The following is a 103,193-nucleotide window of genomic DNA, read 5'->3' as shown; positions in this document are numbered from 1 at the left end:
CAAGGCGAACTAATCCAAGCATTGATAAGAGTTCAGGTAGGGTTCAACTCGGCCGCAAAAACGCTTCATCGATGAGCTGATACGTCGTTCCACAAAGGGCATTACGCGCAGTTCGCAGACCATCTTCTCCCGCGCGTGAGAGGCTGCTTACAGGGCTGTTTTCGCGTAGCTCTGAAGCATGACACACGATGCAACCCATGCACCCCGCAACCTCCCGCAGGCCTTTGGGGGTGGCGCTGTCATTGGTGCTCTCGGTGGCCTGATGGGGCTCGGTGGGGCTGAGTTCCGCCTGCCGCTGCTCATCGGGCTGTTCCGCTTTGCCGCGCTGGAAGCCGTAATCCTCAACAAGGCCACGAGCTTGGTTGTGATCGCCTCCGCTCTGCCGTTCCGGGCGGGAACAGTGGGCTTGCTTCGGAGGAATGGAGAGCACTCTTATAGCCCAGGAGGATCTCCATACCCCAAGCCTGCCAGCGCTTTACGAAAGAGTTTCAGGATGAGGCGGTGCGGCTCGCCCTGACCAGCGGCCGCAGCCGGCGCGCGATTGCCGCGGATCTCGGAGTCGGCCTGTCGACCCTGCGGCACTGGATTGACCGCCGGCGCGAGCGCGAGATCGACCATCCGCCCGAGGAGCGCCAGGAGGATATGGCGGCCGAGCTGAAGCGGCTGCGGCGCGAGAACGAAATCCTGCGCCAGGAGCGGGAGATTCTTAAACGGGCCACCGCTTTTTTCGCCAAGGAGGGAAGTCGATGAAGTTCCGGTTCATCGATGCGGCGAAAGAGGAATTCCCCGTCCAACGCCTGTGCCAGGTTCTGGGCGTGAGCCCGAGTGGCTACTTCGCCTGGAGAAGCCGTCCGGCCAGTTGTCGCCAGCGGGAGGATCTGGTGCTGCTGGCCCACATCCGCGCAGCCTTTGCTCGTTTGAAGGGAACCTACGGCAGCCCGCGGATGAACCCGCGAGTTGCAGGACGAGAGCCTGGAGGTTGGGCGGCGCCGGACCGCCCGACTGATGCGCGAGAATGGCCTCAAGGCTCGCCCGAAGCGGCGGTTCAAGCGCACAACCGACAGCCATCATGCCTTCCCGGTCGCTCCCAATCTGCTCGCGCAGGACTTCTCGGCCGAGCGCCCGAACCAGAAATGGGCCGCGGATATCTCTTACGTATGGACGAACGAGGGCTGGCTCTATCTGGCCGTGGTCCTCGATCTGTTCGCCCGACGGGTGGTTGGCTGGGCGGTCAGCGACCGGCTGCACCAGGAGCTTGCATTGGAGGCGCTACGCAAGGCTCTTGCGATCCGACGTCCCAGTGAGGGGCTGACCCATCACGCGGATCGCGGCAGTCAATACTGCTCAACGGCCTATCAAGCCGCGCTGAAGAAGCATGGCATTCGGATCTCGATGTCGGGAAGGGGAACTGCTTCGACAACGCCGTTGTCGAGACCTTCTTCAAGATCTTGAAATCCGAACTGGTCTGGCGCACCGTCTTCCAGACCAGAGCCGAGGCCAAGCAGGCGATCGGCCGATACATCGACGGCTTCTACAACCCCGTCCGGCGTCATTCGACGCTCGACTACCTCAGTCCGGTTCCGTTCGAGAAGTTGGCCGGATAGCTACCAAACCGCTCTCCACAAATGCGATACTGCTGGCGAATGTGTTGGAGCGGTTGAGGGGAGGTCTGCGTTCAGGCTGTAGGGGCTTGGGTCCAGACCTGGAGGGTTCCATGTCGCTTCGCCCAACCGTGAGTGGTGATGTTCCGACTTCGACCGCGACCGTTGCCCGTGCAGCCTTTCCCCAGGGCAATCCCTATCTGCGCTTGCGCGACCACCTTGGGACGATCTTCACCGACGCCCAGTTCGCGCCGCTCTTCGCCCATCGCGGACAACCGGCGGAATGCCCATGGCGGCTGGCACTGGTGAGCTTGCTGCAGTTCGCTGAGAACCTCTCGGATCGGCGGGCGGCCGATGCTGTCCGCAGCCGCATCGACTGGAAGTATCTGCTAGGGTTGGAGCTGACCGACCCCGGCTTCGATGCCTCTGTTCTGAGCGAGTTCCGCAGTCGTCTGGTGGCGGGAGGCTTAGAAGAGCAGCTCCTTGATACGCTTCTGGTCCTGTGCCGGGAGCACAGGCTGCTGAACGCCCGGGGCCGGCAGCGCACCGACTCCACCCATGTGCTCGGAGCCGTCCGCTTCCTGAACCGCCTCGAATGCGTGACCGAGACCCTGCGGGCTACCCTGAATGCCTTGGCGATCGCGGCCCCCGAGTGGCTGCGCGCAGAGGCGGATCCTGCCTGGCTGGAGCGATATGACCGGCGGGCTGGCGATCACGAGGTGCCGCAAGGCGAGGCGAAGCGGCGAGCCCACGCCGAGCAGATTGGCCGCGATGGTCATCAGTTGCTTGCGGCCATCATGGCTCCTGGTGCGCCAATATGGCTGCGACAGATCCCGGCGATTGAGCTGCTGCGGCAGGTCTGGGTCCAGAACTTCTGCCTGATCGACGATGCTCCGACCACAGGGACGGAGGCGCCCCTTCGGGTGCGGTGGCGGACCGACCAGGAGGGGTTTCCACCCTCCTTGCTGATGGTCGCCTCGCCCTATGATCCGGAAGTGCACTACGCCAGGAAGCAATCAACGATCTGGATCGGCTACAAGGTGCATCTGACCGAGACGTGCGACGAGGGCGGACCACACTTGATCACGCACGTGGAGACCACGCCGGCACCCGTTGTTGATCGCGACGCTCTCGAAGACATCCATGAGGCGCTTGAAGCCAAGGGCCTGCTGCCCGATACTCATCTGGCTGATGCCGGTTATGTTGCGGCTGACCAGCTTGTCGCCAGCCGGAAGAAAGGCGTCACGCTTTTAGGGCCGGCTCCCCAGGATTATCAGTGGCAGGCCCGTTCAGGAGAAGGCTTCAGCGTGCAAGACTTCCTCCTCGATTGGGAGCGGGAAGTGGCGACCTGCCCGGCCGGGCATCAGAGCAAGAGCTGGAGTCCCGACTACCATCAGGGGCGAACCGCGTTCAAAGTCCGCTTCTCGACAACAGATTGTCGACCTTGTCCCCTGAAGACCCAGTGTACCCGAAGCGGGCGGCGCCTGCTCACGCTCCGCCCACGCGACGAACACGAGATGCTGGAGGCGGCTCGCCAGCGCGAGGAGCAGCTTGCCTTCTCAAAAGAGTATCGACAGCGCGCCGGCATCGAGGGAACGATTTCGGCGGGCGTCCGGGTCCTGCATCTGCGGCGCTCGCGCTATATCGGTTTCGCCAAGACGCATCTGCAACACGTGCTGACGGCGGCTGCCATGAACCTCATTCGACTCGGGGCTTGGTTCGCTGGCACGCCGCTCGCACGAACCCGGCAATCCGCATTTACCAGGCTCATGATGGACCCCGTCCCAGCATGATGAATTCGCCAGCAGTATCAAATGCGGAGCAAGACCACAGTGCCCTTTGGGTTGATCGCGGCCCATTGGCCCATCGTGCTCAACCTGCTGGCCGGAAGCCTCCTGGGAGCCTGGGTCGGCGCCGGATGGGCAACACGCCTGAAATCGGAAACCCTCTACCGAGTAATTGCAGTCCTCCTAGTCGCCATCGCAGGGGTGCTGGTGTTCGGCCATGACGCCAGCATGGGCCAGCCCCTGCTCGTTGGAGCGGCGCAGCTCGTCGCGGGCATCATCGCCGGTTTCGTTATTGGCGTTGTGGCCTCCCTGCTCGGCGTAGCCGGGGGGTGAGTTGCTCATTCCAACGCTGGTGCTGCTGTTCGGAGCCGACATCAATCTCGCCGGAAGCCTGTCACTCGCTGTGAGCCTGCCGACCATGCTGGTTGGCTTCACCCGCTACAGCCGGAACCAGAGCTTTTCTGTTCTTAGCCGCAACCGTGCTTTCCTGCTCGTCATGGCCACGGGTTCGATTGTCGGCACGTTGATCGGCTGGCTGCTGCTCGGTCTGGTGCCCGGTGGTGTGCTGCTCCCAGCGCTAGCCGCCATTTTGCTCATATCGGCCGTCAAGATTTGGCGTCACGGCTGAGGAATGTAAAGATGTTACATTCAAGCCATGACGACCCATCAGAGAGGATCTCACGATGCAGGCTAAGGGACATCGATGGTTATCGTTGCTGGGAGTGATCTTGCTGGGGCTGGGCTTTAGCTTGGGCTCGGCTCATGCTCAGAGCAAGGAGGTGGTGGTGTTCGCCGCGAGCCTCAAGAATGCCCTTGATGCAGCCGCCGCAGGTTTCGTCAAGGACACAGGCAGACCCACGCCAAAAATCTCGTATGCTGCCAGCAACAGCCTGGCCAAGCAGATTGAAGCGGGGGGCGCCCGCCGATGTGTTCCTGTCGGCTGATCTTGACTGAATGGATTATCTCGCATCGAAAGACCTAATCAGGCCTGACACGCGGGTTAACCTGCTGGGCAACCGTCTCGTGCTCACCGCACCGAAAGACGCGACAGTATCCTTGATCATCGGATCTGGGTTCGATTTTGCGGCTGCGCTCGGTTCTGGCAAGCTCGCCATGGCCAATGTGGACGCGGTGCCTGCTGGCAAGTACGGCAAGGCCGCCCTTGAGCGGTTCGGAGTATGGGAGGCCGTCAAGAGGCAGGTGGCACAAGCTGATAATGTCCGAGGGGCCCTCCTCCTGGTCTCACGAGGGGAAGCACCTCTTGGCATCGTTTATCAAACCGATGCGGCGGCCGACCCAAATGTGAAGATCGTTGGCGTCTTCCCGGAGGATAGTCATCCTCCGATTATCTACCCCATGGCAGTGACAAAGGACTCGACTCATGCCGACGCGGTAGCGTTCGTGACGTATCTTCGGTCGGGAGCTTCCAAGCCAGCTTGCGAAAAGCAAGGCTTTACCGTTCTGAACAAACCAGCATCAGGTTCGTGACAGCAGGTTCCATATACGGCCTTACCCGAAATTTTCGACGTAAGCCATTGATGGACATAGCGTGCGACAGTCTCCACGCTCGGAAGGTCTCAAATTAGCACTGAACGGAAGTAAAGCGAATGTCAGCATCTGCGCGAATAGCAGACCTTTGCTCCGTCCCCATTGCCGATTGTCTAGCCTTTCACCCGCGCACCCGCTTGTCGGCTTTGTCGATAGGGCGACCAGTACATTGGCGATATAGTCTATTAAGATCGTCCCTTACGCCTTCCAGTTCGCTCAGCCCGTACTCCGGGAAACCTTCGAGGCGCATTCGGTCATCTTCGGTCTCGCCAGTGACGAACTGGATGAGGCTGGCCCGCACATGCCGCATTGTAATGAGCGAGTCGTATGCATCCTCGAGCGAACGGAAGAGCTTCTGGTCAAGTGTAGCGACATCAACCATGATCTTGCTCATGAGATCGGTGCGCGGATCGGACAGGGTCCCGCCGCCATATTCGGCTCCCGCGCTCCGCCTCCACTCCACATCGCCGTTCGGAAGTGTCCGGATCGTGTACTCAGCCTTCACACCTCTCTCGGCGTCCTGCTGGATCTCACGCAAGGTCTCCTCAAGGCGCCACTGCGCCCAAAGGTTCAACTCGCACTCGCGAGCGAGTAACTTCCTGTAGGCCTGGCCTTTGCGACGGTCGGCGCGCCATTGCTTGATGAATTCCAGCGCCTCCCTTAGCACAAAGAGAGTGATTGCAACGACAACGGTGACGGGAAGTATTGAAGAGAGCCATTCCACACTGCTGTGTTACAAGGTAACTGGCGTGAAGTCGAGAGGTAGCACCAATGTTAGAGGCGGCCCGTAGTCAGCTACCTGGGGTCACTCAAGTGCTCGTCGGCTGCGGGCTGCGACCAACGAATTCAAAGGTCAGCAGGCCCTCTTTCGCAGAGCGCGGGCAAGCAGTCTCGCTGCTTCCACTCCTCCAGCGCGGATGTAGTGCTTCTGTGTATGCCTGAGACCCTTGTGCCCCAGGAGATCCGCGGCAGCCTGAGCATTCTCGGGGGTGCGCACAGAGATTGACGTCGCCGCCGCGTCTCGGAACATGTGCGGATTGGTGGCTCGTCCAAATGCTGCTTTTGTCCGCGCGCAGATCAGGTCGTAGATGGCTCCTCCTCGCAATGCGCCACCCTTGGCGGATGGCCAGAGCGCTTGATGCTGGTCCGCGCGAGGAAAAGATCGTCTTACAGAGCTGAGATATAAATCAATGTATTGGTTCAACTCGATGGGGAGTGGCACATAAAGCGCTTGCTTGTTCTTTGTTTCTGATCCCTGGAAAGATACACACCATCTATCCCCTATTTGAACCAGATGTTGATCGAGCGTCATCTGCGCCAAGTTGCGTCGCCGCAATAATGTTGCTGCTGTTATGGCAATGAGCAAACCGTCGCGGAAGGCAAGTGCAGTGTTCAACGTGATCGGCTGCTGTTCGATGAGCCGACGCCAAGCGTCGTCCATCAGTTTGTACCCAAGCATATCAAGCTTCACAATGTCCTGGTAGCGTGGGCCTTTAGGCCGCGGAACAGCCTTCGCGCTGATCCGCTTATTGATGACAAGGAGCCACGCCCAATCGGTCTCTGGGGAAAGAAGGCGTAAGGCATGTCTGAGTTTCTCAAGTCTGCCCGAGATCGAGAGAACCGAGTTCGTCTGTGCCAGAACCTCACAGTGGTCAATGATACGCTCTCGCGTCACCCGAGCGTTCAATGGCTCATCCAAAGCGTCGGTGTCTGAGCGCTTGAGGAACCCCAGCCAGGTTCCGTACTCGTTCTCCCAAGCCCTTTTTGTGGATGGTGCCAAGTGAGCGCCTTTGCCCGCCTCGAATATATCGCCCTCAGCAAACGCGTTACGCCATCGGGTCTGGTCGTCTAACGGCCAATCCTCGACCTTAAGGGAGACTCGCGTGCGCCGATCAGGCCGTCGGCGTGGCTGGGTGAAGATATCGGTCATCGCGCTTTCCTCCGGTTGTGAGGACGCGGTTTTGTCGCTTGGCCGGTGGGGGAGTTCTTCGGCTTGTGAGGAACACTCAAAGAGGCCTTCACCTTCCGCATGGTATCTGCGTGCAGGCGAGCGGCTCTCGCCGGGTTCGGGCCAGCATAGAAATCTGTGGTGATCCGCCGGTTCTTATGTCCAAGGAACTGGCTGGCGCTCTCATAGGCGCCGGGATGCTCATCGAGGAGGATGTTCGCATCGATGTGGCGGAACTGATGCAGACTGATCTCGATGCCGAGCCTGCGCTTGGTGAAGCGCTGGACAAGACCACTCAGGGTCGTTGCTGGCTTGGGAGAGCCTTTCCCGCCATCGAAGACGAACTTCGGCTCTTTTCGAAGATAAGGCTTGAGGATCTTGTCCTTGTACCGTCGAACAAGCGCGGTTGCTTCTGGCGCGAGCACTGTAGCAAATGGGTCTCCGTTTTTGACGACCTCGCCAGGTAGTTCGATCAGGCTCTCCTGGTCATTTCTGTCTGCCAGGAACAGGGTCTCGTCAAATGCCAAAGTGGCGATGTTAGCCGGCCGGAGGCCGACGAACAGCCCGATACAGATCGCAATGCCAGCCTGTGCCTTCGCCAAAGAAAGAGCAGACAGCGGTTGCCGTTCTGCCTCTGCTAGCAACTGATCCGGAAGATCGATCAGTGCTGCAAGGGCGACCGGATCCTCGAGTCGTTTGAGCAGGTCACGGTTTTTTGGGGTGAGACCCGGTTGGACGTTCTTGATCCTCTTGAGCAACTGTTTCAACTCTCGCATAACCGCATCGCCGGGTTTAACCCACTCCTCTGCGATGAAGACGAGAGCTTTCGCCAAGCCATACTCGTATGCATTCTCCTTCAGGCCATGCTTCTGCATTCTCTGCTTCATGATCGCCCTGAAGTCTGGAACTCTCACGAGCGAGGCAAGGGACGTGATCTCATCACAAGAAGTGCCACTCTGGACCAGAGCCGTCGCAGCCGACAGGATTTGTTGCTTCCGTAGCCTTGCTGATCCGGGCGCGAGAGGTCGATCCCGCGCATCAGGCACATACGGGTCTTCGAGTTGCACCCAGGCAAGATGGTTCTCGACATCCTGCTGAAAGGCTGCCGGGAATTCCTCGAGCAGGATCCGCGTCGGTGGCCGACGTCTGCTGGTATACGGCAGTCGTTCAAGGGCTACGTCTGGACTGGAGTCCACCAGCTTGTTCCAGAGGCAGGCGGTGTCCCGTTTGATCTCATTGGCGTTCTCGAACGAGGCCATGAGGACCTGCTCAAAGGCCTCCCAGACTGATGCATTGACATCCTCTGGCTTAATCTCGTTGACGGTGCAGAAGCCCGCAAATCGGGAAAGCCCATCCCGATAGCGCCTCGAATGGCGTTCGAGAAAGTGCTGCCAACCAGGGCTCCGTGGCCAGCGTCTCGTGCGCGTGATGGTAAGACCCGCTGTTTGGAGCGCTGCAAGAAAGTTCGATCTGATATTGCTCCAGGTCTTGTGCGATATAGGCTTGGGTTTGAAGTCGACCGCTGTCGGATCAAGCCTTTGGACAAGTTCCCGGAGAGCGGCAATGTCAGCCGGGATGTCACCAAGATCCTTTCGGCACAATTCACCAATCCTTTTCACGGCTGAGGCTTGGTCACGCTTCTGAACCTGGGGGAGGTTGCACACCAAAACAGCGGTCAGCACATCGGCCAAGGTTTGCTGGATGGGGGCGACGAAAGGGTTGATGATGTGTTTGGGGTCAAAGTGCGCGTTCATCGGGAACTCCGAAAGGGTTTCGGGAGAGATGGGCGAAGTCTCGGGAGGACAGGGGTGGTCAGAGGGTGACATTCGGGAAGACTAACATAGAAAACATGGAACGTTTTCAGCTAGGGAGTCTTCCCGAAAGCTTGCAAGTAACTGTCAGTTATGGACAATTCTGGACAGAATTTTCGGCTTAGCGAACGCGGTACTTGGCCTCGAAGGCTTCCAGATCTGACTCGAGAATGCGGAGGAGAGAGCCAACGCGAAAGGCCGCTAAGTCACCAGACTTGATCCTTCGTCTCACAGTGCGTTCAGACGAACTCCACCGCTCTGCTACTTGTTTGATTGTGAAGCTGCATACGGAATGCGACCCGGGCCGGTACCCAATGGAACGATGTTTGTTCATTGCGAGCCCCTGTTTGAGCTTACGGGGATGCGCCTACGCTCCCATTCCTCGAGCGCAGTTTGGCTTTGATAAAGCCTTCCATTGATTTCTATGGCCTTGGGAAAGTTCAGGCGGGGATCACGCTCCCATCGCCAGAGCGTCATATTCGATATGCCATAGCGCTCTCGAACTTTCGTGCGGGTCAGATAGATCTGCGGACTGCTCATGTGATCACCCTTTTTCACAAGTGATCACATGATTAATCACGTTACTGAGTGTTGTCGTTGGACAAGAGGTTCCAAGCGTTTGTCCAACTTTTGGAAGCATCTCTTGAAGCCTAAGTTCCTCTGCCGAAAGGAGGAGTGCTGGCTGTTAGCGGGCACGAGATAAGCCATGAGCAAATTTAAGGCTCTAACCGACAAGTGGTTTATGCAGATGTCACTGCGAAGATGCCGCCCAATGGATCGCGCAGATTTGCGATCAACAAGCCAGAAGCAGGTTTGATCTCTGACGGATCACGCAGTCGTTCGTATCAACCATTGTGCTCAGGCGTTGCGCGTCTACGGGATTTCTTCCAGGCAATATAGCCATCAGGCACACTATCTGGCCAGTGCCTCTCGACTCGAGACATAGTCCTGAGAGCTACAGCATGAGGTTCTTCGCCGTTCGCGACATATTTTCTGTAGAGGCGTTCAACTTCTTTGCATGCGGCTTCGAAGCTATGGCCGGAGATCTTCTTCTTGACGACAGTCTCAGCACAAGCCTTCCGCAAGCTTGAACCTCTGCTAACTTGAGAAAGAACACTGAGAAAGGTGCAGTCTCTAAGATGTTCAAGCTCTGGGGGAGGCAGCACATTAGTTGCTGGATCACGACGCCAATTTCCATCGAGATCAATCAATGCGTACTCGGCAACCGCAATGATGGCGTCATAGAACCGCTGATCCCCGGTCATCTCATGAAGAAATCCAAGCTCTGCAAGAAACTCAGAGCTGGATGTCTGGTGTTGAATGCTCGGATTGAACAGGCTTTGTCCTCGCAATCCGAGGTCTTCCCAATCTTGTTTTAATGCGGCGTACCGACCCTTATCAGCCATGCGAGTTGTCTTTCCTCAATTCCTAAAGGCCGACCAGGGTAGCGGTGATGGGCGAAGAGGCGCAGATGCGGATCAATTGCAGGGTGAGGGAGGAAAAGGCATAGAGACCTCGCCAACCTAAACGTCCCTTGTCAGCATCGCTCATAATACCTCTACAGATGTCGACGTTGTCTCAATTGCGGTAGGTATAGGCACGAGACTTTGAGCTTGGCTCGAAACGAGTTCTGATACAAAGGCCCCCCATACCTCAACGGCACTTCGGCGCTCCGTCATGAACTCATGCCGTTGGTAGACGGCAACCACTCCGTGAAACGTGCCGGAGGTATGGTTCAAGCACTTCTCAACGACGTGCAGAGGGACACCCAACCGTGCGCATCCTGTTGCGAAGGTCCGCCTCAGATCGTGTAACCTCCAAGGTTGGATCACACGGTGGGTACCAATTTGTTTCTCTGCTAAGAGGCGAAGTCTCTCGACTGCCTTGGATACACCCGAGAAGGGTGTTGTACCGTCTGTCGTGAAGACGAACTCGGGGGAGGCCCCAATCATCGGCAGCCTTTTCATGAAGGCGACGATGTTAGAAGGAAGTGGGATCACATGTCCGGTGCCGTTTTTAGCCCGCTCGCGAGGGATGTTCCAAAAGCCGCTATCTAGATCAAACTCGCGCCACCGAGCCTCTAGAACTTCGGAGCGACGCTGGCCTGTCAGGATCATCAGTTGGGCTGCTCGCCCAAATGGATAGCCGATCTCGTCACCCGCTAACCAGATTGCCCGAAGTTCGTCGTCTGAAAGCACTCGATCCCGATGCACCTCAGCCGAGGGCGGCTTTAGAGAGTCCATGGGCGTAACATCCAAAAAGCCACGCTCGACCGCCCAAGCGAAGAACCGCCGCAGGGCAGCGACCAGCCGGTTAGCCTGAATAGGGGCACCACGCTCCACCATGCGATCAAGGAGGAACAGGATCTCCTGCCGGCTGATGCTGCGCAGGTCTCGATCCTGCCAAGAAGCGAGATCGGCCTTGGTCAACAAGCGCTCGGTCTCAGGCCAGGTGCGGTTGCGCGGCTTAGCGTACCGTTCGATGAACTCGGCGACGACTGCTCCAAACCGCAGCCTCGTGATCGCGTCTGCTTCCCGCTCGGCAGCGGTGCGCAAGGCTGCAGGATCTCGGCCTTCCGAGGCAAGCCGCAGGGCGGCGCGGGCCTGTTCGCGGGCGTCGCCGAGTGACAGGCGAGGGTAGGGGCCCAGCGTGAACTTCTTCGGCTTGCCATCCACGCGGTAACGCACAGCCCACGACTTAGCTCCGGAGGGCTGGACCACAAGGTAGAAGCCGGGCAGGGCACCATCAGGCAGTTCGAGGCGGCGGCTTGCATCCGGTTTGGCATTCTCGACGAAACGAGCGGTGAGAGAAGCAGGCATGTGAGATCCGGGTAACACAGGGGTAACGTGGAGGGGCTGTTATCGGCTGTTATGCAAGGATGCTAACAACACCTCACAAATGCTCTCAACCTCTTGATTTGCTTGATCCACAGCCCTTATGAATGTGATGAATTGTGAGGTACTGAAAGTGGATGAACACTGACTTTTAATCAGAGGGTCCTGGGTTCGAGTCCCAGCGCGCTCACCAACATTATCAAAGGGTTACCGGCATCTGCCCTTTGAGTTGTTTTCTCCCAGGTAGCCAATAGATAGCCAGACGATCTCCCCGACTGCACATGACCCTCGACAGAGGATCCCTGCCTAGAGGCTGATCGGCCGTTCTAGGCTGGCTTCGCCACGACCACCCGAGTAGCATAGTCCGACTCATCCGAGCAGGCGAGGGCGGGACGTATGGGGCACAACCATCACCACGATCATGACGACCACAGCCATCTCTCCGGCATCGAGTTGCGGGTGCGTGCGCTCGAGTCCATTCTGGTCGAGAAGGGCTATGTCGATCCCGCGGCCATTGATGCGCTGGTCGAGACCTATGAGGTCAAGGTAGGTCCCCGCAACGGAGCCAAGGTGGTCGCCAAGGCTTGGGCCGATCCAGATTATCGGGAGTGGCTCCGAACCGACGCGACAGCTGCCATTGCGTCACTCGGCTTCATTGGGCGTCAGGGCGAGCAAATGGTGGCGGTCGAGAATACGCCGGATCAGCACAACATGGTCGTGTGCACCTTGTGCTCCTGCTACCCGTGGCCAGTCCTCGGCCTGCCTCCTGTCTGGTACAAGTCCGCACCCTACCGTTCCCGGGCTGTGCTTGATCCCCGCGGGGTTCTCGCCGAGTTCGGCGTGCACCTGCCTGAAACTACGCGCATCCGGATCTGGGACTCGACTGCAGAGGTCAGATATCTCGTGATCCCGATGCGTCCTGATGGCACCGAAGACATGAGCCAGGAGGCATTAGCCGAACTCGTCACCCGCGACTCCATGATCGGCACTGGTCTCGCCCGGCAGCCGGAGGCTATGCGATGAATGGCGCTCAGGACCTCGGCGGGATGATGGGCTTCGGCCCGGTTGCCATTGAGCAGGATGAGCCCTGGTTCCATGCCGAGTGGGAGCGCCGGGCCTTTGGCCTGACCTTGGCCATGGGGGCCACTGGCAGCTGGAACATCGACATGAGCCGGCACGCCCGCGAGTCCCTGCCTCCTGCTGAGTATCTCACGTCAAGCTACTACGAGATCTGGACCAAAGGGGTCGAAAAACTGGTTGTTGCGTCAGGGCTCGTCTCTACGGAGGAACTGACGCGCGGCCGATCCCTTTCGGAGCCGGCGCCGATCAGGCGCGTGCTCAAGGCGGAGGATGTTCCCGCGGTGCTGGCCCGCGGCGGCCCAGCCGAGCGTCCGATTGGTCAGCCGGCGCGCTTTGCCGTTGGTGACCGGGTCCGCACCCGCAACATGCACCCGCAAGGCCACACCCGCCTGCCGCGCTATGCTCGCGGCAAGACGGGCGTTGTTGAGCTGGTTCATGGCGCTCACGTGTTTCCGGACGCGAACGCTCATGGACAAGGCGAGCAGCCGGAATGGCTCTACACGATCTGCTTCTCGGGCCAGGAGCTCTGGGGCGAGCAGGCCGATTCAACCATCAATGTCTCGATTGATGCCTGGGAGAGCTACCTTGAGCCGGTATGAAGATATGGCCCGCGTCGCTGCAGAGGTTGCCCCGATCCCTCGCGGGGATGATGGCGAGCCTGTCTTCCGCGAGCCCTGGGAGGCTCAGGCCTTCGCCATGACGCTGGCCTTGTACGAGCGGGGCCTGTTTACCTGGACGGAGTGGGCTGCGGCGCTCTCGGGGGCGATCAAGCAGGCCCAGACGGCAGGGGATTGCGACGACGGCTCGACCTACTATCAGCACTGGTTATCTGCGATCGAACAGTTGGTCAGTGACAAGGGTATCGCAAGCGAGCAGGCGCTGGCGGCACGACGGGATGCGTGGGATCGGGCGGCACATGCAACTCCACACGGGCAGCCGATCCTGCTCGATAATGATCCACTCCGCTGACCTGCGAACCAGGAGGGCGCGTGGCAACAGTGAACCGACACGCGCCTCCCTCTGGCTTCTGTGAGCGACCGAGAGCAAGCCTCTAACAGAAAGCTGGTCCTGGATAAACTTCCGCACCTAGCAGAAAGCAGACATCGAGGTGCCACTTCTCTTCGTCGCATTTTGACCCCACGCGGACTATCCGAACAAGTGCAGAGGCCTTCCCCTTCAGCTTGGAGATGTCCCAGTCAATCGGTCGGATCTGAGACGGACGGGAGCGCTAGCCACTGTGTCAGCCGGGGCTTCCGCCGGAATCAAGCAGTATGGCATTTGGACAAGGCGGATGCAGCGAGCATCCGCCTTGTTGCCTGAACTTGTCAGCGCTCGATCGTCTTGTTCCAGCGGCTGTTCCATTCCGGCCGCTTCTCGTTGATCGTATCCCAATCAAGCGTGACGGCAGTCTTCATGTACTCGTGGAACTTCTTGAGCTTGGCTTCCGCTTCGGGCGTGGGGGCCTTGGCGTTCACATTCGATGGAACGATGTTGCCGTGTTGGAGCGCCTTGGTCTGAGCCTCCGGCGAGAGGAGATAGGCGGCAAGCTTCTGAGCCAGTTCGGGCTCGCTGTTATTAGCGATGACGCATTCGGTCACCATCAGGATAACGGAGCCTTCCTTAGGCTGTGCGTATTCCACCGGAATGCTCTTCTCCTGATGAGCCGACACGGCGGTAGGGGTCAACGGGAAGATCGCAGCTTCGCCGGTCTGCACCATTTCAGAGATTTTGGCCGAACTCGGGATGTATTCGAGCACGTTCGGACCGATAGTATCCTTGAACTTGGAGAAGCCCGGCTCGACGTTTTTCTCATTGCCGCCCTGGATGCGGTTGAACATCAGGAAGGCATGCAGCCCGAAGGACGAGGCGGCCGCGGATTGGAACACGACTTTTCCCTTGTACTTCGGATCGGCGAGATCCATCCACGAGGTTGGCGGAGCCCAGCCCTTCTCCTCGAACATCTTCTTGTTGTAGGCGAGGCCCGTCATGCCAAGGTCGATGCCGATTGCCATGTCATCCTTCAGCCGGGCGCCGGGAGCGAGATCGGCCAGAGCCGGCGTATCTTTGATCTTCTCGCACAGGCCAGCGCCGATGGCGCGGATCATCACGCCGTCGTCGAGAAACATCACATGCATCTGGGGATTGGACTTGGCCGCGGTGGCCTTGGCCAGAATGTCGGACGAGGTGCCCGGTACAACCACAACCTTCACGTCGTTCGCCTTCTCGAAATCTGGGAAGACATGCTGCGTGAAGGTTTTCTCGAAGTTGCCGCCGTTCATGCCCACATAGAGCGTCTTCGTCTGCGCCTGGGCTGCGCCGGAGGCAGCGATGGTGAGCGCGGCAAAGGCCGTGGCTTGCATAAGCTTGGTCGTTTTCATCGTGCTGTTTCCCTCTTTTTTGGTTCAAGTCCGTTATCCGCCCGGGACCCTTGGATCGTGCGGGCAAATCGATCGATGGCGAAAGCTTGAATCGGCGTGCGGCTTTCACCGTCACGGACGAGCTCGGCCAGGACTTCGCCAACTCCCGGCGCGATCTGGAATCCGGCTCCCGAGAAGCCGAAGGCGTGAATCAGGTTTGGTGTGGTCCGGCTGAAGCCGATCACCGGGTTCCGGTCTGCCATCTCGCCTTCCGTACCGCTCCAGGAGCGGATGGCGTAGGCATGGCGCAGAGCCGGGAACAGGGCTGCGGCGCGGTTCATGATGGTCACGGCGCCCGAGCCAGTGGGGCGGGAGAAGTCGGGCTCTGCAAGCGGCTCGCCACGCATCCCGCCGACGATGCAGTTGCCGCGCTCAACCTGGCGCGCATAGATGCCGCCGCCTTCGGCCCCGATATTCACGCTCATGAAGACGTCGAGGGGCTCGGTAACGATCATGCTCGGATAGATCGCATGGAGCGGCACGGGCTCGCCGAACGCTTCCGCAAAGGGACCTGCCCAGGCGCCGGCGCTGTTGATCACGAAGCTCGCCTTGATCTCGGTGTTCGAGCCTGCCCACAGATAAAAGCCGTCGGTCGCCCTCTCGACATGGGACACGCGGGTGTGTTCCAGAACATCCACGCCGGCCCGCCGCGCAGCATGGGCGAAGGCTGCAGAGACAAGGCGCGGATTGGCATGCCCATCACCTGCGCACAGGGACGCGCCCATGACGTCTCCGGCGATCCAGGGAAAACGCTCCCGCAGCTGGTTTCCGCCAATCAGCTCCAGGTCGAGCCCCAGATCCGCGACGCGTGTCGCATAGGCTTCGAGCGATGCCATCTCGGCCTCGGTTCTCGCGAGCTTCAGGTGGCCTGAGCGCACGAATTCACCATCGACGCCGATGAGGTCCTTCAGGCGGGGCCAAATGGCATGAGCCCGTTGCGACAGAGCGATCTGCTCCGGCGCACGGCCCTGACGGCGCACGCCGCCGTAGTTCACGCCGCTGGCCTGCGCGCCGCAGAAGCCCTTGTCGAGAAGGACGACGGAGAAGCCCATGCGTCGCAGGGCAAGAGCCGCGGAGCTTCCGACGAGCCCGCCGCCGATGATGGCGACATCCCTGTGAAGGGCGTGGCTCATGCGGTCTCCTCCTGGGCCATAACCCCCATCGGAATGGGCTTGATGGGCGGCTGCGCGCGCAGCCGTCCTGCCGCGTCCGGCGATTGACCGCAGGCGGCGGCTAGCACTTCCATCGCCGCGCTTCCACACATCCGCCCTTGGCACCGGCCCATCCCCACACGGGTCAAGGCCTTGAGACGGTTGAGTTCGAAAACACCCTGATCGCGCACGGCAGCGCGCACGTCGCCGATGGCAATCTCCTCGCATCGGCACAGGGTCACGTCGTCGGCAATGCTGTTGGCCCAGGTCTCCGGAAACGGGAAGGCGGATTCGAGAACGTCACGAAACTTTTGGATACGGGCGAGCTTGCGCTCCAGCACCCCGATCCGCGCACGATCGACCAACAGGCCTGCATCTTCGATGAGCGCGAGGCCTGCCCGTTCTCCTGCAAGTTCGGCAGCATCCGCGCCGGCAATGCCGGCACCGTCACCTGCGATATAGACGCCGGGCATGCTGGTGCGTCCCGCGCCGTCGCGCTCAGGCCGCCATGCTCGGTCCCGCGTATCGAAGACAAACCGGCATCCCGCAAGATCGGCGAGCTGCGTTTCGGACCGTAGGGAGAAGCCATACCCCACTGCGTCGCAGGTGAGGCGATGCTCCTCACCGCGCTCGCGCCAGACAACTCCCTCGACCCTCGCTGTGCCGTCGATGAGAATCGGCTGAACCCCAAACCGAACGGCAACGCCGCGCGCCATGAGTTCAGTGACATAGCGGAAGCCGCGCAGCACGACGGATGGCTGAGCAAACAATCCGCGGAGGAGATGAAGCTTGGCCGACAACGGTGATGTGTCAAGAACGGCCGCAACCTTGGCGCCGGCTTTCACGTATTGCCAAGCAACCAGATAAAGAAGCGGTCCGGAGCCGAGAAACACAACCTCCTCGCCGATGGCGCAGCCCTGCGATTTCAAGGCGATCTGGGAGCCGCCGAGGGTAAAGACGCCCGGAAGGGTCCAGCCAGGAAAGGGAAGGACGCGGTCGGTTGCGCCGGTAGCCAGGATCAGATGGCTGAATGGGATGCGGCGCGTGCGATGACCCGTTACCGCATCCGCAACCTTGTCGCGGAGGTTCCACACCAGGGTTTCGGGATGGTAGTCGATCCTGTCTCGGATCCCTGCGAAGGTCCTGTGCAGGGCCGTAGCCTTGTTGGCCTCCGACCCGTAGAGATCCTTCGCAGAGCGTTCGTCAGGCACGAGCCTCTGGCGATAGATCTGCCCACCGCCCGATGGCGCTTCGTCAATGACGACAGGTCTGATGCCCGAGTTCACGAGGGTCTGGGCCGCAAGGATGCCGGCGGGGCCGGCGCCGACGATCAGCGGTCGCATGGCGTCGCTCACGATCTCGGCTCCGTCACGGTTCGAAGATTCATCCCCGGTTCAAGAGCCGTGGTGCAGGCGCGGATGCGCTCGCCGTCGGTTGTGAGGACCCAGCAGTCCTGGCATGCGCCCATTTGGCAGAAGCCGGCCCTGGGGCCACCGGAGAAGTCGCTGAGGCGCAGCCGATCGGACTGGGTGAGAATAGCGGTCAAAACCGTATCACCCGCACGGCCCAAGCAGGCCTCACCGTTCAGCGTGAAAGAAACGAGGGGAAGCTCTTGCCGAGCAAGGCGCCTGAGAAGAGCCATATCCATGTCCTCAGCGCTGCCCGACGAGAATGCGGTCGAGCCCGAACGCGCGATCCAGGACAAGCATAGCGGCGGCCGTGATGGCGATCATCAGGGCTGAAACTGCCGCCATCATCGGGTCGATGGACTCCGTCGCATACATGTACATGCGGACCGGCAGCGTGACGGTTGCTGGCGAGGTGACGAAGATCGACATCGTCAGCTCGTCGAAGCTGTTGATGAAGGCCAGCAGCCAGCCGCCCGTGATGCCGGGGAGGATCATGGGAGCTGTGACGCGGCGAAACGCGGTCCACTCCCCGGCACCGAGCGTCCGCGCGGCCTGCTCGGCGCTGCGGTCGAGCCCGGACAAGGCGGCGAGCACGAGACGGAGCACATAGGGCGTTACGATGATTATGTGCGTTGCGACGAGCCAGGCAAAGCTGCCCGTGGCGCCAAGGAGCGCGAACAGCCGCAGAAAGGCCACCCCGAGAACCAGATGAGGAATGATCAGCGGCGACAGAAACAGGGCATTCAGGAAGTCCCGGCCTGGGAACGAGTAGCGGCTGATGGCAAGCCCGGCAGGCACGGCGAACGCGACCGCCAATGTCGCAGAGAGCGCTGCCAGCCAGATGCTGTTCCAGAAGGACGCCATGAAATCGGGATGCGCGAACACCGCCTTGAACCAACGCAGCGACAGCCCGGTCGTTGGTAGGCTCAGCGTGTTCTCGGGTGTGAACGCGACGAGACATATGATGACTAGCGGTGCCAGGACGAACGCTAGGACAAGAACGTGAAAGGTGAGTGCGATGGTGCCATTCTTCTGCATGGTGTCATCCAAGAGTCCGGCGTGCGCGGGTCTCGACCATGCGGTTGTAGGCCAGCATGATGCAGAGGTTTGCGACAAGAACAATGATCGCGATGGTGGCTCCGAGGGGCCAGTTCAGCTCCTGGAGGTACTCGTCGTAGACCAAGGTCGCCGCCATCTTCAGGCGACGGCCGCCGAGGAGAGCGGGAACGGCGAAGGCACTGGCCGAGAGCCCGAAGACGATGAGGCTGCCGGAGAGCATGCCGAGCGTCACCTGCGGCATGACCACCCGGCGAAGAGCCGTGAAGTGGGAGGCACCGAGGGTCCAGGCTGCCGCCTCGACCATGGGATCGAGCTTCTGCAGGGCCGTCCACACCGGGATGACCATGAACGGCAGCATGACGTGAACGAGAGCAATGACGATGGCGGTCTCTGTGTAGAGGATCCTGGCCGGTGCGAACCCGACAAGCTGGAGTGCCTGGTTCACGAGGCCTTGCGAGCCGAGCAGCATGCTCCAGCCAAAGGTGCGAACGACGACGGAGACGAGCAGGGGGCCGATGATGACGAGAAGGAAAACCGAGCGCCAAGGATCGCGCATGCGCGACAGTATGTAGGCTTCTGGAACTCCGATCGCGGCACATATGAGCGTGGTCAGCGCCGCGATCCGCAACGTCCTCCAGAAGATCTCGAGGTAGTATCCATCGGTGACGACGGTGACGTAATGAGACAGCGTGAAGGTGCTCTGGATGCCGGTGGAATGATCGTAAGCCTGGAACGACAGGATGACGGTGAGCGCCAGGGGCAGGAGCACGAGCCCAAAAAAGAACAGGGCTCCGGGTCCGGCAAGCAGCCATGGGGCTGAAGGGATAGGGGAGCGCGAGGTCATCATGGTTCCCTCCCTCAAGCCGCTGCGGCGGTGCCCGCGATGATGCGCATGTTGTCCGGCGACCAGTCGAGCCCGACTTGGGAGCCTTCCGTGGCCGGCTCGACGCCCAAGTTGGGCGTGGAGACCGTCATGGTCCCGATCGGGGTCTCGACGGTGAAGAGCCACTGGCTGCCCAGGAAGAAACGGCTCGCGACGCGTCCCTCCAGGCGGCCGGCGCCAGCATCGCGCACAAGAATTTTCTCGGGGCGGATCGACAGCGTGACCGGCGTCCCTGCGGCAATCTCCGGCGCTGAGGCCTCCAGCAGGACGCCGCCGATGTCAGCGGCGCTGGACGTGCCGTTGCGGCGCCAGGTGCCGGCCAGAAGATTGGTCTTGCCGACGAAGGACGAGATGAAGGCGTTCGAGGGCTGCTCGTAGAGCCGGTACGGCGCATCCACCTGAGTCATTCGCCCGCCTTCCATCACGACCACGCGATCGCTGATGGAGAGCGCTTCGGCTTGGTCGTGGGTGACCATGATGGTGGTCGTGCCGACCTTGCGTTGGATCCGCCGCAACTCGAACTGCATCTCCTCGCGCAGCTTGGCGTCCAGATTGGAGAGAGGCTCGTCCAGCAGGAGGACCGGCGGCGCAATGACGAGGGCGCGAGCGATAGCCACACGCTGCCTTTGACCACCGGAGAGCTGGCGAGGATAACGGCCGGCGAAGGCGGAAAGCTGCACCAACATGAGCGCATCACGCACGCGCTCGTCCCGCTCGGCCTGTGGAACGCGTCGCATCTCGAGCCCGAAGGCGACGTTCTGCGCCACTGTCATGTGAGGGAAGAGGGCATAGCTCTGAAAGACGACGCCGAGACCGCGGCGGTTGGGCTTCTCGCGCGTGATGTCGCGCCCGTCGAGGGAGATCCGGCCCTCGGTGGGTTCGACGAGACCGGCGATCATCTGCAAGGTCGTTGTCTTCCCACAGCCCGACGGGCCGAGAAGCGAAACGAATTCGCCTTTGTCAATCGTCAGGCTGACATCGCGAACGGCCGTGAACGTGCCGAATTCCTTGGAAACTCCTTCGAGTGTCAGGAATGCCATTCTAGTCTCCGATCCTTGCAAAGCATCCGGCAATAAGCCCGAATGCGCACGATGCCCGGATCGGCATCACGAGCGAGGCCACAGCACAAGTCAATGTCAATGTTTCGGTATGTGAAAGTTTTTTGACATATGTTCCACTATCTGAAATAGAAACATAAATTGCATGGAACTTATTCTATATGGCGGAAGACACCGTATCTGGAACGCGGCGAGCCTTGGCGCTTCTGAAGGTTCTCGGGGCTGGGGACTCCCATGGGATGCGCCTGACCGACATCGCATCAGCCGGCGGGATCACACAACCCAGCGCTCATCGGGCCCTGAAGGTTCTTATGACAGAGGGCTTCGTCGAGCAGGTGGACGCGAGCCGCAAATACCGGCTGGCCCTCGACTTCTTCGTCCTGGCCGCGCGGGCCGCGCAGTCGGGTGGATTGCGCAGCACGGCCAAGCCGGCGCTTCTGCGCCTGTCCTCCACATTGAGCGACAGCATCTTCCTTCTGGTGCGGAATGGGTTCGACGCTGTCTGCCTGGATCGCGTGGAGGGCCCGTTCCCGATCAGGACATTCACCGGCGATATCGGTGGCAAGGTGCCTCTCGGCATCGGTCAAGGCAGCCTCGCCATCCTGTCGTTCCTGCCGGAGGAGGAGCGCGAGGCCGTGATCCGCTTCAACGTTCCCCGCCTGCTCGACCGGGGCGGCTTTGACGAGATCGGGTTGCGGATGCAGATCCGGAACGTCCGCAAGACGGGCTTCTGCAGCCTCAACACAGGCCTGATCCCCGGCATGGCCGGCGTAGGAGTGCCGATCCTTGATTCGGAGGGGCGGGCTGTTGCTGCCCTGAGCATAGGCACTTTGTTGGAGCGCCTGGAGGGGGATAGGCTGCCGCTGGTGGTCGATCTGATACGAAACGAAGCGGAAGGGATAGCCCGGCAGCTCAACCCCTTCGATCCAACCCTCCGTTATCCGACCCGAAGCCTCGGGATGGAAGCGACGTAGTCTGCCTGACAAAGGTCCGCTGCAGGCACGAGGCGGACCCTATCCGGATTTTGGCTTTGGCAGCATGAGCGGACATTCATTCAGTCCGCTTAACATTATGTTCTGACCCGATGCTGACATTCCGCTCAACCCCGGCAGCCGGAAGAATTATGTGAGCTTGCGTGCCGTCATCCGGAAAGAAGCAGGTCATAGCAGACGAGCACCCTCGTAAGGACGAAGGTCTTGCGGCCGCTCACAACGAACAGGACCACCTCGTAAGGATCCGGCGCCATGCCCTCCATCTCCATACTAGGCGAGCCCATCGGCATGCCAGCAACGGCGAGACCCTTGGCCGCTGGCCTCTCGGCGAGGAGGCGCTTGATTGCATCAGCTGGCACGTGGCCCTCGATCACGTAGCCCAGATCTCGGCGGTATGGCATGAGGCAAGATCATGCAGCAGCCTCAAGTCGGATTCTTGCTGAGGACGATCTTCAAAAGATCCTGCGCTTGTAAGGGGCAGGAATGCGCGAACAGGGCCCATGCAGCGACGCCTGTGACGAGGCTGCACCGCGTCATGTGCATGATGCTCATGGAAGTGCCTTTCCTTCAAACTCGTTGCATCGAACGGTGGTAAACAGCGCCAGCTTGCTTGACGGTCTCCTTATTGAAGAGGTTGCAGGAAGGGCGCACCACCATGCCATCCTGCCAAGGTCGTGACACTCCTGATCTCCGACGTTCCCAGCAACGACCCAATCAACATGACCTCCGGTCCGATAGTGCTGGCTCCAACCACATATGCGGATGCGCTCGAGATCCTAATCGCTACAGGATCAAGCCCGAACCAGGGGTTCTGGATATCCCCACCAGCGGCTGTGGCGAGACGATCAAGCCCGGGGGCGAGCACCTCGCGCAAGCCGACGTCCGAACGATAGCCACGCCTCAGATTGCCTTAGAGGCTGCGGTCAAGATGGCGGCCCAGCATGGTCTTGCCTCACATACCCTATGCGATGCAATTAAGGGTGAGGTCCGGGACGTCGGAAAGGTCTTGGCCGGCTTGCGCTGCAAGCGGTGCGGAGGGGCCAGTCTTTTACCCCACCGGGCGTTCTCTCGTCCGGCGGCGAGACGATGGTCACGGTCAGGGGACCAGGACGCGGTGGGGAGCAACGTTGAGTTCTTGCTGTCGCTGGCCGCGACATTCGACGGTTATTCCGGGATCCATGCCCTCGCGGGGGATACCGATGGCGTTGACGGCTCCGAGGAGATTACCGGAGCCGATCTCGCGCCGGACAGCATCGCACGTGCCTGGGCGCAGGGCATCAGCGTCAAGAGGACCCTTGCCGAGAATGATGGGCACGGCTTCTTCGGAACATTTGGCGACGGCATCGTGACCGGGCTGACCCTCACCAACGCCGGTGACTTCCGCGCGATACTCATCACCGAGAAGGCAGCGAGGCAAGCCGATTGAACCGTGCCAGAGGTCTATACGTTCCCTGGGCGGGGAGCGCGTCCCTCTATGGGATAGGCGGGGTCATTGTATCCGGGTGTAGAGGGGTGGCCTGTAACGACAAGCCCATCGACGAATGCTTCGTCCTCAGATGAAAAACGATAATCGAGAGCCCCTACGTAGTCGTCCCACTGCTCCTCAGTACGCGGGCCGCCAATCACAGCCGTGACAAAGCTGTTGTTCAGCACCCAGGCTACAGCAAACTGCCCCGCTGTTATCCCTCGACCTTCGGCATGGCGCTTGATCTCCTGGGCGATTCGCAAAGACTCCGGACGCCACTCAGTCTGCATCATACGTGTGTCCTGTCGGCCAGCCCGGCTGGTCTCGGGCGGTGGCGCATCGGGGTTGTATTTTCCGGTAAGGACACCGCGCGCAAGAGGTGAGTAGGGCACCACGCCAAGACCATAGTGATGACAGGCCGGCAAGTGTTCGACCTCAGGCATTCGGTTCATCGCATTGTAGTAGGGCTGGCTTACGATGGGCCGGTCTATTCCGAGTTCATCGCACAGGCGACATATCTCGGCTACGCGCCAGGCGCGGTGGTTGGACACCCCGAAGTAACGGATCTTCCCCTGCCGCACGAGGTCGCCCATGGCTCGAACAGTTTCTGTCAGGGGCGTCGTATGATCTTCCTTATGGAGATAGTAGATATCGATCCAGTCCGTTCCGAGCCGGTGCAGGCTTGCCTCCGCAGCTTCCATGATGTGCTTGCGCGAAAGGCCCCTGTCGTTTGGTCCAGATCCCATAGGGTTGGCTACTTTGGTGGCGAGAACCCAGTGAGTACGATTGGGGGCAATTGCACGCCCGGTAACCTCTTCGGATCGGCCTTCGTTGTACATGTCTGCCGTGTCGATGAAGTTGATCCCGCTTCCATAGGCCTTGTTGATAATCCGTGCTGAAAGAGCCTCGTCTGTCTGACCGCCGAACATCATCGTGCCCAGACAAATTGGCGAGACCTTGAGGCCGGAGCGGCCCAGACTGCGGTACTCCATTGTGACGCCCTCCCTATGCTATGGTGGACTACACCGCCTTCTGATCACTTCTACAAGGTAGGGGCTGCTGTACACACGGAAAATCGAGCTTTAGAAACGCGAAAAGTCTCCTCATGCAGCTAGGTTCAAGAAAGTCCGCAGCAGCCATTTTGGACTTCTTCAACAAAATCGACGCCATCAAGACGTAAGCGCTCGGTCCGCTGCATGACTTAAGGGACGACATTTGTTGAGCGGCCGGAATGTGAAAGTTTGATCCATAAGACACCTCCAGCTCGCTCCTCGCTGAAAGTGCGTCGTGATGAAGATCCAAGAGAATGGGCGTCTTCAATGGAAGAATAGTGTTGTGAGGCTAAGTAATACCGTTCAGGGCGAGGTAGGACCGGATGACCTGACTGTCGTCCGCCTTGCCGTCTCCGCGCCCCGAGGTCGCAAGAAACATCTGCTGGGCCGCCGCCGCCAAGGGCAGCGCTGCCTTCACGTCTCGGCCGGCATCCAGGACAATGCCGAGATCCTTGACGAAGATGTCGACGGCGCTCGTCACCTCCGGCTCTGCCTCCAGCATGCGTTGGCCTCGGTCCTTGAGCATCCAGCTCGATGCTGACGAACCGCTCATAATCTCCAAAAGGATCCTGAGATCGACACCGACCTTCGCCGCTAGGGCAAAAGCCTCCGCCACCACGGCGATGTGCACGCCGCAGAGGAGCTGGTTGACCGTCTTTACCATTGCGCCCTGTGCAGGGCGCTCGCCGACGTGGAACACCTTGTCGCCGAGAGCATTGAAAGCTGGCTTGGCCATCTCGAACGTGTCCTTTGCTACGAGGTGAGGCGCTGATGCGCCACGTCGGCCGGGCCTTTGATGAACTGCGGCGTGGGATGGAGGTCGTCTCGACCCGCGGACCCAGGCTCCTGCGCCTGCACTGTGCACCAAGCTTTGCGGCGCAGTGGCTGACACCGAGGTTGGCTGATTTCATGAAACACCATCCAGGTGTCGAACTCCGGCTCGCCGCTGGTACCGATTACACGCGTTTCACCTCCGATGAGTTCGATGCAGATATCGTCTATGGCCCACCACGTGTGGAGGGGCTGGTTGTCGTGCCTCTCGGAGAGGAAGTCATCGCGCCCATGTGTGCGCCTGAACTTGCGGAGATGATCACAACGCCAGCGGATCTGTTCAACCATGTACTGATCCAAACGGACAGCAAGCAGATCCAATGGTCGGACTGGTTCACAGCAGATAGCTTGATTGCGCCTCCGCCTAATGGGAGCAGGTTCGATCGCAGCTTCCTGGCCATCGCCGTAGCTACTCAAGGCCTGGGTGTCGCCTTGGAATCCACTCGCCTCGCAGAGAGGGAACTCGCGTCGGGCCGCTTGGTCATGCCCTTGGAGCGAACATCAATCCCTGTGCGTTATGTCGGGCACAATCTGGTGTTTCCCCGCCACGTCCGGCAACGCCAACCCCTGAGGACCTTTGCCGAGTGGCTTCTGGCGGAGCTTGGGGTCGTGGCCCAAGTGCCCCTCGATAGAGCCGTAACCGACGCTTCCCGTACTGCTGACGGCTGACCTGAAAAGGAAAACCCGCCTCGCGGCGGGTTTCAACTCTTGGGCATTATCTACGGCATCGGCTCACAAGGCTGAATTTTCCAAAGCGAGCCTTGGCGACACGACGAGCACTAGATCCCGTGAGCAAATACCCTCAGTAGTAGTAAACGCCACGCTTCGCATTCGCCAATGCACGGGCCCCTCGGATCTCGCCCGTACGGACCAAGGTGTTCCAAATACCACGCCCAAAGCTCTTCAAAATAGCAATTAACATCGCGATCAGCCCCATGTCTTATGCATTGCGATACGACTTATGTATTATGTTCTGCGCGCCTATCAACTTGTTTTATGTGGTTTATCCATGCGTTAGAAGCATAGCAAAGATGCTACTAAAGTCGGACTCAATTAACCGAATTTAAATTTTCCGCTCAGGTACTCGCGTCCGTAAGGCCAAGTCTCGATGCTCGATTTTGTGGCGCGAACTACCCGCCTTTGGCACTGTCGATCGATAGCCTGGTCCTCGGCAGGCTCTTGGGACGAGGATCTCGAAACAGGGCAGGCGCGGCGAGATCAACGAGGCGAGGAAGGTTGGCAGGGGTTTACCTGTAACAGTCGCCGGCCCACCCCGGAGAGCCTCTCCAGGTAAACATACAGGACAGGCGTGATAAAGAGGGTGAGCAACTGCGAGCCGATCAGACCACCGATCACCACAACCCCAAGCGGCTGACGCAGCTCGGATCCGGCGCCCTGGCCAAGGGCAATGGGAACAGCGCCGGCCAGAGCCACGGCGGTGGTCATCATGATCGGACGAAAGCGGACCAGGCAAGCCTCCCGGATCGCAGCGGACGGTGAGAGGCCTTCGCGCTGACGGACGATAGCCAGGTCGATCATCATGATGGCGTTCTTCTTGACGATCCCGAACAGCAACAGGACACCGATCAACCCCATGATACTCAATTCCATCTGGTAGAGGTGGAGGGCGGCAACCGCCCCGATGGCGGCGGCCGGCAGTCCTGCCAGGATCGTGACCGGATGCACAAGGCTCTCGTACAGCATGCCAAGGACGATGTAGATCGTCAGGATCGCTGCCGCGAGCAGCAGCGGCTGATTGCGCACCATATCCTGGAAGACGCGAGCTGTTCCTGAAAAGCCCGTCGTCACGGTCGCAGGGACGCCTTCTTCGAGTTTGAGGGCATTGACCCGATTGACGGCTTCACCAAGCGCATTTCCCACAGGCGTATCGAAGGAAATCGTCACGACTGGCCGCTGCCCAAGCTGGGCGATGGAGCGCGGGCCCGCCGTTCGCTCCATCGAGGCGAAAGACGAGAGTGGAACTAGGCTGCCGCTTGCCGATCGTACGGCCATGAGGTCGAGCGGCTCCATAGTTTGCGCGAAGCGAGGATCAAGCTCGATCAGAACCTGATAACTATCTGCGCCGCCATGGATCACTGCCGCCTGCCGATTAGCGAACCCGGTGTGCAGTGTCGAACGGATCTGCTCGGACGTGATCCCAAGCTGGCGGGCCTTGTCCTGGTCGATGCGGATCATGGCCTGCAGGGCAGTCTCCTGAGCATCGCTCCTGACGCTGGTGAACATGGCATCCTGGCTCATCCTACGAGCCAGCCGCGCCGACCAGTGCTGCAGTTCGGCAATCGTCTGGGCCTGCATTGTAAACTGGTACGCGCTCCTGCCAGACTGGCCTCCCATTCGGGCATTCTGGGCCGTCGTGACAAGGCTCTCGATGCCGGGCAGTTGATCCAGCTGACGGCGCAGATCCGTCAGCACCTGGGCAAGTGGCGGCCGCTCGTCCTTGGCTCTCATCTCCACGAACAGCCGCCCCTCGTTGAGACTTGTGGTACCTGTCGCGCCGATGTCTGAAACCACCTCGGCCACATGTGGAGAGGCGCGCAGCACCTGCTCGACCTGACGCTGCAACTCGACCATGGCCGAGAAGGACACATCCTGGCGCGCACGGGTCGAGACCATGATCTGCCCGATATCCTCCTGCGGCAGGAAACCCTTTGGAATGGTTCGGAACAGCCAGCCGGAGGCGACAAGGCTGATGAGAAACAGGATCAGCACCAGAGGGCGACAGCGCAGGCTCAAGTCGAGGCATACGCCATAACAGCGTGTCAGCCCTGACATCGCGCGATCCGCCATGTTGCGGCAGCCGGATTCCTGCCGCCTATTATCGAGCAGGCGGGCAGCGAGCATCGGCGTGAGGCTTAAGGATACCAGAGCGGAGATCGCCAGTGAAATCGAGACCGTAATGGCGAACGGGTTGAGGATGCGTCCGACCACCCCATCCATCAGCAGCAGCGGAATGAATGCCGCGACGAGTGATGCGGTGATCGATATGACAGTGAAGCCCACCTCCTTCGCTCCCATCAGGGCTGCCGCGTGGGGCGAGGCTCCAGCTTCGATATGACGTACGATGTTGTCGGTCACCACGATGGCGTCATCGACCACGAGACCGACTGACAGGGGCAGGGCCAGCAGGGTGATGTTGTCCAGGGACAACCCGAGTGCGTACATGGCCGCAAAGGTGGCCGCAACCGAAACCGGAATGGTGACGCTTGAGATCATGGTCGTGGCAAGTCGGCCGATGCCGAGGAAAAGGATGGCACAGACAAGGCCGATGGTGAGCACCAAGGTGAATGTGACATCCCTGATGGCCGTGCGAATCGAAACAGACCGATCGTTCATCGTGGTGAGGGATACGCCAGCCCCCAGCTCCTCCTGGATGCGAGGCAGGGCTTCTCGAACCTGATCCACCACGTCTATTGTGCTTGCATTAGGCTGGCGCTGCACCGCCAAGACAAGCGCAGGTGAGCCATCGTGCCTGCTGGCGCGCTGATTGTCCTCAACGGAGTCGATCACTTTGGCGACGTCTCCAAGGCGAAGAGGCCGACCATTACGGTTCGCAATGATGAGATCGCGCCAGGCTTGCGCGTCACCAAGCTGTGTTATGACCTCAAGGTTGAGCCGCTGGTCCGATTTCGTGAGAGATCCGATGGGCATATGAGCGTTGGCCGCTCGGACGGCGCGCTCCACCTCGTCCATGCCGATGCCGCGTGCTGCCAGAGTCAGTGGATCAAGCTGAATGCGCACAGCATACTTCTGACTGCCTGAAATTGTGACCTGGGCGACGCCGGCAATTGCAGACAGACGCGGTGAGATCACGGTCCGGACGAACGCATCGAGCCGCCATAGGGGGTATGTGTCGCTTCTCAGGACGATCAGCACGACTGGGGCGTCTGCCGGGTTGAGTTTGCGGTAAACAGGCGGGCTCTCCATCTCAACCGGCAGCTGCGGCTGTGCGCGTGCGATGGCGGCTTGGACATCTGTCGCCGCCATATCGATGTCGCGCTCAAGTGCAAACTCCAGAGTGATCGAGGACGCGCCGGGAACGTTGGTCGTGCTGATCTCCCGAACGGATGGGATAGTCGAGAACTCCTTTATCAGTGGCATCGATACGGTAGTCGCCATGGTCTCAGGACTCGCACCTGGCAGCACGGTCATGACGGAAATAGTAGGACTGTCTATCTGGGGTAGGGCGGCGACAGGAAGATGCCGGTATGCCATGAGCCCCGCAAGCGTCAGGGCTGCGGTCAGCAGGAGTGTAGCGACAGGCCGTCTGATGAAGGGGGCCGAAGCATTCATCGGCGCACGGGTCCGACTTCCGCCGTGCGGGAACTCTGCGCCAGCGGCTTAGGAGCCAAAGCTGCCTCGATTATTGAACTGCCCTCCCGCAGCCGCGCGTAACCTTCGACTACCACGCGCTCGCCGGGATTGAGCCCTTTGGCGATTACGGCCTCGTCATTCCTGGTGTCGAGGGGCTCAACCGGGCGCATCTCGACGATGTCCCCTGGTCCAACAACGTAGACATAGGAGCCGCCGCCGCCCGCCTGCAGCGCGACGAGCGGCACGGTCGCCGCCTCTGGATATGTGCCGAGCGTCAGATCAATGCGAACATATTGCCCCGGCCATAATCCATTGCTGGCATTCAAGACAGCCTTCGCCAGGATTGTGCCTGAACTGACGTCAACCGACGAATCGATGAATGTCAGGTCCGCCTCCGCTGACATTTGAACATCTTGGCCGGCGAGAACGCGGGCGCGGCCCTTGTCCTTGGGATCGGCAAAAGCCGCGCGCAGCAACGGAAGATCGCGCTCCGGCAGGGAGAACGAGACCTGCAAGGGTGACATGCGTGTAATGGTGACCAGTCCATCCCCGGAGAGGTCGGATCCACGCACGACATGACCTACGTCACCCTGAACGACGCCGGCACGTCCGCTGATCGGCGCCGTAATCCTGGTGTGCCCCAGCTTGGCCCGTTCCATGGCGAGTGCCGCCTCGCTTGCCGCAACGTTGGCCGCGGCAATCCTGACCTCGGCCTCGGCCTCTTCGGCCTGGGCTTGAGTGGAGACGGATCGGGCCAACAACTCCTGGGTTCGCTTGAGCGCAGCCTGCGCTTTGGCCAGCACGGCTCGGTCGCGGACAAGGGCTGCCTCCCCGCGGGCAATCTGCGCCTGGAGCTCGCGATCGTCGAGGCGGAACAGAAGGTCACCGGCTGCGACCTCAGCACCGTCACGGACATGCCGCTCGACGATGGTGCCGTCGATGCGGGTCCGCACAATGACGCGTGCCGTCGGCTCGATCCAGCCGATGCTGGTCCGGGTGATCGGCATTGCCCTTGCATGGACCGGGACGGTGATCACGGCGACCGGTGGCTGGATGTTCTGCGATGGGGAGATCTGAACCGGCGCTGTAGGATTGGGAGCTGTACTTGAAGGCCCCAGCAGCTTGATAGCCGAGGTCCGAGCTGCGGCCTGTCCCTCCGCTCCTGATAACACATACCAGAGCCCTCCTGCGCACACGACCATGAGCAGGAGAAAAGCGCCGCGGATCATTGGCTACGCTCCATCGTCCACAACGTCTGCATGCGCTCCTGCGGTTCGAGCACCAATCCGCTGAAGGGCAGATCGAGTGCCTTCCACGTCTCGACGAGAGCTTGCGTCAATGCCGCAATATGAGCTTCGGTATGTAGAGGGCCCGGAGTGATGCGCAGGCGCTCCGTGCCGCGGGGCACGGTGGGGTAGTTGATCGGCTGGATATAGATGCCGTGCTTCTCCAGCAGGTGGTCGGAGGCCGCCTTGCAAGCCTCCGCATCACCCACCATCACCGGCACGATATGAGTTGGGGTTGCCAGCAGGGGCAGGTCGGCGCGGATCAGGGCATCCTTGAGCTGAGCGACCTGGCATTGCTGCCCCTGACGCTCAGATCGCGAAACCTTGAGATGGCGGACGGACGCTGTTGCTGCGGCCGCCACGCTCGGGGGCAGAGCCGTGCTGAAGATGAAGCCCGGCGCATAGCTGCGCACGGCATCGATGACCGAAGCAGCAGCTGCAATGTAGCCGCCCATGACACCGAAGGCTTTGCCGAGCGTGCCCTCGATCACGTCGATCCGGTGCATCACGCCAAGGCGTTCCGCGAGACCTGCTCCGCGGGAGCCGTACATGCCTACCGCATGGACCTCGTCGATATAGGTCATGGCGCCGTAGCGCTCGGCCAGGTCGCAGATCTGGCGGATGGGCGCCACATCGCCGTCCATGGAGTAAATGCTCTCGAACACAATGAGCTTGGGCCGGTCGCCTGCCGCCTGGAGCAACTCCTCCAAGTGCTCGAGATCGTTGTGGCGGAAGATCGCCTTGTCGCAGCCGGATTGGCGCACGCCCTCGATCATGGAGTTGTGGTTCAGCGCATCCGAGAGGATCAGGCAGTTCGGGATCAGCCGGGCGAGCGTCGCGATGCCGGTCTGGTTCGAGACATAGCCTGAGGTGAAGACCAGTGCCGCTTCCTTGTGGTGCAGGTCGGCAAGCTCACGCTCCAGTTCGACGAGGGGATGGCTGTTGCCGGAAATGTTGCGCGTGCCGCCGGCTCCCGTTCCATGCCGGAGAGCCGCACTCATCATCGCCTCGACGACGGAGGGATGCTGGCCCATGCCGAGATAATCATTGGAGCACCAGACCGTAATGGGGCGCGGACCGTTCGGGGAGTGCCAGATTGCCTTGGGATAACGCCCGGCCAGACGTTCGAGGTCAACGAAAGAGCGATAGCGCCGCTCAGCCTTCAGCCGCGCAATGGCGGCATCGAAATAACTTGTGTAATTCGTAGCCGGAGGAACCTTCCAGATCGGTGGAGGCGCGGGCCTTGCGCCCATTAGCGGCGCGGGATAGCGGGTCAGCAATGCCGCAGCTGTCTCACACCTGCCGTCCACCTCATAGGTTTCCGTAAGCTTTGCCCAGCAGCGTGGGAACTGCGCATCGCTGTGGCAGCGCCTCTCCATGACCATTGCAGCCCCCTGCGCCCTCTGCTGGCTCTTGACTTCAGCTTGAAGTCATCACCGTCTCAGTGTGAATGAGCCGGCAAAGCGTGCAACTTGGACTGAGGTCCGAGGTCCGAGGCGACTTAGGTCTGATCGAGGTCGCTGCAGGGGAGGAGCTGTAGGCTTGCACAACGTCTCAGCAGTCACTTGCGCCAGTCATGTTTCTTAGTAACAGAAAACGAATGTGAGGGCGCTTCACTCATAAAGCTGCCGAAGGTTCGATCATGACTCAGACTGCCACAAGACGAAGTTCAAAATTCGCGCGGTGAGCGCGACCATACTAAGCTGCGCTTAAGAAGCACCTGATCCCTCGCTTTGAGATTACTGCTTCGGCGGTAGCGGATCGGGCACTTTGTTCTTCACGGGAGGGATCTGACGGAGGTAGGCGAAGACGGCTTTCAGGTCGTCGTCGGTCATTTTTGAGTAGGCCGGCCACGGCATCGGCGGCAGGATCTGCCGACCCTGGCCTTGATGCCGGCCCGTGCGTATAGTCTGGATGAACTGCTGCTCGGTGAAATCGCTCAGCACACCGGTCTCCGGATCCGGTGTGAGATTGGCCGAAAAGCTCACGCCCCAAGGACCCGACCATCCTGTCGAGGTAGGCGTCATGGCACCGCTCCAGGGTGGGGAGACGCTGGCCGGCGCCGTAATGGTGAGATCCTGTGGGTGACCCGACAGAGCCCGCTTCAAGTCGGGCTCGGGCCCGTCGGATCCCATGACCCAGGGCGTGTGGCAATCGTGGCAGCCTGCTATCGACACCAGATACTCGCCGCGCTTCACCTGCGCGCTTGCGGCGCTGTCCTGGGCCGGAACGGTGCTCGGCACCAGCAAGGCAGTCGTCACTAGCAGAGGCAGGGTGCGGGGCATGGCTATTCTCCTTTTGGCGCGAGGTTGGCTTGTTGGCGCTGGTCCTGCGTCTCCGCGATCCAGCGGTAAAGCAGGGCTACCGCCTCATCGTCGACCAGCTCAGTTCCAAGCGGCGGCATCTGTAAGGCGGCATATCGGGAGGAGACCCTTTGCATCAAGCCGCTCCGCTCCGGATGCCCCGGCTCAACGCGCAGCACCGCATCACGCGACTGCCCGGGGGCTGGCTTCTTGACCGGATGCCCAACGGTGCTGGCAATCGCAGGCTGACCCGCGGCTTCCACGCCTTGTCGCAGGAACAGCCCAATGTTTCGTAGCGAGCCATGGTCGTTGTGGCAATGGCCGCAATTGCCATGCATGTAGCCCAGGGCGGCCCGCTCCGTCGCCGATGCAGCCATAATCCGAGGGGGCGAGTCCAGCAGGGTTTTGGGCAGGCCGGCAAGAAGACCCTTGTCGACGAGGGAGCGAAGATCGATGTCCGGTTCAGGTCGAAGCTCGGCGTTCGGCGCGCCGGGATCCCGCTCCGGCGATAATTGAAGAGTGCTGAACCCCAGAACCTCGGATCGGCCTCCCTGATGGCATGCCTTGCAGTCGCTGATGCCCGGAATTGTATGCGAGCGCCCGCCCGCGAGTGTATACGCGCCGCGCTTTCCACGTGGCGAGACCAGGTGCGCCTCGCGGCCATCGGCGCTCCAGGAATACGCGGCATAGAGCCATTGGCCGTCAGCTCGGCGTTCAAGGTAGCGCGTTTCAACCTTCTGGCCGTTGAAGGAGAACTCCTTCCAGAAGCGTGTGCCCACCGGAAAGACCCAGGAGTCCGGATCGGATGCGTCAATCGCTGTGCGAGGCGGAAGCGAGATCCATCGGCGCTTGGCGGCCCCGTCGCTCCAGAGCGGGTATTGCGGGGCAAAGGCGAGATGTGTGGGATCGATCTGCAAGGTGCCGAAATCGGCATAGAGGCCGGTCTCCTGCAGCGTCGGCGGCGGAGTTGCGGTTGCTGGCTGTGGGATAGCTGGGGCCCCCATGAGCATTCCAAAGGTCAGGACCAGCATCGCCTCAACGGCGGCCGGGCGATGGCTCCGGCCAGATCTCAGCCTCGGTGCGGTGGCAATCACCTGGGCCATGCAACGTCTTCCCTCTTCGAGGATGAACGCATGCCGACGGATACGCCTGTTCTCGTGGCGCCGCGGTGATCCTACGCACGTTGGTGCCGTGTTCCTAAAACTCTTCAGTATTGGCCCTTCGGAGAGCTTTTTATTTGCCGCGAAAGTCAGCCAGCGAAGCAAGGCACCTATCCACTATGCTGGACTAGATGCGGCAGCCAAAGGGCAGCGATCCTCGCGTAAACGGACATTTCGCAAAGTATGCGAATTTTTTCCGTCTGACACAAAGCAGCCTTACACATAAACCTGCAAGGCAAGACTAAATGCACCTCCACCTTAATGGGGTGATGGGATGCCGGCGGAACCGCCGTCCAGACCAGAGCTCGACAGCGTTTCGCGTCGAACACCGTCACAACTGCGGGAGGATTGACACATTCTCGCCAAAGGCGCAGCTTCGTTGCCACATGTGCCCGGCGCGTCCTGGGGTTTGTGCATGACCCTGTGCTCGGCCCATCTGACGGGAGGACGGAATGTCTGCACCGAGCGTTATGAGGCATTTCCTGGCGGCAGCCTTGATCGCGATACCCTCAGCGGCTGGGGCCGGCCCACTCGATGACCAAGTAAGAGCAGCCTATTTAGCCTGGGATGCTGCTTTCAACAAAGGCGACGCTGAGGCGGTGGCAGCATTCTACACTGGCGACGCATCTTTTTTGCCTGCCACCCACGATATTGTTCAAGGTCCCAGCGGTGTCGAGAAATTCTACTCCGGTCTCTTCGCTGGCGGGATCACCGATCACGCCCTTGACCTGATCAGGACCGCGGGGGACGATAAAATCGTGATTGCCGCGGCTAAATGGTCCGCTACTGGTAAGGATGCTGCCGGGAAGCCGACCCGGTTCAGTGGCATCGCCACCCATGTATTCGAACGGCAGCCGGACGGCTCGCTAAAGCTCAAGCTGCATACCTTCAACTGATCCAATTGCCGTCGCCTTCCCCGGGAAGTGCGACGGTCTAGATATCGGAGGATAGCCGCATGAGGGTTGGAGGCACGATCACAAGGCGTGGGATGCTGGCAGGGTCAGGTGCAGCGCTCGCCGCAACGGGCGTCAGCCTTGCTCCGAAACGGGCGCGTGCGCAGAGGAAGACGCTCAGGATCATGCAGTGGCGGCATTTTGTTCCTGCCTACGATCCTTGGTTCAATGAAACCTTTGCTCGGAAGTGGGGGGAGACTAATGACGTGGACGTCATAGTCGACAATGTTGGCTTTGCTGACTTAACCCCTCGCGCGGTGTCCGAAATCCAAGCTCAACGGGGACATGACTTAATCCAGTTCGTCACGCCGCATGCCGTCCTCGCGGACCACCTCATCGATCATCGCGAGATCTTTGAGGAGTGTTCGAGGCGCTACGGCAAGCCTACGGAATTCGCACTCCGGGCGCACTTCAACCCAAAAACCAAAACCTACTCCGGTTTCGCTGCCGCCTACCAGCCAGCGCTCATCACCTACCGGAGTGACCTGTGGGCCAAGGCACAAGCAGTTCCGAACACTTGGGATGACGTGCTGACGGGAGCGAGACGGATCAAACTGCTCGACGGAAAACCCGCGGTCTTTAGCCTGGCTCCGGAACATAACTGTGAACAGACATTGCGCTCGATCATGTATTCCTTCGGCGCGTCGGAACAGGATGCAGACGGTAGGCCTACGCTGAAGTCTCAGGCGACCCTGGACACGCTACGATACGTGAAAAACCTCTTCGAGCAGGCGATGATCCCGGACGTGCTCGGGTGGGACGGAGCCTCGAACAACCGCTTCATGCTCACCGGCGAGGGCTGCCTCACGGTTGACAGCCTGTCGATCCCCAGGGCGGCCGAGTCGATGAAGCTGGATTTTGCCGGTGACCTGAGGCTGGCTGCAATGCCGGCCGGACCAGCGTCTCGGCTCGGCTCCTTCGGGTTCTACACCTATTCGATCTGGAAGTTCGCCGAGAACCCTGAAGGCGCCAAGCAGTTCCTGATCGATTATGTTGGCCAGTCGAATGCTGCCTTCCTCGCAAGTGGTTTCCAGAACATGCCGTGCTATCCCGCGACGGTACCCGACCTCGAAGGATTGACCGGAGCCGCCGGCAACGGCATCGCGGCGAAGTACGGGCTCATGAAGGATGTTGCGTCCTGGACCACGAACGTCGGCCATCCCGGATACACGAACCCGGCCGTCAGCGAGATCTACGCGCGGGGAATTGTCTCGAAGATGTTTGCAGACGTCGCTACCGGTCGGTTGACTCCGGAGCAGGCGCTCGATGGGGCGGACGGTGAGGAGCGCGCGATCTTCAACAGTTGGCGCGAGCGTGGACACTTGTGACGACGCTGTGGTGATAGGAGACGGCGCTGATCGACCGGTAGAAAGGTCCCGTATGCGTATCCGTAACAAGATTCTTCTGGCTATGTCGGTGCCAATTGGCCTGCTGGTCGTCCAGGTGATAGCAGTCAATCACTTCGTCCGGGAACTTCAGAGCGCTGCAAGTTTCATCGCATCGGCTCACGAGGCAATCGAGGCGGACTTTGACGCGCTGGATCTTGTTGGCAAGCTGCGACAGGAGGTCAGGAAACTACCATCGGGAGCTGTCGCCGGCCAAGCAACGTCCTTGGACAGCCGCTCGACGCGGCAGGAACTGTGGGACAGGCTGGACCGCGCGGTTGGCGCAGTCACGAACGCAAGCGCCGCTCGGGAGGTCGACCCGCAACAGTTCCAAGCCCTCCGTGCCGCCCTCGACCAGGCGCGCAAAGATTATGCCCGCTCGGAGGAACTCGCCACGCTCGCTAAGGGAGACATCAACAGCCTCATCCAGGGTGCCATTTACGCGGACCGAGCGCTCCTCGCCCTCGAGGGAGCACTCAACTCGATGACCGTGGAGCTTCGACGCGAACTGCAGGAGGCCGTTGATCATGAGAGATCCATCCATGATAGGCCTGTCATTGCTGGGATCGTCATCGGCGGCTCGGCTGTTCTCTTCCTTCTGGCATTCGCATGGCTCTACGCTGACCGGCATCTCGCCGGTCGTTTGCTCGCCCTGAGCCGCAGCATGTTGGCAATCGCTGCAGGTAACCTGCGGACTCCCCTGCCGGACTCCAATGGCAAAGACGAGATCGCCGCGATGGCCAAGGCACTGTCGATCTTTCGTGACACGGCTGTCGAGATCGAAGAGCAGAGCTTACGCGAGCGCCAGGTCGTGCTCGATACCATCGACTACGGGGTGTTGATCCTCGACCCGAACCTCCGGGTGCGGATGTTCAATCGCGCCTTCCGCGACCTCTGGAGTGTTCCTCGAGATGTGCTACGCCCGCATGTTGGGATCGAGGACCTGCTGGGGGCGCTCCGGTCCACTGGCCTGCATGGCGTAACAGATGAGCAGTGGCCATCCTACATCGAGCGAAGGCTCAATGAGATCCAGGCCGCCGACGTGCCTCCAAGAGAATGGCATCGTCCAGATGGACGCGTGCTGCAATACGAGGTGGTGGCGCTTCCGGACGGAGGGCGGATGCTCACTTACTTCGATCTCACCGACCTCAAGCAAGTCGAAAGCGAGCTACGGGCGGCCAAGGAGCTCGCCGAGACGGCCAGCCGGGCTAAGTCCGACTTTCTCGCTAGCATGAGTCATGAGCTGCGTACCCCGCTCAACGCGATCATTGGAATAACCGAGATGCTGAAGGAGGACGCGGAGGTTGACGGCGACAAGCACCTCGACGAGCCGCTCGGGCGCGTGTTGCGGGCAGGTAAGCTCCTCCTTCAGTTGATCAACGAGGTCCTCGACCTTGCGAAGATCGAGGCTGGCAAGCTTGAGCTTCAGCCCGAGAATATAGACCTTGGTCCACTGCTGGACGACGTGGTCGATACCGCTAAGCCCTTGGCGGAGAAGCACGCTAACCAGCTCAGGCTAGACGTCCAGATGGATCTTGGTCGGGCGGTGCTCGACCCAATGCGTCTACGGCAGGTTCTTCTCAACCTTCTCTCGAACGCCTGCAAGTTCACCGAAAACGGAGAGGTGACCCTCTTTGCGAGGCGAGAGGGACAACAGGTCGAGCTCCGGGTGCGCGACACCGGCATGGGGATTGATGCGGATCAGCTGCCGCGCCTTTTCCAGGAGTTTCATCAAGCGGGGGCTGCAAAGCACCGGAAGTACGGTGGCACAGGCCTGGGTCTCGCCATCAGCAGACGTCTGGTCACGCTTATGGGGGGCGAGATCGAGGCGACGAGCGAGAAAGGGAAAGGATCCGAGTTCACAATCCGACTGCCGGTGGATGCGCCCGTCCAGGCAGAGGCAGCCTAAGGGGCGGGACATGGCGCGCATTCTGTACGTGGAAGACAATGATGACAACATCTACATGTTGCAGAACCGCCTCAGGCGGCACGGCTTTGACGTGCTGATTGCACGAGACGGCGCGAGCGGTGTTGAAGTCGCGAAAGCCGAGCGCCCAGATTTGATCCTGATGGATCTGGGCCTGCCCATCATGGACGGGTGGGAGGCCTCCCGCCGGCTCAAGTCCGATGGTGCCACGAGACATATCCCTGTAATCGCGCTGTCCGCCCATGCCATGTCGAACGACAGGACACAGGCGCTCGAGGCGGGGTGCGATGAGTATGACGTCAAGCCGGTAGAATGGGCGAGGCTCCTGGCAAAAATCAGGGCGCTGCTCCCGACACAGGACAGGCCATGAACGATGCCGCCATCCTCGTTGTTGATGACGATGACAACAACCAGTTCACGCTAGTCCAACGCCTCATGCGGGAGGGCTACGCAAACGTCACGACGGCAAGCAACGGCCAGGATGCGCTCACGCTGCTTTCCCGAAGCCCGTTCGACCTCGTCCTCCTTGACGTCATGATGCCAGGATTGGACGGCATCGCAGTCCTGACCGCGATCAGAGAGGATCAGCTCCTGAGGCACATTCCTGTCATCATGATCTCCGCTGCAAGCGACCTCGAACGTGTGGTTCACTGCATCGAGCTCGGGGCGGAAGACTACCTGCCAAAACCCTTCAACAAGGTGTTGCTCCGGGCTAGGATCAGAGCATGCCTGGAGAAGAAGCACCTCCGCGATCAGGAAAGGGCCAACTTGGCCCAGATCGAACACCAGCGAGGACGGCTCAATGAACTACTGCATGCAATCCTTCCAAGCCCAGCGGTGGCCGAGCTGGAGGCCACGGGCAGAGTGGAGCCGCGCCGGTACCCAGAGGTTGCTGTGCTGTTCTGCGATATCTCCGGCTTCACTGCCTACTGCGACCAACATCCTCCAGAGACCGTGATCCGGCACCTGCAGCATTTGGTCGAGGAGTTCGAAGGGCTCACCGCCCGCTATGGCATGGAGAAGATCAAGACGGTTGGCGACGCGTTTCTTGCCACCGGCAATCTTTTGCTACCGCATTCAGACCCGGTCATGTCTGGGCTCTCCTGCGCGTTTGACATGATACAGGCAGCCCGCACCGGACCAGCCGGTTGGGAGCTCCGATGCGGCCTGCACTTTGGGCCCGTGATTGCTGGGGTTGTTGGCAGGAGTAAGTTTAGCTTCGATCTCTGGGGGGACACCGTGAACGTTGCGTCGCGGCTCGTTACGGTTGGTCAGAGCGGCTACGTCCACCTGAGCGAGCAGGCCTGGAGCCTGATCAAGGAACGAGCCGATGCGGAACCGCTTGGAATGATCCCGTTGCGAGGCAAAGGCGCCGTGCCAGTCTTCCGCTGCCACCGTCTAAGTCCCCTCCACACCATTCCAGTCGAACCGATCGGGAGCCAGGGGACTGCCTGAACGAGAGACTCCGGGGCGTCATTCATGCATCTGTTTCAACCATATGAAAGGAGGGCAGGCGCTATGAGATGGGCTCCGGTAAAGGTCAGCTCTTGGCCCTTCCCGGACCTAAGGCATGGGTCATGGATGGAGCGGAAGGCGGATGTTTGGAAGGGCAGGGGATCCTTTAGAACGTGAACCACTACGGGCGCCCTATGTTTCTGTAAGATCAAGAGAAAGCTTGCTTGGGTGGCTATAGTTGGCGCCACCGCAACCTTTGCTGCTGATGTGTAATGTAGCACTCCAACAGAGCGTGCGCCTATTTCGGTTCGGCGAACGCCTGATTGATGGGGGATCGCGCCCGCTTGCTCCAGGATGAGATTAATCTCAAAATCGCATCCCAAACCAACAGTCAGCTGCTTATCTTGTCGGTTCTCACTGCCCTCCTCGTTCCGCCTACACTTGTAACCGGTCTGTGCCGAAAATGGCTTCGGGTGCGGCCTCCTAGGAAGTCTGATGTCATCGTTGTTTGTATGCATGTTGCTGATAAAGGCAGGGGCGATCAGACGCCATAATCCATCTTGATGCAGCCTTCAGGGCTACATAGAAGCATCAGGTTTCGTGAGGCGCGCGTCCACATCTCCACTCCTGTTCTGGGCGAGAGATGCTATCTGCCGGTGTCAGGCAGGGGTGCTTCTTTGCCAGATGATACATCAGCCTTGGAAGATTTCGTCTTACGGGAAGGTCTGACAGGTACTGAGGAATTCTCTGTCTGAGTCTTCGCTACCGGCGCAGGTTTGCGCTGAGCTGGCACCTTCTTCGTGTTCGAAGCGAGTGGGTGCTGGACCTTCTTGGCCTCTTTCTTCAAGATCTTCAGGCCCTGTTGAACAGACTTAAGAAGGCTTTCCACCTCAGAGCTAGGCTCGCTTTGAGCGACAATCCTAAGAAGGGTCTTCTCAAGCTTCTTGCCTCGTCGCTATGCCTTCTCGATGGTCACGAGCAGGTCCTGAGGGGTGCTCTTTTTATCCGCAGCCATGGTGTCTTCTCCTGAGATCAACATTGCGGTCGATAACAGGTGTCACAGAACTGTTACAGTGAAGTTTCAATGACAGTTTTATGACACGGTATGGGAGACCTCATCTCTCATGCTCATACACATAGTTCCTGTGATCGGCGCGAAATACATCTGCGTAATTCTGGGCTCCAACCCTAATGCTTTCGAAGCGTGAACAAGTCCTGAGAAGTTGGAGCACTGGACGCAGAAAAGTTCAGCCTCAGCTGTCTTGGTCGTAATCCACTACTCAAGACGTGGACCTGATCTCGGCTTCATCCGAGGAATGGCGGCTGGGGTAAAAGTTAAGGAGGATTTTCTTCAGGTCCGGCTCCGACACCAGGCTTGCTGCTTTCTTGGCACTGAACCATCTCGTCTCCCGCTCCCCCTTCTCAAGCCAATGTGCCCTCTGATGGTCAACGTGGAGTTGGAAAACCTCGACGGTGCACCTGACTTGCCGAGGGCCAAGGCGCTTGTTGTACCGGAATGACCCTATGGTTTTCGGATCCACGTAGCCAACCAAGCCTGCTTCTTCAAAGGCCTCACGGGCTGCACTCTCGTGCGGCTCGAGGCCAGGAATGGGCCAGCCCTTCGGGATCATCCAGCGCTTGCGGCCGCGTGTTGTCACGAGCATCACTTTGAGAGAGCCGTTGGGGCCCCACCTGAACGGCAAAGCTCCGAACTGCTGGTAGGGTCCGAATACGCGATGAATGACGCTCTGCAAGAACATGGTTGGCTGGTTCTTTCTGTCAAAGTCCCGCTTGTGGTGGAACCGCTCTGGTGGGCTGACGTTCCGCATTCAGAGCTAGAACCTGAGATGACCCATGCCGGCCAAACCCACCGCTCCTCAGGAAGTCGAGCTGAAGCTGGAGGTTGCTCCTTCTGAGCTCAAGAGGGTACTGGCACATCCGCTTCTTAAAGAACGATCCAACGGTGCAGCGGCGCAGACACTCCACTCGACCTACTTCGATACGCCGGATCATGCCCTGCAGCAGGCCGGGATTTCGCTCCGGGTCAGACGCAATGGGGACCGGCGCATCCAGACGATCAAAGCCGCCCGTTCACCTGATGGCATTGCCCTGGCTCGGTACGAGTGGGAACAGGAGGTCGATAGCGACAGTCCCGATTATAACCTCGCAGGGAAAACCGGCCTAAAACCGCTCCTTGAGCATAGCGGCTCAATTAAACCCGTCTTCCGGGTGCTGACAGAGCGGACACTCCACACAGTGTCGTTCGAGAGCTCCATCATCGAGCTTGCTGCGGATGACAGCAGGGTCGAGGGAAAGGAGCGGACGGTCTCTTTTGGCGAGCTTGAACTTGAACTCAAGGACGGCGCACCGGCAGATCTGTTCCAACTTGCCCTTGCACTATCCACAGCAACGCCCTTGCGCCTGAGCTTCAAGACCAAGGCTGAGCGAGGCTTCGAGGCTGCCTCTGACGAACATCCCACGCGGGTCAAAGCACCTCCGGTGGTGCTCAAGCGGAAGATGCCGAGCGCAGGCGCCTTTCAGCGCGTCGGTGCATCGTGCCTGCAGCATTTGATAGCCAACGAGGCGATCGTCCGGCGCGCGCCTGAGGCTGATGCCGTCCACCAGATGCGCGTTGCCCTGCGGCGCCTTCGAGCTGCTATCACCTTGTTCAAGTCCGTTGTCGAAGATGAGAAACGGGACCTGATCAAGGACGAGCTCAAGTGGATGGCCAATGTGCTGGGTGAGGCACGAGACTTGGACGTCTACATCACCAAGGTCCTTGAGCCGGCTCAGGATGAGCACGGCAACGACGAAGGCTACCAGAACCTCCTGGCTGAGTACCGAAAGCGGCGCCACGGAGCCTACCGGACGGTTGAGGAAACCATCGCGTCAGCACGCTTCATCAACGGTGTCCTCGGGACGGCTGCCTGGATCGAGTCTGGGGACTGGTTGCAGGATGGGAGCAAGCCCGCTCGCAAGCGTCGTGAACAGCCGATCGCGGTGTTGGCGGAGGAGGAACTCAGCCGGCGCTGGAAGAAGATCATCAAGCGCGGCAGAAACCTCATGGAGCTCGATCCCGAGGAGCGCCACCAGGTGCGGATCGAGATCAAGAAGCTTCGCTATGCATCCGAGTTCTTCGAGAGCCTGTTCACAGGTGGTGGTGCCAAGAAGAGGAAGCGGGCCGCTTTGAGCACCCTTGAGGCGCTGCAGGAGACGCTTGGGGAACTCAACGACATTGCTGTGGGGTCTCACATGGAGCCATCATCCGCCGCTGATGCACTCCATCAGGAGCAGATGTCCCGGGTTGACGGCTTGCTAGCCGATGCGAAAGCACATTATCAGAAGCTCGCGGCTCTCGAACCATTCTGGCGATCCTGAGAATCGTCCCGCCGATTGACGGAATCCTTCACGCTCGTCCTGCGCATGGGTCGACAGAGCAGGAGGATGCGGGGAGGTCGCATAGACTCACGACGCAACTCCTCTTGCCGAAATCCGGCATGCCGAGAACGGAGAAGTCGGTGTTCGTGAGGTCACTCACCGGGCTGGACTCCCCGCTTGGGACTAGCCGCAGGTAGCCTGTGACGCACGGCACCGCGCTCGTACCAGCCTTGACTGCGGTTCACGATCCACACGACCGATAGCATCACTGGCACCTCGATCAGAACGCCGACCACCGTCGCCAGCGCCGCGCCGGATTTGAACCCGAACAAGCTGATGGCTGCTGCCACCGCGAGCTCCAAGAAATTGCTGGCGCCGATCAGAGCCGAGGGACCCGCGACGCAGTGCTGCTCGCCCGCGATCCGGTTGAGCAGGTAGGCCAAGCCAGAGTTAAGGTAAACTTAGATCAGGATCGGCACTGCCAGCATGGCGATGATCAGGGGCTGCCCGGAATATGAGTGCCTGACCGATGCCGTCAGCAACGAACATGCATAGGAATACATACTCAGCGGCAGCGAGATACGTTCGGCATGCCTCAGGACTTACAGATCGCAGGTCTCAGCCCGATAAGCCATTCGATGACTAGCCTTTGGGCTGACGGCATGACGCCCCGGTGCAGGGTTTTTGCCGCCACGCTGAAACCAGCCCGCACGTCGGGAATTCCCCTCGTTAATGTATGTTGGCCCAAGCGACCTGGACGCGTCGCGCCAGGCTGAAAACAAAGGTCAAGGAGAAACCCTATGCCCCACGACGCTTCTGGCGACGTGCGCCTGCCGCGTGTCGACGAACTGCATCCGGACGTGGCTACCTTCATGATCGCCCGAGCCTTCGCGGAAGTCTACCGGGATGTGTTGAAGGAACCGGTGCCGGAGAAGCTGGTGGCCATCCTCAGGCGAATGGAAAGCCCTCGAGGGCGACCATGAGCGACCAACAGTACGAGCTGCACATCGCGCTGGTCGTGGAGGACGATCCATATGTCCGTCAGCTCGCTGCTGCCCTGCTGGAGGAGGCCGATCTCAATGTGGTGGAGGTGGAGAGCGCCGAAGCGGCGCTGGACGTCCTTCAGGAGCGCGGGGGCGAGGTGGCGATGATCTTTGCCGACGTCAGGCTGGCAGGCGTGATGGACGGAGTCCAATTGGCCAAAGTGGCATGCACGCTCTGGCCGACGATCCGGGTCGTGCTCACCTCCGGTGCCGCAGGCGACTGGTTGGACGATCTGCCGGACTGCGTCACCTTCATGTCGAAGCCCTGGCGTGGCCTCGACATCCTGGTTCAGGCGGATAAGGCCGTGCGCGAGCCGCAACCGGCGGTGGCATGATGGAATCCTACGGATTTCCCACTCCGCCCGTGGTCCTCGTGGTTGACGATGAGCCGCTGGTGCGCATGACAGCTGCCGATGAGTTGGATGAGGCAGGTTTCCAGATCCTTGAGGCTGCGAACGCCAACGAAGCACTCGGGGTGCTGGAGGAGCGCGCCGGCGAGGTGCAGGTTCTGTTTACCGATGTGAACATGCCTGGCTCGATGGATGGCTTGGCCTTGGCCGAGCAGGTCCACCAGCGTTGGCCGCATGTGCTTCTGCTGATCTCATCCGGCTATGCCCAACTGCACCCTGCGGAGATTCCGGATCACGGTCACTTTGTACCGAAGCCCTAAATTGGGGCCACTCTCGTGCGGCGCATCACGGAGATGATGCAGACCCTGCGTCGGACCTAGAGCGGCCGGTCTGCACAAGGCTTCTTGTCATGAGCGCGTCGCCGGTCGCGGCAAATGCTGTCGTGTTGTCGAAGATGCACCAAGTCTCAACATCTGCTGTGGCGTCGCTCACGAGCCGCTCTGAGAGGCCCGCGAGATAATCTGGACTGTAGGCAGAGTAGTAGATCTTCGGTGAGCCGTGCAGGCGATAGTACGATAGGCCGCGCCAGCCGCCTGCCTCACCAGCCCCTGCCACAGGGGCAGGATCGGCCGCTACGCGGGCAATCCGAAGTGTGTCGAGCAGGGCCTCGACCTCAGGTGTGAACCAGGAAGCATGGCGGGGCTCACAAACAATGCTCCCCTCGGCCCGGCTCCTCAGCTCGTTCAGAAAGCTGTCAGCGATGCCAGACTGGAAGCTCAAACTCGGTGGCAGTTGAACCAGCAGCGGACCGAGCTTGGGTCCAAGGCCGCTCACCTCGGACAGGAACCGGTCCAGTATATCAGTGACGTCTCTCAAGCGACGCTCATGGGTGATGGTCTTCGGGATCTTCACGGCAAAACGAAAGTCCTCAGGCACTGACGCTGCCCAGCGCTCGTAAGTGACCGGCCGGTGCGGGCGATAGAACGACGAGTTGATCTCGACCGCGTTGAAAACGGCGCCGTAGCGCTCCAGGTGGGATCCCGCCACTGGAAAGGGTGCGGCATGCTCCTTCGGGATGCTCCATGCGGCTGTGCCGATCCGCACTCTGACGCCGGTGCTGCTCGAACTCGGCCGAGGTACCAGGGACATCAGGAGATCTGAAGCCAGAGGATATCATCCAGGGACTCTGCCTTGAGCACAAAGCCCCGGAAATCTGCCGGCGCACGCTGCTGATCCAGCAACTCGTCCGGACTTGCGCTTGGTTGATCCACCATCTGGGCAGGCACTCCGAAACTAACATATTCCGTCCTCGACAATCATCAGGATTGCCGCCGAGTTCCGGCGAAGCTGCCTTCTGGGCCCTGAAGACGACTGCACGGTATTGTGGCGCTTTAACAAACTGAGAATGCTTCCAATGTGCTGGAAGCGGCCACGGCCGAAGAGGGTCTAGCGTTGGTGCAGAACGGTGCGAAGTTCGACCTTCTCGTCACCGATCACCTGATGCCGGGCATGACCGGCTCGGACCTCGCTCGGGCTGTTCAGACGCTCCGGCCGAGTGTGCCGATCCTCGTGATCTCCGGGTATGCGGAAAGCGAAGGCATCGAGCCCGACCTGCCGCGCCTCACGAAGCAGTTCCGTAGGGACGAACTCGTCGAAGGCTTGGCATCGCTGATGAGTGGCAGTTCACTTTAGCGTGGCAGTAGGGATCGGTAGTGCTGGCGGATCTTGTGGTTGCGGAGCAAGTTGGTTCTCCGGCACATGATTGCTCAGTGGCAGCGTCAAAAAGGCAAACAAAAAGCCGCTCCCAAGGGGAGCGGCCTCGATGATCGGGTGCAGGTAAACCTGCGCCGAAGAGAATGGCTTTATGCGTTCTCGATGTTGTTGACGGCAACCTTGCCGGAGCGGCGGTCCTCCGCCGTATCGAAGGCAACCTTCTGGCCTTCGACGAGGTTGCGCATGCCGGCGCGCTCAAGAGCGGTGGCATGGACAAACACATCTTTGCTGCCATCGTTCGGCTGGATGAAGCCGAAGCCCTTCATGTCGTTGTAGAATTTTACAGTGCCCGTAATCATGGGGAAACCTTTCGCGATTGATGCAGATGCACGTGAGCGAAGGCGCGATGAAGCGCGGCCTTGACTCTGTTCGTCGATGTAATGGTAAGAAAGTCCGAACGTGCGCCTGGAAAGACCAAAAGCGAAACGACCCGATTGTCCGGCCAAAATCCGATAAAAACTATATAGGTCATTTATTGATCAATAGCAAGTATTGTCGAAGCCGCCCTCAGTTGCAGCTACATCTCTATCGTTCGCCTTGAACCATATCTGTAGTTCTGCCGTGCCGAGGCAGAACTACTACGCTCCTTATCGGATCTACGGCTCGCTTTCTCTGGCTCGGTTGTGGCGGTGCCGTGGATAAATGTATCGTCCTCGACAACGAGAACATTCATCACGCCCGCCTATGCCTCCTGCAGGTGCAGCTCGATCCTGAGGCTCGCGAGCGCATTGAGAAGGGTCTTATGCGTGGAAGGCTTTCTCACCCAGACAGCATCCACAAACTCTTGAAGGGTTTGTTTGTCCTGCAGATGGCCGGACCAAAGAATGAAGCCTACGCCGCGCTTGGTGAGCTCGGCAGCAAGAGCCTTGCAGGATCCATCCTTCAGGACTGTATCGAGCACAGCAAGATCCGGCGTTTCATTCTCGAGCCAAGCCAGTGCGCCTGCACAGGTGTCGAACGAACCTACGACGGCGTAGCCAGCTTCCTCCAATTCGGCCTGCAGGTTCATGGCAATGATTGCTTCGTCCTCCACGAGGAGAACAAGACGGCGGCTCTGTGAATCAGTGGACATAAGGGAAGTCTCGGCGCGTATTGAAGTGTCCCGGCGGGACGATCATCGAAGCGCCAAGAGGCCAGTCAGGGGGGCGTTTCCCAGACAGCAAGTCTCTTCATAACACGTTTCACGACATTTGCCTAAACTGGCCCTCTGCCTCCATAAGCGAACGAGATCATGCGCTGCAGAAACCGACTGGCCTCCCGGGCGTTCTCCACGATCAGCCCACATGGAGAGCCTGAATGTCCCGTACGGAAACAAAAGACGAGATAAGCTCGCGCAACCCGGATGGGACAGCCCCTCATTCAATGCAAAAGCAGCGGGCCAATACCGATCGTTATAGGCATATGAATACAAGGCCGGGCAGGGCGCCCCGTCCTGGGCAGACCTCTCATTGGAGCCGCTGGCGGTGGCTCGCGCCCGTTCTGGCAGGCTCGGCCGCAGCACTCGGCGCTGCTGTTCTGTACAATCGGCAGAGAGCTGAGGTTGCCGAGCGCAGAACGCCTCCCATAGGCCGGTTCCTCAATATTGATGGCGTGCGTCTGCACTACATCGAGCGCGGTCAGGGTGAGCCTATCGTGCTCATCCATGGCAACGGCACCATGATTCAGGACTTTACCGTCAGCGGTCTCGTGGACCGCCTGGCGTCTCGCTACAGGGTCATCGTATTCGACCGTCCGGGGTATGGCTACAGCAGCAGGCCTCGCCAGCTCTGGACTCCAAGAGCCCATGCGAAGCTATTCCAGCGCGCGCTGGGTCAACTCGGCGTGGAGCAAGCTGTCGTCCTGGGGCACTCCTGGGGCACCCTAGTCGCGGTGGCCCTTGCGTTGGAATCCCCATCGCTTGTTCGCAGCCTCGTGCTTGCCTCGGGCTATTACTACCCAACGCTGCGAGCTGACACGTTCCTGTTCTCACCGCCGGCTATTCCAGTTATCGGCGACGCGATGCGCCACACCATCTCTCCCCTGGTCGCGCGCGCGATCCTGCCGGGCCTGATCAAGCAAATGTTCGCGCCTGCGGAGGTGCCGGAGCGGTTCGATCGCCTGCTCCCCAAGGAGTTGATGCTGCGGCCCTTGCAGCTACGCGCCGCAGCTGAGGACGCAGCCCTAATGACTCCCTCAGTAATGGAGATGCAGCACCACTATCGGGAGTTGCGGATGCCAATTACGATCATCACAGGTGCTGATGATCAGATTGCGGATGTTGGCCGTCAGTCGGAGCGCCTGCATCGAGAATTGCCGCAGAGCGAGTTCATCGCATTGCCGGGGCTCGGTCACATGGTCCACCACCTGGATCCTGATGCTGTCGCCGGTGCTGTGGAGCGAGCGGCACAGCAGGTTGAGGAAGAAGCTGGCGGTCAGCAGCGAGTTGTTCTTTAGCAGTTCGAGCCGAGCGCTATTCAATCAGGAAGTCCGGCGAGATACTGGTCCGTCAGGTAGAACACATCCTGGATCGGCATCGTTGGAACGACGATTTCCTCGATGAAGCCGTGCCGCAGAGCATCCTCGGCAAAATAGATGGTCGTTCGGGTAGCGGCAGCCTCCACATCCTCCACCGAGAGAGGCGCCTCAGCCTTCGGGGCTGTCTCGGATGCTATAACCCGGTGAGTTTTCTGATCGACCGCAAGCAGCTCCATCTCGGATTTCTTCAGATCGGAGTAGCTGTACCAATCGGGCAGGGGAGCCTTCGAGAACTTGGTTTGGTGCACCATGAAGCTGGAGGCTGGGACGCCATACCGCGTCTGGAAGCCGAGGAAGAACAGCACGCCCGCCGAGTCGACGCTCGACATGTTGTAGATGGTGGTGCGCTCGGGCCTTGCTTTGAAGAAGTTATAAAGTTCCATTCCGGAACTCGGATTGCCGCCTCCTGTGACCAGATAGACCACGAACTCGTCCACGCCTCCTTTGGCAGCGCTGACCGAGAAGACATAACTGGTGAGCGCATCGCACATTTTCTTGCTGATGATGGCGCTGCAGTAGATGTGCTGGACGGTGGGCATTGCGGTCTCCCAGTCAGATCTCACGCCGGGCCCATGCTCCCGTTCTAAATGCCTGACCAGGGATATAGACGCGAAGAAGCGAATTGGGTTCAGCGAAAGATTTGGTATTGGCCTTGAACTCACCTGATGCGCCATCCATTTACCATCCATGCAGATGGTACTGGGATGGCAAGTATGGCGAACAACGTTCACGAACTTCGGCCTAAGGCTTCGGACAGTGAGAAGATCACGATCAACCTTGGCTATGTCGATCTGGGTCACATCGACCTCCTTGTCCAGGAAGGCTTCTACTCCAATCGGACCGACTTCATCCGTACGGCTATTCGAAACCAGCTTGATCGGCACAACGATGCTGTCAGGAAATCGGTCGAGCGACACCAACTCGACTTAGGTCTGCGTCATTTCAGCCGCCAAGATCTCGAAGCCGCCCAGGCGGCGGGCGAGATGCTGCACATCCAAGTTCTCGGTCTCGCCAGCATCGCCAGCGATGTCACGGCTGAGCTCGCGAAGCAGACGATTGGGTCTCTGCACGTTCTTGGCACCTTGCACGCCAGCGCCGCCGTCAAAGAGGCGCTGAAGGATCGTATGCGCTGACCATCCGCTAGCACAGCCGCACCCCCGAACCTGCCAGACCCTTCCGGCGTGGAAGGGAAGGCCCTCGCTTTGTCCAACAACAGGACCAGAACCATGAACGCAAACCCGAATATCAACATTCTCGAGGCAACCCGACTGACCCGTGAGGGGCGGCTCGCAGAAGCCATGGCACTCCTTCAGGGAATGCCTCCGTCTGCCCATCAGTCACCCATTGTGGACGAAAACGATCAAGACATAGGCAAGCGCCCAGCCGGACCTGCCGCGCGGATCCTCGATATGGTGCCGCCATCGTCCGGCGGAGGGGCATGGACCGCGCCGAAGTTCACCTTCCCGAACGCCGCGCCCAATGCTTTCAACGGTCCCGCCGCAGGTTTGGATCAAGCGCAGGTACCGGAAGCCCTTCGCGACTTCATCAAACGAATGAGTCAACCTGGCCTGACGCCTGGTCTCGATGGGCTCGTCGGAGGGGCGGCAAGACGTGCACCGCCCCCCCTGCCGGACGGAGCTCGCTTCGAGGAGCGGACCTTTGCCAACGAAGCGGGAAGCCGCACCTACAAGCTTTACATCCCAAGCGGCTACACAGGTCAGCCTGTGCCGCTCATGGTAATGCTGCACGGCTGTACCCAATCGCCGGACGACTTCGCGGCAGGAACGCGGATGAACGAACTGGCTGAGGAGCAGACGTTTCTTGTTGCCTACCCCGCCCAGACCCAGTCCGCCAATGTCTCGAAGTGCTGGAACTGGTTCAACGCTGGCGACCAGCAGCGGGATCGGGGAGAGCCGTCGCTCATCGCCGGCATCACCCGCCAGATCATGCACGACTTCTCTGTCGAGCCGGGACGGGTGTATGTAGCTGGGCTCTCAGCTGGCGGTGCAGCTGCAGCGATCATGGGCACGGCCTACCCGGACCTCTATGCGGCCGTGGGGGTTCACTCAGGACTGGCGTGCGGGGCGGCGCGTGACATGCCCTCCGCGTTTGCTGCCATGCGGCAGGGCGGGGCACCTCATCAGGGTGGAGCTAAGCAGATTGTGCGGACCATTGTATTCCATGGTGATCGCGATACCACGGTGAACCCTGTCAACGGCGACCAGGTCATAGCTCAGTCGAAAGCGGGCTCGGATCTCAGGACAACCGTCAGCCGCGGTCAGGCTCCGGGCGGGATAAGCTATACGCGCACGGTGGCTTGCGATGAAAGCGGGCACCCGTTGCTTGAGCATTGGGTTCTCCACAGCGCGGGCCATGCCTGGTCGGGTGGAAGTCCGGCTGGCTCGTACACCGAACCGATGGGGCCCGATGCAAGCCGCGAGATGATGCGCTTTTTCCTGGAACACCCGAAGCCAACGGGCTCCGTGTAAGTACAAACAGCCCGCCAGACCACAACGAGGGCTGGCGGGCCTCAACTTGATCTCATCCCACAACTCGACAGGGATTGTACCGATAGCCATTTGGGCTGCCCCGCTTCGGAGACCACTCCGCTCCGGAGGGTGGCATGCTCTGAATTGGTTTACCGCAGAGAGCGCCCATAGAAGCATCCGAACACGCTCAAATGCTCTCTAGAGGCCAGTGTTGCCCCTTTCGGGCCTTCAGCGCCCAGCACATGCTGTGTTCGGCAAAACTCCCAATTTCTGCCAACTAAACTCAGAGTGCCGCTCGTCATCAGACTGAGCAATTCCAGTGTTCCTAACCTGGTGGCAGGGGACGAGGACGGGAACCGCTGTCGATAGCGACAAACGTGAAGACTGCTTCAGTCACTTTGATCTGTTCGTCTCCATCCCGGGACCGGCGCCAAGCTTCGACCTGGAACTTCATGGATGTGCGCCCCGTGGAAATCAGATCAGCGTAGACGGAAACCTCGTCACCCACATGAACCGGGGTATGAAACACCATGCCGTCGACAGCAACCGTCACGCAGCGCCCCCGGGCCCGCCGCGCAGCCGCGTTGCCGGCGGCCAAGTCCATCTGCGCCATCAGCCAGCCACCGAAGATGTCTCCTGCGGGATTGGTGTCCGAAGGCATCGCGATCGTTCGAATGACAGCCTCACGCACCCTGGTGTTCCCAACTGTCATAAGTTTCCCTCTTCCTCGTTCCAGGTGCGTTATTCAGTGCTCCAGGATAGGCCTGATCTCCTGGAGATTTCCAATGGTGTGCTCCAAGTGGCGGCGCAGCGCCTGGGAGGCCTCTTCGTTCCGCTCACCTTCCAGCAGGTCGAGGATCTGGAGGTGTTCCTCGCATTGCTGGCGGTAGCGCTTGCGGTCGACCATCGAACGATACGAGAGCAGGCGCCGGACCCGGTTGATCCGCCGGACTGCTTCCAGAAAGAACGGATTACCGGATGCACCGATGATCGCCTCGTGAAACCGCACGCCGCGCTCGTGGAGCGCAGCGGCACTGTCGGTTTCGATGGCGCCGCCCAGGAGCCGGAGTTCCGCCTCGCGACAGCGGACCGCTACATCAGGATCCAGGCGGTAGGTCGGCTCCAGCAGTGCCGCCGGTTCGAGAGCCAGGCGCACCCGGTAGGTCTGCTCCAGGCTGTCCGGTGTGGTCAGCATGGGTGAGAAGGACCAGCCATATCCGGGCCGGCGCTCCGCCCACCCTTCCTGGGCGATCCGGCCCAGCACCGCATTCAGTTGCGCCTTCGTTATTCCGTAGGTTTCCTTGAGGTAGACCTCGGAGGCAGGATCGGGCAAGCGGCCGTGAAGGTGATCCTCGGCCATCCTGAAGTAAACGTCGGAGGCATCATCCCTGGTCGTTAGACCGAGGGTTTCCGGGGATGCATCCTTGACGTCGGACACGAAGTAGCCCCGGTTGCGCTCGTGGGTGAGGACGCCCTTGGCGGCGAGCAGTTGCAACGCCTGGCCCACCGGAAAGCGGGAGACGCTGAACCGCTCGGCCAAGTCTTGCGCTGTCAGATGTGTCCCGACGGCGAGCCCGCCCCCTTGGATATGTTCAAGGATCTGCGCAGCGAGACCTTCGGTCAGCTCGCGCTTTCCGTTGATCGCGCGCCCCTCGGCTGAACTCATGAACATACCCCCGTATTCGCCCTTCGAGGTGGACTGATCCTCTCCTTACCCGATTTGTCGTAATGGCGGTACTCCGGGACAAGAGGCCTCACGATGTACGCTGTCAGCGAAATCGTCCTGTAGCGTGGGAGCACGAAAAGGGGAGCCCGGTTAGGCTCCCCCAAGTTTCGTTTAGGACTTTACGAGGCCGATCGACCGTAGCACGTCACCGACGCGGACCTGCTCTTCCTTGAGGAAGGTCTCGAAGGGCGCACCGGCGAGGTAGAAGTCTTCCCAGCCGCGCTGCTTCAGGATCTCGGCCCATTCCTTGGACTTGACCACCTTCTCGACAGTCTCGGTGAGGGCCTTCTTCTGCTCGGCCGTGATACCCGGACCAGCCATGATGGCGCGCCAGTTCACGACCTCGACGTCCATACCCTGCTCCTTGAGGGTGGGCACATCGGCGTTGGCCAGCCGCTTACCGGACGAGATGGCGAGCGCCCGCAGCTTGCCGGTCTTGATCTGGCTCTCGAACTCGCCATAGCCGGAAATGCCGGCCGTGACGCGCCCGCCGAGCATGGCCGCCAAGGCTTCGCCGCCGCCCGAGAAAGCGATGTAGTTGACCTTCGACGGATCGGAGCCCGCCGCTTTGGTGAAGAGGGCTGCAAGAATGTGATCCGCGCCACCCGCCGAGCCGCCGGCCCATGTGACCTTCGCCGGATCGGCCTTCACGGCATCGGCCAGTTCCTTGACCGACTTGATCGGCGAGTTTGCCGGCACGACGATGACAAGGGGGTCGCCGGTGAGGCGTGCAATCGGCGTCACCTGATCCAGGTTGACCGGCGCCTTGTTGCTCAGGATCGCGCCGATCATGGTGATGCCGTTGACCAGGAGCTGGTTCGGGTCACCCTTTGCCTGGTTGACGAACTGAGCGAGGCCCACGGTGCCGCCGGCGCCGGTGACGTTGACCACCTGGACGCTCTTGGCGAGGCCCGTCTGCGTCAGCACCTGCTGGATCGAGCGGGCCGCCGAGTCCCACCCGCCGCCGGGGCCGGCGGGCGCGATGATCTTGAGTTCCTGCTGTGCGAAGGCCGATGAGGCGACGAGCGTCATGGCGGCAACGGCGACGCCGCGGATTGTCTTGGTCAAGTGGCTCACGAGTTCCTCCCTGGGTTTGCGTGAGATGTTGAACGCGAAGTGGACGTTGCCACTCAGCGCCTGATGCTCGGCGAGGCCTCTCGCCGAAGGGTTTCACCGCTGCCGGTGGTCTCGGATGCGGGCGTCTCGCGGCTTGTGGCCTCCGCGTTGACGACGCGACGCAGGATGAGGGGAATGATGCCGCCGCCGCGCAGGATCTCGACCTCAAGGCCGGTCTCGACGGCGGCCGTAGCTGTGAAGGTCTCGCTCGCGCCGGAGGCACGACGGATGGTGATGGGCACGGCGCAGCGGGGGCTGATCCTTGCCGGATCGGCATCGATCAGGATCTGGTCTCCCGGATACAGATTGAGGCTGTTCGGATGCCGCTCTGCCGGGAGTCGCAGGGGCAGGATGCCCATGCCAATCAGGTTGGAGCGATGAATGCGTTCGAAGCTGGAGGCGAGCACCGCGCGGGTGCCAAGCAGGGCGACGCCTTTCGCCGCCCAGTCCCTGGACGAGCCCATGCCGTAACGCTCACCCGCCACCACCACGACGGAGGAGCCCTCATGGGCGTAGCGCTCGGCAGCCTGGAACAGGGGCAGGTGCTCGCCAGACTCCACATGAACAGTGAAGCCCGGTGCGATCTGGGGGGCAAGTAGATTGTGTACGGACTTGTTGGTGAAGAGGCCCCGGACCATCGCCTCCCAGTTGCCGCGCCGGGATGCGAAAACGTTCAGGTCACGCGGGTTCTCGCCGCGCTGCACCAAGTAATCGGCCGCCTCGCTCCGCGGCGGAACGGCGCCGGCCGGGGAGATGTGATCCGTGGTGATGTCGTCGCCAAGCACGAGCAGGGGATGGGCCGCATAGGTGCCCAGCAGCGTGCCCTTGCCGAAGCCCGCAAAGGGTGGACGCCGGATATAGGTCGAGTTCTCATTCCAGGGAAACAGGGGAGTGCCGGGAGCGTCGAGTACCCGCCAAGTCTCGCTTGCCTCGGCCTCGTCGTACGAGGTGTCGTAGTCGCCTGCATCGATGGCCCTGGCCAGCGCATCGTCGATCTCGTCTCCTGTGGGCCAGAGATCGGCGAGCCGGATGTCTTCGCCGAACGACGAGCGGCCGATGGGGTCAACGAGGATGTCGCGGGTGACGTCGCCCGCAAGAGCGAAGGCGACCACAAGGGGAGGCGAGGCTAGGAAGCCTGCCTCGAGTTGCGGATGCACGCGTCCGGGAAAGTTGCGGTTCCCCGACAGCACGGCGACGGGGAGGATGCCGCGTTCGGCCATGGCCTGCTCAATAACGGCTGGCAGAGGGCCGGAGTTGCCGATGCATGTGGTGCAGCCGTAGCCGACGATACCGAAACCAATGGCTTCCAGATCCGCCAGCAGTCCAGCGCGGCGCAGGTAGCGTTCCGCCGTGGGAGAACCGGGTGCCAGGGAGGTCTTTACCCAAGCCGGTGGGGTGAGGCCGAAGGCACGCGCCTTGCGGGCGACGAGGCCTGCGGCAACCAGCAACCTGGGATCGGAGGTGTTGGTGCAGCTGGTGATCGCCGCGATGGCCACGGATCCGTTGGCGGGCTGTTCGGCTGGTGTTGGGACAGGCCGGGCCGCCAGCAACGGTGCCATTGCCTCGACGGTTCGGCTTGCCGGAATGCGGTCCTGAGGCCGTCGGGGACCGGCGAGGCTGACCTCGATCTCATCAAGGTTGATCTCGACCACGTCAGTGAAACGCGGAGTAGCCTGCGGATCGAACCAGAGGCCTTGCCGCTTGGCGTAGTCCTCGACAAGGCGGATCCGATCGGCGGAGCGGCCTGTCTCACGCAGGTAGCGTAGCGTCTGATCGTCGGTGGGGAAGAAGCCGGAGTTGGCGCCGAATTCCGGGGTCATGTTGGCGATGACGGCGCGATCTCCGGCGGAGAGCGTCGAGACGCCCTCGCCAAAGAACTCGACGAAGCGATCCGCCAGATCAATTCGGCGAAGGCGCCCAGTAACGGTTAGCGCAAGGTCAGTGGCAAGCACGCCCTGCTTCAGACGACCGACGAAGCGAACGCCGACGATCTCCGGCACGCGGATCATCACCGGCATGCCGAAGATTACGCTCTCTGCTTCCAGGCCGCCGACGCCCCAGCCGAGCACGCCGATGCCGTTGATCATCGGGGTGTGGCTGTCGGTGCCGATCAGGGTGTCGGGCATGGCCCAGGACACACCATCCTGTTCCTTGGTGGTGGCCACGGTCGCCAGGCGCTCCAGGTTGAGCGTGTGCATGATGCCGGTGCCGGGCGGATGGACCTGGAATCCAGTCAGGGCACGCGTGGCCCACTTCATGAACCTGTAGCGCTCGGCATTGCGCCCGTACTCACGCTCCATGTTGCGTTGAAGGGCATCGTGGGAGCCGAACACGTCGACGCCCAGCGAGTGATCGGTCGAGACGTCCACAGGCAGGACGGGGTTGAGACGGCGCGGATCATAGCCGGCCTCAGCCAGAGAGGCGCGCATGCCAGCGATGTCCACCAAGGCCGGGCCGCAGGTGGTGTCATGCATCAGGACGCGGCCTGGGAGGAACGGGATCTCTTCGGCGCTGCGGCCAGTGCCGAGCCAGTTCAGGATCGCCGCCTTGGCCCGTAGGGCATCCTCGCCTGCATTGCGGAGGACATTCTCCAGCATGATGCGGAGAATATGCGGAAGACGTTCGAGATCGGCGCCTCCTGCCGCAGGAAGGTCGACGATGCGGTGACGGTGGCCCGCAATCATGATGTCGGTGGTCTTCGGCATCGGACCCTCCTGCGTTTCCTTGGAATTTTTGTGCTGCCTGGCTCTTTAGGACCTCGCAGGCTTCGTGTTGAGCAGATATTTGCATAATATCAAATATAAATGCAACATTAATTGCATTTCTTAGGTATGAAATGTTCAACGATTTTGATGCCAGCGGGCCAATGCCATTGTCGGCACGGAAGGAAATCATGGAATTCAATGACTTGGGCAAGCTGAAAAGTATCGGCCGGGGGAAGAGCCATGACAGAACTCCGCGCTTTTCACGCTTGATCCATCCAGGGATTGGATGTTCGTTGCCAACTGGGACAGCGACAATGTCGTGGCCTTCAGTATCGACCAGCAGACCGGGGCGCTGTTGCTTCTAGGGAGGTCATCCGAGCCGGCAGCCCTGTACGCATCATCGTCGGACGCATGGCGCAGGAATCACCAACAGCAAGCGCGCCCGCAAGAAGCTGCAATACTGAGTGAGGGCTTTCTCGCCTGTCTCATTTCCGTATGCCGGTGCCTTGCAGCCCCGCTGATCGGCACACTGGAAGGCTGAGCCTTTGTCTAGGCACGGCTGCCCCAGCCACGGATGCTTGGCTCGGCCCGGAGGGCGACGGCTCGGTTGCCGGCACCGCCCACACTCTCGACCACCTCGTCAAACCCGAACTCCCGCAGCTTGGCGGCCACAAAGGCACTCGTACGCTTTACCCGGAGCCGAACTCCGGATCGACGTGAAGGTCAGGCCGCCAAGTGGTCATCTCCCGTTAGGGAGGATTCAGATCCATGGCGGTGAATGCCCCCTGATTGGTTATTCGGCTGCGAGGCGGCTGACAACTTCGAGAAGGATGTTGGCTCCGGCGACGGCGCTGGCATCCGGCGTGTGCTCACGCGGATTGTGACTGATGCCGCCGATGCTCGGCACGAAGATCATTGCCGAAGGGGCAATCCTGGCGATCATCTGCGCGTCGTGGCCGGCGCCCGAGGTCATGCGCTTCGACGCAAGTCCGCGCCTGCGGGCAGCATCCTCCACCAGCTCCACGATTTTCCTGTCGAATGTCACCGGCTCGAACCGCGCCAGCCGCTCGACCGAGATCGTGACCTCCTCGTCGGCTGCGAGTTCCTTCAGGTAGGCGGCAAGGGCTGCTTCCTCGACCTGAAGGCGCTGCTCGTCAGGATCACGCAGGTCGACCGTAAATGTAGCCTGGGAGGGAATGACGTTGATCGCATTCGGCTCGAAGCTCATGCACCCGACCGTGGCAACGGTGGGTGTGTTCGCATTCCGGGCCCGGTCACGCAGGAAGGTGACTACACGAGCCGCGGCATGCCCAGCATCCCGGCGCATCGTCATGGGTGTCGTACCGGCGTGGTTGGCCTCGCCCTTGATGGTCACACGCTGCCAGGAGATGCCTTGTAGGTTCTCGACTGCGCCAATGGGCACCCCCTCGCGTTCCAGCACGGGTCCCTGCTCGATGTGAAGTTCGACATAGGCGTGCGGCTTGAGGAACCCTGGCTCCTTAGACCCCTTGTAGCCGATCCGCTCCAGCTCGGCTCCGAGAGTGGTTTCATCGCTGCCAACCGTCGCCAGTGCTTCCTCGACAGGGAGCCCACCGGCATAGACGAGCGAACCCATCATGTCGGGAGCGTAGCGCACGCCTTCCTCGTTGGTGAAGGCGGCGACCGCGATGGGACGGGCTGGGGCATGCCCGGCTGCTTTCAGGGTCTCGATCACCTCCAGCCCCGAGAGCACGCCGTAGCAGCCGTCATAGATTCCGGCATTGATGACGGTATCGATGTGCGAGCCGAGCAGGACGGGGGGCTCGTCAGCATTATCGGCAGTTCTCCAGATCCCGAAGATGTTGCCGATGCGGTCGACCGCGACCTCTAGGCCTGCGGTGCGGAGCCATGAAACCAAGGCGTCTCGTCCGGCCTTGTCAGCATCGGTGGCGGCGAGCCGGACCAACCTGCCGTCGCTGCCCCGGCCGATCTGCCCGAGTTCCCGGATCCGGCCGAGCAGGCGCTCCGCGTCGATGGAAAGCATTATCATGCGTCTGCTCCTTCGGCGTTGGTTGCGACGGCGTCTGGCCGCATCCCGACCAGTTCCGTGTAGCGTTCCGGGTCGGTTGCGCCTTCGGTGTTGATGACGAAGACCCGGGACGCTTCATCGAGATTGAGCGCTACCCGGATTCTAGGATCCGCCGCAGCACGAATGAGGCCGGCGAGGCCTGCACCGCCGCTCTCGCCGGCGACAATGGCCGGATCGTTCCCGACAGGTCTGGCCAGGCAGTTCATGGCCGCGATCGCATCCTCTTCGTCGACGGTCATGAACGCATCTGCAACGCGGGACAGCACCCGCCAGGCAACCAGCGACGGCTCATAGCATTCGAGCATTGCCATGACGGTGGGCTCGCCATGGTCGATCTTGACCGGATGCCCCGCTCGTGCCGTCTCGAAGAGGCAGGCGGCGCGAGCGGGATCGACCACGACGAAGGTCGGCCGCAGGTTCCCAAGGGAAAGAGCGAGATGTCCCGCGACGGCAGCCGCGACGCCGCCGACGCCGGCTTGCACGAACACGTGAGTGGGTCGTTCGGGAAGCTGGCGCAGAGCCTCGCGCACCATAGCGGTGTAGCCCTGCATGACCAGCCCGGGAATGCGCTCGTAGCCCGGCCAAGAGGTATCGGAGACCACAATCCAGCCCTTCTCAGCCGCGACCCGTGCGGCCTCGGCGACCGAGTCGTCATAGGTGCCCTCGGCCCGGATCATCTGGGCTCCGAAGCGGGCAATTGCGGCCACCCGTTCGTCGCTAACACCGGAATGGACGAAAATGGCAGCCCTGGCGCCAACCAGTTGAGCGCCCTGTGCCACCGAGCGTCCATGATTGCCGTCGGTTGCACAGGCGAACGTCATCCCAGAGGCGATAGCACGAACCTCGGGTGTGCGCAGTTCGGCAATATCCACAATCCGTCCGAGTTGGCGGCCAGCTTCCTCCAGCACGAGCCTGATGACAGTATAGGATCCGCCCAGGGCCTTGAAGCTGCCGAGACCCAGCCGGGATCCCTCATCCTTGATATGGATCGCGCCCACGCCGAGTTCGACAGCCAAGGCCGGAAGGCTGTGCAGGGGTGTCGGCGCGTGGTTCTCTCGATGGGCGAGATACCGCTCGACCTCCTCGGCTGCCTTCACGCCCAGGGTCTCGGCATCAACCGGGTCAAGGGGCTTACGATAGTTAGGGTTCTGGTTAAGCAGGAACATCGCCGTCCTCTGAATCTGAGCCGGCGAGAAGATATTGCACTTCGCGCGAGAAATGCGCTCTATTTGGGAGGGCTGAGTGCAAGATATTTTCGTATGAGTAGGGCCCGGAGTGTCTAAGGCTTCGTTTGCGATCACGCTCGACAGCTTTGATCTCGCAATCCTGAGGATCCTCCAGCGGGATAATTCCACCCCGCAACGGGTGATCGGCGAGGCTGTGAATCTGTCGGCTCCAGCCGTGCAGCGCCGCATCCGGCGGATGGAGGAAGCTGGGGTCATCCAGGCCCATGTCGCGATCATCGATCCGATACAGGTGGGACAAGCGATCACCATTTTTGTCGAAGTTGAGGTAATCAGTGAGACGGCGGATTTGATCGATGCCGCCAAGCGGGAGTTTGCTTCAGTTCCGGAGGTGCAGCAGTGCTACTACGTCACGGGAGAGGCCGACTTCGTGCTGGTGGTCGTGGTCCCGACGATGTCAGCCTACGAGGCGCTCACACGTCGCCTGTTCTTCGGCAATAACAACGTGAAGCGGTTCCGTACCTTCGTCGCCATGGACCGCGTCAAGGTTGGACTGGCGGTTCCGCTGCCAGGATGAACGGATAGCCGTTAGACTCCATAGGCCGCTTGGGAGAATGATCCGCTTCATCGTTGCTGGAGGGCTCGGGCATGAGAGTGGCGACGATCACCTACTCAACGCCGATCCTAGTCGGAGGTGGGTATCGCCTCGCGGAACATCTCCTTGAGGGCACTCATAAGTACTGGATGAGCAGGTTGCCCCTCGGCAAGCGTGAGAAAATCATTGATCCCGTAGCGCTCCGATCCATGGGCAGCCAGGCCGTTCATATGGGGGTTGGCATGCATCCAGGTGTGTTCAACGTAAAGTCCTGGAGCATCCGTATCGAGAACCAGGTGCCACCAGTCCCCTACGTTCTCCATCGGACGATCTGCCGCGAAGGCTAACTCACGCTTTAAGACAGCCATCAGCTCACTCCGATCAACGGCTCCCACCGTGCAGGGTGCTTGAGTCGCACAGGGAGAACGACGCTTTTCGCTCAAAATGGGAAGATGCGTTCACCGTAAGGGAGGTTCCCAACCTTCCTGGTCTAAGGCTCCTGACAATCAAGAGTGCCTCAAAGAGGCCGGCCATGCGGAGGTGGACTGCTCCATGTGTTGGCGGGTCCTGCAGTAGCGGCGTCGCCCTGCCTTACGAGTGGCGCTGCGGCAGATCTTCTTGGCTTGCCCCGGCCTTGAACTAACGTCCTTCGGCCAAATCCCCGGTCAGCATGGCTGCTTCAGGACATCTGCCGTGCAGCGCCTGCCACCGCTCCGGGCTTTCCAGCCTGAGCAGCCCGGCGCTCCTGAGAGCACCCGTGCGATCGCCGGAGCGCAGCCGATCCTCGATATTCTCAACGACGCAATCGAGAAAGATTTCGGTCAGCATTCGAAGCCCGTGCTGGAAGGCCTCCTCGGCAGCCGGAACACCTTCAACCAGCGGCCACTGGCGCGCATAGACAGCGCGGATGCTGCGCAGCATGCGCTCTCCATCCCGTGATGAACTCGTGCTGTACCTGCGATACCGGGTAACGGCGGGTGCCTGATAGCAGAATGCCTTATAACGGTGGGCTACACGCAGGTAGAAGTCGAGATCGTCGGCACCCCATGGGTCGCGAAAACCACCGACGGACTCCACCGCCTCGCGCCGGAACATGGCCGATGAAGGTGGAATGATGTACCAGTCGAAGCGCAGCAGGGGCAGGTAGATATCCGACTGCGACGGAGGCGGGGGCACATCCCACGGCACGGGCTCGCCCTCGAACGTCATTTCTTCCCGAGGTCCGACTGCGAACCCGGCATCCGGGTTCGCTTCGAGCGCTTCGATCCCGGCAGCCAGTGCGGAGGGCAACAGGTGATCGTCCGCATCGAGGAAGACAAGGTACCGCCCGCGGCTTTGTGCGATACCGACATTGCGCGCGACTGCCGGACCCGCATTGGCCTGGATGATGGTGGTGGTTCGCAGGTGCGCGTCTGCCACGGGTGCCACGGGGACCGGCGAGCCATCATCCACCAGGATCACCTCGTAATCCTGGCAGGTCTGCGAGGATACGGTTCGCAGCGTTTCATCGAGCAACGCGGCTTGGGCCGGCGTTCCGAGAAGGCACGGCGTAATGATCGAAACGAGGGGCCGGGCGGATCGATCGGATGACGTAGGTATCGACAAGTCCCCTCCGAGTGCTGCTGAGCGGATGCTTGAAATTCCGCTAGGTTCGTCTGGCTGCCGTCTGGTGCAATAACGCGCAAATTGACCTGAGCAATCAACTCTGAAGCTGAGGCGGAATGGCTGAGGTTTCCTCGTGATCGTGGTCGATCGGCACGAGGAAAGTTACGAACAAGCCCTCGTCCTCTTCATCCTCGGCATCATCGTCGAGATCCAGATCTGCGACCTCAAAGGCCGCAGTCTCCTCCTGTGAGGCGGACCGAACATTGAGGGGAGCTTGACCGTCCCACAACGGGATCCCTTCGGTGGTCATGACCGTCAGGTCCTGCTTGAATTCGTCGCTTTCGAAGATCGCCCGCGCCTGAGCCTCGTCGGCATCTGTGATGGCAACCGGCTTGCCTCCAATCTCTAACGTAAACATCGGCTCTCCTGCCTCATCGCTGCTGTGTCGTTTGTCGAGGTGTCATTCTAATCCGCCAATTCGAGAATCGGTTCGCTGAGCACGTCGTCGCCCGAGCATGCCGACCAGATATCCTGCCAGAGGATGGCCAGCGGGAGGGCTGCCTCTGCGAGCCTTGTTCGGCATCGCGGACTGCATCTCCGGGACGAACAGGAATGTGTCGAAGCGCTCAGGCGGGTATGCTTCGAGATAGTGGCTGGCCCCTGGGCCTGACAAGCCCCGCTTTCCTCGCATTGCGGAAGCAACAGGTGAGATGACGCGCATGTTTCATGTTCATTCTGGAATCATAGCCTTGTCCCATGGAGACACCGCTCTTCATGGTTGGCGATCCTGATCCCTTTCCGTAGGATCAAGATCACCACTCATGCGCCTCATGGTCGTGGGGACAGAGAGCAAGCCTTCCTGGTCAGGGTCCGTTCTTCTCAACCTCACATGCTGTTGCTCACACGCTCCCGCTCTCTTCGTTCCGCTCGTTCTCATCCTTGTTCCCATGTGTTTCGGGCGGGATCACTGCGTCAAGCGGATTGGGGCGGCCGGCCGTCACCGGGTTTTCACCGACGACCTCCTGGTAGTCACGCGTTGATCCACCACTGCCATAGCCTGCCGAGTCGCCGAAATCGCGATCGGCTGGATCTGACGTCGGCCCGGGATTCGGAACATCGCCGTTTGTCGGTTCTGACTCAGGTCCGTTGTTTTCAGATGATTGGCCAGCTTTCGGATCGTTCGCTTCTGGCATGTGAGATCTCCAGTGTGACAGGGATAGATGGCGCTGATCAGCGCCATCTATCCGTGGCCGCGGTTCTGCTTGCGATTGTCCACACCTTCATTGGCTTGGCCTTGGCCCTGGTGACGCGGAGCGCCTCCGCCGCCATCACCGCGCGACTTGGGGCCTGCATCTGTGCTGTGGCGATTGTCATCATCGCTTTGTGCACTCTTGTCCGGCACATGGCCCTTCTGCTTCTCGCTGCGATTGTTATGGTTCCGAGTGGTCATAGGTCACCTTTATGCTTGATGCGTTGATGTCAGTTTGGCTGCTGTTGTCCGGTGCTTTCGGGGAGGCTCAGCAGGAACACAGTGTTGGTACTCAGTGCGCCCGTGAAAATGCGCTGAGGGGGCTCTCAACCGAAGACACGATCACGAACCGTCTGCGAAACGGTACTTGATAGGTTCCTGGCGGCTTCTGGGAATTCCCTGGCTGTATTCACTACAGCTTCGGGCAGGTGCCTCAGGGTCCTTGGTATCTCCCGAACCGAGTGAACGGTTGCTCTGCGGTTGCGCGGGAGGAGGCTGTAGAGAAGGAAGCCTGCAAGCGCGATGCTCCCGCCGATGACGAGAGGGTGAGTGGCAGCGGTCCTGAATGCACCTGATCGTAGCTGCCGAAACGCATAGACAGGGGCGGAGGCATGGAGCAGGCTCTCCACACGCTCAAGGTTCTTCTCGCTCGTATGAATAGCCAGATCACAGGAATGGTCAGTATTCCGGTAAATTTCGATACTGTTGCGAGCGAAGCCATTATCCATCAAACGATTTTTGATTTTCTCAGCAGCCTCGTGAGATGGGAATTGTGCCCATACAACAGTTGTGTTCTGCGCCATAACGAGCCTCCTTTCACTGCTGAGGGTAATTCAGCGTCGTGTTCGAGGTTCCAAGGAAGGTAAGAGCCGACCCGCCGGCTAAAAATGCCAGACCGTCTACTCGGAAGCCAACGTTGGGAACAACTCAGGGTGTGATGCTCCGAAGGAGCTGAAATATCGCAGCAGGATTACGGCCAAGATGATGTGATCATATTCGTCACTGTCGAAGCCTGTCCGGTTACATCGTTCGGTCCAAGATAAGCATCACTTGCATTTCCGGCGCAGGCTTCATCGAGTGTTAACCCTGCCTTGAAGCAGAGGCGCCGGAAGAAAAGCTCCCGTTGACTTGCCGCATCGATTTCTGGAAGCTTAGAGCTTCGACAGCAATGGCGGATTGGATCTCTCCCAGTAGACGACGATCCAAACGCATGACGCCGCACCCGCCATACCGGTGAGAGACCGGTATTTACTCCCAGAACTCACCATCAGCATTCCATGGCCGAAAGGCCAAAGGTAGCGTTATGAACACGTCTGCCACTTCATCCGGAACAACGGCAGTATCTGCGGGTCTGTGGCTGACTCGCCCGTTTAAAGGGCTTATCAATCGCTTCGGCATCGCGTTCCTGTTTCCGATGCTCCAGGCAACGCTGCTGATCACGTTGCTGGCGCTGGCCTTACCGGTGGCATTGCTGCAGGTGTATGACAGGATCTTGCCGAACAAGTCAGTGGGCACTCTGGCGGTGCTCGCAAGTGCGGTAGCCGCAGCCATTCTCCTGGAAGCATTGTTGCGGCACGTGCGTGGCCGGCTTCTGGCCCGTGTGGCGGCCGCCTCCGAAGCCCAAGCACATCGACAGGCCATGCAGTGCCTGCTCAATGCGCCTTTCGCTGCCCTGGAGGGTCATGGCAACGGCTACTACGCTGAGCGCCTGTCGGCGATCAGCACCCTGCGCGAAGCATGGTCGGGGCCTGCCTTGCAGGCGATGCTCGACCTTCCATTTGCGCTGCTCTACCTGGTGGGCATCTGGTATCTCGCCGGTCCGCTGGTTCTCGTGCCGCTGGCCTTGCTCTGTGGTGTCGGACTGCTGGCGGCGCTGACTGGGCGGCGTGTACGGCGGGCAGCCCGTAACCTCGCTATGGCCGAAGAGCGCCGTTTCAATTTCCTGTTCGATACGCTCAATTGCATCCACGGCATGAAAGTTCTCGGGGCCGAGCCACTGCTCGAGCGTCGCTACGAGCGTTTGCAGGGCGGCTCCGCGCAGTTGCGCCGGACGCTGGCGCAAACGATCGCGGCGGGGCAGGAGGGCGGCCTGCTGCTTGCCCAGATTGCGACCGTTGGCGTCGCCGCCTTAGGCTGCCATATGGTGCTGGCCGGTCAGCTCAGCGTCGGCGGCCTGGGCGCCTGTACCATGCTGGTGGGACGCACGATGCAGCCCCTGCTCGGCGGCGTCGCCCTGTGGTCCCGTTTGCAGTCGCTTGCTGAAAGCAGGCGTCGAGTGGCCGAGATCGGCGCTCTTCCGCAGGAGCGGAACTTCGACCGGCCGCCGCTTCGTGTCACCGCGGGACATATTCTCCTGCAGGACGTTCGCTTCCGCACTCCTCACTATTCTCATTGGCTGTTCGAGGGCCTGGCTCTGGACGTGAGGCCCGGGGAGATCATCGGCATCACCGGTTCCAACGGATCCGGCCGCTCTGCCTTGCTGCGCATGATCGCAGGGGATCTGCAGCCGAGCGATGGTCGGGTTCTCATTGACGGACAGGATCTGTCACAGATCGACATAGGACCAGCGCGGCGCTTGGCCGCCTTGGTGCCCCCTGATCCGGCCCTCGTGCGCGGCACGTTGTTGCAGAACCTGACGATGCATCAGCCGCAGCTCGAGGCAGCAGCCCTCCGACTGGCTGCGGAGCTGGGCTTGGATCAGGTGGCCAGCGCTCTTCCGGGAGGCTGGCACACACCGGTGGGCGTTGCCGCAACGCCCCTGCCGCGAGGCGCGGCCCAGCGCATAGGCGTCGTACGGGCGCTGGTAGAAGAGCCGAAAATCCTACTGCTCGACGATATCACTTCGCAGCTCGACGGCGACAGCGATACCCGCCTGGCCAAGCTGCTCGACGGGCTGAGGGGCAGGGTGACCGTGATCATCGTCACGCACCGCCCATCCACTCTCGGCATAGCGGACCGAACTTTCGCCATCCGTGATGGCCGGCTGGAGCGTGCGTCATGAGCCTGGTTGTCGAAGAGCGCCAGCACGCCCTGGCGCATGTGCCGGAAGATCTGCTGGCGCCATCCGATCTTGCCCGATGCCTTTCGGCGGTTCTGTGGGTGATGGGATGGTCGGGCGGAGCTGACGACCTGATCGCGGCGCTTCCCCATGCAAAGCCGGATATCGACCTGACCGATCTCCGAAACACCCTGGCGGTCCTCGGCTATCCTACGCGGATGGAGCGGCTCTCAAAGGGCCGTCTGGACCTTCGCTGCCTGCCGGCTCTGTTGCTGACGAAGGGCAGGGGGGCAGCGGTCGTGTACCGCGACGAGACCGGTCGGGTTCTGCGGTTTGATGGCGCTACCGGCGAGGTGGAGCCCTGCGCGCCAGAAGAGTTGCGCGGTATCCTGATCCTGGTGAGCGAGACGAAGGCCGGATCCTCGCGCCAGGGTTGGTTCAGCGGCATCGCTCGACGATTCCGCGGCGATGTCCGGGCCCTGCTGTGCATCAGCGGGCTCATGGCGGTTCTCGGGCTTGCCGTCCCTGTGTTCACGATGGCCGTGTTCGACACTGTGGTGGCCGGGTACAGTCCGGAAACCCTCCCCATGCTGGTTGCAGGCGTCGCCGCTGCGATCCTGCTGGAGGCAGCGTTCCGCTCCGTGCGTCAGCGAGCCCTGCTGCGCATTGCAGAAAGGCTCGACCGGCTCGTCCCAAGCGCCGTGTTCACGCAGCTGATGTCGCTGCCGACCGCCCTGGTGGAGCGTGCCGGCACAGCATCCCAGGTGTCACGCTTGCGTGACTTCTCGGCGATCCGTGAGTTCCTTACCGGCAGCTTTGCCGTGGCCGTGCTGGACATGCCCTTCACTCTCCTGGTCATGATCCTCATGGTCGTGCTGGGAGGCTGGATCGCGCTGGTGCCGGTGGGAACGGCTCTGGGGTTCGTGCTCCTGTTCCTTGTCTCCCGCGGCTCGATGCGATCCGCCATCGAGCAAGCGGCTCGCGCCAATCAAACACGGGAAGCGCTAGCGGTCGAAGCCCTGGAAGCGGTACGGACTCTGAAGCTCGCCGGAGCCGAGGATCGCTGGATCGAGCGCTATGCTGCCGCTGCCGCTGCCGCTGCGACGGCGTCCGCCCGCGTCAGCACGATGGCAGGCTCGGTGCTCACTGCCAGTCAGGCGCTCGTTGCCCTGTCCGGGTTGGCAGCCGTGGTCATGGGCGTCCTGTCTGTTCTATCGGGCGCAATGAGCGCGGGAGCGCTGATCGCCGGAATGATGCTGATCTGGCGGGTCCTGGGTCCGATGCAGACCTTCTTCGTCATGCTGTCCCGTTGGGAGCAGACCCAGGCCTCCATCCGCCAGGTCGACGGTATGATGGCGTTGGAGACAGAGCGGCCGAGCCCGCTCGAAGCACGCATGGCGCCACCGGCACAAGGGGCGATCGTCTTCCATCGCGTGACCTTGCGCTATCTACCGCAATCGGAACCGGTGCTGGCTGGCGCCGGTTTTGCCATCCAGCATGGCCAGGTAGTGGCAGTGACCGGAGCGGAAGGCGCGGGTAAGTCTTCCCTGCTTCTGTTGATTGCCGGCCTCTACCGTCCACAGGGCGGTCTGGTGCGCATCGATGGCCATGACGTGCGCTCCTTCAATCCGGCCGTACTTCGGCGCAGCATCGGCTGGGTGCCCCAATCACCTGGGTTGCTTTACGGAACGGTAGCTCAGAACCTGCGGCTCGCCCGTCCCAGCGCGTCGGATGCCGAACTCCGTAGGGCGGCAGCAGAGGCTGGTGTGCTGGAAGCGATCGAAGCCCTGCCTCAGGGCTTCGATACTCGCGTTGGGGATAACCAGAGTGGCAGGCTGCCGCGCAGCATCCTGCAACGGATCGCCCTCGCCAGCGCATTGCTGCGCGATGCCCCGATCCTGCTTCTGGATGAGCCGGTCGCCGGACTCGACGATGCATGCGCCAGGGCTTTCACGGATGTCATAGCCTCGCGCCGCGGCAGCTGCACCATCTTGATGGCAACGCACCGGCCGAGCCATATCCGGCTGGCCGACCGCGTCCTGCGTCTGCGCGACGGCCAGGTGGAGGAGGTGGACCAGCCCACATCTCCCGCTGGACCTCGCCCGACGAGAGCAGCCGTCGGCGTGCCGCTGGCGAGCGCCGCCTTTGCAACCATACCTGCCGCTAGCAGCCCGAGAGCCGGTCGATGAGAACCCCTGCAGCACCTTCCGCGCCTTCTTCCACAACCGTCAGTCAGCCGATGATGCCGATCCTGCCCCGTGCCAGCCGCGAGGAGCGGCCGGACAGTCACGTGCTCGCGCTGGAAGAGCTTCGCGTCCACGGCCTCGAGCGAGCGGTGGTGCTGGGCACCGGCTTGCTGGTGGCCGCGACCCTGACCTGGTCGGCCCTCACCCACGTGCCCGAGGTTGCAGCTGGCGTCGGGGAAATCGCACCGGCTGCGGCGTCGGCTCCGGTGCAGCACCTGGAAGGCGGGATCGTTACAGAAGTGTTGGTCAGCGAAGGCGAGCACATCGTGACCGACCAGCCGCTGCTCCGCATGAACGATGCGGCAGCTCAGGCTGAGCTTGCACAGGCGCGGCTTCGCCTCGAGTCTTTGCAATTGCAGGCAGAGCGCCTCGCCGCTGCAGCCGACGGCAACATGGTCGCCATGGACCTTCGCGGAAGCCACGGGCTGACCACGGTCGCCGTTGCGGATGCAGGCGGTGAGACCCACTCGGTGCCGCCCCTGGTGACCGGCCTCTTCGCCGCGCCACAACGGGCTGCGTTGGCTTCCCGACTGCGTGCGCTCGCCGACCGGATTGCCGTTCTCCAGGAGCAGGCGGCGCAGCGGCGTGGCGACCTCGCAACCCTGTCGCGACAGCTTTCATCCGTTCAGGAGCAGATGGCGCTGCACGGCAAGGAACTTGGCATCCGCGAGGAATTGGCCCGGAACGGTCTGACGACACGGTTAGCCGTTTTGGAGGCGCAGCGGCTCATGATGAGCGCGAAGGCCGAGCACGAGCGACTAAGCGGTCAGCATGCCACGGCGCAAAGGAGCCTGGCCGAGGCCGAGGCACGGATCGTGGAGATACAGTCTGCTGCGGTGGACGAGGCCCGGCAGGATGCGGCACGCGTGGCGCTCGATATCGCCGAGACGACGGAACTGGTCCGCAAGCTGGAAGACCGCACGGAGCGGACCGTGTTGCGCGCACCGATCGGAGGCATCCTGCGCGGGCTGGCGGTTCATCGCCCCGGCACCGTTCTGCCGCCCGGAGGTCTCGTTGCCGAGATCATGCCGCAGGACGCGCCCCTTGTGGCGGATGTGAGGATCATGCCGCGTGACATCGGCTTCATCGAGGTTGGCCAGCCGGTGCATGTGAAGGTGCAGGCCTTCGACTACTCGCGATACGGTTCCGTGGAGGGCAAAGTGGAGCGGGTCTCGGCCGGAACCTTTCTCGATGAGCAGCGGCAGCCGCATTATCGCGCTCGCATAAGGTTGACCCAGCAGCATGTCGGTCATGATCCGCAGAAGGCCCAGCTCGTGCCCGGCATGACCGTTCAGGCGGACATCACCACGGGCACCAAGACGATCCTGCAATACCTGCTCAAGCCCATTTACTCCGCCATGGCGGCATCGTTCCGCGAGCGCTGAGGACACCATAAGCATGACCCAGCAACCTGATCCGACCATCCCATTCGATGCCAGCGTCGTGGACGAGGAAGCCCTCCGCGCCTTGCGTGCCGTGCAGCGCAGGCTTCCGATCGGTGATGGTGGCGCAAGCGGTAATCTCGTCGGCGGGACGGAGGCTGTCGCAGGGTTCGGCACGATTCCCGGAGTTCCGGCCAATGGCGTCCTGGCATGGTCGCATGCAATGGAGGCACCTGAAGCAGAGCAGACGCACCCGGTAGAGGGTTCGCTGCCGACAATGCTCGATCCCATAGGACCTTTGGATCGGCCGGTAACCCAGGACGAAGGCCGTCCCGAGCCAGCGCCGGCCTTCGTTGCGCAACCCCAAGCATTCAGCTCCCCGAAGATTGTAGTCTCTCACGTATCCTCCACCCATCTTCCCGCTCAACCCAGCACCGGCTCCGCACCCGACGTCCTCCTAGTCGACACCGATCAGCCGGATGATCAGACGGGAACGCCGCCTGATGCTGAAGAGCCGAAGCCGGAAGAGCCCGTGGACATCACGGCAGACACACCCGTCGTTGTGGCGCGTGATAGTGTTGGTTTGGAGGACGAGGCGATCGGGCTCGACCTCAAGGCGGCCCTGACCGACCAGGACGGCTCCGAACTGCTGGCCGTGAGCATCCTCGGCCTGCCCCCCGGCGCCAGCCTCTCCCACGGCACCCGCCACGCCGACGGCAGCTGGAGCCTGGCGCCCTCGGATCTCCCCCACCTCACCCTGACCCCGCCCCACAACTTCTCAGGCCGGATCGACCTCACCCTCCAGGCCACCGCCCGCGAAACAAACGGCGAGGCCGCCCAGGTCGAGGTCGGCTTCCAGGTGCAGGTGGCCGCCGTGGCCGATGCGCCCGCCGTCCGCGTGGCCGACGCCCGCGGCCAGGAGGACACCCCCTTGCGGCTCGACGGCCTGGGCGGCGCCTTGCACGACACCGACGGCTTGGAAAGCCTGAGCTTTCTGCTCGGCGGCCTGCCCGCCGGCGCCCGCCTTTCGGCCGGCACCCGGCAGGCGGACGGCGCCTGGCTGCTCACGCCCGCCCAGCTCACCGGTCTGACCCTGACCCCGCCGGCCCACGTGTCGGGCCGCTACACCCTCACCCTGACGGCGGTTGCCAGCGAAAGCACCGGCGGCCATGCCCGCAGCGCATCGGACTTTGTGGTGGAGTTCAACCCAGTGGCGGATGCCGCCACTCTCGGCGGCACCAGCTCCGGCGCCGAGGACAGCCCGATCCTGCTGCAGCCCTCCTTTGTGCTGCAGGACCAGGACGGCTCGGAGAGCTGGTCGGCGCTCACCCGGGTGTCGGGCCTGCCGGGCGGCGCCAGCCTGAGCCACGGCACGCAGACCGCGCCCGGGGAGTGGCAGGTTGCAACGGCGGACCTGCGGGCCGGGCTTGTGACGCTCCGGCCGGGGGCGCACAGCGACGAGGACTTCACCCTGACGCTGACGGCAACGGTGACGGATACAGGCAACGGCACCAGCGTGAGCCGGGAGGTGACGGGCCGGCAGGCTGTGACGGTTGGTGCGGTGGCGGATGCGCCCGAGGTGCATGCGGGCGCGGCGGCGGGGCAGGAGGACGGGGCGGTTGAGCTTGACCTGTCGGCTGCTCTGGTTGACCGGGACGGGTCGGAGACCCTGTCGGTGAGCATTCTGGGCCTGCCGGACGGGTTCCGGCTGTCGCACGGCAGCCGGGCCGGGGACGGCAGCTGGCATGTGGCGCCTGCGGATCTGGCATGGCTGACGCTGACGCCCCCCGACAACGTCTCCGGCACCCTCAACCTCACCCTCCAGGCAACAGCCCAGGAGGCGTCCGGTCAAATTGCGAAAGCGATTGCGCCTTTCACTGTAACCATCGACGCAGTCAATGATGCGCCCGATCTGGCGTTAACCGCGTCGAAGCATGCAGAGGAAGGAGCATCTCAAGCGCACGCAATCGACCTCGCGCAGGCTGGAGACATTGACAGCTCGCATCTCGTGGGCGCAACCATCACCCTCTCGAGCGGCCAGCCCAGCGACCGACTCGATTTCGACGGCTTCACCCTGCATGACGACGGTGGTCGCGTCATGATCGGCAATACTGGTATTGAGGTGATAGGTGGCGGCCATGCTGCCGGCTCGGGAGTTCTGACACTCAGTGGGAGCGCTTTGCCCGAAACCTATGCCACCGTACTGCAGTCTTTAGTGCTTGAGAGTGAAGACCCCTCCGGTCTCACTGCAGGAACACGCAGCATTGGAGTGGTTTTGCGCGACAGCGCAGGAGCATCCTCAATGCAGAAAAGCGTCGATGTGGTGGTTGAGGATGTAACGCCTGCCCATGCTGCCGGCCAAGGCCTCGATGTTTCTGACTCAAGCGTAGTCTCGGAAGTCACCGCAGCGGACATCCTCCTGTTGATGGGGGATGATGGCATCGGCACGGGCAACGATAGCACTGCTGCATGGACGGAGCAGATCGACTCAAGCGGCGCGAGGGAAACCGCACCGCATCACGCCGTCGATCTCGATCAGCCCGGAACGGATCACGTCCTGATTTTCGATGATCTTCAGTCGGACGCGATGCGGGTGAGTTGGTCCTGAGGGCGAGCAAGGACAACGGAGCAGATCGATTGCCGAGCCCGCCGGGAGCTATTGTCATAGCCCGGGACTATTCAGGTTTAGGCGGCATGTTCATGCCATGATTCTATGGCCGGTCTCTTTGTCGAACAGGTGAACCATCGCCATATCGGGTTGAAGGTGAATGGTGTCTCCCGGGGCGGCGGCGACCCGTCCTCGAAAGACTGCGGTTATGTCTATTGAGGTTTGAGGCCCTGAAAGTTCGGTCAGGAGGAGTGTTTCCGACCCAGTGGGTTCCACCGTCTTGACCCTGACAGGCATGCCGGACGGCTCCAGCGTCATGTGTTCGGGGCGAATGCCGTAAACGGCAGACCTGCCGATCTGCGCTACTGCGGAAGTCGGGAGCGGCAGGACATGGCCTGTATCCGCTACGAAGCCTTTGGCTCCAATGCTGCCCGGGATCTGATTCATAGCCGGGGAGCCAATGAAGCTCGCGACGAAAAGGTTCGCGGGCTGGTCGTAAAGGTCCAGTGGTGTGCCCATTTGCTCCATCACGCCGCCGCGCATGACGACGATCCTGTCCGCCATGGTCATCGCCTCGATCTGATCGTGCGTGACATAGATCGTGGTTGTTTTCAGCCTTTGATGCAGGGCCTTGATCTCTGAACGCATCTGCACCCGCAGCTTTGCGTCGAGATTGGAAAGAGGCTCATCGAACAGGAATACCTTGGGATCGCGGACGATGGCGCGGCCCATCGCGACCCTTTGGCGTTGCCCGCCGGACAGCTCCTTTGGATGGCGGTCGAGCATCGTCTCAAGTCCGAGGATCGCGGCCGCCTGCTGGACCTTCTGGGTGATCTCCGCCTTCGATGCTCTCTTCAGGACCAGGGAGAATGCCATGTTCTCCGCAACGGTCATATGCGGATAAAGCGCATAGTTCTGGAAGACCATGGCGATATCCCGCTCTTTGGGCGGGACATTGTTGACGACCCGGGACCCTATGCGGATCTCACCGGCTGTAACCCCTTCAAGCCCGGCGATCATCCGCAGGAGGGTGGACTTGCCGCAGCCTGATGGTCCGACGAGAATGACGAACTCACCATCTTCGATATCGAGGGAGATGCCGTGGAGTACGGGCGCATGACCGTAAGACTTCTTCAGGTCGCGAACGTGAACGGATGACATGGGCTGTTCCTTGCTGTCTGGATCGCTGCCTCATCAGAACTCTTTCGGCAGGACGACCGAGAACTCTCGATCCTCCTCGTCGACGAAGTAGAGATCCGTGCTGAAGCCCTGGTCGTCGATGAAATGAAGGACCCGCATCGGGTCGCTGAGGGCGTAGGGGACGAGCAGGGTTACCAGGTTGTGCTGCTTTGCAGCGGGCGTTTCGGCCGCAAGATGCCATTGCTGCGGCAACCCCTCAATCTCTGCCGGATCCACATCCGGAAAGCCTTCCTGCTGACGAAGAACCGGCTTGCCCGCACTGCTGAAGACGAAGTGTCCGTAAAGACCGGCCTGCTTGCCCGTCAGGCGGAAAGTCTGCCCACCGATCTCCATTTCGTTTTCCGCGTGGAAGAGAAAGGTGATCGGTTCCGGCTCGTCGAGTTCGACGCGGTCGACGATGACGAAGTAGCGTTCGCGGACGAAATGCACATCTCTGCGAACCAAGTTCACCTTAGGATTCAGGGACTGATAGGCAGCGGTGGCGTCTCCGCTCATGAAGATGCTTGTAGGATCTTGTCTGACGGCAAGAAGCTTGCCTGAAGCCGCTTTTCCTTGCGCTTTATCTCGCTCCGCATATTGCCCCTTGCCGCCGATGAGAAGAGCGTTTTTCGAGCGCGTCTGACGGCGCCATTGACGGTGCATCGTCGAGTTGAACGCAACATAATACCCGCCCTGGATCGCAAGATCCTCCCCGAAGGCGCGCAGCAGAAAAGCATTCTGGTCGCCATGGCTGTGGCTCAAGGAACCATAGGGGCTGCTCTTGAAGACGAACTGAAGATGACGTTCCGGGTCGTCCATATCCTTTTGCAGCGCAACCCATCCAATGTCGTCGAACACCCGCAGCATCGGGAGGTCAGATGGCGGCTGTGGCTCGACTGCAGGCAGATCGTGGGCGTACACCAGATCTTCGAAAGCGAAATCCCACCAGCCGTAATTGTAGAAAAGGTCCTCGGTGCCCGGATCGTCGCGCTTCACCTGCTCGAAATACCACTGGTAGTGCGCATTTCCTGTCGCTCCGGCGAAGTGACGCATGTTGTACCCGGTCTTGAGGCTGGGCGGGTCTCCCATCGTGGAGTCATCGCCAAAGCAGGTGCGACGAACCCCAGGTGCTTTCGTGTACAGCGGGAAATCGCCGGTCGCACGAAAGAAGGCACGTTCGAGAACATCGATGCCGTAATAGCTTCGAATGAGGCCTGCGGCCTCCAGCAGATAAGCCATTCCGGTGGTCCAATAATGCGGACCTTCTGCCCAACCGCCGTCCTTCGCGCCCCATGGCGCATAGATGTTGAACAGGTACTCGACCGTATAGTCGAGCCACTCGCGGGCTTCCTCCTCATCCCCGAGAAGGGCGATGCAGCACGGTGTCAGCGCAGCGGAGAGGGCCCGTACCGCATGGCTGTCATAAGGAAAGATATGAATACGGGCATGACTTATGACGTGGTCTGCGATCTCCCGAGTCCTGGCAAGGAGAGATGCCCTAACGATGGCGCGCTCCTGCGCATCGAGCCGATCATATAACCAGTCATAGCCCCATGCTAACGCGCTCGCGATGCGAAAAGCGGCCTCATCGTTATAGGCGCGGGATGTTGTCCCGAGAACGTCCCACCCCGCCACGGAGAGGAGCCACTCCTTTGCCCGTTCGAGAAGCTTGTCATCCTCAAGCAGTCGGCCGGCGATCGCAAGATGCCGTATGGCATAGATCACCTCCTGACAGTCGATATACATCTGACGCCATAAAGAGGCGACCCGCTTGTTGTCGGGATAAGGTGCGGGTTCAGCGATGATCGGACGCTCCGTCCATGGCTTGACGGAACGCTCATAGAAGTTCCGGAACCCGCAATGATCCGGATTGTCCTTTAGGGCTTCGGCGAATGCGGAAGCCTTGTCCGGGTTGAGCCAAAGACGCGGATGGGAGTGGTGAGCTTGTTGCGCACGCGCCGCTCCCGAGGGGAGAGGAACCTGATCCAGCCCCGTCGGAACACTGAAGCTGCGGGCGTCGCTCCAGGCGCTTGCGGGAACACCCTGTTCAGGGTCCCAGACAGCATATGCCCAATGATAGGCGCCTGGAGCATAGGCATGGTCAGGCGTGAAGAAGTTTCGCGCCAGGTTCTCATAGATAAAAGGGGTTTCGCTTGTATGGTCGTCATCTGCCGTCACCTTGAGGACGTATCGCGATCCCTCGTCCAAGGTCGGAAGCCAGACGAAACGCGGCGGGTTCTCATAAACCTCTTCGGCGTCTGGCCTGTATTGCACGGTCAGCGCTCCGGCCTTCGGCTGATCGAGCATGGTACGCTTGGTGTTGGGCGTGGCGTAGACGCTGGTGGACATGATTATGAATCCATAGGTGAAAAAAGCCGCCGGCTTGCAGCCGGCGGCTGCCGGTTAGCGATACTGACGCTCGTAGGCTGTCTGCATGACGGCCAGAACCTGTTCCATGCCGAGCTTCTTGAGCTGGGCGTTGTAGCCCTCCCAGTCCTTGTCGACATTCCGGGATCCGAGGATCCATGCCTGCATCGTTTCGAGCATGTAGGTCTGGATGTTGGGCATGTGGCGATCGAAAATCTGGCGCTCGTCGACCGTCATGCTGACGCCAAGGAACTCGTCGATCAGGAAATTGCCCTTCTCATACAGGTCGATCCCCTGCAGGGCGATCTGATCCGTCCACTGGCGTTCATACTCGTAATCCTGCCAGAAGCCGATCGGGATTTGTGCTCCAATCTCCCACATCTGCGTGTTCACCGGCGCCTTGCCGTTCAGGATTTCCGGCTTGTAGCGGGGTTTTCCGTCCACCATGTCGTAGTGAACGCCTGCGACGCCGAAGTTCGACAGCAGGCGGCCCTGTGGCGAGAAGTAGAAATCGAACAGCTTGATGGTCTCAACCGGGTGCTTGTTGTTGACCGTCATGGCCCAGCCATCCGGCCTCATGCGCGATCGGCGGTTCTCATTGATCCTCTTCCCGGAGGGGCTCGCCGGCGGCTCGACCGCCATGAACTTGAGGCCGGGCACCTTGTCCTTCAGGCTTGTATTGTAGCTGGCCGTAGAGGCAAACCAGTCGTAGGTCATGCCTCCTTGATTGTTGCCCAGGAGAACCTCGCGGGACCGTGCGCCTCGCGTGAACACCTCCTTGTCGATCAATCCTTCCGCATACCATTTTGCGATGTTTCGCATGCCGGTGCGGTAGTTGTCGCCGGTGTAGGGGTGCTTGATCCTGCCCCCGTCCACATAGAAGTCGTGTGCGAAGTCCGATCCGCTCGAACGCCCGTCCCAGAAGACCAGAAGCCGTTGGAGCTCGGAGTTCGGCTCACGGAAGAAGAGGGGGACTTCGTCCTTTTGCCCATTTCCGTTGGGATCCTTGTCGCGGAAGGCCTGGAGCACGGTGTAGAGCTCATCGACCGTCTGCGGTGCCTTCAGGCCAAGTTTGTCCAGCCAATCGTATCGGATGAACCAGCCGCGGGCATACTTGCCGTCGGGCACATATGGAATCCAATAGATGTTTCCATCCGGTGCGGTGATCGCCTTTTTGATTTCTGGATTGCTTGCCAGGAATTTCTTCAGGTTCGGCGCATGCTTCTCGATCAAGTCGTTCAGGGGCTGGAAGGCTCCTTCCATGCCATAGCGAACGAAGTCATGCCGCAGTTCGTTTCCTGCAACGATATCAGGCAGGTCGCCCGATGCCATCAGGAGATTGAAGGCCTCCCTGCTGATCGTTGTTGCATTCGAGGCGGTGTTCTTCAGCTTGATTCCCGTCAGCCGCTGCAGCTCCTTCGCCGTCGGCCAATCATCCTTCCAGACATACTTGTCGCGGAAATGCATGTGGATGGTCATTTCGAGCGGCTTATCGACGATTTTCGGCGCTGCCTCCTGCGCTGTCGCAAGTTGGGGTGCAATCAAGGCAGATGCGAGTGCTAAACTCAGTATCCGTTTCATGGGCGATATCCTCCGACCGTTTTCTCTTTTGATTTTGTTGTTTGCGCTTTGCTTGGCCCGGCCCGGCTCGGGTCAAGGCGCGTTCACTCTTTGACTCCGCCGAGCGTCATTCCCTTCGTGAAGTACTTCTGGATGTAGGGGTAAACGATCACGACCGGGATGAGGGACGCCACCATGATCGCGGCCGTGATGGTTTCGAACGAGTATTCCGCCGTCATCAGGCGGCTTGCGAAGCCGTCATCGCTCTTGAGATCGACGATGAGCTTCTTGAGGTAGACCTGCAGCGGGATCTTTTCCTCGCTTCGCAGGAGCACCATCGCCCAGAAGTAACCGTTCCAGCGGGTCACGAGGCAGAGGAGCGTCACAGTGGCAAGAGCCGGTTTCGCGAGCGGGATGAAGATCTTCCAAAGAAGCTGGAAATCGGTCGCGCCGTCCATGCGCGCCGCTTCCTCGAAGGATGCAGGGATCGACTCGAAGTAGCTCTTTAGGAGAATGACATTGAAGGCATTGCAAGCGAAAGCCAAAACAATTCCGATCCGGGTGTCCAGCAGGCCGAGATCCCGAATGTTGAGGAAAAAAGGTATCTGACCGGCGTGAAACCACAGGGTGAAAGCGATCAGAAATGTAATTAGCCTGCGCCCCCGCAGCCGTGGCCTTGAAAGGGCGAAGGCGCCGGGCACCATGATGATGAGGCTCGCTAGCGTTCCGACAATGGCGTAGTACAGGGTGTTCCCATACGAGATCCAGAACATCCGATCCGACAGGACGTGCTTGTAGGCAGCAAGCGTCGGATCGACAGGCCACAGAACGACTTGGCCGGAACTTACCGCAAAGCCTGAGCTCACCGAGGCAGAGACGATGTAGATGAAGGGGTACAGCGTGCTCAGGACGAAGAGCAGCATGAGGCTGGCATTCGCGATGCCGAAGATCCTGTCGCCGCGGGTATAGAGATTAAAGCCTGACATGACGCCTACCACAGAGAAGTCTGCGACACCCTGCGGCTGAGCCGGTTGGCGCCATACACGAGGATGAAGGCAACGACAGCGTTGAAGAGGCCGGCCGCCGCACCGATTGAGTACTGGTTGTTCTGCAATCCTGCCCGGTAAATGAAGGTCGCGATAACGTCTGCCGTCTCGAATGTCGCAGGTTGATAGAGCAGAACGATGTACTCGAACCCGACCTCGATCATGTTTCCGATACGGATGATCAGCATGATCACGACGGTCGGCAGGATCGACGGGATGGTGATGTACCGCATCATCTGCCATCGCGATGCCCCATCGATCCGAGCCGACTCATAAAGGGCGGGATTGATGCCGGCGATCGCTGCCAGGTATATGATCGACTCGAAGCCCGCCTCTTTCCATATATTCGAGCCGATGAAAATCGGCCGGAAGTAGTCGGGGATGGTCAGGAAGTAGATCTTCTCGAAGCCCATCTTCGCGAGGAGGACGTTGACGATTCCGCTCGATGGGGAAAGGAAATTGATAACCAGGCCGGCGATGATCACAACGGAAATGAAGTGTGGCAGATAGGTAATCGTCTGTGCAATCTTCCGGAAACCGTTGTGCTGAATTTCATTGAACATCAGCGCCAGGATTACTGGCATCGGGAAAGCGAAGACGAGGCTGTAGAAGCTGATAAGAAGCGTGTTCTTGATCGCCCGCAAGAAATACTCGTTGTTGAACAGGGTAACGAAATTGCTGAAGCCGACCCAAGGGCTGCCGTCTATCCCCCGGAACAGGCTATATTGCTTGAAGGCGATTTGCAGCCCATACATGGGTGTGTAAAGAAACACCGCAAACCAGATGATCATGGGAGCAAGGAGAACGTAGAGCTGCCAGTCCCTGCGTATGTCTGCGAGCAGGACGCGGATCCAACCTCTGATGCCGAAGCCGGGGGCCTGGGAGCCCGCCGTCCGCAACGTCGCGAGTTCCGGGGTCGCGATAACGCCGCCCATGGCTCTTAGAGGCCCACCGCCACTCTCCCGATCGAGTGCCACTTCTGCCATCCTGCTTCCTCCCTTTTCTCCGCTGTTGTTTTGCTAAAATGCGGAGAGACGATATCGTGGCCGTTCTCGGTTGATGGCCTCGAAAAGTGCCCAGAATTCCGGATTCTCGCCGAGTTCCCAGACTTTTCCTTCGATGCTGCCGAGGTGGTCTTGCATGGCTTGTTCCGCCATCGACGGCTCCTTGTCGGCGATAGCGGCAGTGATGGCCCGGTGCTGCGCCAGGACCCGATCCGTAGAGCGTATGCTCAGTCGCTGCTTGAGGCTGCGAATGCGGTCGGTCTCGACCTTCGCAGCGTCGATCACCTGGATGACTCCCGGTAACTTTGCGGCGCCAACGACGAGTGCGTGAAACTGCTCGTCGAGATGCCGAAAGGCCGTGTAGTCTTCTGCCGCCACCGCCTCTTCCTGGCGGGCGAGGCATGCCTTCAGATGACACACGTCTTCGAGGCTTCGCTCGGCGGCTGCGCGCCTGGCCGCTCCGCTTTCGAGCTGGAGGCGCACGAAGCATCCCTCCAGGAAGCGGTCGAGATTGATAGGCGCCACATAGGTCCGGCTTTTGGGGACGACGTTCACCAGGCCTTCCTCGGCAAGCCGGATGATGGCTTCGCGCACAGGCGTTTTGCTGACCTCCAGCCGGGACGCCACGTCCTTTTCGGACAATGTCTGCCAAGGGAGCAAAATCATCTCAATAATGAGCTCTCTAAGAACACGATGGACCTGGACGACAAGCGGCCCTTCTCCGGTCAGGAGGCCAGGATGCAAAAGATCCGACAGAGATTTTTCCGAGTTGAGGGTCATGCCAAGAATATCAGTTTCTGTATCTAAGATATCAGTTGACGGGTGCTTGGCAAGAGGCAAAAGATAGTAAGCCATCGTTGGTATGGCGATTAATGTGAGGCTGAAATGGCATCGGGGCTCCGGCTTTCTGGAAAAACCGTATTGATCACGGGCGGCGCATCCGGCATCGGAGGAGCGGCCACGCGGGCTTTTGCGGCGAATGGCGCCAAAGTCGCGTTCACCTATGCGACGAGTGCCGACGCGGCAAAAGCTCTCGAGGGTGAACTTCGCGATGCCGGCCGGGATGTGATCGCCATCAAGGCGGACATGACCGATCCTGGAACCGTCACCGACGTTTTTCGTCAGGCGGAAACCGGCCTGGGGCCTGTCGACATTCTGTTTGCCAATGCCGGTGGTCTCCTCAAGCGAAGTCGGTGCGTCGAAACCTCCATCGACCTTTGGCAGGAGGCGATTGCCGTCAATCTTACGAGCACCTTCCTTGCCTGTCAGGCGGCTCTTCGAAGCATGGAGCCGCGCAAATCCGGAACCATCGTGCTGATGTCATCGCTTGCGGCTTTCGACGGGGGCGGCCCAGGTGCATCCCACTATGCTGCAACCAAAGGAGCGATCGCCACCTATGTCCGGGCTTTGGCAAAGGAAGTCGGGCCGTTGGGCATCAGGGTCAACGGCGTGGCGCCTGGCCTGATCGGGACGCGTTTTCACGATGTGTTCAATACACCTGAAGGCCGGAAGGCAACAGTAGAGCGAACGCCGCTCCGTCGCGAGGGAACGCCGGAGGACGTTGCGGAAGTGGTGCTATTCCTCGCCTCAGACAGTGCCTCTTACCTCTCCGGCGAGGTCATCCAGATCAATGGCGGACTTGGCATGATCTGACGAGGGGGCGTTTTCGACCATAGCGATGGGACGACACGCAAGCTCTAGGCGCGGTAGGGAAGCGGCGCGGGCGTCCATACCCGCGCCGAAAGGCGTGTCCTTGGCGGAGGCGAGCAGAGTCCGCCTCCGTATTGGCCGGTTTACTGTCGCGGTGCGTTCGCCGGTGTGTTGCCGGGCGTGTTGACGTTTTGCGGAGGCGGGTTGGTGTTGCCGGCAGCTCCTGCGCGGTTAGAGTCGTTCGCGCTGTAGCGGAACTCGGGCGCATTCTGCAGGTCTGCCTTCGTCATTTTAACCATGGCGCGAGCTGGGGTGTTGGGGTCGCTGCCGGACCCTGCCGTGGCGCCCCCACCGGCCGTATTGCCTGCCGGGGCGGTGCCACCCGTCATTCCGCCAGTGCCGCCCGCAACGGTGCTGCCCGTCGTTGCTGGCTGGCTCGCTCCACCAGTGGCAGTGCTCGGCACGGTCACGCCGCCTGCGGTATTTGTGCCGGACTCGCCCCCTTGATTCCGGTTCGAGGAAGCCTGCACCTCCTGGTTCGACATCCACTGGATCTGATCGAAGGGAATCGCAACATCCTTCTGGCCGATGCCCAGGAAGCCGCCGACACCCACAACAAGACCATGGATCTTGCCTTGGCGGTCGACGAGAACCTCGTCAATATCGCCGATCTTCTGGTTATCTGCCCCATAGACGTCGATGCCCATCAGTTGAGAGCCTCGCATCAGGTCTGGCGGCATTTGGGTCATCACCTGCCCAGGACCGGCAGGCTGGGTCGGAGCCGTCGTCTGGGCCAGAGCGGTGCCGGCCATCAGAACGGTTGCGGCAAGGCTTGCCGCAAGATGCGTCTTCAGCATGTGTTCCTCCATTCGGATCGAGCGCGCCACAGCGGCGCATAGAGAATGAACGGGGAAGAGGAGAAGGGGTTCAGGCAAGAGTGATTGCAACCGACAAATCAACCTGGAAGTCTGGAACGTAAGACGTTACTTAGTTTCAATGCCTTGAAGAGGGCGGAGGAAGGGGAGGTTCATAAGGTCCGCTATCAGCTTTTTTGAACTGCCGACTTCATCTCGCGATAGGCCTGCTCACGAGCGAGCGCGTCCACGCGCTCGTTGATTGGGTTCCCCGCATGACCTTTCAACCAGATCCAGGATACCTGGCGCGCCGCAGTCAATGCTGCGAGCTGTTGCCAGAGTTCCCGATCTTGCACCTTGCGGCCTTTGATCGTGCGCCATCCCCGTGACCTCCACCACGGCAGCCGCTCGGTGATACCGGCCACGATGGCATCGCTGTCCGTATGCAGGGTGACGTCGCTTCCTGGCGGCACCGCCTCCAGGGCAGCGATTGCGGCGCTCAACTCCATGGCGGAGATCGTGGTGGCAGGATGGGAGCCTAGGACGACGTGTTCCATACCATCCAAGAGAATTACGGCTGCCCAGCCTCCAGGGCGTAAGGCGGCCTTTCCGATGCAGGCTCCGTCGGTATAGATGATAGCTTGATGGTGCACGACATAGGCCAATGATGCTGGAAGTCTCTTCTCTCAACGAAGATTATAGCATCGTGGCAAGCTAGGTATTGTTGGATTTCTATTGCCGAGCACGTACTCGGATCAACGGCTCGAGAAAACATTGCACCCTATAGTCAGGAAGCCATGGGGCGTTGTGCCAGCCCATTCGATGCGAGAAGGGCAGCCTCCACGCGATTGCGAACGCGCAGCTTCTGCAGAATGTTGGTTAGGTGATGCTTGATTGTTTTCTCGCTCAGATCAAGCTTGTTGCCGATTTCCTTGTTACTGCGACCCTGAACCAAGATCGACAGAATCTGCTCCTCCCGAGGCGTGAGATGCGGAAGGCCCCCCGTGTTCTGGATTTCGCTGGTTCGCCCCGGGCCCGAGCACATCAATAGCTTCGCCGCCAAGGTTGGAGAAATGTAGCTTTGGCCTTCATGCAGAACCCGCACGGTTTGCACCAGCTCAGCACGACCGGCACCTTTCAAAAGGTATCCACGAACACCTCGCCTGAGCGCGGCGTGAACATGCTCCTCATCAGCTGCCACAGCAAAAATCAGAATGCCGATCGTGGGGCATTGCTGGAGGATCGTATCGACAGCATCCATGCTGTGGCCGAGTATGCTGGCATCGAGCACGATCACGTTCGGCTTAGTCTCTTGGACTATTCGGATCGCATCCCAAGCAGATCCGCCCTGGCCGACGACCTCGATGTCCTGCTGAGAACTCAAGGCCAAGGTTGCCCCATCTCGAAACAAAGGATGCTTGTCGATGATCGCCACACGAGTTTTCATATCCATTGGAGCCCCCCAGTTCCAATTTAGCCCTACCGCTAACAGTAGCGGCATATATTCACTTGTCAGATGATGATCACGTTCATCATTGCTGTGTGTATTAGGATAATAAGTTTAACCTGTACTAAGCAAAAACAATCGGTTAAGAAGAATACTGTCTTAAGGGCCTCTTGCGAGGTATCTCCAATTGGGTAGGCTAGAAAGCTGATCTTTGAATGATGAATTGAAGCGCTGCGCTCTTAAGCTTCTGGACTGAAATCTGGTTCAACCCTCTGAACATCGTCCAGCCCGAAGGCTGCGCAGCGGTGTCTGCGCGACTGAATTGGTCGCTTCTACGAGGCGGTCGTTACGCGTTCAATTGAAGTTTGAGCTAACCACCGATCTTATTGTGGCGTCGAACGTCCCCCGGACATGCGCTCTGCAGCAACAATAGCGGCTTCGACACGATTTCGGACCCGAAGTTTGTCCATGATGGCCGTCAAATAACCTTTGATGGTCTTCTCTGTTAATCCGAGCTCATCGCCAATCATTCTGTTGCTGCGGCCTTGAAGGATAAGCATCAGAATCCGTTTTTCTCGGTCTGACAGCTCAGGAAAGGGGTTAGGCGAAATCAAAATCTCGCTGCCTTCCATTCCTTTCGACATGATAAGCTGTGCAGCAAATCCTGGTGATACGTAGCGCTGGCCCTTGTTGATCATGCGTACGGCGCTCACAAGCTCGGATCGGCCAGTTTCCTTCAGAAGATAGCCACGTGCCCCTTTCCTGAGGGCGCTACGAACTTCGCTTTCATCATTGACGGAGGTTAGCACGAGCACCTTCGTTGAGGGACAACGTAAGGCAATTTTCGCCAGAGCGTTCAACCCGCCGCCTGGCATATTCATATCCATCAAAAGGATGTCGGAAAGGCAGTCATGGGCGATTTGAACAGCCTCTAGCGCTGTCTCTCCTTGACCAACGACTTCCATATCAGGTTCCGCCTCGAGCGCGGATACCAACCCGTCTCTATAGAGCGGTTGTTCGTCGATAACACCGATCCGGATCTTACCGTGCATCTGATACTCCTATGAACAAACGCATTCACTTCCTGATCCGGGCTCCGACATGCCGAGGCGTGTCCGTCGGCAGTCCAATCCTGTCCACGGACGGGTCTGATCTTCGGCAGGATGCTTGAGAAGGGAACGATCAGTTTCGAGTTCGTGCTCGAATCCTGATGTAGGGCTCTTGATCAGGGAGGATGCGGAGACAGCCTTGAATTTGGCAAAGCCACGATAGGATACACGCACAGCAACTCCCCCAGATCCCCAGACCGAAGCCGCTTTTCTGGGCTCAAGATCGGAGACCTCCTAAAGTAGAGCTGAGCCCTATATGGGGTAAATACTATCCCGAAGAGGTATTAGGAGGCGCGGTAAGGCAGCCGTCTTGAGCCGATGAAACAGCCAAATTCTGAAGTTTCCCAACAATAACAACAAGCTTCCGTGTGCCGGCCCTTCTTGTGCGATGACTGCTTGGAAGATGAATCCGGCCTTTGTGAGCGCTAACCTCAGACCTTGGTCTGTGTGCCGACCAAGGTCTGAGGTGTTCTTGAGACTACTGCCGGACCTTGGTGCCTAAGCCCATCCTAGGACTTCAGACCGTATAGTTAAGAATGATTAACTCTGCCCAGAATGTGTCCAGGTGCCGGCAATGGGGCGGCAACGACAAGGGGAGAGGACGACATGGTTAATATCGTCAAGCACGATCTCGAATTCATCCTGAAGCAGATCAAAATCGCGGAGGCCCATTCGGCGGGCACGCCATTGACGCAAATTCGGGTCGACGCACAAGGCAACATCACAACCGATCCGAATGCAGCGCTTGCTATCAGCACCCCTCTGTCGCCTTATGGCCTGCGGACCGTGGACGGTAGCTACAACAACCTCGTCGAAGGTCGCGACCAGTGGGGCGCTTCCGACAATCCGTTCCCACGCATCACCGATCCTTACTACCGCAATGAAGCTGACGACAGCATCGTTTTCGGGGCAGGATCTCCAGGTGAAGTCGTCTTCACGGATGGAAACTATGCGGAAATGGGCGCTCCTTCACCGCAGTCCATGGGACTCGGCGGCGGCACGGTGGTGGATGCAGACCCTCGCATCATCTCCAACCTCATCGTTGATCAAACCCTAGACAACCCAGCGGCGATTTACGCAGCTCTGACCTATGCCGGTGTTACCGGCCCAGATCTGCTGACTACCATGAACGACATCAGGGCAAAGAAAGCGGCATATGACGCGGCTTTAACCGGGGGTGACCAAGCGGCCATCAAGGACGCCGAGACGGCGCTCACCGGCGTATTGAGCGGAAACGGCATCGTCATGGATGGTGAGAGCATCGTGCTCCCCAACGTGGCGCCCGATGAGGGCCTTTCAGCCCCATATAACGGCTGGTTCACGTTGTTCGGCCAGTTCTTCGACCATGGCCTCGACCTGGTGCCGAAGGGCGGGAACGGCACGATCTATATTCCGCTCCAGCCTGACGACCCGCTGTACAACCCGGCAAGCCCGCATACCAATTTCATGGTGCTGACGCGTGCGCCTACAAATGCGGTAAACCTCACGACGCCGTGGGTCGACCAGAACCAGACCTATACCTCCCACTCCTCGCACCAGCTGTTCCTGCGCGAATACGCTCTTGTCGATGGCAAGCCGGTTGCAACCGGAAAGCTGCTCGAAGGCGACCGGGGACTTGCAACCTGGGCCGACGTGAAGGAGCAGGCGAGGACAGTGCTCGGCATCAACCTCACCGATGCCGACGTCACGAACATCCCGCTCTTCGTTATGGACGAGTACGGTGAGTTCGTCCGGGGGCCGAACGGCTTCCCACAGTTGGTGGTATCCCTTGGCGCCGATGGCAAGTTTGGCGGCAATGACGATGTGTTCCGGGAAGGAAACCCGGCCGCTCCAATCTCGACTGCCGACGCGCTTCGCACGCACCACGCTTTTCTTGACGACATTGCCCACGCGGCCGTTCCGGTCCTAGTAGGCGGCGTTCTCCAGCAGGATGGCGACACTGGTGTTGGCTACAAAAATGCCGATGGAACTGCGGGCCCGGTCAATACACGCGGCTCACAGACGGCCTATGACAATGAGGCCCTCGATGCCCACTACATCACCGGCGATGGCCGCGGCAACGAGAACATCGGCCTCTCAGCCGTCCATCACGTGTTCCACTCCGAGCACAACCACATGGTCGAGCAGGTGCAGACTCGGGCAATCGAGTCCGGTGATCTTGCCTTCCTCAACGAGTGGCTCCTGACTGATCTTCCGGCCGGAACCGTCCTGCCGTCCGCAGATGATGCTGCCGCGATCAAGGCATTTGCCAAGACACTCACGTGGGACGGCGAGCGCCTGTTCCAGGCGGCCCGCTTCACGACCGAGATGCAGTATCAGCACCTTGTGTTCGAGGAGTTCGCCCGCAAGGCTCAGCCGGATGTCGATGCATTCGTCTTCAACCCATCCACTGACATCAACCCAGCAATTTTTGCCGAGTTTGCGCACGTAGTGTACCGCTTCGGCCATTCCATGTTGCGGGAAACAGTGGCCAGCACTTCGGCCACCGGTACCGACACCAGCTTGGATCTGTTCGATGCGTTCCTGAATCCACTGGCCTTTGGTGCCGTGGGCACAGATGGCGCAGTCACCCTCAGCCATGCTCAGGCGGCCGGCGCTATCGTCCGAGGCATGACGAGTCAGGTAGGCAACGAGATCGACGAGTTTGTAACAGATGTCTTGCGTAGTCAGCTCGTCGGTATCCCACTCGACCTCGCAGCGCTTAACATTGCCCGTGGCCGTGACACAGGCATCCCACCGCTGAACGAGGCTCGCCGGCAGTTTCAGGAGATGGCGAATGGCGATACGCAGCTTGACGCATACACAAGCTGGACGGATTTCGCCCTCAACCTGAAGAACCCTGCTTCCATCATTAACTTCATCGCTGCATACGGAACGCATGCGACCATCACGTCCGCCAGCACGGTCGAGGCAAAACGCGATGCGGCCATGAAGCTCGTGTTTGGCGACGCAAGCCTCGATGAGACCGACCGTCAGGCCTTCCTCAACGGCACGGGCGTTTATGCGCAGAAGCTTGGTGGCCTTGAGGACGTGGACCTCTGGGTCGGCGGCATGGCCGAGAAGAAGATGGCCTTCGGCGGTATGCTGGGATCGACCTTCTCGTTCATCTTCGAGCTCCAGATGGAGAATCTCCAGAACTCGGACCGGTTCTACTACTTGTCCCGCGTCCAAGGCCTAAACTTCCTCAACGAGTTGGAGAACAACTCTTTCGCCAAGATGGTGCTGAACAACACGGATCTCGGGGAGACGGGTTATGCGCTTCCCGGCGACATCTTCTCCGTTCCGGACCACGTCATGTATATGGACAAGAACGTCCAGGACAAGTTCGGCTATGTCGACCCGAAGCATGACGATCCCTTCCTGGAGTCGGTCTCAAAGCTCGTCCAGCGCATCGACGCCAACGGCGACGGAGTCGCTGAGTACATTCGCTACAATGGCCTCGATCACGTCCTCATCCAGGGCACGAATGGCGCAGATCGCATCGTATCCGGAGGTGGCGACGACTCGGTCTGGGGCCGCGACGGTAACGATACGATCGAAGCCGGCTACGGCGTCGACAAGATCCATGGCGGCAAGGGTGACGATATCATCACCAACTCCGGCACGGATATCGGCGAAGTCGACATGCTGCACGGCGAGGAAGGCAACGACGTCATCCACGGAGGCAGCGGGCTGGCCCTGGTCTTCGGCAACGAGGGACAGGACTATCTGATTGCAGGCCCCGACGGAAAGGAAGTGTTCGGCGGCACCGGAAATGACTTCATTCTCGGCGGAGAGGGCGACGACTTCCTGCTCGGTAACGAGGGTGACGACTGGATCGAGGCCGGAAACGGGTTCGACACGACAGCCGGGATAACTCGGAGTTGAACTTCAACTCCACCATCATCGGCCACGACGTGATGTTCGCCGGCAATAACGAGCATGATTTTGACGCCGAATCCGGCGACGACATCATGGTCCAGGGCGAAAGCGTCATGCGTAACGAGGGCATGTTCGGCTACGACTGGGCGATCCATAAGGGGAACTCGGAGGCGGCCGACTCGGACCTGCTGACGCCGATCTTCACGACCGACGAGCAGGACATCCTGCGCGACCGCTTCGATCAGGTAGAGGGGCTCTCGGGCTGGCATAAGAACGATGTCCTGAAGGGTGACAACCGTGGCGATCAGAATGCCGAGACGCCGCCTCCCGGCGCCAACGGTGATGCGGTCGAGTCGGTCTTCACCAACAACGAACTGACCCAGGCTGGTGTCAACCGGATCGCAGGACTGCGCGAACTGCTAGGCGACTGGGTGGCTGCAGCACCGGCGACGGGCGATCTGGAAAAGATCATAGCGTTTGACGATGGTAACATTCTGCTCGGTGGTGGCGGCAGCGATCTCATCCAGGGTCGTGGCGGCAATGACCTTATCGACGGCGACCGCTGGCTGAACGTTCGCATTCGCGTCACGGTCGGAAACGAGACCTACACGGCAGACGGGATGTCCGGCAAGGTTTATCGCGAGGCAGACTACAAGGACGGAGCGCCTGTCGCCGGTGCCGTGGCACAGTTCGATGGCAAGTTGCTCAACGCACTGATGCTCGACCGGACCCTGAACCCGGGCCAGCTCTCCATCGTCCGTGAAATCGTCGCAGATGACGGCGTGGGCGATACCGATACCGCAGTCTACGGCGACGTTCGGGCAAACTACACCATCAGTCAGAACGCGGATGGCTCGATCCGGGTATCGCACGATACGGTTACGGTTGGGCTTATCTCCGATGGTGTCGATAGGCTCCACAACATCGAGAAGCTTCGCTTTGCGGATGGTGAGTTTATCTTGTCACCGCCCAAGCTGACGCTGCATGCCTTTGACACCGGGGGCTATCTCGATCAGTTCAACCAGGCCGGCTACACCAACACCAACGGTGCCACGCCCTGGACCACGAGCTGGCAAGAGACTAGCGACCCATTGACTAACGCGGCCACCACAGGCGCCGTCCGCATCACAGGCGGCGATCTGCGGCTCGGTGAAAACGGCGGCGACGGGGCGTCAATCCAACGTGGCCTCAACCTTGCCGGAGCGACGACGGCACGACTGAGCTATTCCGTCAGCGAGCAAGGCCTCGATGCCGGCGAGCAGGTCACTGTCTTCTTCTCGGCGGACGGTGTGACCTTCACCCAGGTCGACACCATCACAGGGACCACAGGCTTCGCCAACCGGAGCATCGATCTCACCGGGCCCTTCACGGCAAACGCAGTCATCCGGTTCGTGACCACTGCGATGGGGTTCAATGAGTTCGTAAACATCGACGACGTCGCGGTTAACTTCTCGGGACCCGCAGCAGTCCCGACGGTGAACCACGAGACTACCTTCACCGAAGACGGTGCCGCCGTTGCGATCGCCGCCAACCCAGGCATCATGGATGACGCGACCCAAATGGCTTCGGCACGGATCGTGCTCACCAATGCTCAGGCAGGCGATCAGCTGCTCGTCGGCAACTTGCCGGCTGGCATCACCCGGGTGATCGATACCTCGGTGGCAGGCCAGATCACCGTCACCCTGACCGGAGCGGCCTCGCTCGCAGCCTACCAGGCGGCAATCCAGGCAGTTACGTTCAGGAACACCTCGCAGCAGCCCGATCCTCAGGATCGGACCGTCCAGGTGACCGTCAACGACGGTTTCCTGAACAGCAACGTGGCAACCACCACCATCAACGTGGTCTCAGTCAACGATGCTCCAGCGGCGAACAACGACAGCGTGTTCACCAACTACACGACGGCACCGTTCATCCTTCCGGAATGGGCTCTGCTGGCCAACGACACCGATGCGGAGGGCGCTGTACTGGACGTCACCGCGGTGAGCGCCCTCAACGGTCTCACGGCGTCCCTGACGACCAACCCGGGATCGGTTACCGTGACCGACACGGGCACTGCCGGCGGTAGCTTCACCTACACGGCAAACGACGGCTCCGGCGCTGCGAACGCGACAGACACTGCGAACGTCACGCTTACTCGCGACACCGCAGGTGCCATTGAAGGCAACAACGGCGACAACATCCTGATCGGCGATGGGGGCAACAGCACCCTGACCGGCGCGCAGGGCAACGACGTGGTCTTTGCCGGAGCCGGCAACGATACCGTGACTTGGGGCGTCACCACGTTCTTCGGCTTCGAGATCGCCAATGATGGCCGTGACTTCGTGGACGGCGGTGATGGCAACCTCGACCGGTTCGTTGTCACCGGCAGCAACGCGGCGGAGACCTTTGTGGTCTATGCCAGGGCCGAGGCGATCGCGGCCGGCCACACCGGCCTCAAAGCCGGCACCGAGATCGTGATCACCCGCAACGGAGGGGTCATCGCCGAGCTCGACAACATAGAGGAGATCACGATCAACACCAGCGGCGGCGCCGACACGGTGCAGGCCGTCGGGAACTTCAATCCGACCAGCCTCAACTTCAACACCATCACGATCAACGGCGAGGGAGGAAATGAGACCGTTGATATCAGTGCCCTGCAATCAGCTCATCGTATTCTCTTCCGCTCCAACGGTGGCAACGACACGATCGTCGGCACGATGCGGCCTCAAGACGTGATCGAGCTGGCGCCGGGGCTCACCGTGGCGGACTATACGAGGACCGTCAACGAGAACGGCTCCGTCACTCTCAAGAGCGGCGCTCATTCAGTCACCTATGTGAGCCAAGGGGATCCAATCCTTGAGGAACACGAGGATGAGGATGAAGGCGGCAACGAGGGGCCGACCCAGAACAAGAAGCCTGTCGTCACCGACGACCGCTTCTCGGTCAAGAAAGGAGAGGTTCTCACCCTCACGGCCGCGCAGCTCCTTGCCAATGACCTCGACCTCGATGGCGGAACGCTCTCGATCGTCGAGCTCGATGAGGACGAGCACGGAACAGCCGTTCTGAACGGCGATGGCACCATCACCTTCACGCCCAAGTCCGGTTTCACCGGCGAGGCATCCTTCACCTACATGGTGTCGGACGGCCAGGGCGGCACTACCGAAGGCAAGGTCTCCATCGTGGTCGAGAAGCCTGCTCCGATGGCGGTCACTGGCGGTCGCGGCAATGACCGGCTCAACGGCGATGACTCCGATGACCATATCAGGGGTGGCGAGGGTCACGACCGGCTGGACGGCGGAGCTGGTGCCGATCGGATGTGGGGCGGACGCGGCAACGACGCTTATACCGTCGATAATCGCAGCGACCGCGTCTACGAGAGCCGTCATGGGGGAGACGACACTGTGAAAGCAAGCGTGTCCTACTCCTTGGCAGGGACCCATGTCGAGAAGCTCGTGCTGACCGGATCAGCCGACTTGAATGGCACGGGCAATAGTCTCAACAACAGCCTCACAGGCAACAGCGGAGACAACTCCCTCCGAGGCGGCTCGGGCCATGACGTGCTCAAGGGCATGGGTGGCAACGACTGGCTCGATGGCGGCTCCGGTCGTGACAAGCTGTACGGAGGCGCCGGTGACGACATGATCAAGGGTGGGGCGGGCAATGACCACCTCACGGGCGGCTCGGGGGAGGACATGTTTGTCTTCCAGAAGGGCACCGGCCGGGATGTGGTGACAGACTTCCGTCATGGTCGAGACGAGATCGATGCCAGCCAGCTCGCTGGGGTCGACAAGCTCTCGGACCTGAACGTGCGGCAGTCGGGTCACGACACCATCATCGAGCACGGCTCGGACATCCTCGTCCTCAAGGGTGTCAACGCATCCGATCTCGACGGCAACGACTTCATCTTCTGATGCAGTCCGCCTGAGATCGGCATGGCCCGCCGGGAGCATTCCCCCCAACGCTCCCGGCGGGTTCACCAATAGCCCAAGTATCAATTGGCGCATTCCACCGAGGCAATGTCGATGACCAAATCCCTCAAAAAACGTCTCAGCATCATGGCTTCCTGTCGCGGTGCCTTCCTGGGCGTCGCCGTGCTAAGCGGTCTGATCAATGTGCTCTACCTCTCGGGCTCGATCTTCATGATGGAGGTTTATGACCGAGTGTTGCCTAGCCGGAGCATTCCAACTCTTGTTGGCCTCTCCGTCATCATTGTGATGCTCTACCTCTTCCAGGGCCTCTTCGACATGGTACGCGGCCGGATCCTGGCCCGTGTCGGAGCGGCATTGGACGAGGATCTGAGCCAGCAGGTCTTCCAAAGCCAGTTGAGCGCGCCGCTCAAAGGTCGGGCCGAGGGGGACGGGCAGCAGCCGTTGCGTGACCTTGACCAGCTGAGGGCCTTTCTGGCCGGCGGGGGTCCTTCGGCGCTCTTCGATCTTCCCTGGATGCCTCTCTATCTTTTCATGTGCTTTGCCTTCCATCCGTGGCTCGGCATCGTCGCCTTGTGTGGTGCCGTCACTCTTGTTGCGATCACGCTGCTGACCGAACTGATGACGCGCGAAGCGTCGAAAGCAGCCGTTGGCGCAGCCCTGCTCCGCAACGGAATTTCCGAGGGCGCACGCCGCAACGCGGAAGTCGTCCATGCCCTGGGAATGGCGCAGCGGATCGGCAATCGCTGGGATCAGGCGAATGCGAGCTATCTGGCGTATCAGCAGAGGACGTCGGATGTAGCGGGCGGCTTCGGCGCCATGTCGAAGGTTCTGCGGATGCTGCTGCAATCGGCGGTTCTCGCGGTCGGCGCCTATCTGGTGATCGACGGGCAGGCCACCGGCGGCATCATGATGGCCAGCTCGATCCTGACCTCGCGAGCCCTGGCGCCAGTCGAACTGGCGATCGCCAACTGGAAGGGCTTTGTGAGCGCCCGCCAAGGGTGGCGACGGCTCAAGACCCTCCTCGAGGCCAATGCCGAGGCTGAAGCTCCTTTGAAGCTTCCTGCACCTTGCGCACTTCTGTCGGTGGAGAACGCGGGCGCCGGAGCGCCGGGCGGGCAGAGGTTTGCCGTCCAGGATGTCTCCTTCAATCTGAAAGCGGGCAGCGCGCTCGGCATCATTGGACCCAGCGCCTCCGGCAAGTCATCGCTGGCCCGCATGATCGTCGGCGTGTGGCCGACCTGGCGAGGCAAGGTTCGCATCGATGGGGCGGCCATCGAGCAATGGCTGCCGGAAGATCTCGGACGTCACATCGGATATCTGCCGCAGGACGTGGAGCTCTTCGCCGGAACCGTGGCGCAGAACATCGCGCGCTTCGATCCGTCGCCGAAGGCGGAGGCAATCCTCGCCGCAGCCAAGGCCGCCAATGTGCACGAGATGATCCTCCAGCTGCCGGATGGCTACGAAACCCAGGTAGGTGAGGCCGGAGCGGCCCTGTCCGGCGGACAGCGGCAGCGGATTGCCCTCGCACGGGCAATCTATGGCGACCCGTTCCTCGTGGTGCTCGACGAGCCGAACTCGAATCTCGACAACGAGGGCGAGCAGGCTTTGACGGCTGCGATCCTGAGCATCAGGGAACGAGGAGGAATCGTGGTGATCATCGCTCACCGGCCGAGCGCTCTCGCAGGCGTCGATCAGGTACTCGTGATGGCGGAAGGGCGCGTGCAAAGCTTCGGTCCGAAGGAGGAGATTCTGAGCAAGGTTCTGCGCTCCGTGCCTGCGCCCCAGCCTGCGGAACCCCGGATGCCTGCGGCATCCAACCTGAAAGTCGTCGAAGACCTGGGAGTTGCATCATGAACTCGGTGAAGAAAGCAAGTGCTCGCGTGTCGATCCGCCGCCACACGCTCTTGGGATTGTCGTCAGCTCTGTTCCTGGTCGGCGGCCTCGGCGGCTGGGCGGTGGTAACGGAGCTGTCCGGAGCGGTCGTCGCACCGGGATCGGTCGTGGTCGACAGCCACGTCAAGAAGCTTCAGCACCCGACCGGCGGGGTCGTCGGAGAGATCCGCGCTCGCGATGGCGACCGCGTGCAGGCCGGAGAGGTGGTGATCCGCCTGGATGAGACGGTTGCGCGTGCAAACCTCGCGATGGTGGCCAAGAGCCTGGACGAGCTTGCCGCCCGCCAGAGCCGGCTGGAGGCGGAGAGAGACGGCTTGGCGCAGATCACCATTCCGGTCTCCTTGCGATCACGCGTCAATGAGCCTGATCTTGCCAGCATCGTGCAGGGGGAAAACCATCTTTTCGAGACCCGGCGCGAGGCCAGGGCGGGCCAGAAGGCGCAGCTCAAGGAGCGTGTTGCGCAGTTGCAGGAGCAGATCGACGGCACCAACCTTCAGGCGTCTGCGAAGGCCGATGAGATCCAGCTGATCCGAGACGAGCTCACAGGTGTCGAGCAGCTGTGGCGCAAGAACCTTGTTCCCATCACCCGAGTAACGGCGCTCAGGCGCGAGGAGACGCGTCTGCGCGGTGAGCGTGGGCAGCTTATCTCGAGCATTGCTCAAGCAAGGGGACGGATCAGCGAGACCGCACTCCAGATCATCCAGATCGATCAGGATCTGCGGAGCGAGGTGTCGAAAGAATTGCGTGAGGTTCAGGCCAAGATCGCAGAGCTCGTCGAGCGCAAGATTGCCGCCGAGGACCAGTTGAAGCGGATCGACATCCGAGCGCCACAGGACGGCTTCGTGCACCAGTCGATGGTTCACACCGTCGGGGGTGTCATCAATGCCGGCGAACCTTTGATGCTGATCGTCCCCGAATCCGATGATCTCTCCATCGAGGTCAAGATCTCGCCCCAGGACATCGATCAGCTGCAGCCTGGGCTGGATACCGTGCTTCGCCTCTCGGCCTTCAGCCAGCGAACCACGCCCGAACTCAAGGGTAAGATAAGCTTGATCGCAGCGGATCTGGTGACCGATCAGCGCTCAGGCGTGCAGTATTATCCTGTCCGCGTGGCCTTCGCGGAAGGCGAGCGAGAGCGTCTTGGCGGTCTCAAGCTGGTTCCCGGCATGCCGGTTGAAGGCCTGATCCAAACGGGATACCGCACCGTGTTCTCGTACCTCACCAAACCGATTGCCGACAACATGATGAAGGCTTTTCGTGAGGAGTAACCACGGATGAACCGGGGCTTAGACCCTCCGGTTCATCATCCTGATCGCCCAATGGGCCGGTGTCCAAGCCGCCCCCTTTCTTCCAGGGCCGATTCCATTCAAGTGGCATCGGCCCCGGTCTTTTGCTTGTAGCTCATCTGGCGGAGGATCGCAGCCACTCCGCTGAACAGTGCTCTAGAGATAGGCCGTCGACAGGGCGGGCACCATGGCAATGACCAGAAGGCCGATGAAGAGAGCCCCGATATAGGGCCAGATGGCTCCCATCGCCTCGTCGGGTGATACATTGCCGATCTTGCATGCGATGTAGAATCCGACGCCGATCGGCGGCGCCATCAGGCCCACATTCATGGCGGTCACGACGACCATCGAGTAATGAATGTCATGGATCCCGAGGTTCTTGGCGATCGGGAACATGATGGGCGCCATGAGAACGATGGCCGGCAGGCCTTCCAGCACGCAGCCGAGCACCATGAAGACCGCAATCGTTACCAGCATGTAGGTAATCCAGCCACCGGGCAGATCCGTAACTATCGCCGCCATCTTGAACGCAAAGCCGGTTTGCGTGAGCGCCCACGCCATCGCCGAGGCCGTTCCGAGGATGATCAGGATGGCGCCCGAGAGGGCGGCAGTCTCCACCAGCATGTCGTAGATCTTGCCCGGCCGGATACCACCGTAGAGCACCATGCCAATGATCATTGCATAGAGCACCGCAATCGTGGACACCTCCGTCGCGGTGGCCAAGCCGCCGCCGACTGCGCTTCTGATCAGGAAGGGAAGCACGAGCGCCGGCGCTGCGACCACGAGGGCCTTGCCGACCGCCCGCATCGGTGCCCGACGAATGCCTTCCATTACCTCGCCTCGCGCTTTCCACCGCGCCAGTATGGCAAGCACTGCGAGCAGCACCATGGCGATGGCAAAGCCTGAGGTGAACAGGCCGGCAATCGACACGCCTGCCACAGATCCCAGGACGATGAGGACGATGGAGGGCGGAACGGTGTCGGCCATGGCGGCTCCGGTGGCGAGGAGCGCGATCATTTCCTTCGGCTTGTGACCGCGTCGCTTCATCTCCGGAAAGAGGGCAGGGGCCACGGTGGCCATATCGGAGACCTTCGATCCTGAGATGCCTGAGACCAGGAACAGCGAGCCGAGCAGCACATAGGACATGCCCGCCCTCACGTGCCCAAGCAGGGAGGCGAGGAACTCCACGATCGCCCGTCCCATACCGGTCGCATCGAGAATGCATCCCAGCAGGACAAAGATCGGAACCGAGAGCAGGATAAGGCTCGACATGCCTTCATCCATCCGCCCGATCATGACCATGCTCGGCACGGATGTGGTGAAGGTCAGAAATGCGAAGGCCCCGAGTCCGAAGCAGAACGCAATCGGCACCCCGATCACGAGGAAGAAGGCCACGAAAGCGACCAGGAAGATCAGAATGTTGTAGTGACCGAGACTCGGAAGAAAGGGAGAGACGAGCCACAGCGCCGCAAGCACGGCTGCCGTAACCCCCAGGGCAGCGATGCTCTGCTTCACCGTTGCCGATCTGACCATGTCGCGCACGGCGAGAACGACCATGAGGCCGATGCCTGCGGGAAGAGCGGCGGCGCGCCAACTCATGGGAATGTTGAGAGCGGCCGACGTCAGATAGGACTCGTCGACAGCATACTCGACGGCAGGCGGCAGCATGCCGAGCAGAAAGACGGCAACCAGGAGCGGACCGAGGGCACTGAAAAACCCCTGCAGGGTTTTCGGCATCATATGCAGGAAGAGCGTCAGGCGCAGGTGCTCGTTGCGGTCGATGGCGATGACTGCTCCGAGGAGTGCAAGCCACAGGAAGCACATGGAGGCTGCCTCGTCGACCCACACGACCGGAAGCGAGAACACGTAGCGCGACGTGACCCCCATTAGCAGGAGGCCCACGATGGTCACAAGGAGGGCTGCAGCGATCATCTCGATCGGGCGCAGGAACGGGGAGCCGCTGCGCAGACCGGCCGAGAGCTCCTCGATCGGTTCAGCATGGATAGTCTGCGTAGCCATGGTCATCCGTTCCTCCTATCGTTGTTCTTCAGTCTTTTGGCCGTGTCCATTCTCGATGCATCTCTTCGGCAGCGCCCGCTCAGCCCTTTTTGTGCGGGCATGCCGACGTTACGGCAGATTTTCCCTGAAGATGACCTCGATCCGCATGGGATCCGGCCCGTTCTCAAGACGTCTGCCCTCCCGCAGGTCCTGAAGCAGGGAAGCGCATTTGATGATCGTGTCTTCGGCATTCTGCGTGATGACGGCATCCATCGTGCCGTCGAGCAGAAATTCGCGGGTATCGCCGGTCAAACCATGCCCGACAAACACAACATCCTGCTCTCGCCTTGCATCCTTCAGGGCACGGCCAACGCCGGATGCGCCGCCGCCGATGTTGTAGATGCCGTCAAGATCGGGATGGTGCGCAAGAAGCGTGCGCATCTGGCGATAGTTGAGCGCCTCCTCGTCCTGCCCCTCGCGCAAGCCGACGACTTCGATGTCGGGATACAGCTCCTGAAGAATGTCGAGAAATCCCATTTCGCGCTCGCCATGGGCGCGGTAGCTGAGGCTGCCGGCGATCATCGCGACCTTGGCGGGCCGCTTGCTGATGAACCGCGCGAGGAGGTAGCCGGCCATTCTGCCGGCCGCCCGATTGTCGAGACCGAAATAGGCCGTCCGGCCGGGACTCGCCACATCCGAGATCAGCGTCACCACAGGTGTTCCGGCGGCGGAGATCCGATTGACGGCCTCCCGTACGATCGGATGCTCGATGGCCATGAACACGACGGCGTCAGCTGTTTTCGCATGGCGCTGCAATGCCTTTGCGAGCAGGTCCGGGTTGAAGCTCCCGATGTGCTCCACGCTGGGCTTCAACGAGAAGCGCTCAAGTTGCGGCGCCATTTCCTGGACCATGCGCCCCAGCATCGCGATGTAGCGGTTGCCGCCCTTCGGCAGGATGAAGGAGACCGGCGACAACGGCCTTACGTCACGGGCCCGCTTGTCGCTTTCGTCCACGTAGCCGAGCTCGGCTGCAGCCTTCATCACGCGCTTGATGGTTGCGGGCTTCACGCCGGAACGGCCGTTGAGAACACGGTCGACCGTTGCGGTGGACACATCCGCGATCCGGGCAATGTCAACAATGGTGATGCGCCGTCCGAGGGGAGGGCTGTCCAGGATCACGCTCATAATATTACATCAAAAACCATCAAAAAAACGATTTGACCACATCATCATTATGATCAAATTTTCGATTAGCAAAGAGAAAAAAGCGCTTTCACGGAGGAAACACATCATGAGCATCAGCAGAAGGTCGCTTCTCAAAGGGCTTGGGGCTGCTCCTGCGGCAGTCACGCTTTTCTCGATCCCGCGGTATGCGAAAGCTGCCGAAATCACCTTGCGTTACGGCAACAACCTGCCTCTCAGCCATCCTCTGAACATCCGCGCCAAGGAAGCTGCTGATCGGATCGCGAAAGAGACGAATGGGCGCGTCGAGATGCTGATTTTCCCCGCCAACCAGCTCGGCGGCGACACCGACATGCTCTCTCAGGTGCGCAACGGCGCGCTCACGTTCTTTACCCCCTCGGCCCTGGTGATCGCCACGCTTGTGCCTGTGGCCGCCATCAATGCTGTTGGTTTTGCGTTCAAGGATTACAACCAAGTTTGGGCTGCGATGGACGGCCCCGTTGGAGCTTTCGTTCGCAAATCGATTGCCGACGCACGGCTTCATGCATTGGAAACCATGTGGGACAACGGCTTTCGCCAGATGACGACCAGCGGTGCCCCGATCCAGAACGCGGCATCGATGAAGGGCCTGAAGATCCGCGTCCCCGTCAGCCCCATCAGCATTTCCATGTTCTCGGGGCTTGGTGCCGCGCCTGCGAGCCTTCAGTTCAGCGAGGTCTACACGGCGTTGCAGACCAAGGTCGTCGACGCACAGGAAAACCCGCTTCCCATCATCCAGGTTGCGAAGCTCTACGAGGTGCAGTCCTCCTGTGCGATGACTAACCATATCTGGGACGGTTACTGGTTCATCGCAAACGGCCGCCAATGGGCAGGAATGCCGGCGGACATTCAGGAAATCGTCTCCCGGGCCATCAACGAAGCGGGCCTGAAGCAGCGCGAGGATATCAAAACGCTCAACGAGTCTGTGCAGACCGATCTCAAGAGCAAGGGCCTCTCCTTCAACCAGTGCGACACCGAGAGTTTCCGGGCAAAGCTCCGGGAGGCGGGCTTCTACACTGAATGGAAGCAGAAGTTCGGCCCTGAGGCCTGGGGCCACCTCGAAAGCGTCGTCGGCACGCTCGCGTGAGCGTTCACGGGATCCGGTGCTTGAACCCGGGTCTCATCTTCCCCGGCGGGAGGCCGAGGCTTCCCGCCCATCAATCTTTGAAGGTACACCATGAGCCGATTTCTCGGTGAGATCAGGCAGGCTGGCTATGTCGTCGACGACATCGAGGCCGCAATGGACTATTGGTCGCGCGTTCTTGGGGTCGGGCCTTTCTTCTACAAGGAGCGGGTGCCGATAGAGAACTATACATACAGGGGTGCAACTTATGAGCCGCATAACTCGGTCGCCCTCGCCAATTCCGGGCCGCTACAGATCGAGCTCATCCAGACCCGCAACGACGCGCCCTCGATGTATAGGGATTTCAAGGAAGCGGGCCATCGCGGCCTGCAGCACGTGGCCTACTGGACGCAGAGCTACGATGAGGATCTGGAGCGCCTGACTGGGCTGGGCTTTGCGCCTGTCATGAGCGGGGAGGTGGGCGAGAAAGGACGTTTCGTCTATTTCGACACGCAATACCATCCCGGCACCGTGATCGAGCTCTCCGAGGTAGCAGGCCCCAAGGGCAAGATGTTTCAGTTGATCCGGGAGACGTCCGAAGGCTGGGACGGGCTCGATCCCGTGCGGCCCTTCCCGGACCTTTCGCGGCTTTAGGCCCAGACCGCGGCTCTTTCCAGTGCGAGAACGGGCCGCGAAGCCATATGGAGGCTGAAAAGCTGCCGAGGTTTGTGGCGCAGGAGCGTCCGAGCCTGCCGCAGGCGAAAGATAGATGGCCTGCAAGGCTGGATATTGCGCCTCCGACACTCTATATAGAGGAGGTCAGGTTCGCCTGACTATGATCGTAGAGGCAGAGTGTAATAGGCGTTTAGGACGCGGGTTCGATTCCCGCCGCCTCCACCACGAACGCATCGGCCGTCCGGGTATCTCGGAACGGCTTTGGGCAACCGGTTTATCGTTGAGGCTGTGTTGCTGTTCCGGTGTGTTTTTGATGGGGGCGATCTGGGTTCGACTGGGCGCAATAAAGGCTAGGCTGCGATTAGGCTGAGCTACGGCCTCAACAGTGCAAACTCATAAATGCCAACGACAACGTTGACATGGGTGCGGTGCGCCTCGCGGCGTAACCATCCGGGGCTCGGGAAAGCCTAGCAACAGAAACGGCACCTTCGGGTGCCGTTCCCATTTCAAAATGTCTGCATGTTCCGCAGCTTACCGTGACATCATACGCAAGAGAGACCTCATCCATATGTCGGAGATCGAAGTAAACGGCTACGTCCGGGTTCCAAAAGGGACAACAGTCTACCCAACAGGCGATGGCGTAGAAGCTCCGTCCACCCGCGAACAGGTCGTGAAGGTCGCAAGAATCTTCGATGTCGACGTGAAAAGTGACAATTTCTACCTGCTTCTTCCAGATGAAATGCGGCTGCGCTACTTCGAGGCCAGCGGTGGCAAGCGCCCCATCGATCCTGATATCCTCGAGTTTACGGATCGCCTGACCAAGGGCGACTACAGGGCCGTCGAGTGGTCCACCAAGTGGGCGCTGATCGCCAATCTTCAGCCGGCCGAGGCTCCGGCCAATGCCAAGAAGGCCGAAAAGGCGGAGAAAAAGCCCCTTACCAAGCAGCAGCAGATGGTCACTGGATCAGTCTGGCGCTTTACCCAGGATACCGAGCTTCGCTACAAAGTTCGCAACCCCGCCTATGCGACCGTGCGTGACGACATCGAGAACAGCCTCCGGCAGCTGCCGTCACATGCTCGCACGCAGAATGTCGAGGCTAAGTTGAACGAGATGGGCGTGGTCGATTACCTCGACGAGCCCTGGGGACCCGTGAAAGCAGGCGAAACCTTCACGGTTCGCGGCAAGCTGACCTCCGGCTTTGCGGGCGGGCAGGATGTGCCGATGCTGTTCAGGGGCGAAAAGTTCACTCTGCCCTATTCCAGCCTCGAGCCTGTCATCGAGCTGGTCACGGAACGGTAGAACCCGGCTGGGATTTTGCAGCCGATTGCGGCTGATCATTGATAATGCAGGTCCGATAGATACGCTCCGTCGGACCTGAAGCCTGAACTCAGGCTGCTTGCGGCCACGACTGTTTTCGCTCCGCCTCGAGCAGCTCCTCCGCCCTGCGCGTGAACTCGTTCCCGGAAAGGCCCGGCTGAATGGGACTGAGATACGAGACCGAGATCGTTCCAGCCCGCTTGTAGGAACGCCCAGGCCCCCAGAAATGGCCGGAATTCAGGGCTACCGGAAGAACTACGCGGTCGAGTTTGGTATAGAGCAGCTCTACGCCGCGCTTGAAGGCGACCGGCTCGGAGACCAGCTTCCGGGTTCCTTCCGGGAAGATCAGCACTGAACGGCCTTCAGCAAGAGCCGCCCGGCTCTCATCGATCATCTTTCTGACCGCCTTCGGCCCACTCTCCCGGTCGATCAGGATCATCGGCGACCTGCGAAGGAACCATGAGAAGACCGGGATCGTGAGCAGCTCCTGCTTTGCGACGATGGCCACGTCGGGAAACAGGATCAGGAACGCCAGGGTTTCCCAGGTCGACTGATGGTTGGCGATGATCAGGCACGGCTCGTCGGGAATGTTGTGAAGGCCCCGTTCGGCATAGGTGAGGCCCACAAGCCATTTCAGGCCGATGAGGACACCGCGAGCCCATAACCGGGACGCCAGACGAACTCCGCGCTCCGGCGAGCCACAGAGCCACAGGATAGCCAGAGCCGGCGTAAAAAGCACGGTCCAGACAGCCAGCAGAAGATCGAACAGCTTTGAACGGATGCGCTGCATAGCGGATGGCTTCATGAAAAACGGTCAGCGGTTATCTTGTATGGACGCAAAGACGCCCTGCGTCATCTGGGTCGGCCTGATCTCGGACTCCCCAACGGCGCGTTGGGCACCACTTGCGGTATCTTTAATCCTATAGCCCAGCTCGCCGCTGCTGTTCTCCGGCATCAGGCGCACAACCTCATAGGTGCCGCTGGTGCGGTCGGCAAAG

General features: G+C 60.6%; 81 protein-coding genes, 1 tRNA gene, 1 other RNA gene and 12 pseudogenes (1 of these 95 cut by a window edge). 42 read left to right on the top strand and 53 right to left on the bottom strand.

What is annotated here, in order from left to right:
* Positions 1-178 precede the first annotated feature (178 nt).
* From JKG68_RS33175 to modA, 5 genes and pseudogenes are all read left to right on the top strand, one after another.
* A pseudogene (locus JKG68_RS33175) lies at positions 179-403 on the top strand (sulfite exporter TauE/SafE family protein); the annotation flags it as partial.
* A 50-nt stretch (positions 404-453) separates the two neighbouring features.
* A pseudogene (locus tag JKG68_RS01815) lies at positions 454-1,604 on the top strand (IS3 family transposase).
* Between the two features lie 110 nt (positions 1,605-1,714).
* Positions 1,715-3,394 (top strand): IS1182 family transposase, encoded by a 1,680-nt coding sequence (locus JKG68_RS01810; RefSeq protein ID WP_202055354.1) that lies wholly within the window; start codon positions 1,715-1,717, stop codon positions 3,392-3,394.
* 36 nt (positions 3,395-3,430) lie between these two features.
* Positions 3,431-4,016: pseudogene (locus tag JKG68_RS01805) on the top strand (sulfite exporter TauE/SafE family protein); the annotation flags it as partial.
* A 55-nt stretch (positions 4,017-4,071) separates the two neighbouring features.
* Positions 4,072-4,876, top strand: a pseudogene (gene modA / locus JKG68_RS01800) (molybdate ABC transporter substrate-binding protein).
* Positions 4,877-5,057: 181 nt separating this feature from the next.
* On the opposite strand, the gene JKG68_RS01795 reads toward modA, so the two are convergent.
* The 6 genes from JKG68_RS01795 to JKG68_RS01770 all read right to left on the bottom strand — a co-directional run bounded on the left by JKG68_RS01795 (position 5,058) and on the right by JKG68_RS01770 (position 11,514).
* Positions 5,058-5,474 carry a hypothetical protein gene (locus tag JKG68_RS01795; protein WP_202055353.1) on the bottom strand — a complete coding sequence of 139 codons (417 nt, stop codon included), beginning with the start codon at positions 5,472-5,474 and terminating at the stop codon, positions 5,058-5,060.
* 315 nt (positions 5,475-5,789) lie between these two features.
* The gene (locus JKG68_RS01790; RefSeq protein WP_202055352.1) at positions 5,790-6,866 is read right to left on the bottom strand and encodes a tyrosine-type recombinase/integrase; all 1,077 of its coding nucleotides are present in this window, start codon (positions 6,864-6,866) and stop codon (positions 5,790-5,792) included.
* Positions 6,863-8,638 carry a site-specific integrase gene (locus JKG68_RS01785; RefSeq protein WP_202055351.1) on the bottom strand — a complete coding sequence of 592 codons (1,776 nt, stop codon included), beginning with the start codon at positions 8,636-8,638 and terminating at the stop codon, positions 6,863-6,865. The genes JKG68_RS01790 and JKG68_RS01785 overlap by 4 nt, the downstream gene beginning before the upstream one ends.
* A gap of 178 nt (positions 8,639-8,816) precedes the next feature.
* Positions 8,817-9,029 (bottom strand): helix-turn-helix domain-containing protein, encoded by a 213-nt coding sequence (locus JKG68_RS34650; protein WP_202055350.1) that lies wholly within the window; start codon positions 9,027-9,029, stop codon positions 8,817-8,819.
* 511 nt (positions 9,030-9,540) lie between these two features.
* Positions 9,541-10,101, bottom strand: a complete 561-nt coding sequence (locus tag JKG68_RS01775; protein WP_202055349.1) for a hypothetical protein — start codon at positions 10,099-10,101, stop codon at positions 9,541-9,543.
* Positions 10,102-10,242: 141 nt separating this feature from the next.
* Positions 10,243-11,514: a tyrosine-type recombinase/integrase gene (locus JKG68_RS01770; RefSeq protein ID WP_202055348.1), complete on the bottom strand. Its 1,272-nt coding sequence runs from the start codon at positions 11,512-11,514 to the stop codon at positions 10,243-10,245.
* 136 nt (positions 11,515-11,650) lie between these two features.
* Here JKG68_RS01770 and JKG68_RS01765 point away from each other — a divergent pair.
* The 4 genes from JKG68_RS01765 (at position 11,651) to JKG68_RS01750 (ending at position 13,578) form a co-directional block, all read left to right on the top strand.
* Positions 11,651-11,722: transfer RNA gene (locus JKG68_RS01765), tRNA-Ser, on the top strand.
* Positions 11,723-11,925: 203 nt separating this feature from the next.
* On the top strand, positions 11,926-12,552 hold the full coding sequence (gene nthA, locus JKG68_RS01760) for a nitrile hydratase subunit alpha (RefSeq protein WP_202055347.1): 627 nt from the start codon (positions 11,926-11,928) through the stop codon (positions 12,550-12,552).
* Entirely contained in the window at positions 12,549-13,208 is a 660-nt protein-coding gene (gene nthB, locus JKG68_RS01755) for a nitrile hydratase subunit beta (protein WP_202055346.1), read from the top strand. Before nthA ends, nthB begins: the two co-directional genes overlap by 4 nt.
* A 4-nt stretch (positions 13,209-13,212) precedes the next feature.
* Positions 13,213-13,578, top strand: a complete 366-nt coding sequence (locus tag JKG68_RS01750) for a nitrile hydratase accessory protein (protein WP_202055390.1) — start codon at positions 13,213-13,215, stop codon at positions 13,576-13,578.
* A 356-nt stretch (positions 13,579-13,934) separates the two neighbouring features.
* On the opposite strand, the gene JKG68_RS01745 is transcribed toward JKG68_RS01750, so the two are convergent.
* The 7 genes from JKG68_RS01745 to JKG68_RS01715 are packed head-to-tail and all read right to left on the bottom strand — an operon-like array spanning position 13,935 to position 20,568.
* Positions 13,935-14,969, bottom strand: coding sequence for an ABC transporter substrate-binding protein (locus JKG68_RS01745; protein ID WP_202055389.1), 1,035 nt, complete (start codon positions 14,967-14,969; stop codon positions 13,935-13,937).
* Between the two features lie 14 nt (positions 14,970-14,983).
* Positions 14,984-16,159, bottom strand: a complete 1,176-nt coding sequence (locus JKG68_RS01740) for an NAD(P)/FAD-dependent oxidoreductase (RefSeq protein ID WP_202055345.1) — start codon at positions 16,157-16,159, stop codon at positions 14,984-14,986.
* Entirely contained in the window at positions 16,156-17,532 is a 1,377-nt protein-coding gene (locus tag JKG68_RS01735; protein WP_202055344.1) for an FAD/NAD(P)-dependent oxidoreductase, read from the bottom strand. The genes JKG68_RS01740 and JKG68_RS01735 overlap by 4 nt, the downstream gene beginning before the upstream one ends.
* Positions 17,529-17,819, bottom strand: coding sequence for a (2Fe-2S)-binding protein (locus tag JKG68_RS01730; RefSeq protein WP_202055343.1), 291 nt, complete (start codon positions 17,817-17,819; stop codon positions 17,529-17,531). Before JKG68_RS01730 ends, JKG68_RS01735 begins: the two co-directional genes overlap by 4 nt.
* Before the next feature lie 10 nt (positions 17,820-17,829).
* Positions 17,830-18,624: an ABC transporter permease gene (locus tag JKG68_RS01725; protein WP_202055342.1), complete on the bottom strand. Its 795-nt coding sequence runs from the start codon at positions 18,622-18,624 to the stop codon at positions 17,830-17,832.
* Between the two features lie 4 nt (positions 18,625-18,628).
* Entirely contained in the window at positions 18,629-19,492 is an 864-nt protein-coding gene (locus tag JKG68_RS01720) for an ABC transporter permease (protein WP_376773099.1), read from the bottom strand.
* Positions 19,493-19,503: 11 nt separating this feature from the next.
* The gene (locus JKG68_RS01715; RefSeq protein WP_202055341.1) at positions 19,504-20,568 is read right to left on the bottom strand and encodes an ABC transporter ATP-binding protein; all 1,065 of its coding nucleotides are present in this window, start codon (positions 20,566-20,568) and stop codon (positions 19,504-19,506) included.
* 179 nt (positions 20,569-20,747) lie between these two features.
* On the opposite strand from JKG68_RS01715, the gene JKG68_RS01710 reads away from it, so the two are divergent.
* Positions 20,748-21,560 carry an IclR family transcriptional regulator gene (locus JKG68_RS01710; protein WP_202055340.1) on the top strand — a complete coding sequence of 271 codons (813 nt, stop codon included), beginning with the start codon at positions 20,748-20,750 and terminating at the stop codon, positions 21,558-21,560.
* A 167-nt stretch (positions 21,561-21,727) separates the two neighbouring features.
* Here JKG68_RS01710 and JKG68_RS01705 read toward each other — a convergent pair.
* Positions 21,728-21,990 (bottom strand): annotated as a pseudogene (locus JKG68_RS01705) (DUF411 domain-containing protein); the annotation flags it as partial.
* A 256-nt stretch (positions 21,991-22,246) separates the two neighbouring features.
* On the opposite strand from JKG68_RS01705, the pseudogene JKG68_RS01700 reads away from it, so the two are divergent.
* Both JKG68_RS01700 and JKG68_RS34470 read left to right on the top strand, forming a co-directional pair.
* A pseudogene (locus tag JKG68_RS01700) lies at positions 22,247-22,471 on the top strand (DUF4147 domain-containing protein); the annotation flags it as partial.
* A 221-nt stretch (positions 22,472-22,692) separates the two neighbouring features.
* Positions 22,693-23,004 (top strand): MOFRL family protein, encoded by a 312-nt coding sequence (locus JKG68_RS34470; RefSeq protein ID WP_202055338.1) that lies wholly within the window; start codon positions 22,693-22,695, stop codon positions 23,002-23,004.
* Positions 23,005-23,018: 14 nt separating this feature from the next.
* On the opposite strand, the gene JKG68_RS01690 is transcribed toward JKG68_RS34470, so the two are convergent.
* Both JKG68_RS01690 and JKG68_RS01685 read right to left on the bottom strand, forming a co-directional pair.
* Positions 23,019-24,035: an aldo/keto reductase gene (locus tag JKG68_RS01690; protein WP_202055337.1), complete on the bottom strand. Its 1,017-nt coding sequence runs from the start codon at positions 24,033-24,035 to the stop codon at positions 23,019-23,021.
* 349 nt (positions 24,036-24,384) lie between these two features.
* Positions 24,385-24,822: pseudogene (locus tag JKG68_RS01685) on the bottom strand (NAD(P)-dependent oxidoreductase); the annotation flags it as partial.
* 32 nt (positions 24,823-24,854) lie between these two features.
* Here JKG68_RS01685 and JKG68_RS01680 point away from each other — a divergent pair.
* Positions 24,855-25,595 (top strand): annotated as a pseudogene (locus JKG68_RS01680) (LysR substrate-binding domain-containing protein); the annotation flags it as partial.
* 549 nt (positions 25,596-26,144) lie between these two features.
* On the opposite strand, the gene JKG68_RS01675 reads toward JKG68_RS01680, so the two are convergent.
* The 5 genes from JKG68_RS01675 to JKG68_RS01655 all read right to left on the bottom strand — a co-directional run bounded on the left by JKG68_RS01675 (position 26,145) and on the right by JKG68_RS01655 (position 33,950).
* Positions 26,145-29,237 carry an efflux RND transporter permease subunit gene (locus tag JKG68_RS01675; RefSeq protein WP_202055334.1) on the bottom strand — a complete coding sequence of 1,031 codons (3,093 nt, stop codon included), beginning with the start codon at positions 29,235-29,237 and terminating at the stop codon, positions 26,145-26,147.
* Positions 29,234-30,487 carry an efflux RND transporter periplasmic adaptor subunit gene (locus tag JKG68_RS01670; RefSeq protein ID WP_202055333.1) on the bottom strand — a complete coding sequence of 418 codons (1,254 nt, stop codon included), beginning with the start codon at positions 30,485-30,487 and terminating at the stop codon, positions 29,234-29,236. Before JKG68_RS01670 ends, JKG68_RS01675 begins: the two co-directional genes overlap by 4 nt.
* Positions 30,484-31,797, bottom strand: a complete 1,314-nt coding sequence (gene hemA / locus JKG68_RS01665; protein ID WP_202055387.1) for a 5-aminolevulinate synthase — start codon at positions 31,795-31,797, stop codon at positions 30,484-30,486. The genes JKG68_RS01670 and hemA overlap by 4 nt, the downstream gene beginning before the upstream one ends.
* Before the next feature lie 486 nt (positions 31,798-32,283).
* Complete coding sequence (locus tag JKG68_RS01660; RefSeq protein ID WP_202055332.1) at positions 32,284-32,829, bottom strand: c-type cytochrome; 546 nt, start codon at positions 32,827-32,829, stop codon at positions 32,284-32,286.
* 2 nt (positions 32,830-32,831) lie between these two features.
* Positions 32,832-33,950 (bottom strand): hypothetical protein, encoded by a 1,119-nt coding sequence (locus tag JKG68_RS01655; protein ID WP_202055331.1) that lies wholly within the window; start codon positions 33,948-33,950, stop codon positions 32,832-32,834.
* 509 nt (positions 33,951-34,459) lie between these two features.
* Between JKG68_RS01655 and JKG68_RS01650 the strand changes: the two genes are divergently transcribed.
* The 6 genes from JKG68_RS01650 to JKG68_RS34465 all read left to right on the top strand — a co-directional run bounded on the left by JKG68_RS01650 (position 34,460) and on the right by JKG68_RS34465 (position 40,281).
* Entirely contained in the window at positions 34,460-34,903 is a 444-nt protein-coding gene (locus tag JKG68_RS01650) for a YybH family protein (RefSeq protein ID WP_246515001.1), read from the top strand.
* Between the two features lie 59 nt (positions 34,904-34,962).
* On the top strand, positions 34,963-36,288 hold the full coding sequence (locus tag JKG68_RS01645; protein WP_202055330.1) for an ABC transporter substrate-binding protein: 1,326 nt from the start codon (positions 34,963-34,965) through the stop codon (positions 36,286-36,288).
* 52 nt (positions 36,289-36,340) lie between these two features.
* Positions 36,341-38,254: an ATP-binding protein gene (locus JKG68_RS01640; protein ID WP_202055329.1), complete on the top strand. Its 1,914-nt coding sequence runs from the start codon at positions 36,341-36,343 to the stop codon at positions 38,252-38,254.
* 10 nt (positions 38,255-38,264) lie between these two features.
* Complete coding sequence (locus tag JKG68_RS01635; protein ID WP_202055328.1) at positions 38,265-38,642, top strand: response regulator; 378 nt, start codon at positions 38,265-38,267, stop codon at positions 38,640-38,642.
* On the top strand, positions 38,639-39,727 hold the full coding sequence (locus JKG68_RS01630) for an adenylate/guanylate cyclase domain-containing protein (protein WP_202055327.1): 1,089 nt from the start codon (positions 38,639-38,641) through the stop codon (positions 39,725-39,727). Before JKG68_RS01635 ends, JKG68_RS01630 begins: the two co-directional genes overlap by 4 nt.
* 326 nt (positions 39,728-40,053) lie before the next feature.
* Positions 40,054-40,281 (top strand): CorA family divalent cation transporter, encoded by a 228-nt coding sequence (locus JKG68_RS34465; RefSeq protein ID WP_202055385.1) that lies wholly within the window; start codon positions 40,054-40,056, stop codon positions 40,279-40,281.
* Positions 40,282-41,007: 726 nt separating this feature from the next.
* Here the strand turns inward: JKG68_RS34465 and JKG68_RS01615 are convergent.
* Entirely contained in the window at positions 41,008-41,556 is a 549-nt protein-coding gene (locus tag JKG68_RS01615; protein ID WP_246515000.1) for an NUDIX hydrolase, read from the bottom strand.
* Positions 41,557-41,581: 25 nt separating this feature from the next.
* On the opposite strand from JKG68_RS01615, the gene JKG68_RS01610 reads away from it, so the two are divergent.
* Positions 41,582-43,105: a CYTH and CHAD domain-containing protein gene (locus JKG68_RS01610; protein WP_202055325.1), complete on the top strand. Its 1,524-nt coding sequence runs from the start codon at positions 41,582-41,584 to the stop codon at positions 43,103-43,105.
* Positions 43,106-43,257: 152 nt separating this feature from the next.
* Here JKG68_RS01610 and JKG68_RS01605 read toward each other — a convergent pair.
* Positions 43,258-43,611, bottom strand: a pseudogene (locus JKG68_RS01605) (arsenic resistance protein); the annotation flags it as partial.
* 294 nt (positions 43,612-43,905) lie between these two features.
* Between JKG68_RS01605 and JKG68_RS01600 the strand changes: the two are divergent.
* From JKG68_RS01600 to JKG68_RS01590, 3 genes are read left to right on the top strand one after another with little or no spacing between them, the layout of a single operon-like run.
* Complete coding sequence (locus JKG68_RS01600) at positions 43,906-44,088, top strand: hypothetical protein (RefSeq protein WP_202055324.1); 183 nt, start codon at positions 43,906-43,908, stop codon at positions 44,086-44,088.
* Complete coding sequence (locus JKG68_RS01595; protein WP_202055323.1) at positions 44,085-44,483, top strand: response regulator; 399 nt, start codon at positions 44,085-44,087, stop codon at positions 44,481-44,483. The genes JKG68_RS01600 and JKG68_RS01595 overlap by 4 nt, the downstream gene beginning before the upstream one ends.
* On the top strand, positions 44,480-44,818 hold the full coding sequence (locus JKG68_RS01590) for a response regulator (protein WP_202055322.1): 339 nt from the start codon (positions 44,480-44,482) through the stop codon (positions 44,816-44,818). Before JKG68_RS01595 ends, JKG68_RS01590 begins: the two co-directional genes overlap by 4 nt.
* A 25-nt stretch (positions 44,819-44,843) precedes the next feature.
* On the opposite strand, the gene JKG68_RS01585 is transcribed toward JKG68_RS01590, so the two are convergent.
* Positions 44,844-45,647 carry a DUF72 domain-containing protein gene (locus tag JKG68_RS01585; protein ID WP_202055321.1) on the bottom strand — a complete coding sequence of 268 codons (804 nt, stop codon included), beginning with the start codon at positions 45,645-45,647 and terminating at the stop codon, positions 44,844-44,846.
* 267 nt (positions 45,648-45,914) lie between these two features.
* On the opposite strand from JKG68_RS01585, the gene JKG68_RS01580 reads away from it, so the two are divergent.
* Positions 45,915-46,190, top strand: coding sequence for a response regulator (locus JKG68_RS01580; RefSeq protein WP_202055320.1), 276 nt, complete (start codon positions 45,915-45,917; stop codon positions 46,188-46,190).
* 170 nt (positions 46,191-46,360) lie between these two features.
* On the opposite strand, the gene JKG68_RS01575 is transcribed toward JKG68_RS01580, so the two are convergent.
* Positions 46,361-46,570: a cold-shock protein gene (locus JKG68_RS01575; RefSeq protein ID WP_202055319.1), complete on the bottom strand. Its 210-nt coding sequence runs from the start codon at positions 46,568-46,570 to the stop codon at positions 46,361-46,363.
* 383 nt (positions 46,571-46,953) lie between these two features.
* The gene (locus JKG68_RS01570) at positions 46,954-47,343 is read right to left on the bottom strand and encodes a response regulator (RefSeq protein ID WP_202055318.1); all 390 of its coding nucleotides are present in this window, start codon (positions 47,341-47,343) and stop codon (positions 46,954-46,956) included.
* Between the two features lie 329 nt (positions 47,344-47,672).
* Between JKG68_RS01570 and JKG68_RS01565 the strand changes: the two genes are divergently transcribed.
* Positions 47,673-48,704: an alpha/beta fold hydrolase gene (locus JKG68_RS01565; protein WP_202055317.1), complete on the top strand. Its 1,032-nt coding sequence runs from the start codon at positions 47,673-47,675 to the stop codon at positions 48,702-48,704.
* Between the two features lie 20 nt (positions 48,705-48,724).
* Here JKG68_RS01565 and JKG68_RS01560 read toward each other — a convergent pair whose 3' ends face one another.
* Positions 48,725-49,324: an ATP-dependent Clp protease proteolytic subunit gene (locus tag JKG68_RS01560; RefSeq protein WP_202055316.1), complete on the bottom strand. Its 600-nt coding sequence runs from the start codon at positions 49,322-49,324 to the stop codon at positions 48,725-48,727.
* A gap of 174 nt (positions 49,325-49,498) precedes the next feature.
* Between JKG68_RS01560 and JKG68_RS01555 the strand changes: the two genes are divergently transcribed.
* Together JKG68_RS01555 and JKG68_RS01550 are read left to right on the top strand one after the other, a co-directional pair.
* The gene (locus JKG68_RS01555) at positions 49,499-49,918 is read left to right on the top strand and encodes a ribbon-helix-helix domain-containing protein (RefSeq protein WP_202055383.1); all 420 of its coding nucleotides are present in this window, start codon (positions 49,499-49,501) and stop codon (positions 49,916-49,918) included.
* A 93-nt stretch (positions 49,919-50,011) separates the two neighbouring features.
* A complete protein-coding gene (locus JKG68_RS01550) occupies positions 50,012-51,274 on the top strand; it encodes an extracellular catalytic domain type 1 short-chain-length polyhydroxyalkanoate depolymerase (protein WP_202055315.1) in 1,263 nt (420 codons plus the stop codon).
* 325 nt (positions 51,275-51,599) lie between these two features.
* Here the strand turns inward: JKG68_RS01550 and JKG68_RS01545 are convergent, their stop codons facing one another.
* The 4 genes from JKG68_RS01545 to acnA form a co-directional block, all read right to left on the bottom strand.
* Positions 51,600-51,986 carry an acyl-CoA thioesterase gene (locus JKG68_RS01545; protein ID WP_202055314.1) on the bottom strand — a complete coding sequence of 129 codons (387 nt, stop codon included), beginning with the start codon at positions 51,984-51,986 and terminating at the stop codon, positions 51,600-51,602.
* Between the two features lie 33 nt (positions 51,987-52,019).
* On the bottom strand, positions 52,020-52,940 hold the full coding sequence (locus JKG68_RS01540) for a GntR family transcriptional regulator (protein ID WP_202055313.1): 921 nt from the start codon (positions 52,938-52,940) through the stop codon (positions 52,020-52,022).
* A 171-nt stretch (positions 52,941-53,111) separates the two neighbouring features.
* Positions 53,112-54,077, bottom strand: a complete 966-nt coding sequence (locus JKG68_RS01535) for a Bug family tripartite tricarboxylate transporter substrate binding protein (RefSeq protein ID WP_376773098.1) — start codon at positions 54,075-54,077, stop codon at positions 53,112-53,114.
* Positions 54,078-54,130: 53 nt separating this feature from the next.
* Positions 54,131-56,821: an aconitate hydratase AcnA gene (gene acnA / locus JKG68_RS01530; RefSeq protein ID WP_202055312.1), complete on the bottom strand. Its 2,691-nt coding sequence runs from the start codon at positions 56,819-56,821 to the stop codon at positions 54,131-54,133.
* 271 nt (positions 56,822-57,092) lie between these two features.
* Between acnA and JKG68_RS01525 the strand changes: the two are divergent.
* Positions 57,093-57,362, top strand: a pseudogene (locus JKG68_RS01525) (hypothetical protein); the annotation flags it as partial.
* 41 nt (positions 57,363-57,403) lie between these two features.
* Here the strand turns inward: JKG68_RS01525 and JKG68_RS33165 are convergent.
* The 3 genes and pseudogenes from JKG68_RS33165 to JKG68_RS01515 all read right to left on the bottom strand — a co-directional run.
* Positions 57,404-57,564: pseudogene (locus JKG68_RS33165) on the bottom strand (amidohydrolase); the annotation flags it as partial.
* A gap of 50 nt (positions 57,565-57,614) precedes the next feature.
* Positions 57,615-58,844 carry a Zn-dependent hydrolase gene (locus JKG68_RS01520; RefSeq protein WP_376773104.1) on the bottom strand — a complete coding sequence of 410 codons (1,230 nt, stop codon included), beginning with the start codon at positions 58,842-58,844 and terminating at the stop codon, positions 57,615-57,617.
* Positions 58,845-58,846: 2 nt separating this feature from the next.
* Complete coding sequence (locus tag JKG68_RS01515; RefSeq protein ID WP_202055309.1) at positions 58,847-60,055, bottom strand: diaminopropionate ammonia-lyase; 1,209 nt, start codon at positions 60,053-60,055, stop codon at positions 58,847-58,849.
* A gap of 109 nt (positions 60,056-60,164) precedes the next feature.
* On the opposite strand from JKG68_RS01515, the gene JKG68_RS01510 reads away from it, so the two are divergent.
* On the top strand, positions 60,165-60,650 hold the full coding sequence (locus JKG68_RS01510) for an Lrp/AsnC family transcriptional regulator (protein ID WP_202055308.1): 486 nt from the start codon (positions 60,165-60,167) through the stop codon (positions 60,648-60,650).
* A 107-nt stretch (positions 60,651-60,757) separates the two neighbouring features.
* On the opposite strand, the gene JKG68_RS01505 is transcribed toward JKG68_RS01510, so the two are convergent.
* From JKG68_RS01505 to JKG68_RS01485, 5 genes are all read right to left on the bottom strand, one after another.
* Positions 60,758-61,036: a hypothetical protein gene (locus JKG68_RS01505; RefSeq protein WP_202055307.1), complete on the bottom strand. Its 279-nt coding sequence runs from the start codon at positions 61,034-61,036 to the stop codon at positions 60,758-60,760.
* A 271-nt stretch (positions 61,037-61,307) separates the two neighbouring features.
* Positions 61,308-62,273: a glycosyltransferase family A protein gene (locus JKG68_RS01500; protein ID WP_202055306.1), complete on the bottom strand. Its 966-nt coding sequence runs from the start codon at positions 62,271-62,273 to the stop codon at positions 61,308-61,310.
* A 94-nt stretch (positions 62,274-62,367) separates the two neighbouring features.
* Complete coding sequence (locus tag JKG68_RS01495) at positions 62,368-62,691, bottom strand: hypothetical protein (protein ID WP_202055305.1); 324 nt, start codon at positions 62,689-62,691, stop codon at positions 62,368-62,370.
* Between the two features lie 481 nt (positions 62,692-63,172).
* The gene (locus tag JKG68_RS01490; RefSeq protein WP_202055304.1) at positions 63,173-63,466 is read right to left on the bottom strand and encodes a hypothetical protein; all 294 of its coding nucleotides are present in this window, start codon (positions 63,464-63,466) and stop codon (positions 63,173-63,175) included.
* Between the two features lie 382 nt (positions 63,467-63,848).
* Positions 63,849-64,325 carry a hypothetical protein gene (locus tag JKG68_RS01485; RefSeq protein ID WP_202055303.1) on the bottom strand — a complete coding sequence of 159 codons (477 nt, stop codon included), beginning with the start codon at positions 64,323-64,325 and terminating at the stop codon, positions 63,849-63,851.
* A 500-nt stretch (positions 64,326-64,825) separates the two neighbouring features.
* Here JKG68_RS01485 and JKG68_RS01480 point away from each other — a divergent pair, with 500 nt between their 5' ends.
* From JKG68_RS01480 to JKG68_RS01465, 4 genes are read left to right on the top strand one after another with little or no spacing between them, the layout of a single operon-like run.
* Positions 64,826-66,523, top strand: a complete 1,698-nt coding sequence (locus JKG68_RS01480; RefSeq protein ID WP_202055302.1) for an ATP-binding cassette domain-containing protein — start codon at positions 64,826-64,828, stop codon at positions 66,521-66,523.
* On the top strand, positions 66,520-68,709 hold the full coding sequence (locus tag JKG68_RS01475; RefSeq protein ID WP_202055301.1) for a peptidase domain-containing ABC transporter: 2,190 nt from the start codon (positions 66,520-66,522) through the stop codon (positions 68,707-68,709). Before JKG68_RS01480 ends, JKG68_RS01475 begins: the two co-directional genes overlap by 4 nt.
* Entirely contained in the window at positions 68,706-70,151 is a 1,446-nt protein-coding gene (locus JKG68_RS01470; protein ID WP_202055300.1) for an HlyD family type I secretion periplasmic adaptor subunit, read from the top strand. Before JKG68_RS01475 ends, JKG68_RS01470 begins: the two co-directional genes overlap by 4 nt.
* A 13-nt stretch (positions 70,152-70,164) precedes the next feature.
* The gene (locus tag JKG68_RS01465; protein ID WP_202055299.1) at positions 70,165-72,756 is read left to right on the top strand and encodes a hypothetical protein; all 2,592 of its coding nucleotides are present in this window, start codon (positions 70,165-70,167) and stop codon (positions 72,754-72,756) included.
* Positions 72,757-72,846: 90 nt separating this feature from the next.
* Here the strand turns inward: JKG68_RS01465 and JKG68_RS01460 are convergent, their stop codons facing one another.
* From JKG68_RS01460 to JKG68_RS01435, 6 genes are all read right to left on the bottom strand, one after another.
* Positions 72,847-73,917 (bottom strand): ABC transporter ATP-binding protein, encoded by a 1,071-nt coding sequence (locus JKG68_RS01460; RefSeq protein ID WP_202055298.1) that lies wholly within the window; start codon positions 73,915-73,917, stop codon positions 72,847-72,849.
* 33 nt (positions 73,918-73,950) lie between these two features.
* The gene (locus JKG68_RS01455; protein ID WP_202055297.1) at positions 73,951-76,284 is read right to left on the bottom strand and encodes a heparinase II/III domain-containing protein; all 2,334 of its coding nucleotides are present in this window, start codon (positions 76,282-76,284) and stop codon (positions 73,951-73,953) included.
* Positions 76,285-76,338: 54 nt separating this feature from the next.
* Positions 76,339-77,883: an extracellular solute-binding protein gene (locus JKG68_RS01450; RefSeq protein ID WP_202055296.1), complete on the bottom strand. Its 1,545-nt coding sequence runs from the start codon at positions 77,881-77,883 to the stop codon at positions 76,339-76,341.
* Positions 77,884-77,966: 83 nt separating this feature from the next.
* Entirely contained in the window at positions 77,967-78,848 is an 882-nt protein-coding gene (locus tag JKG68_RS01445; RefSeq protein ID WP_202055295.1) for a carbohydrate ABC transporter permease, read from the bottom strand.
* Positions 78,849-78,853: 5 nt separating this feature from the next.
* A complete protein-coding gene (locus JKG68_RS01440) occupies positions 78,854-79,894 on the bottom strand; it encodes an ABC transporter permease (RefSeq protein WP_246514999.1) in 1,041 nt (346 codons plus the stop codon).
* A gap of 33 nt (positions 79,895-79,927) precedes the next feature.
* Entirely contained in the window at positions 79,928-80,767 is an 840-nt protein-coding gene (locus JKG68_RS01435) for a GntR family transcriptional regulator (protein WP_246514998.1), read from the bottom strand.
* Positions 80,768-80,797: 30 nt separating this feature from the next.
* Between JKG68_RS01435 and JKG68_RS01430 the strand changes: the two genes are divergently transcribed.
* Entirely contained in the window at positions 80,798-81,565 is a 768-nt protein-coding gene (locus tag JKG68_RS01430; protein ID WP_202055294.1) for an SDR family NAD(P)-dependent oxidoreductase, read from the top strand.
* A 140-nt stretch (positions 81,566-81,705) separates the two neighbouring features.
* Here JKG68_RS01430 and JKG68_RS01425 read toward each other — a convergent pair whose 3' ends face one another.
* The 4 genes from JKG68_RS01425 to JKG68_RS01410 all read right to left on the bottom strand — a co-directional run bounded on the left by JKG68_RS01425 (position 81,706) and on the right by JKG68_RS01410 (position 84,915).
* The gene (locus JKG68_RS01425) at positions 81,706-82,419 is read right to left on the bottom strand and encodes a PRC-barrel domain-containing protein (protein ID WP_202055293.1); all 714 of its coding nucleotides are present in this window, start codon (positions 82,417-82,419) and stop codon (positions 81,706-81,708) included.
* A gap of 185 nt (positions 82,420-82,604) precedes the next feature.
* Positions 82,605-83,069 carry a ribonuclease H family protein gene (locus JKG68_RS01420; protein ID WP_202055292.1) on the bottom strand — a complete coding sequence of 155 codons (465 nt, stop codon included), beginning with the start codon at positions 83,067-83,069 and terminating at the stop codon, positions 82,605-82,607.
* A 134-nt stretch (positions 83,070-83,203) separates the two neighbouring features.
* Positions 83,204-83,869, bottom strand: a complete 666-nt coding sequence (locus JKG68_RS01415) for a LuxR C-terminal-related transcriptional regulator (protein ID WP_210346176.1) — start codon at positions 83,867-83,869, stop codon at positions 83,204-83,206.
* 377 nt (positions 83,870-84,246) lie between these two features.
* Positions 84,247-84,915, bottom strand: a complete 669-nt coding sequence (locus tag JKG68_RS01410) for a response regulator (protein WP_202055290.1) — start codon at positions 84,913-84,915, stop codon at positions 84,247-84,249.
* 663 nt (positions 84,916-85,578) lie between these two features.
* On the opposite strand from JKG68_RS01410, the pseudogene JKG68_RS35135 reads away from it, so the two are divergent.
* The 4 genes and pseudogenes from JKG68_RS35135 to JKG68_RS01390 form a co-directional block, all read left to right on the top strand.
* A pseudogene (locus JKG68_RS35135) lies at positions 85,579-91,664 on the top strand (peroxidase family protein); the annotation flags it as partial.
* The gene (locus JKG68_RS35130) at positions 91,647-92,723 is read left to right on the top strand and encodes a cadherin-like domain-containing protein (RefSeq protein WP_446685738.1); all 1,077 of its coding nucleotides are present in this window, start codon (positions 91,647-91,649) and stop codon (positions 92,721-92,723) included. The pseudogene JKG68_RS35135 and the gene JKG68_RS35130, both read left to right, overlap by 18 nt.
* A gap of 111 nt (positions 92,724-92,834) precedes the next feature.
* Positions 92,835-94,595 carry a type I secretion system permease/ATPase gene (locus tag JKG68_RS01395; RefSeq protein WP_202055287.1) on the top strand — a complete coding sequence of 587 codons (1,761 nt, stop codon included), beginning with the start codon at positions 92,835-92,837 and terminating at the stop codon, positions 94,593-94,595.
* Positions 94,592-95,902 carry an HlyD family type I secretion periplasmic adaptor subunit gene (locus tag JKG68_RS01390; protein WP_202055286.1) on the top strand — a complete coding sequence of 437 codons (1,311 nt, stop codon included), beginning with the start codon at positions 94,592-94,594 and terminating at the stop codon, positions 95,900-95,902. The genes JKG68_RS01395 and JKG68_RS01390 overlap by 4 nt, the downstream gene beginning before the upstream one ends.
* Before the next feature lie 174 nt (positions 95,903-96,076).
* Here the strand turns inward: JKG68_RS01390 and JKG68_RS01385 are convergent, their stop codons facing one another.
* Together JKG68_RS01385 and JKG68_RS01380 are read right to left on the bottom strand one after the other, a co-directional pair.
* Positions 96,077-97,945 (bottom strand): TRAP transporter large permease subunit, encoded by a 1,869-nt coding sequence (locus JKG68_RS01385; protein ID WP_202055285.1) that lies wholly within the window; start codon positions 97,943-97,945, stop codon positions 96,077-96,079.
* Between the two features lie 102 nt (positions 97,946-98,047).
* Complete coding sequence (locus JKG68_RS01380) at positions 98,048-99,103, bottom strand: LacI family DNA-binding transcriptional regulator (RefSeq protein WP_202055284.1); 1,056 nt, start codon at positions 99,101-99,103, stop codon at positions 98,048-98,050.
* A 106-nt stretch (positions 99,104-99,209) separates the two neighbouring features.
* Between JKG68_RS01380 and JKG68_RS01375 the strand changes: the two genes are divergently transcribed.
* The 4 genes from JKG68_RS01375 (at position 99,210) to JKG68_RS01360 (ending at position 102,177) form a co-directional block, all read left to right on the top strand.
* On the top strand, positions 99,210-100,226 hold the full coding sequence (locus tag JKG68_RS01375) for a TRAP transporter substrate-binding protein (RefSeq protein ID WP_202055379.1): 1,017 nt from the start codon (positions 99,210-99,212) through the stop codon (positions 100,224-100,226).
* A 90-nt stretch (positions 100,227-100,316) separates the two neighbouring features.
* Complete coding sequence (locus JKG68_RS01370; protein WP_202055283.1) at positions 100,317-100,856, top strand: VOC family protein; 540 nt, start codon at positions 100,317-100,319, stop codon at positions 100,854-100,856.
* Between the two features lie 125 nt (positions 100,857-100,981).
* Positions 100,982-101,365, top strand: a transfer-messenger RNA (tmRNA) gene (gene ssrA, locus JKG68_RS01365).
* A gap of 80 nt (positions 101,366-101,445) precedes the next feature.
* Entirely contained in the window at positions 101,446-102,177 is a 732-nt protein-coding gene (locus tag JKG68_RS01360) for a hypothetical protein (protein ID WP_202055282.1), read from the top strand.
* Between the two features lie 88 nt (positions 102,178-102,265).
* Here the strand turns inward: JKG68_RS01360 and JKG68_RS01355 are convergent, their stop codons facing one another.
* Positions 102,266-103,000 carry a lysophospholipid acyltransferase family protein gene (locus JKG68_RS01355; protein ID WP_246514996.1) on the bottom strand — a complete coding sequence of 245 codons (735 nt, stop codon included), beginning with the start codon at positions 102,998-103,000 and terminating at the stop codon, positions 102,266-102,268.
* Positions 103,001-103,009: 9 nt separating this feature from the next.
* Positions 103,010-103,193: the 3' portion of a hypothetical protein gene (locus JKG68_RS01350; protein WP_202055281.1), read on the bottom strand. It continues 50 nt past the right edge of the window; only the last 184 of its 234 coding nucleotides appear in the window; the start codon falls outside the window, past its right edge — the gene reads right to left on this strand; its stop codon occupies positions 103,010-103,012.

Origin of the sequence: Microvirga aerilata (assembly GCF_016743775.1) — a bacterium.
In the GTDB taxonomy this organism is placed as follows: Bacteria; Pseudomonadota; Alphaproteobacteria; order Rhizobiales; family Beijerinckiaceae; genus Microvirga; species Microvirga aerilata.
This window is presented reverse-complemented; position numbering and strand designations above follow the sequence as displayed.

Coding starts and splice junctions, on each gene's coding strand:
- JKG68_RS01375 (WP_202055379.1), top strand. CDS start 99,210: ATGAGCATCAGCAGAAGGTCGCTTCTCAAAGGGCTTGGGGCTGCTCCT.
- JKG68_RS01370 (WP_202055283.1), top strand. CDS start 100,317: ATGAGCCGATTTCTCGGTGAGATCAGGCAGGCTGGCTATGTCGTCGAC.
- JKG68_RS01505 (WP_202055307.1), bottom strand. CDS start 61,036: ATGGCTGTCTTAAAGCGTGAGTTAGCCTTCGCGGCAGATCGTCCGATG.
- JKG68_RS01460 (WP_202055298.1), bottom strand. CDS start 73,917: ATGTCATCCGTTCACGTTCGCGACCTGAAGAAGTCTTACGGTCATGCG.
- JKG68_RS01515 (WP_202055309.1), bottom strand. CDS start 60,055: ATGTTCCTGCTTAACCAGAACCCTAACTATCGTAAGCCCCTTGACCCG.
- JKG68_RS01380 (WP_202055284.1), bottom strand. CDS start 99,103: ATGAGCGTGATCCTGGACAGCCCTCCCCTCGGACGGCGCATCACCATT.
- JKG68_RS01455 (WP_202055297.1), bottom strand. CDS start 76,284: ATGTCCACCAGCGTCTACGCCACGCCCAACACCAAGCGTACCATGCTC.
- JKG68_RS01585 (WP_202055321.1), bottom strand. CDS start 45,647: ATGTCCCTGGTACCTCGGCCGAGTTCGAGCAGCACCGGCGTCAGAGTG.
- JKG68_RS01355 (WP_246514996.1), bottom strand. CDS start 103,000: ATGAAGCCATCCGCTATGCAGCGCATCCGTTCAAAGCTGTTCGATCTT.
- JKG68_RS01725 (WP_202055342.1), bottom strand. CDS start 18,624: ATGCAGAAGAATGGCACCATCGCACTCACCTTTCACGTTCTTGTCCTA.
- JKG68_RS01590 (WP_202055322.1), top strand. CDS start 44,480: ATGATGGAATCCTACGGATTTCCCACTCCGCCCGTGGTCCTCGTGGTT.
- JKG68_RS01615 (WP_246515000.1), bottom strand. CDS start 41,556: ATGCGGAACGTCAGCCCACCAGAGCGGTTCCACCACAAGCGGGACTTT.
- JKG68_RS01435 (WP_246514998.1), bottom strand. CDS start 80,767: ATGGCTTACTATCTTTTGCCTCTTGCCAAGCACCCGTCAACTGATATC.
- JKG68_RS01490 (WP_202055304.1), bottom strand. CDS start 63,466: ATGCCAGAAGCGAACGATCCGAAAGCTGGCCAATCATCTGAAAACAAC.
- JKG68_RS01440 (WP_246514999.1), bottom strand. CDS start 79,894: ATGGCAGAAGTGGCACTCGATCGGGAGAGTGGCGGTGGGCCTCTAAGA.
- JKG68_RS01570 (WP_202055318.1), bottom strand. CDS start 47,343: ATGTCCACTGATTCACAGAGCCGCCGTCTTGTTCTCCTCGTGGAGGAC.
- JKG68_RS01480 (WP_202055302.1), top strand. CDS start 64,826: ATGAACACGTCTGCCACTTCATCCGGAACAACGGCAGTATCTGCGGGT.
- JKG68_RS01715 (WP_202055341.1), bottom strand. CDS start 20,568: ATGGCATTCCTGACACTCGAAGGAGTTTCCAAGGAATTCGGCACGTTC.
- JKG68_RS01415 (WP_210346176.1), bottom strand. CDS start 83,869: ATGGATATGAAAACTCGTGTGGCGATCATCGACAAGCATCCTTTGTTT.
- JKG68_RS01660 (WP_202055332.1), bottom strand. CDS start 32,829: ATGCCCCGCACCCTGCCTCTGCTAGTGACGACTGCCTTGCTGGTGCCG.
- JKG68_RS01445 (WP_202055295.1), bottom strand. CDS start 78,848: ATGTCAGGCTTTAATCTCTATACCCGCGGCGACAGGATCTTCGGCATC.
- JKG68_RS01495 (WP_202055305.1), bottom strand. CDS start 62,691: ATGTTTACGTTAGAGATTGGAGGCAAGCCGGTTGCCATCACAGATGCC.
- JKG68_RS34650 (WP_202055350.1), bottom strand. CDS start 9,029: ATGAACAAACATCGTTCCATTGGGTACCGGCCCGGGTCGCATTCCGTA.
- JKG68_RS01740 (WP_202055345.1), bottom strand. CDS start 16,159: ATGAGCCACGCCCTTCACAGGGATGTCGCCATCATCGGCGGCGGGCTC.
- JKG68_RS01750 (WP_202055390.1), top strand. CDS start 13,213: ATGGCCCGCGTCGCTGCAGAGGTTGCCCCGATCCCTCGCGGGGATGAT.
- JKG68_RS01560 (WP_202055316.1), bottom strand. CDS start 49,324: ATGCCCACCGTCCAGCACATCTACTGCAGCGCCATCATCAGCAAGAAA.
- JKG68_RS01485 (WP_202055303.1), bottom strand. CDS start 64,325: ATGGCGCAGAACACAACTGTTGTATGGGCACAATTCCCATCTCACGAG.
- JKG68_RS01555 (WP_202055383.1), top strand. CDS start 49,499: ATGGCGAACAACGTTCACGAACTTCGGCCTAAGGCTTCGGACAGTGAG.
- nthB (WP_202055346.1), top strand. CDS start 12,549: ATGAATGGCGCTCAGGACCTCGGCGGGATGATGGGCTTCGGCCCGGTT.
- JKG68_RS01630 (WP_202055327.1), top strand. CDS start 38,639: ATGAACGATGCCGCCATCCTCGTTGTTGATGACGATGACAACAACCAG.
- JKG68_RS01810 (WP_202055354.1), top strand. CDS start 1,715: ATGTCGCTTCGCCCAACCGTGAGTGGTGATGTTCCGACTTCGACCGCG.
- JKG68_RS01540 (WP_202055313.1), bottom strand. CDS start 52,940: ATGAGTTCAGCCGAGGGGCGCGCGATCAACGGAAAGCGCGAGCTGACC.
- JKG68_RS01720 (WP_376773099.1), bottom strand. CDS start 19,492: ATGATGACCTCGCGCTCCCCTATCCCTTCAGCCCCATGGCTGCTTGCC.
- JKG68_RS01640 (WP_202055329.1), top strand. CDS start 36,341: ATGCGTATCCGTAACAAGATTCTTCTGGCTATGTCGGTGCCAATTGGC.
- hemA (WP_202055387.1), bottom strand. CDS start 31,797: ATGGGCGCAAGGCCCGCGCCTCCACCGATCTGGAAGGTTCCTCCGGCT.
- JKG68_RS01745 (WP_202055389.1), bottom strand. CDS start 14,969: ATGCAAGCCACGGCCTTTGCCGCGCTCACCATCGCTGCCTCCGGCGCA.
- JKG68_RS01675 (WP_202055334.1), bottom strand. CDS start 29,237: ATGAATGCTTCGGCCCCCTTCATCAGACGGCCTGTCGCTACACTCCTG.
- JKG68_RS01770 (WP_202055348.1), bottom strand. CDS start 11,514: ATGCCTGCTTCTCTCACCGCTCGTTTCGTCGAGAATGCCAAACCGGAT.
- JKG68_RS01710 (WP_202055340.1), top strand. CDS start 20,748: ATGGCGGAAGACACCGTATCTGGAACGCGGCGAGCCTTGGCGCTTCTG.
- JKG68_RS34465 (WP_202055385.1), top strand. CDS start 40,054: ATGGGGGATCGCGCCCGCTTGCTCCAGGATGAGATTAATCTCAAAATC.
- JKG68_RS01790 (WP_202055352.1), bottom strand. CDS start 6,866: ATGACCGATATCTTCACCCAGCCACGCCGACGGCCTGATCGGCGCACG.
- JKG68_RS01775 (WP_202055349.1), bottom strand. CDS start 10,101: ATGGCTGATAAGGGTCGGTACGCCGCATTAAAACAAGATTGGGAAGAC.
- JKG68_RS01450 (WP_202055296.1), bottom strand. CDS start 77,883: ATGAAACGGATACTGAGTTTAGCACTCGCATCTGCCTTGATTGCACCC.
- JKG68_RS01785 (WP_202055351.1), bottom strand. CDS start 8,638: ATGAACGCGCACTTTGACCCCAAACACATCATCAACCCTTTCGTCGCC.
- acnA (WP_202055312.1), bottom strand. CDS start 56,821: ATGCCGAAGACCACCGACATCATGATTGCGGGCCACCGTCACCGCATC.
- JKG68_RS01670 (WP_202055333.1), bottom strand. CDS start 30,487: ATGATCCGCGGCGCTTTTCTCCTGCTCATGGTCGTGTGCGCAGGAGGG.
- JKG68_RS01545 (WP_202055314.1), bottom strand. CDS start 51,986: ATGACAGTTGGGAACACCAGGGTGCGTGAGGCTGTCATTCGAACGATC.
- nthA (WP_202055347.1), top strand. CDS start 11,926: ATGGGGCACAACCATCACCACGATCATGACGACCACAGCCATCTCTCC.
- JKG68_RS01520 (WP_376773104.1), bottom strand. CDS start 58,844: ATGCTTTCCATCGACGCGGAGCGCCTGCTCGGCCGGATCCGGGAACTC.
- JKG68_RS01655 (WP_202055331.1), bottom strand. CDS start 33,950: ATGGCCCAGGTGATTGCCACCGCACCGAGGCTGAGATCTGGCCGGAGC.
- JKG68_RS01465 (WP_202055299.1), top strand. CDS start 70,165: ATGACCCAGCAACCTGATCCGACCATCCCATTCGATGCCAGCGTCGTG.
- JKG68_RS01595 (WP_202055323.1), top strand. CDS start 44,085: ATGAGCGACCAACAGTACGAGCTGCACATCGCGCTGGTCGTGGAGGAC.
- JKG68_RS01390 (WP_202055286.1), top strand. CDS start 94,592: ATGAACTCGGTGAAGAAAGCAAGTGCTCGCGTGTCGATCCGCCGCCAC.
- JKG68_RS01650 (WP_246515001.1), top strand. CDS start 34,460: ATGTCTGCACCGAGCGTTATGAGGCATTTCCTGGCGGCAGCCTTGATC.
- JKG68_RS01600 (WP_202055324.1), top strand. CDS start 43,906: ATGCCCCACGACGCTTCTGGCGACGTGCGCCTGCCGCGTGTCGACGAA.
- JKG68_RS01430 (WP_202055294.1), top strand. CDS start 80,798: ATGGCATCGGGGCTCCGGCTTTCTGGAAAAACCGTATTGATCACGGGC.
- JKG68_RS01575 (WP_202055319.1), bottom strand. CDS start 46,570: ATGATTACGGGCACTGTAAAATTCTACAACGACATGAAGGGCTTCGGC.
- JKG68_RS01425 (WP_202055293.1), bottom strand. CDS start 82,419: ATGCTGAAGACGCATCTTGCGGCAAGCCTTGCCGCAACCGTTCTGATG.
- JKG68_RS01395 (WP_202055287.1), top strand. CDS start 92,835: ATGACCAAATCCCTCAAAAAACGTCTCAGCATCATGGCTTCCTGTCGC.
- JKG68_RS01385 (WP_202055285.1), bottom strand. CDS start 97,945: ATGACCATGGCTACGCAGACTATCCATGCTGAACCGATCGAGGAGCTC.
- JKG68_RS01475 (WP_202055301.1), top strand. CDS start 66,520: ATGAGCCTGGTTGTCGAAGAGCGCCAGCACGCCCTGGCGCATGTGCCG.
- JKG68_RS01690 (WP_202055337.1), bottom strand. CDS start 24,035: ATGGAGTACCGCAGTCTGGGCCGCTCCGGCCTCAAGGTCTCGCCAATT.
- JKG68_RS01645 (WP_202055330.1), top strand. CDS start 34,963: ATGAGGGTTGGAGGCACGATCACAAGGCGTGGGATGCTGGCAGGGTCA.
- JKG68_RS01550 (WP_202055315.1), top strand. CDS start 50,012: ATGAACGCAAACCCGAATATCAACATTCTCGAGGCAACCCGACTGACC.
- JKG68_RS01360 (WP_202055282.1), top strand. CDS start 101,446: ATGTCGGAGATCGAAGTAAACGGCTACGTCCGGGTTCCAAAAGGGACA.
- JKG68_RS01635 (WP_202055328.1), top strand. CDS start 38,265: ATGGCGCGCATTCTGTACGTGGAAGACAATGATGACAACATCTACATG.
- JKG68_RS01730 (WP_202055343.1), bottom strand. CDS start 17,819: ATGGCTCTTCTCAGGCGCCTTGCTCGGCAAGAGCTTCCCCTCGTTTCT.
- JKG68_RS01565 (WP_202055317.1), top strand. CDS start 47,673: ATGAATACAAGGCCGGGCAGGGCGCCCCGTCCTGGGCAGACCTCTCAT.
- JKG68_RS01410 (WP_202055290.1), bottom strand. CDS start 84,915: ATGCACGGTAAGATCCGGATCGGTGTTATCGACGAACAACCGCTCTAT.
- JKG68_RS01610 (WP_202055325.1), top strand. CDS start 41,582: ATGCCGGCCAAACCCACCGCTCCTCAGGAAGTCGAGCTGAAGCTGGAG.
- JKG68_RS01470 (WP_202055300.1), top strand. CDS start 68,706: ATGAGAACCCCTGCAGCACCTTCCGCGCCTTCTTCCACAACCGTCAGT.